The organism is Marinobacter sp. 1-4A (genome assembly GCF_016597725.1).
GTDB lineage: Bacteria > Pseudomonadota > Gammaproteobacteria > Pseudomonadales > Oleiphilaceae > Marinobacter.
In genome coordinates this window covers 288174-401525 of record NZ_VCGY01000002.1, presented here as the reverse complement: position 1 = coordinate 401525, position 113352 = coordinate 288174, and the positions used below count along the sequence as shown (strand labels likewise).

The window sequence follows — 113352 nt, the reverse complement described above, 5'->3', positions numbered from 1 at the left end:
CTGTTTTGTAGCAAAAATAAGCGAACCCGCAGGGACAGCCGGGTGAACAACAAGCATCGGATCCCGCCAGTATTTGAGGAGGCACGACTCGCACTATGGCCACTATCGTCAATCCGGTTGAGCAGAAAACCAAGCATCTCGACTATTTTCTATCGCAGTGTCACCGCCGCCGGTATCCGGCCAAGAGCACTATCATTTATGCCGGTGACAAAAGCGACTCTCTCTTTTACATCGTAAAGGGGTCCGTGACGGTTATCATCGAAGACGACGATGGCCGTGAGATGATCATGGCTTACCTCAATGCTGGAGACTTTTTCGGCGAGATGGGCCTGTTCGACAACATGGACTCCCGCAGTGCCTGGGTAAAGGCAAAAACCGAATGTGAAGTGGCTGAAATCAGCTACCCGAAATTCCGGGAAATTGCCCAGCAGGATCTCGGAGTTCTCTACTTTATTGGCGAGCAAATGGCCTCACGGCTGCGCCAGACCACCCGCAAAGTTGGTGATTTGGCATTTTTGGACGTTACTGGCCGGGTTGCCCGCACCTTGCTGGACTTGTGCAAAGAACCAGACGCTATGACACATCCGGACGGCATGCAGATCAAGATCACCAGACAGGAAATCGGCCGTATCGTTGGCTGCTCCCGAGAGATGGTTGGCCGAGTGCTTAAGACGCTGGAAGACCAAGGGCTTGTAATGGTAAAAGGCAAAACGATGGTGGTTTACGGAACCCGCTGAGCGGGTGAATGACGCGTTGGTGCGATAGGCAGACTTTGTGCTGCCTAGTCGGCCAAGAAACGCTGCATATGGCTTTCGCTTCTCGTCATGTAGTTCTGAGCGGCCCCGTCTAATTAAGCCAAAAAAGTGGATATGGAAATCGTATGACAAACGGAGCAGTTTCGCTCGATGGCGCAAATATTTCTTTGGCTCTTTCAAATGGCGCCAAAAGTACTCAGCCTTTATCAACTCTCAATACAATATACTGCCTATTTGTAGGTAGTGATGTCCTGTCAAACGACTCTCTGTGCCATCTGCTTGTTTTCGAATCTGAGCTATGGCTCTTGCCTGAGTTCACTCCCGGTCTCGCGTCCATAACTGAGTGCCCGGAGCTCGAAGATATCCTTAATCGCTCCGTTGTAGCCATGATTGATCACTTGCCCATGAGTTGGCGCCAACGATTCCTTATTTTTCCAGGGTTGGAGCCCGATACCAAAATTATGGCTATCAGTCAGCTGGAAAAATCCAAAACAAACTCAGAGTTAAGCCAGAATTAAATTGTCGGAAATGTTTACGATAAGGAAGAAAGACGCCTGAAAAAGGAAGTTAGTCAACAATGGCGACTGACTTAACCTGCATCCACACCTGCTGGCCGGGAGCGATGTCGAGACTGTGCACCGCTCTGCTGGTTAGGCGAGACAAAAACGGTGTTGGTCCCGCCAGCAATCGCACCATAGAAGTGCCCGGGCTTACCTCTGTGGCTATTTCGTTAATGGTGGCGGGCAGGATGTTTTGGATGCTTTGATCGGCCTGCTCGCTGAGAGCCAGGCTGATATCCCTTGCCAGCACCTGCACGCGGATTTGTTGGCCGATCGTGAGGCTTTCATCAGCACGAAGCCACAGATGGCCTCCCGCAAAATCAGCCCGGCACAGATGCCACTGCTCATCACGTTCCGCGAGGGTAGCATCAAGAATGACTCCGGCATCGTCCTCCAGCCCAAAAGGCTGATCTGTGCGTGCCATAATCTGTTGCAGTGGCCCTTGAGCAATTACCTGCCCTTTATCCATCATCACAATATGGTCCGCCAGCCGTGCAACCTCCGCGGTAGAGTGGGACACATAGAGCATGGGGATGGCGAGGTTATCCCGCAGGGCCTCCAGATACGGCATAATCTCCCGTTTGCTGCTTTGGTCCAGAGCCGACAAAGGCTCGTCCATCAGCAGGAGCTTGGGGCTTGTGAGCAGTGCCCGGGCAATCGCGACACGCTGACGCTCGCCACCTGAGAGCTTTTCCGGCATGCGGTTAAGCAAGTGACTGAGCCCCAGCCATTCAACCGCTTGATCGAAGGCTATTTGGCGTTCGCTGTGTGGAATGCGCCGGTATCCGTACATCAAGTTGCGCTTTACTGACAGATGAGGGAAGAGGCTGGTTTCCTGAAACACGTAGGCAAGCGGCCGCTGATGAACGGGGCGGCTTCCGGACTCGCTCTGCCACTCGTCACCATTAACGCACATGATGCCGCGCGTCTCTTGTAAGCCCGCCATACAGCGCAGTAGCGTTGTTTTACCGCAACCGGAATGCCCGAACAGCGCGGTGAGCCCGCCACCGGGCAGGTCCAAATCGACATCCAGTGAAAATGTTCCGACTTTGCAGGCGAATCGCGCTTGTATTCCGGTTGCTGCCATTATTTCACCAGCCCGGATTGCAGCCGCCCGTTGAGGGAATAAAGAGTTACCAGCACCACAAAGGAGAACACAACCATACCCGCCGCTAGCCAGTGAGCCTGAGTGTATTCCAAAGATTCCACATGATCGTAGATAGCAACCGAGAGTACCTTGGTTTCGCCGGGTATGTTGCCGCCAATCATCAGCACTACACCAAACTCACCGATGGTATGGGCAAAGGTGAGTACGCTGGCGGTGAGAAATCCCGGCCGCGCTAAGGGGAGCACAATGGAGAAAAAGCGATCCCGGGGTGAGGCCCTTAACGTAGAAGCGACCTCAAGAAACTGCTCGTTGATGGAAGCGAAGGCGTTTTGCAGGGGTTGCACGGTGAACGGCAGGGAATAGATGACCGACGCAATGACCAAGCCTTCGAAAGTGAAGGGCAATAGGCCCAACCCCAGTTGCTCGGTGAGTTGGCCGACCATACCTTTAGGGCCCATCAGAACCAAGAGATAAAACCCCAGAACGGTTGGCGGCAACACCAAAGGCAGAGCGACAATAGCGGCAATAGGCTGGCGTACCCAGTGAGTGCTGCGGGCCAACCACCAGGCGATGGGCGTTCCCACCACCAGAAGTACGACTGTGGTCAAACCTGCAAGCTTCAGCGTGAGCCACACGGGCTCCCAATATATGTCCATGGTGTCGGCCGGGTTATATCTCAGTTCTCGGTCTCATAGCCGAACTCTTCAATAATGTTTTTAGCTGTATCGCTGCGCAAAAATTCTATCCACTGATGCGCGGCCTGATTGCTTTCGCTACGAGTCAGAAGAATAGCTTGTTGATTAATTGGGGAATAGTAGCTTTGTGGAATCATCCAGAGTGAGCCGCCTTGACTGTCCCAAGCTCGTACTTGTGAGAGTGCCACAAAACCTGACTGGGCATTGGTGGTTGCGACAAATTGAAAGGTTTGAGCGATGGAGTCCCCGCGTACCAAGCGGCTTTGTAATGAGTCCCAGAGGTCCATCTTGGTGAGTACTTCCTGAGCCGCAAAGCCATAAGGTGCAGTTTTTGGGTTCGCAATCGCCAAGCGAGCGAATTCGCCTGACTCAAGCCATGCTTTCGGATCTTCAAAAGTGCCGGGAGTCGGGGTCCAAAGTGCCAGCTTGCCTCGGGCGTATGTGAATCGGGTGCCAGCCACCCCTTGGCCACTTTTCTCCAGCAGTTCCGGGCGGTGGCTGTCGGCAGCAAGGAACACGTCAAACGGAGCACCGTTGTCTATTTGTGCGTACAGCTTGCCGGTAGAGCCATAGCTTGCGACGGCTTCTAAGCCGGTGGCTTCGTGAAATGCCACAATCAAGTCGCGAGTTGTGTCGGTGAAGTTGGCGGCGACAGCAATACGAACATCTGCGGCGTGTGCAGCGGTGCCGAATGTCAGTGGCAGCCAGAGTGCTAGGCATAGTGTTGCCAGCTTGCAATCGTTCATTTTCAAAGACCCAATGGCGGTAGATAGTGAGTGGTATTGCTGTCAGGCAAAAGTCTGCTTTTCGGAAGCAAGCAGCGATAGCACGTGTTCGCGAACTTCCTCTGCATTGGTCTCATTCAGCATTTCGTGGCGCCCGCCTTCAAACAGCCGAAGACTGGTCTCTTTTACTCCGGCTCGGCGAATGTCCTCTAAGTGGCGGGAAACCCCTTTGCCCATTTCGCCCACGGGGTCATCGGAACCGGAGAAGAGGTGAACCGGAAGGTCCTTTCTCCAAGTTGAAGGCCTAATACTAAGTATCCCTTGTATGAAATCTTTCCATAGGCCTGTCGTGCATTCGAATCCGCATAGAGGGTCTGCAAGATATCGGTCTACCTGAGCCGTATCGCGGCTCAACCAATCAGAATCAGTGCGGTTGGGACGAAACATTCGATTAAACTTTCCGAAGGACATTTTGGCAATGGTTGGGCTTCGATGATGGTTGCCGTGAAACCTGCCAATTGCGCCAATAAAGGCTCCGGATGCCCATAATTGAATGCGGGGGATGCGGTTGGTTGCGCTCAGTATCAGCCTGTCCAGAGATTCAGGATGCTGCTGCGCGCAGCTTTGGGCGATGAACGAGCCCATGCTGTGCCCGAGCAAGGTCAGTGGAATAGAGGGGAAGCGTTCCCGGGTATCAAGCAGTACCCGGTTTAGATCGTCGACTACCTTGCTCCAGCCATCCGTATCACTGTAGTGGCCAAGCTGGTCGGATTCGCAGTCAGGGCCGTGGCCCCGATGATTCAGTGTAACAACGGCAATATCCCGTTCGGCCAGCCAGCGGGCGAAATTTACGTATCGTCCAGCGTGTTCGGCCATGCCGTGGGCGATAACCAGAGCAGAGCGCGGTGAGCTAGGGCAAACAATCGTTCCGGTTATGGTGTGGTTGTCTTGGCCGTTTAGGCGTAGGGGTTGCTCTTGCATGCTGTATTCCGAAAGCGACTCAAACCAGTGATAGATTTATGTAATAGCCCATTATATTAAGCGGTCTATGCCAACGGGCTACCTATGTTCGTTATAAACCCGGTTTAGCACCTGCAACTGCGGCTGCCACTGAGTGAGCCAGACCTTTATATCCTTCGGAATTCGCGCAGGTTTTGGCCAGGGTACCGGGTAGGCTTCTGGCTGAAACAAAGGCGCAAAAAGCGCTGCGGCTGTGAGGTCGGCGCGGGAGAAGGCGTCACCCGCCAGAAACGGCTGTTTACTGTAGGTTTCTGCAAGCTCCGTTAGCAGGCCTTCCATAACCTTTCGGGACTCTTCCGCCGTTTTCTCGTTGATTTTCATCCATTTTCGCATCACTTCATTGACTCGGCTGAAGGCTAGGCTGAGAAGGATACGATTGTAAAAGGGTGTGCCTGCGGTCAGTAGAGGCACCACTATTTTGGGTCGCTGCAGAAAGTGGTGGTAGGAGTAACACCGCACAGCTGGGCCAGCTTCGTCATCCAAACGTTTCTCCCACGCCAAAGCCTGTGCCTTTGCAGACTCATCAAGCGGGGTCAGGGATCTGTCGGGAAAGGTTTTATCAAGGTAGTCGAGAATCTCCGATGAACCTTGAACAACTTCACCGTCATGCTCCAGCACGGGTACAGATGCGCCCGCACCTTTGGTGAGCTTTTTGATGGTTTTTATATGCTGCCCCGGCAGCAGGTTTGTGGTTTCGTAGTTGAGATTTTTGTAATCCAGCGCCCAGCGTACTTTCTCGCAGTAGTGGGAAATGGCGAATTGATAGAGCCTGAGAGCCATGGGGTGTCTCCTAATTGATGGGCTCTAGCATAGCCGTGCACCTGACGGATAAAAAGCGACGAGGTCATATAAGTTGCGTGTTTGTAAAGGTTTTGCAGGCCCCAAAATTGGTTTTTACTCAGGCTTGTCTTTACTATGCCGGTATTCATCCAAGTTACAAACGTAGGTTGTGTCCATGTATTTACAACGGGTTTTGATGGCATCTGTAGCCGCAGCCACTGGGCTTTTTCTTACCGCCTGTGCCACCGCGCCAGAGACACAAGAGGTCTCAAACAGTTATCAGTGCGGCCAGCTGAACATTAATGTTACGTCTTTGGGTAATGGCGACCAGCTAAAGGTGGATTACAAGGGCGAGCAGCTGCAACTGGAGCGTAAAGTCAGCGCTTCGGGCGCACGTTACGAGGCCCCTGATGACGAAGGAACCCTTTTCTGGAGCAAGGGCGAATGGGCAATGTTTTCGGTAAAAGGGCAAGCGTACCCCGATTGCCTGCAAGCTGGTGCTCTGGAAACACCGTTTGAAGCTACCGGTAATGAGCCGTTCTGGTATGTGCGATTAATGCATCAACAGTTGGAGCTGAACCGCCCCGATGATACCGGTGAGCCGAAAAAGGTTGCGCTTGAAACAACCGTTTCCAATCAAAACGGCCGCGAGTTCCGTGGCAAGCTAGACGGCCAGCCGTTAACGCTCAAGGTAAACCGGCAGTTGTGCGAAGACACTATGTCGGGAGCACAGTTTCCGGCTCAGGTTCGCCTTGAGCTGAATGGCGAGGTACTCGAAGGCTGCGGTGGTGATCCTGAACGTTTATTCCGTGGGGTCGAGTGGGTGGTTGAAGACTTGGCCGGTGCGGGCATTATTGATAGCTCCCGTATGACTGTTGAGTTTTTTGATGAGAACCGTCTTGCGGGTCGGGCTTCCTGTAATCGCTACGGCGGTCAGTATGAGCTTACTGCAGAGGGAATGACCTTTGACTATATGTTCTCTACAAAAATGGCCTGTGCTCCGGCCCTGATGAATCAGGAAGACCGCTTTTTGAAGCTTATGTCTAACGTAAAGCGTGCGGAAATCGGTCCGAATGGAAAACTGGTGCTGACAACCTCTTCAAACGAGGAAATAACCGCTTACAAGGCGACTTATTAATCAAGGGGGCCAACAACAGTTTTTGCGTGCTCACCCTCAAGCCGATGTGCTCACCGGTTTGAGGGTATGACGTTGCAAAAAATGGCCTTGCAGCGAGGCTGCTTTAGTTCCGGTAGCTTATCCTTTGTGATTGTTTGGGGTGGATACACCTGTAGGGACCAGTGCGCGGGTCAGATCTTTCATGCAGAGACTGCCCACCATCTCACCTTTTCGAACCACTCTGAACACCTTGTCTGTGTCGCCACCTGATCGCGAAAGCACGGTCTCCAGATTGTCCCTCTCGGAGATGTCACCGGCATACTCCGCGTCGTTATCCACGTGCTTTTTCATGATCGAGCGTACCCGAAGCACCCGGGCACGATTGATGTCGTTTATGAAGGCAACAATGTAGGGATCGTTGGGGTTGAGCAGGATGTCCTGAGGGTCTCCCTGTTGAACCACTTCTCCATCTTTCAGAATAACCAGATGATCCGATAGCTTTAGGGCTTCGTCCAGATCGTGGGTAATGAACACGATGGTTTTCTGTAGTTCCTCCTGAAGTTCCAAGAGCAAGTCCTGCATATCGGACCGGATTAGCGGGTCCAAAGCGGAGAAAGCTTCGTCCATCAACATGACCGGGGAGTTCGAGACCAGCGCACGAGCTATGCCTACCCGTTGCTGCATGCCGCCGGATAGCTGGTGGGGATACTGCTGTTCATTGCCTTCAAGACCCACGCGGCCCAGCCATTTTACCGCTTCTTGTTCAAAGTCTGTGACGTCTGAACCACGAATATTGAGAGCCATGCCCGCGTTCTCAAGCACGGTTTTATGGGGCAGCAAGGCGAATTTCTGGAACACCATAGACATTTGTTCCCGCCGCAGCTGGCGCAGTTGCTCTTCGTTCAACTCCAGAACGTTTTTGCCATCAAGCCGGATTTCACCGGCGGTGGGTTCAATAAGCCTATTGAGGTGGCGGATCAGTGTTGATTTGCCTGAGCCCGAAAGCCCCATGATTACGGTGATTTTGCCATCGAGGATATCTACGTTGATATCCCTTAGCCCAAGAACGTGGTTTTGCTTATCCTGCAGATCGGCCTTGTTCATACCGCGCTTTACGTATTCAAGCGCCACATCCGGTGTCGGCCCGAAAATCTTATAGAGGTTTTTGATGGAAATCTTAATGTCGTTTGCCACTGGGTGTCCTCACTGATTTTGGCTGGCATTGATACGCGCGAGAGAAGCCTTGGTCACCCGGTCCAAAATGACCGCGAGAATGACAATGCCAAGACCGGAAACAAGCCCGACACCTAGCTCCAAGTTACGAATGCCCCGAAGTACCAAAACACCAAGGCCTGGTGCCGAAACAAGCGACGCGATAACCACCATGGCAAGGCTCATCATGATTGTCTGATTTACACCCGCCATAATGTTGGGCAGCGCCAAGGGGATCTGAACCTTGAACAGTTTTTGGCGGGGCGTCATGCCGAAGGCGTCTGCCGCCTCAATCACATCTTTATCTACTAACCGTATGCCAAGATTGGTTAGCCGCACCACAGGCACTATGGCATAGAGAATAATGGCAATGCCGTAGAGCTTGGATTCAGTCACGCTGAAGAGAAAGATCAACGGAATGAGATACACAAACGGTGGCAGCGTTTGCAGCATATCCAGAATGGGAATCGTCAGCCTCTGCATGGTGTCGCTACGGGACATGGCGATACCAATTGGCACCCCGAGTAGCACACAGAGAAAGGCACAAACAAAAATAATGGCGAGTGTTTGCATGGCGTATTCGTAGTAGTCGACGAACGCCAGCAGGCAAATGCTAACAGCAACAAATAGCACCAGCTTCCAAGAGCGGGTGACTAGAAAAACGATGGCTAACATGATTGGAATGATGATCCACCAGGGTACGGTGAGCATTCCGTATAAGGCACCATCAAGGGCCCAGCTCAGGGGCTGGGTCATGGGGTCGAGCACTAGGCTGAGATTATCTTTTACAGCAAGAAAACCCTGCTCCAGTCCTTTTGTGAGTTCTCTCGATTGGGGAAAAGCAGCGCAAGAATCGTTGAGAACGTCCATTGAGGGGAATGGAAAATCCCACAGAGATTCTGGTTCCGCGTTGTCGCCTTTTGCTTTGGCGAGCAAGTCAGCCATCGACATGGGGCCGTCTTGTTTACCTTCCGCGCACCATTCTTTTAGCCCAAGTGCTGAAAACAGGGAGTCGTAGGTTGCCATCTTCGTTTAGCCTCTTATGCACATGGGGCGCCATGCGCAACAGAATTTGGTGACTGTCATTAGCAAATGTGCCCGGAGCAACCTGTGCTCCGGGCCAAGACGGGTCAATCAGTTTTCTAGAATTGCGGCAAGGTTCTTTTTGGCGTTGTCGTTCAGCCAGCCAGACCACTCATCACGGTTGTTACTGAGGAAGTACACAGCAGCCTCTTCACCGGAAGCGTTGTTAGAGTCCATCCAAGCTAACAGAGAGCTCATGGTACTGGTTTTGAACGTCATTTTACTGAGCATCTCGGTTACTTCCGGCTCACGATCTTTGAAGTCGGTGGTGACCGACGTCAGTATGGTTGCTGCCGGGAACTCGGATACGCCGGGATTATCTGCGTTCGCGTTCTGGTTTTTCTCATGAACCTTCTGCTTGTACTCGCCCAGCTCTACGCGGGTCATGTCGTATTTGCCAAGCGGTACAGTCGGGCCCCAATAGTAGCCGAACCAGGGCTCTTCATTTTGAACCGCAGACGCCATAGACGAGGCGAGCGTTTCACCGGAACCGTGGTTGAAGACCTTAATACCAGACTCTTCAAGATCCAGAGCGCGAATCAGGTTGTCATTGACTATCCTGCAGCCCCAGCCATCCGGGCAGTTATTGAAGCGTGCGCCGACCAGCTCGGGGTTGGCCATAACGCCTTCGATCGTTTTCAGCTCGGGGTGCTTTTCCACCAGATACGTGGGGAGCCACCAGCCTTCCAAGCCGCCTGGATCAAGCACCTTGCCTAGTCGTTCGATTTTGCCTTCTTCTTCGAGGCGCAAGTAAGCCTCGCCGGCTGAGTTCAGCCACAGTTCCGTAACAATGTCCGGCTCGCCATTTTCCGCAACAGACGTTACAGCAGGTACAGTGTCTGACGGTATAACCGACACATCGCAGCCATAACCTTGCTCCATAATGAATTTGGCGACGTTGGTGACCACGGTGTTGGAGGCCCAATTCATTTCTGTGATGGATACTTCACCACAGTTGGCTTGTGCCATGGCCGGTACTGATAGCGCACATAGCAGTGCAGCAGACGTAAGCTTTCGCATAGTCACTTCTCCATTTGAAGATTGGTGAATTCTGGTAGAACCGATTGTTGTCGTTTTTGTTTTTTCTTTTGATTACTGATAAAGCGGTAACCGAGTGAGGCTTGCAGGTTCACGGTTACCTGACAGTGCAGGAAATAGGGCAAAGCGTATCGTCTCGGTTAACACGTAGCTATAAGCATAAGGGTCTTGAGCTCAGTTACAAGGTTTTAACAGAAATACGCCCACTCTGAAGACGTATTTAGGCTTCTGGCTAGTTGCTTGACGCAACTCTTTTTTCGGGTCAGTCTCTCGAGTGTTTGTTATGCCAAGTCATCCCTGAATTAACTGGAACGGAGCTGATAACAATGAAAATCTTTGAAACAAAAACTGCACCGAATCCCCGCCGTGTGCGCATGTTCATGGCCGAGAAAGGCTTGTTAGATAAAGCCGAATTTATCGAAATCGATTTGCAGAAGGGTGAAAATTTGACGCCGGAATATGTGGCTCGTAACCCTATGAAGAAAGTGCCGGTTATGGAGCTGGATGATGGCACCTGTATCTCCGAGACCATGGCCATTTGCAGGTATTTCGAGGAAAACCACCCGGAATCGCCGACGCTTTTGGGCGACACGCCTTTAGAGAAGGCCGTGATTGAGCAGTGGGTGCGATGGGTAGAGTTCTACTTCTTTATGCCTACCGGTATGTGCTTCCAGCACACCAGCGGATATTTCAAAGACAGAATGAACCCCATTAAAGAATGGGGTGAGGACTGCGGCAAGAGTGTCGGCAAATTCATGGCGTTTCTCAACGACCACCTTGCCGATAAGGACTATATTTGCTGCGACCGGTTTACCGCTGCAGACATTAACGCCTTTACCACGGTAGCGTTCGCACGCGTGGTGAATATCCGTATTCTGCCCGAACATACTCACCTTCAGGCTTGGTATGATCGCGTAAAAGCGCGCCCGTCTGCTCAGGTTTGATGTTTGATAGAACTATTGTCGGAATGGGTTGAAGCAACTGCCTCTGTGCGGTTGCGACCTTTTTCTTTGGCTTGATAGAGCGCATCATCCGCCCGCTTGATAGCGCTCTCAATGTCATCGAGCCCGTAGCAGTTGGTAACGCCCAAACTGATGGTTTGGGGGATGCTGTGCTCGCCAGCTAACATGGGCTCGTTGGCCAGAGACAAACGAGCTTTCTCTGCAACCTGCATCGCGCCCTCCAGATCGGTCTCTGGCAGCAACATCAATATTTCCTCGCCACCCCAGCGGCATAGGGCGTCCTCGGTACGCATGTGAAGGCCCAGCCTGCGGGCAGTTTCCTGTAGTACCATGTCGCCAATATTGTGGCCGTACCGATCGTTTACGCGTTTGAAGTTGTCGAGGTCCCCGAGAATCAGGCTGTACGTGCTCCCGTAACGTTTTGCCCGGGCATGCTCTTGCTCCAGTAAATGGTGCATGGCTCTGCGGTTTAATAGGCCGGTGAGCTGATCGGTGGTTGCCTGTTGCCGAAGCTGTTGTCGGGCCAGAAACTCGCCTACTCGCAACTGCCTCAGTGCTTCGCTCATGACGAGGCCAATGACCATCATAACCAAAGGGTCAAATAAGAAGGGGAGCAACTCTGTAATAGCGAAACCTTTACCCCGGGCCACAAGCAAAAAGATCGCTAGCGGCATGAAAAACATCAGCCACCACTCTTTCGGACCACGAACGGACAGAATGGCAACGCCGAAAAAGCTGATAACCATACCGTTAGTGATCTGATAGGTATCGGCTGAGCGCCCGTTGTAGTGAACCAGAAAGAGCGCAAGTATCATAACCATGACCGAGAGGCCCATCACTCTAAGCAGGTGGCGGCTTTGGCATAGAGGTTTGCCGGTATAATGCGAGATTAGCGTCAACAGGGCGCTCGCCAGAACCGGTGCCCTGAATAAAAACTCCGTTAGCCAGAGATCGGGACGGTGGGCAATGCGGAATTCGTGGGTAAACTGATATAGGGTTACTGTGATCAAGAGAACCCATGCCGCAACAACTGCAACTTGCCGTTCCACCACCCGAATGTGCGCTTCGTAGGCAGGAAGCCACTCGGGAGGTACCTTGTGATATGGCGTTTTGGGGTCTGAAAATCTCACCATCGTCATAATCCAGCGGCTAGTAGTTTTAATCATCAGCCAATACGAAGCCCGGCGCAACAACCCTATTGGGGTAGACCTGTCGTTAAAGGAGACGGTATGGAAAATGTATCTCTGAAGTGTGCTCTGGACGCGATTGATAGGGCGAATCGCGCAGACCCGAACGAGGAGGTTGTGGCAGGTGAACCCCTGCCGAGGGAGTATGCCTACAGTTTGCATATGACTCGCTGGCTTCACGAACTGGAGCCAGATCCTTCGGGACGAATTCAGATCGCGTGTCGCGCCCAGCATCTTGAACGTTGGAAAATGCCCCGTAGTGATTATCCGGAGGGCAGGAAGGCCTATTACGCGTGGCGTCAGGCCTGTGGGCGAATGCACGGCCGCAGGGCAGCCGAGATTATGGCTGACTGCGGCTATCCAGAAAGTGAGTGTGAGCGGGTTGAGGTGATCCTCACCAAGCGTGAGTTGCGCAAAGACGCAGACACGCAATTATTGGAAGATGTTGCCTGTATGGTGTTTCTGGAAAAATACTTCGCGCAGTTTTACGCTGACAATGCGGAGTACGATCGGGAAAAGTGGTTGCGGATTGTGCGGCGCACCTGGGGCAAAATGTCGCAGCGGGCCCACGAGCGGGCTTTGGTGTTGTCGGAGAAGTTGCCTAAGCACTTGCAAGCCCTGCTGCAGGAAGCGCTGTCGGGAGGCACTGACTAAAGCCAATCTTGAGGCGTTGTCCTCTACTGAGTATGATACTGATTATCATTTGATAGTCGGTGTCATTAAGTGTCAGCGCTTTCCCGAAACGCCCCCAGAATTCTAATTGCACAGCACGACCCGCTCCTCAGGGAACAGTTGGCGGGTCGGCTGGCATCTTGCGGGTATCGGGTGCTGCAGAGCCAACAAGGCGACGAGGCTCTGGCTTCAGCTCTGTGCCACAGGCTGGATTTGATTCTTTTGGAGACGCAGTTACCTCAAATCAACGGCTTCGACGTACTTAAAAGACTCCGTAAAACCTGCCAGACACCGGTCATGATGCTCACTGCCACGGACGCAGAGGATGAGCGCATTGCAGGCTATCAGCAAGGCGCCGACGACTGCTTATCCAGACCCTTCAGCTTTACCGAACTGCATCTGCGGATTGAGGCGCTATTGCGGCGCACGGGTGGCGGTTTGGATCGACGTGCCGAACCACTCACATTTTGTGTGGGTGAGTTGCAACTGGACCGGCTCACGCTGCACGCCTCCTTTCAGGGGCGGTCTCTGGGGCTGACCCCCATACAGTTTCAGTTACTCTGGGTTCTGGCGCTACACCAGCGCGAGCCGTTGAGCAAACCCTATCTCTACCGGGCGGTACTCGAAAAAGAGTTCAGCCGGGATGATCGCAGCCTTGATATGCACATGAGCCGTATTCGTCGCAAGTTAATGGGCGCTGGAGTGGCCGCTGACCGGCTGAAAACGCTCCATGGAAAGGGATATTGCCTCTTGTAAATGGATGCCGGTCTGTCGCGACACGGGCAAATGTAACAAATGTAAAACTGGTTTCCTTAACGACACGAGTTATCGAGAATGCACTCCAAATACGAATGGTTATCATGATGGAGTCTGGTCGTTATGGCAGTTTTCCCCCCGATAGGCTTACCCTTGCACTTTCGCCGCAACGCTATTTGGCTGGCGCTTGTCGCCACTCCTGTTGCCTATGCCGAACCGGTGACCTTGGATACAATTCAGGTAACCGCTGATCGTGAGGCGGAAGCAGACGCGGTTGTTGGTGCCGAGGCCATGGACCGCTCTCTGGCGGACGGCCTTGGAGATGTGTTCGCCGGTGAACCGGAGGTCAGCGTTGGAGGTTCTGTAGGAATCGCCCAGAAAGTTTATGTTCGTGGCTTGGAAGACCCGTTATTGAACGTGAGCGTTGATGGCGCTACTCAGGGTGGCGTGCTGTTTCACCATACGGGACGTATTGTGGTTGATCCAGATCTGTTGAAGCGGGTAGAGGTGGATGCCGGTGCTGGCAAAGCGACCGCGGGTGCTGGTGCTCTTGGCGGTGCCATCCGTTTTATCACCAAGGATCCGGAGGATCTTTTGCGTGAGGGTGAAAATCTCGGGGCTTTGGTCAAGTTTGGCTCCTTCTCCAGCACCAAAGGTTACAGCGCTGGAACCACTGTATTTGGCCGTTTGAGCGATCAGTGGAGCACACTGGTATCGGTCACTCAGAGCGATCATGAGCGCTATGAGGATGGCAAGGGGAACGAGGTTCCAGGCACGGATGCACACCAACAACTGGGTCTGGCGAAACTGGTGGGCCGGTTCGGTAACGGCCAAACCCTGCGTCTGAGCCACGAAGTGCGAACCGATGAAGGTGAACGCCCGCAGCGCCCTCAGTGGGTGATCAGCAGTTTCAACAGCCTGTACGATCTCGATGGACGCCGGGATACCACTACCCTGAACTATGGCGTGGCACCGGAAGACAACCCTTGGCTGGACAGCAAGTTCACCCTGTACCACAGCGAATCTGAAATTGAGCAGAATGTGTCAGACCGTTGGGGCCGGTATTACGGCTTTAGCCGAAGCATTGGTGGTGACCTGCGCAACACCAGCCGGATGGGCGATCACAGCCTGACTTACGGGATCGATTACCGGGAAGACAAAGTGAATGCTGGCGGTGAAGGCGACAGGCGTGCCGAAGAAGAAGCCGGCGATGTGCTGGGTGTCTACCTTCAGGCAGATTTGTGGCTCACCCAACAGTTGTTGCTGAGTGCCGGTGCTCGTTACGACGACTACAGCCTAACAGACAACAGCGGCGAAACATTCAGTGAAGATGCGGTGAGTCCCAATGCCAACCTGTCGTGGTTGGTGGCAGACGGCCTGACCCTGAAAGCCGGATATGCCGAGGCCTTCCGCGGGCCCATGCCCCACGATGCCTTCAAGATTGACCGCGCCCAGAACGATCCGGACCTGAAAGGCGAAAAAGCCCAGAACACCGAAGTTGGGTTTGATTATGTGTACGAGAATTTCAGCCTATCGGCGGAGGTGTACCGTTCTGAAATCAAGGATGCCATTGCAGACGTCCTATTCGGGCCTGCCATCTACCAGAACATTGGTGATCTGGAATCCGATGGCTACCGCATTGCAACCGGCTATCAGTGGAACGCCCTGAGTGCCGGCCTGAGCTTTCACAGCAACGATGCCGAAGTGGATGGCCAACCTTTGACCGTTTACGAGCACAACCTCTTGGGCAACACCATTGGTGATACCTGGGTGGCTGATCTGGCCTACCGCTGGGACCGCACTCTGGAGTTTGGCTGGCAGGGCCGGTTTGTGCAGGGTATCGACGATCTCGAAACGTCGGTGGGCACCATCGACAAACCGGGCTACGGGGTACACGACTTGTTCGTAAACTGGCTGCCTACGGGTAATGAAGATTTGCGCCTGACTCTGGCCGTGAAAAATCTGGCCGACAAAAACTATCTCGATCACGCCAGCAATGCGGATTACCAGAACATCGACGGGTATGAGGGAGTTGTTGGCCTACCTGCCATGGGTCGGGACATACGCCTTGGTCTGGCCATGCGCTTTTGAGGTCGCTGATGTTACGCGTTCGATTCTTAGCTGCCCTGATGGGCGGCCTTTTCTGTTTGTGGGCTGATCTATCTCTGGCTGCCAAAACGGTTACCGACTTAGCAGGCCGCTCGGTTGAGCTGCCAACTAACGTAAACCGGATCGTGCTGGGAGAAAGCCGTTATATCCCTGCCCTTGCCATTTTGGATGGAGAGGCGCTGCCTGCCCGTTTAGCCGGCATGCTGCCGGATTTCGAAATGACCGATCCGGGCGGTTACGACCAATACCTGAACGCCTTCCCCGAGCTGGCGGATGTGCCCCGGGTGGGACACGCATCTGCCGACAACTTCAGTCTGGAAAGTGTGCTAGCTCTAGGGGCTGATTTGGCCATCTTCAGTCTAGAGGGGCATGGCCCCGGTGCCCGTAACCGGATGCTGATTGACCAGTTGGAGCGGGCTGGTGTCGCGGTGGTGTTCATCGACTTCCGCCAGAACCCGCTGGTGAATACACCAAAAAGCATGGCGCTTCTGGGTGAGGTGCTCGGGCGACAAGAGGAGGCACAAGCATTCAACCGCTTTTACCAGCAGGAGCTGACAAAGGTGACTGATGTGGTTGCGCAAATTCCTAAAGCCGATTGGCCTGGCGTGTTTCTGCACAGCCGTTTGGGTCTGCACGAAAGCTGCTGCGAAACCATGGTGGAGGGCATGATGGGACTTTTCCTCAAGGCCGCCGGAGCGCGCAATCTGGCAGAAGGGAAGGTGCCCGGTGTTAGCGGTGTACTGAACCTTGAATATTTGATCAGCAGCCCACCGGACTACTATGTCGCAACCGCTATAGGGTCACGCAAACACACCACCTCTGAAAATGAACACAGCTACGTGATGCTGGGGGCAGGCATCGACACCGCGACAGCTCGGGCCTCACTGGCACAAGCTACCGATCGGCCGGGCCTTCGTGCAGTAGAGCCTATCCGCGAGGGCCGTGCCATGGCCATCTGGCATCACTTTTACAATACCCCAATGAACGTCATCGCGGTTCAAGCGCTGGCCCAGTGGTTTCACCCTGAGGTTTTTGCAGAGCTGAACCCGGACGCCACACTGGCAGAGTTTTACCGGCGCTTTCAGCCGATCGAATTGGATGGCATCTATTGGGTTCGGGCCAGAGAGTCTGCCGAATGAGTACAGTGTCCCAGACACAACCGGTCAGGCAGGAAGAGCCTGCTCCTCGTGTGTCGTTAGCGAGGGAATATCGGCGTTTTGTTTGGCGCAGAGTTATGTGTCTGGTGGCGTTGGCAAGCGCGGCGCTGGTAGCCTTGTTGGTGGATATCGCAAGCGGCCCATCTATGCTGGGATTGGCTGACGTGGTTCATGGTTTGCTCAACCCTGAAGCCATGGATGCGGGCACCCGGGTTATTATCGAAGATATCCGGCTGCCTTATGCCTTGATGGCGGTTGTTGTTGGTGCGTGCCTTGGTCTCGCCGGTGCCGAGATGCAAACCGTGCTGAACAATCCGCTGGCCAGCCCGTTTACCTTGGGTGTGGGCGCCGCCGCGACTCTGGGCGCCTCGTTGGTGATAGCCTTCAATATCTCCTTTCTCGGGCTGGCGGCTCATGTGCTGCTGCCGTTGTCGGCCTTTGTGTTCGCTGCGGTGGCATCGCTTTTGATTCTGATTCTGTCGCGCTCTTTGGGTGCCTCGGTGCACGCAGTGGTGCTGTTCGGCATTGCTTTGCTGTTTGGTATTAACGCCGTGGTGGGGTTAATCCAGTTTGTTGCTGATGCCGAATCGGTGCAGCAAATCGTGTTCTGGACTATGGGTAGTCTGGCCCGCGCGAGCCTCGATAAGGTATGGATTGTGGCGTTGGTGCTGGCGGTATGTCTGCCCTTTTCGCTGCGCAATGCCTGGGCTATGACCCTCCTACGCAGTGGTGAAGAGCAGGCGCGAAGCCTCGGTATTCGCGTGGAGCGACTGAGGCTGACAGTGCTGATGCGGGTTAGCCTGCTCACTGCAGCGGCCATGTGCTTTGTCGGTGAAATTGGGTTTATTGGTCTGGTAGCCCCCCACATTGCCCGACTGATGTTGGGGGAGGATCACCGCTTCCTGCTTCCGGGCAGTGCACTGGCCGGGGCGGTTCTGCTGTCGCTGTCATCCATTGCCAGCAAGCTTCTGGTGCCGGGTGTGGTGCTGCCGGTGGGCATTGTAACTGCGCTGGTGGGGATTCCGCTGTTTATTCTGCTGATTATTGGCCGTAGCCGGAGGGTTGCCTTGTGACCTTGAAACTGGAATCGGTGACCGCTGGCTATCGAAACCGCTCTGTTTTCAGCGAGCTGTCTCTGCCGGAAATACCTGCGGGTGCGTTGGTGGCTGTGATTGGGCCGAATGCGGTGGGTAAGTCTACCTTGCTGAAGTCGATCGCAGGCTTGTTGCCTATCTCCGGCACCATGACCTTCACAGGGGAAAATCTGGCGGGGCTCACAGCCCATCAACGCACACGCCGTGTTGGTTACCTGCCTCAGCCGTTGCCGCAAGCCATTCCTCTAGTAGCCTACGAAACCGTGTTCAGTGCCTGCCGTTCGGCTCGAGGCGACTGGTCCCGGGAAGAGACCGAGCAGGCCATAGAGGAGGTATTCGACACTCTGGGTATTCGACAGTTGGCCTTGCGGCGCCTATCGGAAATGTCCGGTGGCCAGCGGCAAATGGTGGGGCTGGCTCAGGTGTTGGTACGCCAGACTCCGCTGATGTTGCTGGATGAACCCACCAGTGCGTTGGATTTGCATTGGCAATTGAACGTTTTGAACGCCGTGCGAGATGCCACCACTCACGCAAAGTCTATTGCGCTGGTGGCGTGCCACGATCTCAATCTGGCCCTGCGCTATTGCGATCAGGTTCTGGTGTTGTCACCCGACGGGCAAGCTGTTTTGGGGTTCCCTGAGCAGGTGTTAACGCCTGAGTTGCTGGCTCGCACCTACGGCATTGAAGCACGTATTGAGCACTGTTCTCAGGGGCAGCCCATTGTGCTGGCGGACCGTCCTTTGCCCGCCAGTGTTCGTTGAGTTTTAGGAGATTGTTATGCCGTCTATGAATGCCTGTGTTTCCACAGTCAATCCCAGCCGTTTGATAAACCGCTTATGCAAACATTTCAGCCATAAGATTGACGCCGAGTGGAGCGAAACTGACGGATTGCTTACCTTCTCTATCGGTGAGTGTCGGCTGAACTCCGGGAGCGGGGCGCTGACGTTGCTGTGCCAGTCTCCAACGGTAGAAGAGTTGGAGGAGTTGGGGCAGGTGGTGGCCTCCCACCTCGTCCGCTTTGCGGGTGATGAGGTGGGCGAAGTGGACTGGCACGTTGATTAGCCAAACAGTTCCTGCAGCTTCTCGCCCGGGTTGTCAGCGCGCATGAAAGACTCGCCTACTAAAAACCCGTAAATGCCCCGGCCTGTCATGGCTTCTACGTCGGCGCGGGTCATTATGCCGCTTTCGGTGATGGCCATGCGTTCTTTTCCGATGCGCTGGTGCAGGTTGAAGGTGGTTTCCAGCGATACGTCGAAGCTGTGCAGGTCGCGGTTGTTGATGCCGACCAGTGGGGTGCTGAGGGTTAGTGCGTCGTCCATTTCTTCGCTGTTGTGCACTTCTACCAATACGTCCATGCCGGTTTCGTGGGCTATGCCTTCGAGTTCTTGCATTTGGTCTTTGGTGAGGCACGCTGCAATGAGCAGTATGCAGTCGGCGCCGATGGTGCGGGCTTCGTATACTTGATAGGGCGCTACCATGAAGTCTTTGCGGATAACCGGGAGGCTGCAGGCGTTGCGGGCGGCAATTAGGTAGTCTTCGTGGCCTTGGAAGAAGTCGTGGTCAGTGAGTACTGACAAGCAGGCGGCGCCGCCTTTTTCGTAGCTTTGGGCGATGTCGGCTGGCTCGAAGGGGTCACGCAGTATGCCTTTGCTGGGCGAGGCTTTTTTGATTTCGGCGATGACCGCGGGTTTGCTGGATTCGATGCGTTGGCGCAGGGCGTTGGCGAAGCCGCGGGTTTCGGGTTGGTCGCCAGCCTGAGCTTTGAGGTCTTCTAGGCTTTTTTGCCGTTTGCGGGCATCTATTTCTTCCCACTTTCTTTCTACGATTTTGCGCAGGATGGTTGGGGTTTTGTCGTTTTGCTTGGCCATTTTTTTCATCCGTGTCCGAGCCGATGCAGTACCGCTTTCAAAAACACGCCCGTGAATACGTCCATGTAGGGCTTGGCTGCAGCCATCCTTGGCTGCAGACAGTTTTTGAAAGCGGTACTGCACCGGCTCTCAAAGTTCGGGTGGCGCCTGCTGACAGCTTAAAGCTAAAAGCAGATCTTTGTGAACTGCCCAGTGCGGCATTCGGTTACCGCGCAGTCTCTATTAAACCAGTGTTTTTTGGTTCAGAAACAGTGTGAAAAGTCCGCCAATTCCGCGAGTTTTCCGGCTGCAAGTCCTGATCCCATGGCGTCCAGTGCCATTTCAACGCCCATTTTGGCTGTCGGAGCCAAGCCCGCCACGTAAATAGCGGCGCCAGCATTGAGGGCGATCATGTCCCGGGCTTTTTCGGCCATTTCGTCGTGGCCTCTTCCGAAGGCGGCTTTGATCAGGTTCAGGGATTCTTCGGCGGTATCGACAGAAAGGCCTACCAGAGTCTGGCTTTTTATGCCGAGATCTTCAGGGGTGAGGGTGTATTCGGTGATTTCGCCGTTTTTCAGTTCTGCCACATGGGTCGCGCTGGCCAAGCTGATTTCATCAAGGCCGTCTTTGGATGCCACCACCATGATGTGTTCAGAGCCAAGTTTTTGCAGCACTTCGGCAATGGGGCGGCAGAGGGCTTTGCTGAATACGCCCACTAGCTGGCGTTTAACGCCTGCCGGGTTTGTCATGGGGCCGAGTATGTTGAATAGGGTGCGGCAGCCCAATTCTTTACGCGGGCCGACGGCGTGTTTCATGGCGCCGTGGTGAGCCGGGGCGAACATGAAGCCGACGCCGATTTGTTCTACGCAGCGGGCGACTTGTTCAGGTGTCAGGCCCAGATTGATGCCTGCTTGTTCAATCAGGTCGGCACTGCCGCTTTTGGAGGAGACGGCTCGGTTGCCGTGCTTGGCGACAAAGCCGCCTGCAGCGGCAACCACGAAGGCGGAAGCGGAGGATACGTTGAATAGGTTGGCGCCGTCGCCGCCCGTGCCTACTATGTCGACCAAGGGCTCGGCTTTGATGGCTACGCCAGAAACCAACTCACGCATGACTTCCACAGCGCCGGTGATTTCGTCCACCGTTTCACTTTTGAGGCGCAGGCCCATGAGCAGGGCGCCTATCTGGGCGTCGGTGGCTTCGCCGTTCATGACGATGCGCATTACGCTTTTCATTTCTTCCCGAGACATGTCGAGGTTTTCGGCCACGCGGCTCAGTGCGTCTTTCATGTTCATTGGATTCGCCTTTTTATTGGGTTCGCAGGAAGTTGCGCAGCAGTTCGTGGCCCTGTTCGCTCATGATGGATTCAGGGTGGAACTGCACCCCTTCGATGGCCATGGTTTTGTGGCGCACCCCCATGATTTCTTCCACGCTGCCGTCGCTGTTGCGGGTCCAGGCGGTCATTTCCAGGCATTCCGGCAGGCTGGCTTGTTCAATGACAAGGCTGTGATAGCGGGTGGCTTGCACAGGGTTGTTGAGGCCTCGGAATACGCCGGTGTTCTGGTGGTAAACAGGGGAGACTTTGCCGTGCATGACTCGTCCCGCGCGGATGATGTTGCCGCCGAATACCTGGCCGATGGCTTGATGGCCGAGGCAGATGCCGAGGATGGGTATCTTGCCAGCGAAGTGGCGGATGGCTTCCATGGACACCCCGGCTTCATTTGGCGTGCAGGGCCCGGGGGAAACCACGAGTCTTTCGGGGTTCAGGGCTTCAATCTGTTCCACGGTGATTTCGTCGTTTCGGTGCACTTGTACGTCGGCACCCAGTTCCGCGAGATATTGCACCACGTTGTAGGTGAAGGAGTCGTAGTTGTCGATCATTAATAGCATGATGTTTCCCTCGCCTCAGTGGTCAAAGTCGTTGTAGGTCATGGCCACCGCGCGGAAGATAGCGCGGCCCTTGTTCATGGTTTCTTTCCATTCAAGGCGAGGTACAGAGTCGGCCACAATGCCAGCGCCAGCCTGTATGTGCAGGGTCTTGTCCTTGATCACGGCAGTTCGGATGGCAATGGCGGTATCCATGTTGCCGTTAAACGAGAGGTAGCCCACGGCACCGCCGTATACACCGCGTTTGACCGGTTCCAGTTCGTCGATGATCTCCATGGCCCGGGTTTTCGGGGCTCCGCTCAGAGTACCTGCGGGCAGGGTGGCTTTGAGTACGTCAAGGCAGCTGGTGCCGTCTTTTACTTGGCCGGTGACGTTGGACACTATGTGCATCACGTGGGAGTAGCGCTCCACGGCCATTTTCTCGGTGAGCTTTACGGTGCCGGTTTCCGAAACGCGACCGGCATCGTTGCGGCCCAGATCAATCAGCATCAGGTGTTCGGCAATTTCCTTTGGATCGGCCAGCAGCTCGGCTTCCAGAGCACGGTCTTCCGCATCTGTAGCGCCACGTTTGCGGGTGCCCGCGATGGGGCGAACGGTGACTTCTCTATCTTCCATACGCGCGAGAATTTCCGGCGACGAGCCTACGATGTGGAAGTCGTCCAGGTCCAAAAAGTACATGTACGGCGATGGATTCAATACTCGTAGTGAGCGGTACAGGTTCAGGGGTGGGGCTTCAAACGGAATGGACATGCGCTGAGAGATGACGGTTTGCATCACGTCGCCGTCCAGCACGTAGTCTTTAATTTTATCCACCGCCGCTTCGAACTTTTCTTGACTGAAGCCAGACACAAACTCGCTTTCATCCACGGTTTTACCGCGCAGATGCATGGGTGTTTGAGGAGCATTGGCGGTCTGCCGGTGTAGTTTCTGTTCGAGTTCGTCGAGCCTGAGCTGGGCTTGTTCGTAACCGTCTTGGTCCGCTGGATCCACGTGCACAATCAGGTGCAGTTTGCCGCGCAAGTTATCGAACACCACCAGCTCGTTGGATACCATCAGCAGTATGTCTGGCGTGCCGATGCGATCCGGGGGGCAACTAGCTGCAAGGCGCTTTTCGATGTAGCGCACGGTGTCGTAGCCGAAGTAGCCCACCAGACCCCCGTTGAATCGTGGCAGCTCTTCCAGGTCCGGTGCATTGAAGCGTGCCTGATAACTGGCGACAAATGCCAACGGGTCGTCCACTTCAGCGCTTTCAACCAGTTCCCCGTGGCGGCGAATCTCTACCCTGTGGTCGAATACCTTGAGCACTTCCTGACTGGGCAGGCCGATGATGGAATACCGACCCCATTTTTCGCCGCCCTGAACGGACTCAAACAGGTACGAGTATGGCCCGCTGGCGAGCTTGAGATAGGTGCTTAAAGGAGTGTCCATGTCCGCAAGGACTTCGCGATACACGGGGATACGGTTGAAGCCAGCTTGGGCCAGCTTACGGAATTGTTCGGAGTTCATGGTCGGGCTTCCTGAGATCTGATCTGCGTTCGAGCAGGCCATTGGCAACACTGGCCGGTCCTGTCGAGTGGTGGCGCCAAGCGGGCATGCGCGCGCTGTTCGCCGAGCTGAGTATTATCAGCCGGTACGCCATCGCCACCATCGTGTTGCGCGGGTCGTGAGGATGCCTCGCGCTGCAGTCAGATTCAGTCCCTGCACGGCAGGAATCTCCCGAATTGATAAGAATGAATGTACAAGATCTGAGAGGTTACAAAAGCTCGCTCAGGGAATCAACCACAGCGTCTGCTCCCAGTGCCTGTACCGAGCGTCCAAAATTGTAGCCATAGGTGACAGCAACGCAAGGAATGCCTGCAGCTTGAGCGGCGCTGACATCTGCCGCAGAGTCGCCAACCATTACCGTGGTGCCGCGGCTGCCATTAAGAGTTTTCATGGCATGGAGCAGCGGGCCCGGGTCTGGCTTTCTTGTGTCCAGCGTATCGCCACCGATCAACAGCTTGAAGTGGTGGTCCAGCCCCAGTTGTTTCAGCAGTGGGCTTACAAACTGTTCTGGCTTGTTGGTCACCACAGCCATGGGGCAGCCCCGTTTACTTAGGGATTCAAGGCAGGCTTTTACCCCGGGGTACACCACAGCGTGCTTGCCGTTGAGTTGCCGGTAGTTGTTGTAAAACAACGCCAGAGCGTCGTTAAACAAGGCGTCGTCTGCAGCGCTCGCAGGTTCCCAATCGGCTTTGCCAGCTAAGGCCCGGCGCATCAAAACGGGAGAACCATGGCCTACCCACTCTCGCACCCGCTCAAGGCCAGCGGGTTTGCGCCCCAGCTGTTCAAGGGTGCAATCAACTGCTGCAGCAAGATCCGGAGCGCTGTCTACCAGAGTGCCGTCAAGGTCAAACAGTGCAACGCCGGGCCAGCGCTGGTTAAACAGGCCTGCTAGGCTCATTGGCCCGTCACCGTATGGCCCAGCGCCATGCGGGCTTGTTCGAGCTCTAGCCGCATGGCATCAATAGTGGCTTTGTAGTCGTCAGTGTTGAAAATAGCCGAGCCGGCAACGAAGGTATCTGCACCGGCTTCTGCAATTTCACGAATATTATCGGTTTTCACGCCCCCGTCGATTTCCAAGCGAATATTGTAATTGCTAGCGTCGATACGTTTACGGGCTTCTCTGAGCTTATCAAGGGTGCCGGGGATGAACTTCTGGCCACCGAAACCTGGATTAACTGACATCATCAACACCATATCGAGCTTGTCCATCACATGATCCATGTGGTGCAGCGATGTGGCCGGGTTAAATACCAAACCTGCCTTGCAGCCGCCCTCACGAATCAGTTGTAGGGAACGGTCGATGTGCTGGGACGCTTCCGGGTGGAAGGTTATGTAGCTGGCGCCAGCGTCGATGAACATGCGAATTAGGTCGTCCACCGGCGATACCATAAGGTGTACGTCGATGGGCGCGGTAACGCCGTGTTTGCGCAGAGCTTCGCAAACCATCGGCCCGATGGTCAGGTTGGGCACGTAGTGGTTGTCCATAACGTCAAAGTGCACCACGTCTGCGCCTGCGGCCAGAACGTTATCCACTTCTTCGCCCAAACGGGCAAAATCGGCAGATAGGATGGATGGGGCAATCAGATAGGGATTCATCACGGGTCTCGCAAACAATTGGCAGCTATTAATAATAATGACAGTCTAACAGCACACGAGCGTGTTTTCGTAGCCAGAGGAGCAGGAACTGTGCGCCGATTCAGAACAATAAGCCAAAGCCCTTACCTCATGAGCCTTTTCGGATGGCTTATGGCCGTGATCATGCTAGGCACTGCTGTGCCTGCATTGGCACAGGATGAAGCAGCAACCCCAGCAGCTACCCCGCCGACTCCGAATGAAGTGCGCGGCGTTGTGTCTTCCGGTTTGGGTGAGTGGGGGTTGAACCACAAATTTCCGGATTCTGCGCTGTGGCTCGAGCTTGAAGATGGCGCTCGCACGCTGGCGCTGTTTTGGCCCGAAACGGAAACTCCCGCAAGAGGGGCGGTGATTATTTTGGCGGATGAGGGGGAGAACGCAGCGTCTGGGCTTACTGGTACTCTGGCGCGAGAATTGGCGCACCGTAAATTGGCGGTGCTTAGTTTGGGTCTTGAGCCGCCGTCGGAAGCCCTTGAACGGATTCTTGAGCAACCGTTCGTTGCGCCCGAGCCAAAACCGAAAGCTGCGGAACAAAACCCGGGAGCGCCGAGCCCAGCTGCGATTGATGTTTTGGCGGCAGAAGCTCCAGGCGATTTGGAGGCAGCCTACCGCAAGCGCATTCTCGATGAACTCGCGGCGGCGGTTGCGGAGCTTAAAAACCGCGAATATGAGCTGACAGCGCTAGTGGGAATAGGGCGGGGAAGCAATTACGTTGTGGCCTATGCGGCGGAATTGGCCGCACCTACTGCTCTGATATGGGCTGGCCCAAAGTTTTATCCGCGTGATGCAAGGCAGTTGGCGGAAAACGTAAAGAAAGCCTCCGTACCTCGTATTCTGGAGTTGTCGTTATCCGACGCAAGCGGGCAGCGCAAGGCGAGGTTGGAGCGGGCCGGTGTGCAAGGGTTTAGTCGGCAAAATGTGGGGGCAGACATCGAATTCATGCCACGAGATGGCAAGGCAGTTGCGAGCAGGATCTCCGCTTGGTTAAAGCGGGATGGTCGTCAATAGTGACTAATCACTGTCAGGCCGTACCCACCAACTAATCAGTGTTTACTGATAGTGTCGCCGGATTAGCTCCCAGGCCTGTTGGTAGCGCAGAAGGCGCTCTTTTGCCAACGCATGCTCAGCGGCGCTGAGTTGTTGTTGCAGTAACTTGTCGGGATGGCATTCAGAGACTTTTTTCCGGTATGCCCGCTTGATTGTTGCAATAGGGTCGCGTCTTGTAACGCCAAGCAATGCGCAGGCCTGTTCGAGATTGACTGGTGCTGAGGGTGCGCTGCTGATGTCACCCCATACCCGGCTGGCGTAGCTGTCAAAGATGTCTTCGCTGATGGTGACTGGCATGCCAATCTGATCAATCGTGTCTTCGCAGCGGTAACGGCGGGGCTTACCCGGTCGGCCCTTCAGTTGGGCCGCGTGACACAGGCAAATAGCCATCTTTAGAGCCGGGGTAGGCCATATGCGATGGCTGAGCCTTAGTGTGAGTCCAGTGAGCGGCGGCAGGGTTTCAGAGGCTTTGCCTTTTTGGAAGCTGCTAATGGCTTTGTGTCTTTGTCGCTTCGACAGCTTTAGAGCTTTGATCAGGTTTTCTGCAAAACCTATATCTTGCTCCGAAACCCTACCTTCTGCTTTTGCAATATAACCTAGAAAGAAAAACAGTGGGCGTCTGCACCATCGGGGCAGATTGGTTTGGCCTATCAGCTTGTGTGCCTGATGGTTGGAGCTGGAAAGCTTGGCCAATAGGCCGGAGAAGGCTGCCTCCATTCGCGGAGGTAAGGCCGGTTGCGCAGAGCGAGTTGCCATCGCACTAGGGCTCCTGAATGGCCAGTTGTCGGTCTAATTCACGCAACCGCTCAGGCGTTCCGACATCAATCCAACGCCCGAAGTGATGCAGTCCGGCCACTCGGCCCTTTGTCATGGCTGTGCGCAGAACCGGCCCGAGCTTTCCGGCTTGGTCGGTCAGCCCTTCAAACAGCCTTCTGTGCAGTAGGCTGATGCCAGCGAAGGTGAGTTTCTCGCCTTCTTTCCCGGCGCACTCCTCAGAGAGTAGGCCGTTGTGGTTCAAACAAAAATCGCCTTTGCGATGGTGTGTGGGGTTGTCTGTCATCACCAGAACGGCATCGAGTGCGGAGTGCGAATCGGAGGTGGGAGGCTGTAGCCGAGTTAAGTCGAAGTCGGCCCAAATATCGCCGTTTATAACCATGAACCAGTCTGTGTCGTTCGATGTAAGCATCGGTAAGGCGCGGACAATGCCTCCGGCGGTTTCTAAAGGCTCACCTTCTCTGGAATAACTCAGCGATAAGCCGAAGCGCTCGCCCCCTCCCAAGGTGTACTCAATCTGCTCCCCGAGCCAGGCATGATTGATCACCACCTCTCGAAAACCAGCACGGTTGAGATGCTCAAGGTGGTGCTCAATGAGGGGCTTTCCTCCGGCGCTGAGCAGGGGCTTTGGCGTGGTCAGGGTGAGCGGTCTCATACGCTCGCCCTTGCCAGCGGCAAGAATCATCGCTTTCACAATGTGTACTCCTGGGCTGGAAGTGGGCCAATCAATTCTTCCGCTTTTGGCACAGCGACCGTTGCCAGCCAGTCGTGGAAGTGCCTCAGTGCAGGCTGGCGTTTGCTGGCGGTTAGTAAGTATCCAAGAGTGCGGGGGATGTCGTCCAAATAGCGCCGCTTTCCGTCGCGCATGGCCAAGCGGGCAAAAATACCCGCTGCTTTGAGGTGCCGTTGCATGCCCATAAGCTCAAACCATTGGCGGAAGGTGTCGCAGTCTGCGCGGTGAAGGCCCGCGTCCAAAGACTGTTTCCGGAAAGCTTCCAGCCAGTCGTACACACGTTCTTCAGGCCACTGTATATAGCAGTCCTTGAGCAACGAAACTACGTCGTAAGTCATAGGGCCGGTCACCGCATCCTGAAAATCGATAACTCCGGGGCGGCTAGTGTGTTCGCGCACTAGTAAGTTTCTGGAGTGGTAATCCCGGTGCACGGTCACTTCCGGTTGCGCCAGAGCGCTTTCACGAAGCAGGGCAAAGGTGGTGTCGAGCATGGATTTTTCTATGTTGTCCAGTGCCAGCCCTAGATAGCTTTCAAGCAGCCAGTCCCGGAACAAGCTCATTTCACGGTTCAGTAAGGCCGCGTCGTAAGCGGGTAGCGGGTAGTCGGGATGCGCGGGAACCTGCTGAATAAGGAGGAGTTCATCCAGCGCGTTTTGGTACAGGGAATCTACTGTATCCGGGGTTAGCTGGCCCAGCATTAACCGGTCGCCGAAGTCTTCCAGCAAGAGAAATCCGTGCGTCAGGTCGGCTTCAATGATGTTCGGAACCATAATGCCTGACGCAAGCCAATGCTGACCAATCTGAACGAACGGCCTGCAGTCCTCCAGTTCTGGCGGCGAGTCCATAACAATAAAGGAGTATTCGCTGCCGTTGGTGTCCGTTTTATGTACCCGGAAGTAACTCCGAAAACTGGCGTCGCCGGAAACGGGAATGGCTTCGGCGTTCTCGAAACCGGGGAACTGGCTGACCCAAGTGGTCAGCATCTGCAGGCGGTTATCCATAGCTCGGGCGATTGTCCTGGCGTTATTAAAGTGCATTGATGTCAAAACAGTGTACAAGCCATGAGCACGTGTACTATTCAGGTGCTGTTATCACGGCTCCTTTGCAAGGAGTATAAAGAGGGTAACGCGCTTTTGCAGCGGAGTTTCGTGTATCCGGCCCCGTTTCCGTTAACAAGCTTCAGAGGCATGTGTAAACTAGGCCGCTGTTGTTTGTGTATTGGTGCCCCGTTGCGCCATGCACACTCCTTCATGCAACTGGAACAGGAATCTTGCCATCGTGCCAATGCCCGACAGCTATCTGCAAGCGCAGAAAGGCACATTGCCGCGCCGGCTTGTGGGCCTGCTTGCCGGATGCGCTCTAATGTCGGTGGCTGGTTTGTCCTCCGCTGAAGAAGCACCTTCTGCCGCTGAAATAGATTGGCGCCCGAAAAGCCAGCTTCCGGATGCTGTCAGACATTCGCTACCGGCATTTTGCGCAGGCGGGTACTTGCCGCTTGGCTCCGAAGAAGGCAGTTCGGGGGTTTTTGGTGAAACGGCTGTCGAGGCGGCCGCCTTGCAGGCGAGCGGCCTGAGCGCCCGCTATGAGATTGATCAGGAACTGTATCTCCAAGGCGATGTTCAGGTGCGTCAGGGGAGCTTCCGTGTGTCTGGCTCCGAAGCAAGGTATAACCAGAATATTGGCCAGTTATCGATTGAAGGTCCTTTGGTCAGCCGCGGGAACGGCTTTTTGTTGACTGGGGAGCGGGCAGAGTACGATGTGGACTCAGGGCGCTTTGATATCAACACCGCGACCTTCCTTCTGCACGGGCCGGAAATGCGTGGTAGGGCCGGTAGCCTGTCGCGGCTAGACGACTCATTGGTAGAAATTCGCGATGGCATGTTAACCACCTGTGGTCCCCGGCAAAACGATTGGGCTATTGTTGCTTCCGAGATTGAATTGGATCAGAACGAGGGCTTCGGAACAGCGAAACATGTTCGTCTTGAGGTTTTAGATGTACCGGTGTTTTACTGGCCTTACGCCAGCTTTCCCATTGACGACCGCCGCAAAACCGGCTTTCTTTACCCGCAATTTGGTTCGTCCAGCGCAGGGAGCGGAGTCTTTCTGGCGGCCCCTTATTATCTGAATCTGGCCCCCCATTACGATGCCACTCTAACGCCGCAGTACATTCATGGCCGTGGGCTGTTCAACGAGGTTGAGGGTCGTTACCTAAGCGATTTTGGCCAAACAACTCTACAGCTTGGCTATATAGATAATGATTCCGACTACGAGGATGAGAACCCCGGGGAGTCTGGCCAGCGCTGGGGGTTGGATGCCGCCACGCGGGCGGCATTGGGCAGTGGCTGGACGGGGTATGGTGATTTTTCTGCAGTCAGTGACGAGGATTACCTGAGCGACCTGAACCGTAGTCTGGAAATTGACCAGACCACGCATCTGCAGCGCAAAGGCGGTGTGCGCTATCAAGGCTCGAATCAGTTTTTTGATGTATATCTTAACGACTACCAGACCGTCAGCGACCGAATTGCACAGGCGGATAGGCCTTACGCCCAACTGCCAGAGATGATCTACGCTGGCAGCACGGAAGCAGGCTGGCTAGAGGCCGGACTAGAGAGTCAGTACAGCTGGTTCTACCGTGACAACGACACGCTGACAGGGCTCGATAAGGCCAACGGCCAGCGTTTTCTGGCTCGCCCTGAGTTGGCGTTGCCAATGCGCGCCCTTTGGGGCTTCAGCCGCCCGTCGCTCAGCTTGGACTACACCCGTTACGAGCTGGAAGATTACAGTGCCGGTAGTGACAGTTTCGATCGCACCGTTCCAGTGGTGGAGTGGGACAACGGCCTGTATTTTGATCGCCAATCTACCTTGTTCGATGTGCCCTACAACCAAACCCTTGAGCCCCGCCTGTATTACGCCTGGGCTGATGCGGAAGCGGACCAGAACGACATCCCCTCGTTTGATACCGCCTTGCAGACCTTCCGCTTTGAGCAGTTATTCCGGCCAGACCGCTTTGTTGGAGGCGATCGGGTGGGTGATGCCAACCAGTTAGCGGTGGCCTTGACCAGCCGCTTTAATGATCTGGTGACCGGCTCCGAACGGGCCCGTTTCAGTATCGGCCAGATTCAGTATTTTGACGATCGCGAGGTGACTCTCTTCGGGGAGGGCGGGGGTGATCGCAGCCGCTCGCCGCTGGCGGGCGAAGTGGTATTAAACCCTTTTCAAAATCTGCAGGTTCGGTCTTCAGGGCTATGGGACCCTGAGACAGGCGATACTGAAGAGGGGCGCAGCCAGCTGATCTTTCATTCCAGGGATTACCGGTATCTGGCGAGTATTGGCCATACCTACAGCAAGGGAGAGTTGGAGCAATCGGATATTGCGGCGGTTATACCGGCAACAGACCGTGTTAGCCTTATCGGTCGCTGGGTGTACGATTCGGACTTGGATCGCACCGTTGGTTCGCTTGCCGGGATCGAGTACAACAACTGTTGCTGGAGTATCCAAATGGTTCACCAGAATTATCTGACGGATGACCAAACTCTGGATAGCCGTTTGCTGTTTCAGGTTCAGCTAAAAGGTCTGGGTGGCAGTGGCGGCGCATCCACATCGATCTCTAAGGCTATTTATGGTTTTGACGAGCGAGAGCGGCGTCGTTTCTGAGCCGTCTGATTAACGCTGCTATTTACACCCCCTGACGGCAACTGTGCCATTCCGGTACCCTATCCGCAGGCTTATTTCTTCATTAAGAGGTGATTATGAAGGCGACGATTCGCCAGGGTTTACAAACACTGCTGATGCTGTTGGCAGTGGTGCTTTCTTTTGCGGCTCAGGCCGAGCGCAAGTTGCTTGATCAGGTAGTAGCCATTGTTGATGACGATGTGATCCTCCAAACTGAACTGGAAGCCAGAATCAACACAATCACCGGGCGTCTCAGTGCCCAAGGAACCGGCCTGCCGCCCCGACGCCTCCTTGAAGAGCGGGTTCTGGAACAATTGATTACCGAATCGGTCCAGCTGCAAATGGCGGATAGAATGGGCATGCGCATCAGCGATAACGAGCTGAACGAAACCATCGCCAACATTGCTGAGCGTAATGGCCTTAGTTTAGCCGAGTTTGAAGACCAACTTGCCGTTGAGGGCGTAAGCTACCGGCAGGCTCGGGAGCAGATTCGTCAGGAAATGCTCACTGGCCGTGTACAGCAGCGACAGGTTGGTAACCGGGTTCGCGTAACCGAACGAGAAGTTGAAAACTATCTGCAAGCACTGGAATCCACAGGTGGCAACGACGCCGAATACCGGCTCGCTTATATTTTTATCGAACTGGATAACCCGGCTGATGATGCAGCTGTAGACGCCACCCGCGAGAAAGCAGAAGAGCTTCGTGCTGCGATTCTCGATGGTCGAGATTTTCGCGAGGTAGCGGTAGCTGAATCCGATGCCAGCAATGCCCTTGAAGGCGGTGATATGGGTTGGCGTAGCGAACGCCAGTTACCATCACTGGTGGCGCCAGTTGTACCAGAGCTTGAAGTTGGCATTCCTTCCGAGGTTCTGGAGAACAACAGCGGCTTTCACATGGTCATGGTGATGGAGAAGCGCGGGGGCACCCAAAAGCAGGTTATCCAGCAAAACCGCGTACGCCATATTCTGATTCGTCCGTCTGAAGCCATTACGGACACTGAGGCGGAAGCGACCATTCGCGAACTGTCTCAACAGCTTCAAGACGGTGCTGATTTTGCCGTGTTGGCGCGACAGTATTCAGACGACCCAGTATCCGGCTCTGACGGTGGCAATCTTGGCTGGGTAAGCCCGGGCCAAATGGTGCCCGCGTTTGAACAGGCTATGCAGGAGGCCAGTGTCGGCGAATATAAAGGCCCGTTCCGCTCGCAATTTGGCTGGCATATTCTGCAGGTTGAAGAGCGTCGCCAAAAAGATATCAGTACAGACGTGAAAGAAGCCGAAGCCCGTCAGGCGATTTATCGCCGTAAGTTTGAAACCGAGCTGCAAAACTGGCTCAGAGAAATCCGGGATGAGGCCTTTGTCGAGTTCAAAGGTGAGTATGCAGACAATGCAGCAGAAGATGAGTCTGCCAATGCGCAGGAAACTGCAAAATAATGGCTGAAGACATTGTTCTCGCACTGACTGCCGGAGAGCCAGCAGGCATTGGCCCCGAGCTGTGTCTGGCGTTGGCTGCAGCGAAGCGTGATGTGGGCGTGGTGTTGGTTGCCAGCCAGCCAATGCTGGAGGCGCGAGCCAGACTTCTAGGGCTCGACGTAAAGCTACATGCTTGGCGGCCTGATATGGAGCCAAGAAAGGGTGTGGGCGAGCTTTCCGTATTGCATGTAGAAGGCTGTACTTCGCACCAAGCGGGCAAGCTCGACACGGCTAACAGTCGCTATGTTTTGGACACACTCACAGTTGCGGCCAAAGGCTGTCTTGAGGGTGATTTCGACGGCATGGTCACGGCGCCGGTACACAAAGGCGTGATCAACGAAGCGGGTATTGAGTTCAGTGGTCATACTGAATTTTTGCAGGAGCTCTGTGGCGTTGAACGGGTAGTTATGATGCTGGCCACTGAAGAGCTACGAGTAGCCTTGGTAACCACTCACTTGCCCCTCAAAGACGTGTCCGCCGCGATTACGCCCGAGCGTTTGACGCAAGTCGCCACCATTTTGAACGCCGATCTGAAAACATTTTTTGGAATTGCGCAGCCAAAAATTTTGGTTGCGGGGCTAAATCCCCATGCGGGTGAAAGTGGCCACCTTGGCCGGGAAGAGATTGAAGTGATTGAGCCAACCCTTGAGACCCTCCGCGCCCAAGGAATACAGGTGGTCGGCCCCCTACCGGCAGACACGCTGTTCACGCCCCATTGGTTAGACGACGCCGATGCCGCCTTGGCCATGTATCACGATCAGGGCTTGCCGGTGCTTAAATTTCAGGGCTTTGGGCGCGCGGTAAACATCACCCTTGGGTTGCCCATAGTGCGCACATCCGTGGATCACGGCACGGCTCTGGACCTCGCTGGCACCGGCAAGGCCGATGCGGGCAGTTTGCATACCGCTATTCGAGTGGGCGAGCAAATGGCGCGCTCCCTCAAATCCGCTACTAAGAGAGAAATCTGAGTGAGCAAAAAAGCCGGCCATCAGGCCAGAAAACGGTTTGGCCAGAATTTTCTTCACGATCCGGGTGTGATTGAGCGCATTATTCGCGCCATTCACCCCAAGCCAGACGACGCCATTGTCGAAATAGGCCCGGGGCTTGGCGCAATAACAGAGGAAATTCTCGCGGTTAATCCGAAACTTCAGGTGGTGGAGCTAGACCGCGATCTCATTCCTGTGCTGCGCACCAAGTTTTTCAACTACCCCGATTTTCACATCCACGAAGCCGACGCACTGAAGTTTGACTTCAGCCAGCTTGTGGATGAGAGGCCTCTGCGCATCATTGGTAACTTGCCTTATAACATCTCCACTCCCCTGATTTTTCACTTGCTGGCCCAGTCAGGCGTGGTGCAAGACATGCACTTCATGTTGCAGAAAGAAGTCGTACAGCGGATGGCAGCGGTACCCGGTGATAATAATTACGGCCGGTTGGGCATCATGACCCAGTATTTCTGCAAAGTTCAGCCGTTGTTTGAAGTAGGCCCCGGCGCCTTCCGGCCCGCACCAAAAGTGGATTCCGCCATTGTGCGGCTGGTGCCCCACGCAGAGCTTCCGCATCCTGCAAAGGATCTTGTCACCTTGCAGGCCGTGGTAAGGACAGCGTTTAACGCGCGCCGAAAAACTCTGCGTAAGGCGCTGGCAGGGCTGGTAACGGTTGAGCAACTGCAAGCTTTGGGCATCAATGACGGCCTGCGGCCGGAAAACCTCAGTTTGGCCGACTACGTAAGTATTGCGGATGCGCTAACAGACGAAAAAAGCCGAGCCCAGCCCGGTGAGGGAAGCGCAGGAGACGTGTGCGGAGACAGCCATGACTGATTACGCCATAGGCGATATTCAGGGCTGTTACGATCGCTTGCAGGATGTTCTGGCCAAGGTGGATTTTTCGCCTTCCCGAGACCGCCTTTGGGTGGCGGGTGATTTGATTAACCGGGGACCCTCCTCCCTGAAAACCTTGCGTTATATTGAAAGCTTGGGCAGTGCCGCTGTGGTGGTTCTGGGTAATCACGATCTGCACCTGCTGGCAGTGTCTCTTGGTGGCCATGCGCCGAAGCGCAAAGACACACTCGCAGAGATACTGAATGCTCCGGATCGCGATAAGTTAGTGAACTGGCTACGCCAGCAAAATCTGTGCGTGTACGATTCTGACCGCAACATCATGATGGCCCACGCAGGTATTCCTCATATTTGGAGTATCCAGCAGGCCCTTGCCAGTGCGCGGGAAGTGGAAGATGTTATTCGTGGAGAACAGGCTCCAGAATACTTTGCGCATATGTACGGCAACAAGCCAGAAGGCTGGAATGAAAAGCTCACTGGCATGGATCGTTGGCGGGTCATCACCAACTATTTCACCCGAATGCGCTTTATTGCCGAAGACGGCAGGCTTGAGCTGACTGCAAAAGAGTCGGCAGGCAAGGCGCCCAAGGGATTTACGCCCTGGTTTGAATTTCCGCGCGCTGATGATTTAAAAGTGATTTTCGGGCATTGGGCGGCCATCGAAGGTGAGACAGGCAGTACACAGTTTATTGGTTTAGATACTGGCTGCGTTTGGGGCGGAGCCCTCACGATGATGAATCTGGACACTGGGGAGAAAATCCACTGTGACTGCTGAATCTATAGAGTCGCATCCAACAAACGTTATGCGCCTTCCCATCATTACAGGCGCTTTTTTTGCGGTGACAGCGGTTATGGCTGGAGCGTTTGGTGCTCATGGCCTGCGCAATATAGTGAGTGAGCGTAGCTTAGAGGTTTTTCAAACAGCCGTTACCTATCAGATGTATCACGCCATCGCGCTGGTGCTGGTTGCCCTGTTATCCGGATTTGGGCTTTCACGGCGGCGACTGAGCTTGGCTGCAGGCTTCTTTTCTTTAGGCATCCTGCTATTCAGTGGCAGCTTGTATACGCTAGTGCTGACAGACATACGCTGGGTTGGCCCGATTACGCCTCTTGGCGGTATATGTTTTATGATTGGCTGGGCACTACTGCTGACCGTTGGCCTTCGCCAGAATGGGACTCAAAACAGAGGTTAAGAATGCTATGCAGGTTCAGGTAAATGGCGAAGCCATGGAGCTGCCAGAAGGGGCCACGGTTGCCGCATTGTTAGAAAAAATGGCTCTCGCCGGTAAGCGACTGGCGGTGGAGGTAAATGAAGACATAGTACCCCGCAGCCAACATGCCGAATTTGCCCTAAGTAATGATGATCGCGTGGAAGTTGTTCACGCGATTGGAGGCGGGTAAAACCCGCCTACCCGCAATTCTTTAATTTGTGAATTTACATCACTACGTTTCATCAACCCGGAAACACTATGACCGACACGCCCGAGATTCAGTTGCCTGAAGACAAACCTCTTGAAATTGCTGGCCGTATTTACCAGTCACGGTTGCTGGTTGGCACCGGCAAATATCGCGACCTGATGGAAACTGGCCACGCCATCGAAATGAGCGGCGCCGACATTGTGACCGTGGCGGTTCGCCGCACCAACTTGGGTCAGAACCCAGACGAGCCAAATCTATTGGATGTGATCTCCCCGGAACACTACACCATCCTGCCCAACACAGCCGGTTGTTACACCGCCAAAGATGCAGTTCGCACCTGTAAGCTAGCAAGAGAACTGCTTGACGGCCGCGATCTGGTGAAGCTGGAAGTGTTGGGTGAGCATAAAACGCTATACCCGAATATGCCGGAAACTTTGGTGGCCGCCGAAGAGTTGATTAAAGACGGCTTCAAGGTAATGGTCTACTGCTCGGACGACCCCTTACTGGCCATGCGTCTTGAGGAAATGGGCTGTATCGCGATCATGCCTTTGGGCGCACCCATAGGCTCCGGGCTGGGTATTCAGAACCGTTACAACATTCGGCTGATCGTCGAAAACGCTAAGGTGCCCGTACTGGTGGATGCCGGTGTGGGCACGGCCTCTGATGCCACCATCGCCATGGAATTGGGCTGCGACGGCGTACTAATGAACACCGCCATCGCACAAGCCAAAGACCCTATTAAAATGGCCAATGCCATGCGTTTGGCTATTGAAGCAGGTCGCGAAGCTTATCTCGCTGGGCGGATGCCCAAAAAGCTCTATGCAAGTGCCTCTTCGCCTATTGACGGTACTTTTTTCTGATTCAACTTCTGATTAAGAGCGCTGCAGTATGGCCATAACCGATCAGAAACCCAGCCGCCGAGAAGCGATTCTCCACGCTCTCTTGGAGTTGCTGGAAAAGGACCCAGGCGCCAGACTCACTACCTCTGTTCTCGCCAAGTCCGTTGGTGTAACAGAGGCGGCGCTGTACCGCCATTTTCCTAGCAAGCGCAAAATGTTTGAAGCGCTTCTGGAGTTTGCGGAAGAAGCGGTATTTTCTCGTTGCCAGGTTATTCTGCAGGATCAGGAAGACGTGCGGGTTCGTTTGCAGCAAGTGGTGCACTTGGTTCTGGTTTTTGCGGAGCGTAATCCGGGGTTGTGTTGTGTTCTCACTGGTGATGCGTTGGTGGGCGAAAACGAGGCTTTACGCAAGCGTGCCTCGCAGTTCTTCGAGCGCTTGGAAACGCAGGTGCGGCAAACCCTGAAAGAAGGCGAAATCCGCCAGGGCTTGCGGCCACGCACCAGTGCCACACGGGCGGCGGATTCTGTTCTTGTATTCATGGAAGGCCGAATCCAGCGGTTTATCCGCTCGTCGTTCTCCCGATTGCCTACGGCTGATTTTGACGAGAGTTGGGGGTTGGTTGCTGAGGGCATTTGGGGCTAGTAGCTAGGAGTTTTCCTCGTTTGTAGCCTGATTGCTATGGTGCAGACCAACCCCACCAACCTCGTTCGCGCAGCTAAGATATATCGGGCTTCTTTTCGTATTTTTGATGAGATTTCAAGTTAGCCAGATTGCACAGTTAGGAAGGCCCTGTCCCGGAATGTCGTAGGCCATGGATGGCCTACGCCAAGCGCACACGGACGTGCTTGTAGCGGTTCCGGGACAGGGCCTTCCTGACTGTGCCTGCCCCAAAGAAGGCTACAAAGAGGGAAAACTCCCAAAGCTCGAGATTCACTCGTAACCAGAAGCCGAACGAAGAATCTCACGAATAGGCTCCCAGATTGCAGGTGCCGAAATCAGAATATCGCGACCCCAGAGGTCGGCAGGGTAACCCTCCGGAACTTCACTGAAGTGGCCAGCCGTTGCTCCGGCTTCCAGAGCGATTAAGCGAGCAGCCGCAAAATCCCACGGGCTGACGTTTTCGTAGTAGATGTCCAAACGGCCACAGGCCACCCAGCAGATATCCAGTGCCGCTGAGCCAATGCGACGTAGATCGCGGCATTGGTGAATCATCGCATTCAGGCGGTTAACCAGCGGCGCCAGATTGTCTTTGGTGTAGGGGAAACCAGTTGCGAAGAGCGAATCCCTTGGAACCGTCGCGCCACTGTGATGGATAGGATTACCGTTGAGCGTAGCGCCATCACCGCGTGTGGCGCGGAAGGTTTCACCGGGGAAAGGTGCATGCACAACACCCGCTTGCACGCGACCGTTTTCAGCATAAGCAATAGACACCGCAACCTGCGGGTGACCGTAAGCGTAGTTTACCGTGCCATCAATGGGATCAACGATCCATAGCGGCGTTTCCAGCTCCTCAGCTTGACTGAGATCCGGCATGGACTCTTCTGATAGGATGCGGTGTTCAGGAAAGCGCTTGCGAATCGCATTGGTGATAAATTCATCAGCCATAACATCGGCGTGGGTGACCAGCTCAGTCTGCGCTTTGTATTCGGTGCGCAGAGTGTTGTTGTCACGCTCCCGACGAATCAGCTCCCCGGCTTCCCGGGCTAGATCTTCTGTAAAATCAGTGATGTCCCGTAGGGAAAAAGAGTCAGACATGGCGCCCCCCGCTATTATCTCTGAAGAGTGAGGGCGCCAGTCTAGCATGGCAAGATCAGAGGCTGTTCAGCCAGCTCTCCAGTTTATCCATGGCCTCGACCAATCGCGGGCAAGCCTGTTTGACAAAGTCTGTAGTCAACTCCTGATCACCGTAGTCATCACCCGCCAACTGCAGAGCCTCGGTGCCGTCGAAGTCTACAAATGCCAGACGAGCCCCAAGATGATCCGGTACAAACCCGAAGTCACTGGCGGGCAGAATGGCAACTCCTGTGTCCTCCAGCAAAGACTGGCAAAAGGCCTGACTGGTTTTAATGTCTCTTTTTGCCAGCAATTCGCGGAAGTTGTCAAAGTTCGGGAATAGGTAAAACGCGCCCTCAGGCTTTTGCACAACCGCCCCCATGGCACTCAGGCGAGTATGCATGTATTCGCCCACCACTTTCAGCACCCGCCGGGACTGTGTCAGATATTCGTCAATGTCTTCACCACCATCAAACGCTGCGATGGCCGCATACTGTGTCGGGGCGCTGGTGGAGGTGTAGGTCTCGCTGGCAATGATCGCCATGGCGTCCTGCAGGGCGCGCAGTTCTTTCGGGAAGATAAAGGTCCCCAGTCGCCAACCACCGGCACCAGCCCATTTACTCAACCCGGTGCTGATGATAGTGCCCTCCGGGTAGTAACGAGCGATTGACCGGTGATTCCCCTCAAAATGAACTTCGCCGTAAATCTCGTCGGAAAGCAGAATAAGCCGATATTTTCTCGCCACGTTGGCAATGGCCAGCAACTGGTCATCGGTGTACGAGCAGCCAGTGGGGTTAGAAGGGTAGTTAAGGATCAGAATGCGCGGGCGGGATGCATCGTCCCGGCAAATGATGTCCAGTTCTTCCGCTGTCAGTTGCCAGTTATTCTCTGCATGGGTGGGTAGCCAGTGCACTGAGCGGCCAATGATACGTGCCTGAGGTGCATAGGAAACCCAGCTGGGCCGAGGAATAAGCAGGTCGCCATAATAAGCGAGCTGCAGCATGAACAGCAGTTCCTTCGAGCCGGGGCCGATCAACACGTCTTCCCAAGTGCACCGTACCCGCTCACTGCGGTTTATGTAGCCAGCAATGGACTCGCGGAGGCTTTTTAGGCCTTTGACCGGCAGATAGTCTTTCTCATGGGCGTGTTCACGCAGCGCATTCACTACCCGCTCCGGCACGGGAAAGGGCGACTGGCCCAGACCGAGCTTGATGATATCTTTGCCTTCGGATTTGAGCTGGTTGCTCAGTTCATTGATTCGCAAGGTGGAGGAAGGTTGAATGCCGCGAACGTTCAGGTTAATCGCAAACCGCTGGTCGTTGTGGATGTCCATTGTCTCTGTCTGTTGGTTGGGAATGGCACCAATAGTATAGGAAACCCAAACATATCTGTGTGCGCAATGCGGATAGGTGATTGCCGAGGGGCGCTCTTCCTTAGTGATTGCGAACCCAAACTTCAACTCGCCCGTTGCGCTTTTCTCCACTCGCACCTCCGGACATACCCACTGGCATGTAGTGACCATAACCGGTGTAGCGAACATCGTGAACACCAAGGTCAGAGAGCGCCTTGCGTACTGACAGTGCCCTTAGTTCTGAGATCATTTGGGCTCGCAATTCGTTGGTTTGTTGGTCTGCAAAACCAATGAGCATTAGGTCGACCGCTTCGCGATTTTCCCTCCTAAGATAATCAGCCACTCGGAGCAAATCCCTTTTCGCTTTGTTGTCCAGCTTGGTACGTCCTTCCGAGAAGCGGAAGTTAACGGTCAGTCGATTATAGTTCTGTGTCAGCAATTTGAACGAGGGCGGTGTGCTACCGACCAAATCGGGTTTAACTGCGAGGGGATTTTGGGAAACAAAGCCTGACTTAGAGACAAGGGCCTGACCTTCTGCCCCCAATACGAATTCGACAAAGTCTTTCGCTAGGGTCTTTGTAGCATCGCCGGATGTGTACATGAATAAGCGTCGGGAAAGCGGGTAATCTTCGCTGGCAACCGTTAGTACGGATGGTTTCAGCGCGGGAGCTTCGCCATCTGAAATCGCCAGTACCTTGCTATTACGGATTGAAGCCAGCCCAGAAAAGCCAATGCCTCCGGGGTCGGCACTCACATCGTCTGAGAGTTGGTCGTTCGATTCATAGCGTTTGGCCGAAGCATGAAGTGGGTAGCCCTTGCCCAAAACCAGACTCTTAAAGGTGTCCCAGGTTCCTGAGCGGTCATCCCGCGCATACAGGTTAATGGGCCGGTCAGCGCCACCGATTTCAGACCAGTTGCGAATTTCACCTGAAAATATGCTAGCCAGTGTATCGATACTGAGTTGATTGATTAGATTTGAAGAATGAACCAATACCGCTAGGCCATCTATTGCAATGACATGCTCGCTTTCAAGATCTTCGAGGTTGGCGCGTTCCGACATTTGATCTACTTCCGTCGGCTTGACAGGGCGGGAGGAGGCCCAAATATCGGCACGTTTGGCCTTTAACGCTTTGAACCCTGTACTGGAACCGTGAGCGGCGACCAAAACTCTAAGAGGCGCACCCTTCTGGCTTCCTATCAAAAGCTTCTCGTTATGTTTGCCGTTGCCAAGGGTTTGGATGGGTTCATTGCCGCGACTGTTAAGGAAACCTTCGACCAGCATAGGTGCCAGTACCGCCCCGATCGTGTTGGAGCCGTGAATCTCCATCTCTTCAGCGCGGCTGGTGGACATACTGAACATTAAAATTAGGCACAATAAGCCCGGCAGGGCGCTCTGCTGAGTGAGGTGTGAACGGTGTTGTATCATCATAAAGCCCCATGGCAACAAACAGTTAGCGTTGCGGGAAGAATGAGGCAGAATTATTACAGGAATGTTTCAGTGGCCAAAAAGTGGCAACGAGAGCCAGCCAACTCGGGATATTAGGAAAAGCGGTGAGGGTCTAGTTCCATGTTCAATATTCGAGGCCCAAGCATGATAACTCGGCCGCTATAGCGCTCTTCACCAGTAGAAGTGAAATCGAAAAGAAAGCGGCGCCAAACGCGAATTTGGCCTTGATCATCCCGTTTGAACCAGATGCCGCGCAAATAGATGGCATCATCAAGCAGCATAACGTCCATGGTTTTGCAGTAGCGGTGAACGGCCTGAAGTACCGAGTCTTTTATAGCCTTGGCACGCCACCAGTACCAAATGGCAAAGGCAGCAATAAAGAGCCAGAACAGCGTTCCCAGAGTCATAATAACAGCACTATCGCGGCAGGTTTCCGAAAGAAATAACAAGATGGAATCCAGACTACCTTATTGTGGGGGATTGGGGAATCGCTATGGTTTCGAACCGCCGCTAGAAGCGGGAATCATTTCAATAGTTTGTAAGCAGGTACCGAATAACGAATGGTGAATTAATGTTCAGTTCGTTATTATTTAATACCGGAGGCCCATCCATGTTATGTGCGATGTGTGGTTTCCCTCTATACTGATTAGTGTGCAGATTTGAGAGCTGCGGACTGAAGTACCAGGAGCGTGTGATTCATGCAGTTTGAGCAGCCGCTAGATTTTAGAGCGTTGGTGGATCAGTACCCGCGCGCCATCATGATTGCCACCAAAGAACCGAGAATTATCTACGTAAATAGTATGTTCCATTCCATCACTGGCTATGAGTCGGATGAGGTGATGGGCGACTCCCCTTCCGTGCTTAGTGCTGGGCTCCATGCGCCCGAATTCTATCAATCTATGTGGCAATCTCTGGCAACCGACGGCCGCTGGGAAGGATTAGTTTGGAACCGAAAGAAAAGCGGTGAAGTGTACCCGCAGTGGCTCAGTATTTTCTCCATGGAATACGAAGGCCAACAGGTTTATGTCGGGATGTTTATGGACATGAGCGAGAGAACCGGGGCGGATGAGCGCCTGGCTGCGCTTGCCTATTATGACCCGCTTACAGAACTACCCAACCGCTCATTGTTTCAGGAATTCTTGAATGCCCGCGTAAGCCAGTATGTTCGCGGCGATGCGTGTTTTGCGGTGCTTTTTATTAATTTGGATTTCTTTAAAACGATCAACAGCCTGCACGGCCATGAGCGGGGCGATGGCGTACTCAAGCAGGCGGCGCTTTGTATTCAAAGTGTGGTGCACAAGGATGACATAGTAGCCCGACTTTCAGGCGACGAATTCGCCGTCATTGTAGAGTTGCAAGAGTGTGCCGAACTGGAGGAGGTCTGCCAGCGCATGGTTCACGCCTTCCGAGCGCCGGTCATTGTTGGCGATCGAGAGTGCTTTATATCGGCATCTGCAGGCGCGGCGGTTTATCCCCTGCACGGAAAGAGTGGTGCAGAACTCTTGCACAAGGCAGATCGCGCCTTGCACATGGCTAAGTTGGCGGGGCGTTCCTGCTACCGCATATACAGCCAAGCGGATGATGAGCAGGGGCGCAGTGAGCAGCAATTGTCTGAGGCCTTAACGGTCTCTTTGAAAACCTCTCCGGATGAGTTCTATGTTGTGTATCAGCCCCAATACGAACTCAGTTCCGGGCAAGTTGTGGGCGTGGAAGCTCTCTTGCGTTGGCAGCACCCGGAGCTTGGTGCTGTATCGCCCGGCGATTTTGTGCCTGTGGCAGAGCGTCGTGGCCAGATTCATGAAATAACCCAGCAATTGGTGCGAGGGATATTGGCGGATTTAGAAGAAACACAACCGGCTGTGCAAGGGCAACTTGGGTTGGCAATTAACATCTCTGCACGCCAAATCACTGACGCTCGGCTGGGCGTCGTGGTTGGTCCACTGTTTGAACGTATCCGCGCGATGGGCTGGCGCCCGGAAATAGAGATCACAGAAACTCATGTTATGAATCTCTCCGGTCCGTGTTTGGAAAAGCTGAAAGGGTTTAGGGGGCAAGGTATCGGAATAGCAATTGATGACTTTGGAACCGGTTATTCATCGTTGGCTTACCTGCAAAACCTTCCTGTACAAGTGCTCAAGATTGATCGTCAATTCATCAGCCGTCTTGGCGGGGAAACGGGCGGTTCAAGGATTGTATCTGCGATTCTTGGGATAGCAGAGGCGCTTGGGCTTGAGGTTGTGGCTGAGGGCGTCGAAAACCAAGCCCAGTATCAGGAGCTTTGTGAGCTGAATTGCCAGAGGGGACAGGGCTTTTTGATGGCAAGGCCCCAGCGCTGGAAGCAAGTACAAGAAACCATCGCTTATCCCTACCGCAATGGCGATGACTGAACTCTAGTTCCATGGGTGCCTTACTCATTCGTTACCCTCAAATGTTGCCCATTAAAAAACCCGGCTCATGATCAGTGAGCCGGGTTTTTAGTTACTGCCGTTAGCCTTTATGAACTTACGGGCGCCGGTTCTGAGCGACTATCCTGTTCGTCTTTCCCTTCGTTGTGATCGCGAGCCAGCAGAATGTAGAACGCTGGTAACACGAATACCGTGAACAGGGTGCCAATGCCCAAGCCGGCACTGATGGTCAAACCAATAGCGAAGCGGCTTTCTGCGCCCGGTCCGGCTGCGATAAGCAGCGGTACCATAGCGAAGATCAGCGCCAGCGACGTCATTATGATGGGCCGCAAACGAATGGCTGCTGCTTCAATAACCGCTTCCGTTTTGTTCATGCCTTTATCTTTCTGCAGCAGGTTGGCGAACTCCACAATCAGTATGCCGTTTTTAGAGACCACCCCGATCAGGGTAATCAGACCTACCTGCGTGTAGATATTCATGGTCGCAAAGCCAAGAACGATAAACGCCATGGCACCCGCTACGGACATGGGTACTGACACGAGAATGATGAACGGATCGCGCCAGCTTTCGAACTGTGCCGCAAGCACCAGATAAATCACCAGCAGCGACAGGAAGAAAGTGACGATTAGAGCGCTGCCCTGATTGGCCAGCTGCCGGCTCTGACCTGTGTAGTCGTATGTGAAACCTTGCGGAAACACTTCGTCGGCAGATTGTTCCATGAATTCCATAGCTGTGCCCGCCGCGACACCGGGCATAACGACGCCTTGCAGAGTGAGCGAGTTTTGCTGGTTAAACTGTGTACGGTTGGACGGTTCAACATCGTGTGTAAAGCTCACAACACTGCCCAATGGCACTAAATCGCCATTGCCTGTGCGGATATAATAATCGTTCAGCGCTTGCTCATCCAAACGGAACTTCTGATCCACCTGCGGGATAACTTGATAGGAGCGGCCTTCCATGCTGAAACGGTTGATATAACCGCCACCAAGCATGCTGGAAAGCGATTGCCCCACGTCTTGCATTGAAAGCCCAAGGTCCGCCACCCGGTCACGATCAACATTGATGCGGGTAACCGGCCGATCAAAGTTGATCGACTTCTGGAGGAACATAAAGTTACCGCTGCCCATAGCCTTGCCCAACAGCTCACTTGCTACCTGATCAAGCTGCTCGTAACTGCTGCCGGTGGTGATCACGAACTGGAACGGCAGACCACCGCCTGAACCGGGTAGGGCTGGTGGAGCGAATACCGCAGTCTGCAGCCCGGTCACTTTTTTAAGTTCGCCATCAAGCTGAGGCTGGATTTCGAACTGGCTAAGCTCCCGCTTGCTCCAGGGTTCCATCTTGAAACCACCAAATACAGCGTTAGGGGCGGTGATGCCCACAATCATGAAGTCTTCTGCATAGCCGGGTGTGGAAGCCAGACGCCCCTGAACTTCGTCGCCGTGCTCAAGCAGGTAATCCAGAGTGGCTGTTTGGGGGCCAAGGCCCTGATAGAACAAGATGCCCTGATCTTCCGTGGGCGCCAGTTCGTTTTGGCTCATCATCGCCATGAAGTAAATGGAGCCAAGTACCACCAGCGCAAAAAACACCACCACAGATTTGGTTTGCATCAAAGAGCCGAGCGCTGATTTATAACCCGACGAAATGCCGTTGAACGTGCGCTCTACTAGCCTTTCGAATTTACCTGGGTTGCCATGAGGCTTCAGAACCATGCCGGACAACATAGGCGAAAGCGTAAGAGCCACAATGCCCGAGATTACGACGGTACCGGCCAGCGTGAAGGCGAACTCGGTAAACAGGGAGCCTACAAGACCGCCCATAAACCCGATCGGCGCGTACACGGCCACCAAGGTGGTGGTCATGGCAATGATGGGTACAGCCATCTCTCTGGCGCCGTGCAGGGCAGCTTCAAACCGTGACTCACCTTCCTCGATGTGTCTGTGTACGTTCTCGACCATAATAATGGCGTCGTCTACTACCAGACCGATGGCAAGAACCATAGACAGCAGAGTGAGTAGGTTCAGGGAGAACCCGAACATCAACATAATGAAAGCGCCGCCAATCAGTGACAGTGGGACTGCTACCGAGGGCACAATAGATGCGCGAATAGAGCCTAGGCACAAGAAAACCACCACAAGAACGATACCCATGGCTTCAATTAGGGTACGGATCACTTCGTTGATGGAATCTTCAATAAAGTCCGATGCGTCATAAGCTAGGCGCACGTCCATTTCGCCCGGCAACTGGCTTTTGATATCCGGAAGATCATCTTTAACCAGACCAGCGACCGTGAGCGGGTTGGCGCCCGGCGCCAACTCAATAGCCACGTAGGTTGCGGGCTGACCTTTATACAGCGCTAGCGCACTGTAGGTTTGTGACCCCAGTTCAACGCGGGCAATGTCCTGCAATCGAATCTGGGTTCCGTTAACCTGCTTGACCACCAGATTGTTGAACTCGTCTGGATCCGCGACATCTGTGTCACTGGTCATGCTTATTTCAGTGTAGGCGCCCTTGGTGTTGCCCACTGCCGCCTGATAGTTGTTGGCGCGCAGTTTGGCGACCACTTCTCTGGGCGTCATGTCCACCGCCGCAAGGCGCTCAGGGTCCAGCCACACCCGCAGGGCGAACTCGCGCCCAAGAAGTTGTGCTTTACCTACGCCAGAAAGCGCCTGCAATCTAGGCTGCACTACCCGAGTCAGGTAATCGGTAATCTGAGGAACGGCCATCTCGGTGCTGTAAAAAGCAATGTACATCAGCGCCGTGGAATCACCCGTGGTGGAGGTGATTACCGGGTCCTGCGCATCAGCCGGGAGTACGTTGCGCTGGCTAGCCACCTTGGCCTGAATTTCAGCCAGTGCCGCGTTGGCGTCGTAGTTCAGCACCATCTTGGCTTCGATGGTCGACTTACCCTGCGAACTGGTGGATGTCAGGTAATCGATACCGCTGGCTTCGGCAATTGCCTGCTGCAACGGTGTGGTAATAAAGCCTTTGATGAGGTCTGAACTAGCGCCCGGGTAGGCCGTTGTGACCGTAACCGTTGTGCTTTCGAGTTCCGGGTATTGCCGGATCTCCATTTCCATAGCGGCTCGGGCACCGAGCAGCAGGATGAGTAGGCTAACCACCGTCGCCAAAACGGGACGATGGATGAAAATGTCGGTGAATCGCATTATTCAGAGGCCTCCTGCGGCTGCTTTTTCTGGCTCTGGCCAGAGCTCTCGTCAGAGTTCTCTTCTTGAATCTTGACCTTTTGGCCAGCGCGGAGTCTCAGCAATGCTTTGGAAACGACTTTCTCGCCTGCTTCGAGGCCAGAGAGAATAGCAACGCGCTTGTCACGGGTTTGGCCCGCTGTGACGCTGCGGCGATTGACAACCAGATCGCCGTCATCGTTTTCCTCAATCACAAACACGAAATCGCCATAGGTGTTGTAGGAGACGGCCGTGCGGGGAACCGTAACCACTTTGTCATCCTTCGGCTGTAAGGTACGGATGGTTGCGAACATGCCCGGTCTGAGCAGCTTCTGTGGATTGCTCAGAGTGGCGCGCACACGCACAGTGCGGGTTTCGGGGTTCACGGATGTGTTGATGGCGCTGACTTTGCCTTTGAACTCCTGCTCAGGAACCGCAGCAACGGTAGCAACCACTGAGTATCCCCGTGCAACGTCCTGCAGATTCTTCTCAGACAAGGTGAAATCTACGTAGATCGGATCAAGCATGTTGATTTCAACGATCGGCGTGCCCGTGGCAATGTACTCACCCTGATCCACCATACGAATGCCCAGAGTGCCATCGAAAGGTGCGCGGATAATCTTTTTACTGAGCTGTGCATCCGCCTCGTTAACGCGGGCTTGGGCTGCGTCGAAGTTGGCTTTGGACTCATCAAATTGGGACTGGGAGACAGCACGCTTTGGCAGTAGGTCGGAGATACGTTTGAACTCCTGCTCTGCGAGTTGGGCCTCTGCCCTACGGGTGCGCACGGCGGCTTCGTCAATTGCCGTATTCAGGCGAATGAGAATGTCGCCTTTTTTCACCGTATCGCCTGATTCGAAATTAATGCTCGAAATAACGCCAGGCACCTCGTTGGCAACTTCAATGCCGTTGACCGCATTAACACTGCCCACGGCCTTAATACTTGGGGTCCAGCTCTCAGTGCGAGCTTCGGTGGCAGATACCTCTGCAGGCGGTTGCGGTTGGGACAGCATTTCTTTCATCTGGCCAAACTGGTAAAACTTATAGCCAAAGATGCCGCCAAGCACCACGCCGAGGAAAATAATTGCGATCAGGAAGCGGGAAGCAGTGCGCATAGTTCAGGTCCTGGGAATCTCTATTTGGATGCGGGAATGATAAATTCGCGACAAAGCGTAGCATCCTACAAAATTCAGGGTGCACTTGTCACCGGGTTGTAGGTATTTTTGGCTAGCTTTGCCGTTATATTGGGTGCCAGAATTACGCTCTTTCAGCAGCAAAGGATCAATCATGCATTGGATACTTGGAATTGCGCTGGCGGCAACCGTCTTTGTGATTCTAAAACAGTGGGGTGGATTGTCGGCGGAAAAGAAAAAAGCTGCAACCTGGAAGCTTGTCTTTATTGCTGGCGGCATCTTTTTGTTGGTGATGGTTTTAACCGGCCGAGTGCATGTGTTGACCGCCGGAATCGCGGCGTTGATACCTCTTTTGCGCAAACTGCCGGAACTTGCCCGGTTCTTCCCCACCTTGAACCGACTTTTCTCGGGCAAAGACAATGCTGGGCCTGCCGGTGGCGCCGAGTCGGGGCAGCCGCAAGGCACCGGAATGACTGAGCGAGAAGCCTGCGAAATACTGGGTGTTACCGCAGACTGTTCAAAAGAAGACGTTGTTTTGGCGCACCGCCGCCTTATCCAAAAGCTGCACCCGGATCGTGGTGGCAGCGACTATCTGGCTGCGAAGATCAACGAAGCCAAAAGTGTTCTGCTCCACGGTAGAGCCTGAGTGTTAATGGATAACGTCGACCTTAACTTCAAAACTGCGATTGTCTGAGCGGCTGCTTTTTACGCTGTAAGCAATGCCTGATTGTTCGCTGGTGGATTGAGTAGACGCACTGCCCAATGAGACCCATTGACCGGGCTCTACGCGGCGAATGGTCACCAGCGCCTGCGTTTCGTAACCTTCCAGCTCGGCGGGGTCGACCTCAAAAGATACGATGTTAAGTTCCACTGCCCGGTCTGAAATAACCTGAGGGCTAACAACAAACCCGCTGCGTGTTTCGACCTGAGTTAAAATAGCCGCCGGGTTCCTACCGCCACGCACAGCGAAGGGCAGGGTACGCACCTGACCTGATGTAATATGGGCAGATTGCCCATCCATAACGACAAGGCTCCGTTCCCGCGAGCCGCTGGTGCTGGTAACGCGACGTTCTGCGGTAACGCCAACCGTGTTTCTGGTTGTAGTAATGCCGCCGCCGGAGCCTTTGCCGCCAATATCGTCTGTAGAACGCACTGTGATTCGCAGCTGGGCTTGGGCTACATCAAGGGTTTCAACCAAGGTGCCGATTTCATCCAGCATTTGCTGTGTTCCGCGAACCACAATCTGTTGGCCCCTAGCAGTAACTGCTAAGGATTCGCCCTGATACAGCTCCCGAATCTGCGCAGCAACGTCATCAGCGGGTCGATTGTTGAGTTGGTAAGCGCGGGATTCCGCGTATGCAGTGACGGAGCCTGAGGCGAGCGCCAGAGCAACAATGAAGGCGAGGCGAGAGGTGAAGTTGCGTAGGCTCAATGACATATTTTGGCTCCCATTTTCCCGAAAAACGCGGTTTGTCTGGTAAAAAAGTCCGGTTTACGGGTTGCCAAGGTGAAAACCCGGGGTATATATTGATAAGCATGAAGACGACACAAGCGATCTGTCAATTGAATGTTCTGCAAGCTTTCGGCCAAAAGGCGAAGGATGCGGTCGCTGCTGTGTTTTTTTGGTGGTTTGGTTATGGCTTTTATTTTAGCCAGCGTCAGGGCCGCCCTTAGCATCTTCAACAAACGAATAACGAGGATGGCAGCCCGGCGAAAATCAGGCTGCCGTCGGACTCAGAAAGCCCCGACTGGTAGCCCAGCCGGGGCTTTTTTGATTCTGATACAGGGAAACGGGAAAACAGATATGAACATGCCTTTGAACGCCGCCGGGAAAGATCAGGTGCTAAGTGCAGCCGCAACACAGCGTGAGGAAACTGCGCTGCCTACGCCAGCTGAGCTACGCCAGCGATTGCCGGTGGATGAGCGGCTTGCCCGACAGGTGAGCAGGCACCGGCAAGCGGTTCGCGATGTTTTGCACGGCTCGGATGAGCGCACTTTGATCGTCGTCGGCCCCTGTTCCATTCATGATGAAGTCGCTGCGCTGGAGTATGGTGAAAAGCTCAAAGCTCTGGCTGACGTTGTCAGCGACCGCTTTCTAATTGTGATGCGCGCCTATTTAGAAAAGCCCAGAACAACCGTAGGGTGGAAGGGCTTGTTATACGATCCCGAGCGCACAGGCACAGGTGACCTCAACGAAGGCTTGCTCCGCTCACGACGCTTGCTTCTTAACTTAGCCGAGATGGGGTTGCCATTGGCCACTGAAGCTTTGAGCCCTTTTGCCATGGATTACCTGGGGGACTTGGTGAGCTGGACTGCCATCGGAGCCCGCACCACCGAATCTCAGATTCACCGCGAGATGGTCAGTGGGCTGCCGATGCCCGCAGGCTTTAAAAACGGAACTGACGGTGGTATCAGCGTTGCGATTAATGCGATGAAGTCGGGAGCCCACCCGCATCACCACCTAGGTGTATCCAGTCATGGAGCTCCGGTTATGGTTAGTACTCGGGGTAACCCAGACACCCATCTTGTGCTGCGTGGCGGTAGGGGAATCACCAATTACGATGAGGTCAGCATTCAGAATGCCGTGAAGAGTCTGTCTGAAGCACAGCTGTGCGCAGCCATTATGGTGGATTGCAGCCACGATAACGCCTGCAAACAGGCTGAGCGACAGATCGATGTGGCTCGTGAAGTAATGCGCCAGAAGCATTCGGGTAGCTCTGGTATTCGTGGGCTGATGCTGGAGAGTTTTTTAGAGGCAGGCCGACAAAACGACGGCGACGACCTGCGCTATGGATGCTCTATTACTGACCCATGCCTGAGCTGGGATCAGACGGAGGCTCTGCTCCGCTCACTGTAGAGAGTAAGAGGTGGCCTGCCAGTAACAGCAGAACACCACCCATGAGCCGGTCTAGCCAATGGCCAAACCGGTTAAAGCCTTTGCGCACGGCGGGCAGGGTGAAGAATATGGCAACCAGAACGAACCAAACCCCGGTAGCCAGCGCCATATAAGCGCCATAGCTGGCCTGAATCGCTACTGGAGTGCCCGGGCTGATCACTACCGAAAACAGCGAAACAAAGAACAGGGTCGCTTTGGGGTTCAGAGCATTGGTTAAGAACCCCAGACGCAGCGCGGCAAAACTGGACTGCGATGTGTGCGTTTCGGTTTCTACATGAATCCCGCCCGCTCGGGCCCTGAGGCACTGCACAGCAATCCAGGTTAGATACAAAGCCCCGGCAATCTTAAGTATGGTAAATAGCAGTATCGACTGCTGGATAATAAAACCAATACCCAGCAGCGAATAGCTTACGTGCACCAGTATGCCAGCACCGATACCTATGGCAGTGAGTAGCGCATTCCGGCGGCTTTGGCACAGCGCCTGCCGGATCATAACCGCAAGGTCTGGTCCCGGGCTGGCAACAGCCAGCAGATGCACAAGCGCCACAGTGAAAAATTCCGGCCAATAATTGTTCATACCTAAGGTTCTCGTTAACTATCAGAATTACGGGTAAAGGCTTATGGATAAAAATGCAGAGATTGCCAGAGTCTGTATAGGACTGTCAGCATAAACCCAGTCGCCGGTTTTTTCACCTACCGCACAAAACAATCCCGGCCTCTATACTGGCGTATACTCGATTGAAGATTTCATCCACTTTCCCGGGCTTCGGGAGTATCGGTTTGGAGACTAATTTATGGAAAAGCGCGAAGTTGACGTTGCCATTATCGGTGCGGGCACTGCAGGAATGGTCGCCTATAGCCGCGTACGAAAAGTTACGGATAAGGTTGTGTTGATCGAAGGTGACCAGTACGGCACTACCTGTGCGAGAGTGGGCTGTATGCCAAGTAAACTTCTGCTTGCAGCAGCGGACAGCGCTTACCAGATGGCTCAGGCAGATCTTTTCGGAGTGTCTGCGGGCAAGATTACTGTAGAGGGCAAAGCTGTTATGGCGCGAGTGCGCTCGGAACGCGACCGGTTTGTCGGTTCGGTTCTCCGCTCCGTAGAAAAGTTCTCTGAAGAGCACAAAATCAAGGGTCATGCTCGCTTTGCCGGGCCAAACCGCCTCATTGTCGGCAATGAAATCGAAATTGACGCCAAGCGTATTGTTATTGCGACCGGTTCTCGGCCCAACATTCCGGGTTTTTTGAAAGAAGCAAAAGACCGTTTGGTGGTAAACGACGATATTTTTGAATGGCAGGACTTACCCGAATCGGTGGTGGTTTTTGGCCCAGGGGTGATTGGGTTGGAGCTAGGCCAGGCACTCAGCCGCCTCGGTGTTCGGGTAAGAATGTTCGGTGTGGGTGGCGCCGTTGGGCCGATTCAGGACGACAGTATCCGTGCCTATGCACTCAAACGCTTCAATGAGGAGTTTCCGCTGGATCCGGATGGCGATGTGAAGCGGGTTGAGCGTGTGGATGGAGGCGTGGCGGTTACATTCACTGATGGTAGTGCGGGCGAGAAAACCGAAACATTCGAGTATTTGCTCGCCGCGACGGGGCGTAGGCCAAACGTCGACGGCTTGGATATACAAAACGCTGACATTGAATTAGACGACAAAGGTATGCCCCTTTATGACCCGCACACGCTTCAGTGCGGGCAAAGCCACATATTCATTGCGGGCGATGCGAACAACCATTTGCCTCTGTTGCACGAAGCCGCAGATGAAGGGCGGATTGCCGGAAATAACGCGGCGTCTTACCCGGAAGTAAGAGCAGGCAAAAGAAGCACCCCCCTTGCAGTTGTGTTTACCGACCCCCAAATAGCTAGTGTGGGGCTAACGATTAATGAAGTGGATAAGCGTTGTGGCGGCTGCTACGCAGTAGGCGAAGTGTCGTTTGAAAATCAGGGGCGGAGCCGAGTGATGGGCAAAAACAGCGGCTTGCTGCGGGTCTACGGCGAGCACGGCAGCGGGTTGTTCTTGGGTGCCGAGATGTTTGGCCCGGCGGCTGAGCACATAGCCCATTTGTTAGCATGGTCAGCACAACGCCGGTTAACCGTCAGCGAAATGCTGGAAATGCCGTTTTATCACCCGGTCATTGAGGAGGGTGTGAGAACGGCGCTAAGAGACCTCAACCGAAACCTAAATATAGGCCCGGCTCCAGAAGGTGATTGCACGGATTGTGGCCCTGGTGTTTAAACGGTCCAAAGATAAATTCCTGCTATGACCTAAATGGGATAACTCAACTTCACGGAAGCCTGAAGCTTTAGATATTGTTGATTCAGGTTGAATTTTACAGCCACCAAGGAGGCATGTAATGAGCAAGAACTTTATTGGTCTGGACAAAGAAAAAACGGTAAAGCTGGCTGATTCTCTCAACGATCTGCTGTCTAACTATCAAATTTTTTACATGAACGTGCGCGGTTATCATTGGAACATCAAAGGCGATAACTTTTTTGAGCTGCACGTGAAATTTGAAGAGCTGTACGACGATCTATTGTTGAAGATTGATGAGATCGCAGAACGCGTTCTCACATTGGGCCACCGCCCTTCCCATGCATACAGCACTTATATCGAACGCTCGGAAATTCCGGAGCGGAAAGACGTCGCGGATGGCAAAGAGGCTATGAACAACATTGTCGATAGCTTTGCCAAGCTGATCGGCAAACAACGGGACTTGCTAAGCCTTGCAGGCGATGCAGAGGATGAAGGTACCGTTGCTTTGATGAGCGATTACATTTCCCAGCAGGAAAAAACGGTCTGGATGTATCGCAGCTATTTGGGCCACTAAGCCCCGAAAGCAGCATAAAGGCGGCCAAAAGGCCGCCTTTTCCATATCTGCATGAAATGTCCGCTTTACGAATTTGCGGCCAGAGCAGGCACGTCTTGGTGCAAAAACCACTTTTCTGTGATCACCTTGCGCGTAAACCAGTGTGATCGCATCAGCGTCGCGGCCAAGGGCATTTTAACCCAGTCCGGTACCTGAAAACCCTCCTCGGTAACAGAGCCACGATGGCCAAAACGTTCCGCAATGGCATCACCGTAGGCCTGCAAGGAGGCGGCGGAAACGTCAGGCGCTTGCCGGATTACGTTCGCCGCCAGTAATGCAGATTCAATAGCCGGGCGAATCCCTTCACCGCTTTGGGTATAAGCAAGCCCCGCAGCATCGCCTATAAGCAAAAGGCCATCGTCTAGCAGCGACCGCCCTGCATGGTTATAAAGCAAATAAGCGTGACCTTTGAAACGGCTGGGCAGGTCTGCGGGAACCTTGCCTTTGGCTTTCATGGCCTCCACAAAATCCTGCAAATGTTCCGTCAGCTTGTGGTTGTCTTCCCGCCCGAGACCGATGTTTAAGTAGTTACCTTTGCGAAAAACCCAAGCGTAACCTTTAAGGTCTTTGCAAAACCAAAGCTCGGGCGTGTCTCCCCGGGCTTCGCAGGCTTTTGCTTGTTCCTGAGTCATTTCAAACTCGATTTCTTTGGCGGCCACGACGGTTTCATGGCTTCCCGGGCCGTCGCCAACCAGCTTGGCAACCGGGCAGAAGTGCCCGCCTGCGCCAACAATTAAGGGCGCCGACCAGGTGTCGTTGACCACCCAGTTACCCTCTTTGCGGGTAATATTTTTAACGGGTGTACCAAGCTGTTTAGGGGTATTTGTGCGCTCCAGTAGATAATCATCGAACTCGCAGCGCCTTATGCCATAGCTAACGACACTGCCATGATCATTTTCAACCGCCGTTTGTCCCATCATGCCAATCTGGAAACGGCGTATAGGTTGAAGTGTTCGGCCATTACCGTAGTCGGCAAGATCGATACCCAAAGCTTCAATCACTGAGGGGGTTACCCAGCCTGCGCAGGTTTTGTCCCGGGGGAAAGCTTGTTTGTCGATTAGCAGGGCACGCTTGCCGCTACCCTCAAGGGCTTTCGCAAGTGTAGATCCTGCCGGGCCTGCGCCAACGATAATCAGGTCATACGTGTCCATATGCGGTAACCTCAAACGTTTTCAGGTGCAGCGGGGAAGGTGTAAAGGTCCTGACGGGTTGCAGGTAGCTGATTACTATCGCCATGGGTAAAAACAACCTGAAAAAGCTGCAGAGACCCCGCCCGAAATGCGGCGATAGATCCTGCCAGATACATGCGCCAGGCTCGGGTAAAGTGCTCGTCGTACATATCAGTGATCGCGCTTTGCGCGCCATCAAAGCGCTCCATCCAAACGCTCAGGGTGCGGGCATAGTGGAGCCTCAGGTTCTCCACATCGAGTACAGAAAAATCGCCGTGTTCACACAGGTCCATGATCTCGCCGATACTGGGGGGATAAGCGCCGGGGAAGATCCGTTTTTCTATCCATGCGTTCATCAACATGGGCCTGTTGCGGCCAATGCTGTGAATGAGTGCCGTGCCATTGGGCTTTAGTGAGCGCTTAATCAGCTCTGACAATTCAGGAAAATTTTCTTTGCCCACATGCTCCAACATGCCGACCGACACAAAGGCATCGTACTGGCCCTGAATGTTGCGGTAGTCGTCTTTCATATATTCGATTTGTGTATGCAGGCCTTGTTTGCGGGCCTGCGCCTGAGCATAGGCAATTTGCTCCTCCGAAATATTGTAGGCGTGAACCTTAACCCCATAATGACGTGCCATGTAACGCGCCAGCCCACCCCAGCCGCAACCGGCCTCAACCACTGTCATGCCGGGTTTGAGCCTGAGCTTTCTGCATACATGCTCCAGCTTTGCCAACTGTGCTTGCTCTAAACTCAGTTCCGGGCGCTCGTAGTAGGCGCAGGTGTACTGCATTTCGGCCTGATCGAGCCAAAGTCGATAGAAGTCGTTGCCTAGATCGTAGTGATGGTGAATGTTTTCCAGTGCTTCCGAAGGCCCTGTTGAGCGGGGCGCATGGTTTCGCCATAGAGCTTCAAGCCACCGTGGCCACTTTTGGCGAGCCTGGTGAATAGCTCGGTAGAGCGCTTCCATCAGATCCGGCAGGTCGCCTTCCACATTCAGGCGCCCGGCACTGTATAGGTCGCCAAAAGCCAGATTAGGATTGGTGACCAACGCGTATAGCGCTTTGGGGTCGGCTAGATAAACGGTAAACAGCGCAGGTTGCCCATGGGGTTCAATTTCATCGTTGTTCCACAATCGGAATCGAATGGGGGGAGACCCTGCCATGCGCATGAGCTTGGCTACCAGCCAACGCTCGTGGGAATGCGGTTCGCGAGTTACCTGAGTGTCCTGCAGGGGTAGGTTTAGGACGTGGGATTGGTTGGTGTGGCTGTGCTGGGGGGCGCTTTTTCGAGCGCTATACTTATTCACGGACTCTACTCCCTTTTTTACCCTAACATTGCTGTTCAGGCTGGCGATTGCGCGCCGAGGCTTATCCCGAATACTTGTCTGAGAATTGTTGGTTGCTTACTAAGTATAGAGAGTGTTTTGTGTTTGTCAGGTATGCAGTCGCAGCCGGGCTTGGCGACCCGGCTGCGCCACAAATCAGTAAGAGGAGCTCATGCCAAACCACTCGGGGAACACTACGATCAGCGCCAGCACAAACACCTGAAGGAAGATAAACGGCAACACGCCTTTGTAGATATCGACCGTTCGCACTTCCGGTGGTGCCACCCCTTTCAGGTAGAACAAAGAGAACCCGAAAGGTGGTGTGAGGAAGCTGGTCTGCAAGTTCATGGCGATGAGAATGGCGAACCAGAGCATGTTGATGCCCAAAGCTTCAGCCACTGGCGCCAGAATAGGCACGATGATAAATGAGATTTCCACAAAATCGATGAAAAAACCCAGAATCATAATTACCAGCATGGCGAGGATAATAAAGCCCCACTTCTCGCCGGGCAGCGCCAGCATCCACTCTTCCAAAAGGTAGTCGCCACCTGTGTAGCTAAACACCATGGAGAAAGCCGTAGCACCGATCAGGATGGCAAACACCATAGCCGTTACTTTGACCGTATCTTTGGAAGCATCCCAAACCATTTGGAACGAGAACTGACGGTAGATAATGGCCAGAATAATCGCGCCAACACCGCCCAGTGCGGAGGATTCTGTAGGTGTGGCAATGCCGGTAAAGATTGAGCCGAGCACGATAACAATCAACGCCAACGGCGGAATGATCGCCAGCAGCGCATTCATTACTTCCTTTTTACGGGAAATGCTGTCGTCTTTCGGCATGGCTGGCGCCGTCTCGGGCTTGAAGCGGGTCATGATCAAGATATAGACAATATATAGCCCGATAAGCACTACGCCAGGTCCGACGGCGGCCTTGAACAGGTCGCCAACAGGCAGCCCAAGCACATCACCCAAAATAATCAGAATGATCGAGGGCGGAACTATCTGCCCCAGAGTACCTGCTGCGCATATGGTGCCGGTTGCAAGGCGCTTGTCATACTTGTGGGCCAGCATAACCGGTAGGGAAATCAGGCCCATGGCTACTACGCTTGCGCCCACAACGCCGGTGGAAGCCGCGAGCAAAGCGCCCACTAGAATAGTTGATATGGCCAAGCCGCCCGGTAGCCCGCCAAACAGCCGGCCCATGGAGGTTAATAATTGTTCAGCAAGGCGGGTGCGCTGCAAGATAACGCCCATGAAAATAAACAGAGGCACAGCCATCAGAACGGTGTTTTGCATAACGCTCATGATGCGGTAAGGCATGAAAGCAAATAAATCCATGCCTTCTGCGAACACACCAAAGAACAGAGCAACGCCACCAAAGGTGAAGGCAACGGGGAAGCCCAGCATCAGCATGAACAGGGCAACCAAAAACATAATCATACCGATCATGCGAGACCCCCTCCGCTGTGCTCACCTTCGTACTGTTTCTCACCAGACATGACACGCAGAGCGTAGGTAGCCATGTTGAGGCCAGCTATGGCGATAAAAAGTGCGGTGATCGGGATAATCGATTTAATGATCCAGCGTTGGGGTAACCCGCCGGGGTCGCCGCTGCCTTCGCCCATTTCGTAGGCGTTCACGGCGAAATCGTAGCCATAGATGCCAATCAAGTAGGCAAACGGAATGACAAATATCAGCGCACCTATGAGGTTTACCCAAGCCTTGGCCTTGCCGCTCCAGCGCGTATAGAAAACGTCAACCCGAACGTGGCCATCGGTGCGCAAGGCATAGGGAATCCCGAACAGGAATACCACCGAATACAGGTGCCATTCCATCTCCTGCATCCCAATAGAAACTTCGTTAAACGCGTAACGGGAAACAACGTCGTAGAAAACATTGCCAGCCATCAGCAACATAGCGACACAGGCTATCCAGCCACACAGAGCGGACAAACGGGCAAGGCCCTCGTCCAGCTTTATAATCCACTGCATTTACTATCCTCCGCCAAGGGCTGGCGATTTTGCTATTGCTATATACAACAAAGCCGGGACCACCTTCGAAGCGATCCCGGCTCCATTACAGCGTCTATCTTACTCGACTGTACCCATGGTGTTCAGGTATGCACGCTCAGAAATATCGGTATAAGCGCGGCTCTGCTCCAAATAGTCCTGTTGCGATTTTACAATCCGGGCTGCCTGCTCGTTGCTTTCAGATGCTTCTTTCAGCAGCTTTTTGTTGGCATCGAACATTGCCTGAAAAATATCCTGAGGGAACTGCTTAATCTGCACGTTCGGGTAGTCTTTCTTGATGTTAGCCCAGGCTTCTGCGTTGGCGTGCTGTGACAGTACCAGCATATCGTAGGAAGCTGTGCGCATAGCTACCCGCATGATCTCTTGTAGGTCTGCCGGTAGTTTTTCCCAAACCTTCTTGTTGATTAGGAATTGTAGTTCAGTGGCTGGCTCGTGCCAGCCTGTGTAGTAGTAATCAGCGATTTGTTGAAAACCAAGGCGCAAGTCTAGAGCGGGGCCTACCCACTCAACCGCATCAATGGTGTTGCGCTCAAGCGCAGTGTATAGCTCGCCCGGTGCGATGTTGGTGGGGTTAACGCCCACTTCAGCGAACACTTCACCAGCGAAGCCTGGGATGCGCATCTTCAAACCTTTAAGGTCTTCCAATGATTTGATTTCCTCACGGAACCAGCCGCCCATTTGAACGCCGGTGTTACCACCCGGGAAGGAGAGCATGTTATGAGGCGAATAGACTTCCTGCATAAGCTCCATGCCGCCGCCGTGGTAGAACCAGGCATACTGTTCCATGGCGTTCATGCCAAACGGCATGCTGGTGAAGAATAGCGTCTCGGGAACCTTGCCCTTCCAGTAATAGGAGGCGGAGTGGCCCATGTCGTACTGGCCAGCCTTCACCATGTCAAACACGCCTAGCGGCGCCTTGTGCTTGTTGGCAGAATCAATGCGGATTTTCAGGCGCCCGTTCGACATGGTCTCTACGGACTTGGCGAAGTTCTTGGTGGTGTCACCAAAAATCGGGAAGTTAGGGCCCCAGGTTTCGGCCATTTTGAGAGTAAAAGTATCTTCAGCGAACGCTTGCGCAGAAGTGAAAGTAGCGGCCACGGTGATCAACGCCGCAGAGAGAACGGAACGAATCTTCATTGCTCTTGTGTCCTTTTGTCATTTTTATAGGTCTAGCCTGAGCTTCTTTCGAGAGGCCTTACGACTGGTTCACATTATCAAGTATCTTGCGCCTCAGTAAAATGAAAAAACGCCCGGGTACGACATAGGTCGTAGGCCGCCTCAAAGATCGTTCATTCTGCCAATCTGGCTGGACAGCTGCATGGCTTCGTGTTGCTCAAGGGACAATAGGTCTTCAAGCAGTGTTTTTGCGCCTTCGATTTCCGCCTTGCCAATGAGTGTTTTGTAAAGGTCCATCACTTGGTCGTGGAAGGCAAAGATCTCTTTGGCTATGTCATCAAAGCTCATTGTCGTAAACCTTGGGTCGCAGGCCGCGCCAGGTTTGAGCGGTTTGTGGTTCTGGTAATCATATAGCCGTGTTTGTAAAACCTTGGGGTCAGCCTGCTTCTCAAACTCTGTCACGGTTTTTGCCAGCATAGCTTCATGGCTAGCAACGTAGTCCATAAGCGCACTGGTGCGCTCGTTGTTGTGCTTCTCTGCTGCGTCGTGCAGGCACTTTGCCAAATGAGCATGCAGTTGGCGGGTCCAGTCAATCAGGTCTTCAAAGGTTTTTATTTCCATGGCCAAACTCCGTCAATCGAGTGTTTATTCAGTTTAATGATCATAGATTAGTCTATTTAGCTGCTTTTGCTGCTGGGCCTAATGTTTGGGCCGTTTCAGCGCGGCTGCGCCAACTTCGGAAGCGGCGCAGCGCGGGTTTCTCCACCGTGTAGTGAATCAGCGAGGCAAGAAGAAAGGCAGTGCCAAGCGCTAGGCTAACGCCCAACCATCCCGGTAGGCCTGCGCTGTAGCTCCAGCTAATCACGCCATAACCAATATTTTGGTGCACCAGATAAAGGCTGTATGAAAGACTGCCTAACCACAGCAAGGGGCGGTTTGCTAGACAGTTGAGGCGCCCGGCAACGGCCAGCGCAAACACGGTGAAACACCCAAGCACGAACAAGCTATAGGGCATTTTATAGGCAAAGAGTCCGTGGCTTACCGCAAGAGCCAGCAGTGCTGCGTCTGCCATTATCGGTCGGCCGTAGCGGTAAATACGGTATATCAGCATGCCACCGATAAACAGCGGAGCGTACTTCACGAACATCAGGTCTTTGACAAGAAATTCGACGCCTTCGGGTATCTGCTTCCACCAAATTACGCCAGCGTAGCTCGCCAGCATCCAAACCCAGAAAGCCAAGCGAAGTTTTGACCAGTCGCGCAACGTATAAAACAACAGTGCCATCCAGCTATAGAAGGTTACTTCCACAACAAGGCTCCAATAAGCGCCGTCGACATGTTCGGCACCAAAATATTCGTGCAGCAAAGTGGCGTTGAGCAACGCGGTTTCAAAGCTTACCGCCCGGCTCTCAGGGCCCAGAAGGTGCACGGATACGAACGTTAGAATAATACCTGTCCACAGTGCTGGTAATAGCCGAACCGCTCTCGCCAAACCAAACCAAGCGGCGTTGCGAGTGCGCTCAAGGGTCATGAAAATGACAAAGCCACTGAGTATGAAAAACAAGTGAACGCCGTAGCGACCGAAGAGTAGGGTGTCTGTTAATAACTGGGGAATGTCGAACCCATGGCCGAAAAGCTTGTCGTAATAGGGCAGATAATGAAAAAGCACGACCCCCAAAGCAGCGAGGCCACGCAATGCATCAAGACTGCCCAGCCTTGTTTGAGAAGGGCTCATAGCGGTTTCCGTAGGAATTTCTCCTATAGTAGCCTGCTTTGGCTGAAGGCAGTACGGGTGAGATATACCATTCGCTTGCCGTAGGTATACCATGTGGTAATAAACAGGGAGAGCGCCATGAGCACAACGCTGGGGATTATTGAAGGGTTCTATGGGCCGGTATGGAGCTGGCAAGAGCGGCAACAACTGGTACGTGCGCTGGCCCCGCATGGCTATGGCTTTTATTTGTATGCGCCTAAGGCCGATGCGTTTCTGCGTAGGCGCTGGCAAGAGCCTCATCCACCGGAAATGACATCGGAGCTTGCCGAGTTCGGCCGGTTTTGCCGCAAGCAAGGGCTGCGGTTTGGTATAGGGCTGAGCCCCTTTGAAATTTTTAACTGTTTTGACGAAGCTGCCCGCACGGCGCTTGCTACGAAACTAGAGTTGCTTGACCGCATTGGTATTGATGAACTGGCCATTCTGTTCGACGACATGAAGGCCGACACGCCTGCGCTTGCGGAAACTCAAGCGGAAATCATGCACTGGATTCGCGAACGCACTCAGGTTCGCATTCTTTCACTATGCCCCAGCTACTATTCCGATGATCCGGTTCTGGATCGGGTGTTTGGTGAGCGCCCACCAGCCTATCTGGAAACTCTTGGCCGACTTCTGCACCACGACATTCAAGTTTTCTGGACAGGCGAAGAAGTCTGCTCAAGAGAAATTTCTCCCGGCCATCTAAAGCGCGTCAGCGACCGGCTTGGCCGTAAGCCAGTGCTCTGGGATAACTACCCGGTGAACGACGGCGACCGCATGTCGCGGCATTTGCACTTGCGGGCATTTACCGGCCGGCCAGCGGCGAATGCGGCCTATCTGGCAGGCCATGGCATCAACCCGGCCTTGCAACCAACGTTAACCAGGATTCCCGCAATTACTCTGGCCGAATCCTATCGACAGGGGCCGGAATACCAGTATGGGCAGGCGTTTCGCCATGCCGCAAAGGAAGTGCTTGGGCGGGAACTCGCAGACCAACTTCATGCTGACCTACTGGTGTTGCAAGATGCGGGTTTGGGGCGCATCAGCGAGGAAAAACGACAAAGCCTGATGCGTACCTACGATGCCTACGACCACCCGGCCGCCAGCGAAATCCTGCGCTGGCTGGTGGGGGAGTATCAGGTGACGGATGAGATGGTGCAGACTCAGTGAGGTGTTCCCTTGCAATGCTAGCTCGAAGGTCCATCGCTCGCAGTGAGACATAACGGCATGAGGTGTTTCTCCTTTTCTTTGTTGGTAGCGGCACTTTTGCAGGCTGGCTGTAGTTACGCGGGGCAACCGTTGAACACTGAAGCGCAGCAGCGGTTTTTACAAAAAAGCGTAGTGCAAACCCAATTTAGCGCCGTGGTGCGTGTGTACAGTGTTAGTAGTGTAGCCATTGTGCCAATAGTCCAAACATGGTGTGGCATATTTACCGTGCCGAGATCATCACTCCTATCCGGGGTCGACAGCGTGGTGATATTAGCTATGCAATGGCGGTAGAAAAAGGCGAGGAAACGGTGATTCCCGAAGAGCCGGTGTTGCTAACATTGTGCGAGAATAACGATGATGCCCTTGTTGCTGACTTCTATTGGCCAGGCACCGGGGCCGAGTTTGTGGTTACGCCAGCGCTGATACAAGTTGCTCAGTTGGCTGCTGCGAGTAGCGATAAAGATCAAAGTCAGTTTGTTATGTGTGACTAAGCAATAGCGCAACACGCTATGGAAGGGAAAGTTTCTTCTGGTGAAAATGGCGACTGGTATATTTTTCGGGCTCGTGATTTGGTCTCATTTGTTTCAGAAAAAATGGGGCCACCTGTTCCGACAGCTGTTACTTTCCGAGGGCGCGAAGAGCATTGTTTTGGGAGTTAAAATGAAAAAGGCTTTACTGATTTTTTGTTCATAGTGCTCGCGGAGTAAGGGCGAGCTTGCATCGCTTACTGCGAGGCTTTGTTAATTCAATATTTCAATGTACCACTTGGGCTTAATGCGCCCGAAATCCTTACGGGTATTGGATTTCAGTGCCTTTTTTGAGTCCAGTACCTTCGCCTCGCCGTGCTCCCTGATGAAAACAACCCAGTGCCAAAAGGGCTTACCTTGTTCGATGCGCCATTTGATGGCCATAAGAGCCCTATCTGGTAGACACTCCCAAGCTTCAAAAGGTGTTTCTTTGGGCGAAACAGAGATGCCGAGTTCACGAAGTAATGTCCGAACGTGCTCTGTTTCTGACCAAAGTGTTGTGTCTGTCGCGTAAATGCCTAGTGCATTTGCTTTTTGCTGGGCCTCTGCGTAGCTGACACCGGCTAGAGTGGCACATGCCGCGATACCACAACCGGTTAATTCTTCTTGAATCACAGGTTCCATAGCTTTACCAATTAACGGCTGGGCTTGGGGCGATTTGGAAGTGCTCCGCACCGGAAAAGCGATCCTTATTTCAGTGCATCAAACAGGGCTTAAATTTAATGTTCCGCTGGTGGAGTATTTTGGATGTGTTTTCTATTAGGTTCTTTCAGTAGACCCCACAACCGCACGTAGTGATCAGAAAAAAGGCGGATTCTGCTACTCCTGTAAATAAGTCTACAAACTGTAGCCGTTGTAAGGCCAATTCCGGCAATGTAGATCAAAGGATCGGCGACATAAAGCGACCATATGCTGACTAAGAGAAGAAATACTGCATAGATGGTGCTCAACGTACCTAGAAAACGAAGGTTGCGAGGTTTGGCGCGTGTCAGGAGAAAGCTCGGATGAATCACCAAAAAAGCGCTGAGTGCGCCTACAGCCAGAATTAACCCAGCCGAATCTTCGTGATTGGGAATCGGCTGAACATAGAGGGCGTAAACGGATAAAAGCAGGCAAGTATGCGTAGCCAGCATGCATAAAGTAGCCAGCAAAAATGCTCCCATACCAGGGGGGTATAAACTGATATCCTGAGCGTCAGTAGCCTCTTTATCATCGCGCCTCATTGAACTTCCTCATAAATGCCGATAGCAAGAGTGCGTACCACACCATTGGAGGCACTTCCCGAGAAGCTAAAGAAGGCACCCAAAGCGTCTTTTAACTGTTGCTTAGTGGTATGAGAAATTTGAGTTTTTGTATAACGTTTGGGCACAGTTCCATTTCGCTTAAGGAACTTGAGCATCTTGTTGGAAATGCCCGGCTTATTCATGCGTACGATTTCTTCGGTTAGCCGTGTCCTTTGAGGGCGACTGAGGCCTTCCAGAGCTTCTCGGATAGTAACCCCCTGTGCATGCAGAGTCTTAACCATACGTACCGTCACAAACCCAGCCGCTGCGGCGCCACCAAGAGAGATAACGTCGAGACTTGTTGCAGCGGTGCTATACCATTCCTCTGAATCGATTTGGTCCTTGAGCTCAGGGTTACGTGCTTCCATTCCCACTCGCGCGAGGCCATTCATGCACTGTAGTGAACTCGCTGCAAACGCAGAGTAGGACAGAGCTGTGAGCGCTGAACTGGCTCCACCGGTCAGAGGGATTACACCGGTACTTCCGACGATAACTACCCAACTTAGCAGCGCCGCGCCACATGAAAGAGAGGCTCCCAGCACTTCAGCCAACATTTGGCTTTCCCTCGGTGTTGCAGAAAGATCCTGAGCATGCTGGATGGGCGAGGTTGGTTGGCGTGGCTCACGCAAAATGATCTTTATCGGTTCAATGCTGCAAAGCGGCTGAAATTTTCGAAGGGTAACAATAGTGAAGTTGGCATCGATATAAACAACACCGGCGCCGACAAGTTTTGGATCTGCATCAATAGCAGCGAATAGTTTTTTCTGGTCGAGACTGTGCTCGAGTCGAACGCGAAGCTGATTTTGGGCGAAGGTTTCACCAAAGGGCTGTAGAACGGCATTCATCTTCTTTCATCCTTGAAGTCGAAAATCCATTTAGAAGTTGATTGTAGGCAAGTTTAGCTGACGGAACAAGCGAGCGCATTTGCAAATGCGCGACTGGCGCGGGGTTTTTAACGTGGGCGTCCAGTATCACAAGAGTAACTAAAAGCTATTTGATCGCTTGCAGCTCAATCAGAATTTGAACGCCTAGCTCTTACCCAGAAAACTCGAGACCTTGCGGCATACCGCGGCAAATAATCAACTGAACTGCAACGTAAACCTCTGGCTGCGGGAACCACAAGCATATAGCCCTTTATGTACCGGTAAGTTTCCGGTACTGTTCCAATGGAAACTCGTGCTCACCCCACATTTCTTTGTATTTGCTTGGGCCGATGCGGTCATGGATGTTTGTGAGGATACCGGTTATCTGGTTAATGATGTGCTCCGCCGTGGTTTCGCCTTTAAGCAAAACATCATAATCTGATGAAGAGCCGAGCCCCCAACTTGCCCAATTGTTAAACCAGCGAACTTCAAAAGCCATTTGGTTATGTTTTTTGTGGAGTACTAATAGCAGCTCTCCGGGCTCATCCATGAAGGTCGCTTCCGCAGTTCTGGCACCCGTGCTCACGGCTATTGCAAGCTCTGCCAGATCGCGAAGGCTGTCATGCAAGTAAGACACGTTGTTCACGATCTTTTGGTCACCATCTGAAATGGCTACCTCAGCCCATCCTGCATTTTCAACGATATAGGAGATCGATAGACTCAATTTCTTTGCCTGTATAACCCCAGTGGGAATGTGGGCTCGCTGACCACGTGGTTATGAATGTTCCGGCCACATCCCCTCCATCATAACTGGATAGGTAATCGGCTTATAATGGGTAAATTCAATATCTCGGACGTGGGTGAAACCGCTCCAAAGCATCCTCGCGCCCTTCATCCATTGAGATGGCTTAACCCGTTTCTCTATTTTCTCGACTTCCTCAGTCGTAGCTTCTCGGATAGGCCCAACTCTTCCATAGAGCCTTACGCCAGGCGGAGAAACAAAACGTCCTTTTAGCAGAGACCTGAGCCAAAACAATCGACCAGCGTTGACAGCCATAATGCAAACATTAGGATTTTGATCGATATTTCTGCCCAAAGCCTCTGCGTAGTGGTCAAAAAAGTAACCACTCTGGTCATCGCGTAAAAAAACGGTGCCAACAGGTGTGATATGGGGTGTGCCGTCGGGGTTAACAGTGGCGATCGAGCAATAGACGGTTGAAGCCTGACCTTGCTCTAGCACTGACTTTATTTTCTTCCATTCATCCTTGATGTTCATTGTGTCTCCATTCGTGAATAACGGTGCTCAGTGACGACCTCACAATGAAGGCGAAGTCGCGTTAAAAAAAGGCGTCCGGTGGAAGCCCCATGGGGCCGGAAAGAACCGGAGCTAATGGTTAGCCTTTTGCATCCCACTGCTCTCGTTGTAACCGATAAAGTACATGCGGCCTCAACAGACTATCCTCGGGTAAACTGGGATGTTCGAACTCGCAACTGTAGTTCATGCCGATGCGCTCCATGACACGGCGCGACCGCCGATTGCCCACGGTGGTAAAGGAAACAATCTCAGGTAGCTCAAGCCGGTGAAACGCAACATTGAGTGAACCAAATGCAGCCTCTGATGCATAGCCTTTTCCCCAGTAGACTGAGGATAATCGCCAGCCAATCTCGACACACGGCGAAAAAGGCAAGCTTGCTGCAGGTACGTGTAGCCCACAAAAACCAATAAAAGGCTCGACATCCTTAACCTCTAGCGCCCAGAACCCCCAACCGCGCTGCTCAATGAGCGAGCGAATTTTGTCCGCCATCTCATAACTCGCCTGACGGCCCAGCGGTTCGGGAAAGAACTCCATAACTTTTGGGTCAGCGTTAAGTGCTGCGAACGGCTCGAAATCACTTTCTCGCCATTGCCGCAAACGCAGCCTCTCGGTCTCGAACTCTAGTAATTCTGCCATAGTAGGGTGTGCCTTGCCTCAGCGCAGAAGGCGGCGCGCGTTAGCGCTTGGGAAGCTTCACTCTCTGGTTATGCGAGACGCTTGCCCGCTACTTTTTTAGATTGGCTTTTTCTTTCGCTGCAAATTCCCTAGCCTTAGCAAAAGCCTCCTTAGGTGAGATCTCGCCAGGTAGAGGCTGCTTTTGTTTCTGCTGATCCGTTAGATATTCACTATTATTTGTCTTCATCATCATCTTCTCCTTTGATGATTTTATCCATATCCCCGGATGCCAAGTCAGAGGGCTCGTTTTCTGCAATTTTCTGATATTTCTTCAGCTCGTGTTCTGCCTTCCTCTTTATTTCGTCCAGAGTCCAGCCATCGCGGTTTCGCTTCTTTCTACGAGCTTTATCTATGTCATTAGGGCTGTCAGTCATCACAGCACCTCCCGATAGAGATAATCGCCATTTCCAACATACTTATAGCCAAACCTTTCGTAGTAGGTTCTGACTTCTCTATTCACCGGGTGCATTATCCGTATCTCTTTTGCGTTAATTAACCTCGCGTAAATCCCGTAAGCCACTAATACTGAATCGAAAATGCTTGATCGATTGCCTAGATCAAGCGGTGCTGCTTCAACAACGTCAAGCCGTAGGGCGGAGCCTTGATACGTGGGCCTCCCCATAGACAACCCGATGAGTTTCCCGGTTTCCCAAAGAGCCATTTCAAACCGTTTAGGGTATCGAAAACGGAATACACTGTATCCCTCGACCCAGTCCCAATCTTTGATTCTAGATTGAGAAAAATCCCAGATCTTACAGGCAGATAAGGCCTTAGAATCAATTTCGGAAAGCCTCAAATCAGTTTTCCCACTACTTTGAATGACTTCCGCCGCGGCAGCCAGAGCCTCTTTACGTATCTTCGAATACCTTCTTTCAGCATCAAAATGCGTAGCTAACATTTCTAACTTCCTTATTAATTACTTCCTTTAAATGTCTGTTGGACTAAGCCGCCACTGCCGCAGCTAGTGAACGGGGCATAAGGGTAAAGTAATTTGGCCGTGGGGTCGGTCGGGCGAGTCTTTCGGTGGATACGCATAAATGACAACGGATTTTGGCCTTATTCGTTCCTTCACGGGGCAATTCCTTGTTGTGTTTTTCTCAGATTACCCTGCAGATACCGTTTTTTCCAGCCTTCAGGCGTATAGGCGCCCAGCTCATAAAGAACTGTCGCTCGGACTAGGTGAGTGGTTGTGCTTGCACGTCATCAATCCCGACGCCTCAGATTTTTAAAGTATCGAATCATTGCGCGGACAACCTGCCTCCGGGCTTGGATCTGATCCCGTCTCACCCGTTCAATATCAACGCCACCTTGCCCGTTCCTGTATCTGAGCGGGATGGTCTCTTCCTTCGGTTCTTTAGCGGTTCCAGCCTCCAAATCATCGTTTTGGGAGTGCTTTGCCTCTTCACAAATCATCGTGCATTTAACATCCATAACGTTCACCTTGGTTTTAGGAACTTGAGTTGCACCATGGGTTCATTTGGATGCTACTGCTGTTCTATACTGCAAGGTATTCCAAAAAAGTGAGAATTAACTTTGCAAAAACGAACAGAAAGGCTGAATACACAATCCTCTGCCATTGCCCAAAAAATGCGCAGTTCTCTAGCGTGGAACGACTTTGAAACAGTTCTTTCGATTGTGACTGCAGGTTCACTGTCTGGCGCCTCTCGCGCCTTAGGCGTAAGTCATGCCACTGTTTTCCGGCGACTGGGCGATATTGAGCAGCGTTTGGGGGTTGCGCTTTTTGAGAGGGGGCGCACAGGATATCGACCTACTCTGGCTGGGGAGGAACTTGCTGAAACGGCTAAAGTTATGGATGAGGCCGCTGTGGCTGCTGAGCGGAAAATCGCTGGCCGTGATCTGGAGCCCAGCGGAGAAATCTGGGCCACGACAACAGACTCTCTACTGATGGGGCTGCTGACACCTCTGTTTGTGGAATTCCAGCATAAGTACTCAAGTATCGTGTTGGACGTTGCCGTATCCAACCAGTTGTTCAACCTCACACGCAGGGAGGCGGATGTCGCCATTCGCCCATCCAACCGCCCGCCTGATCACCTCATTGGTCGATCGCTGGCTAATATTGGTCAAGCTGTCTATGGGCATAGAAGTTTTGGGTTAACGCCGGGTGCGCCCATTGAGAACTTTGGTAGCCAGCCCTGGATTGGTGCTGGGGCGGGGCTGCAGGACTTGGCTCTGGATCAGTGGATGAGTAACAGAGGGTTTAATACAGCTTGTGTCTATCGTGTTGATACCCTAGTCAGCATATTCAGTGCTGTCCGTTCCGGTATGGGGCTCGCAGTGCTCCCGTGTTATCTGGCAGAGGGAGGTCCGGACATTGTTCAGCTCACCGAACCTATTCCCGAGCTGGAGTACGGCCTTTGGTTTCTTATGCACCCAGATCTACGGGGCGTGGCGAGGATTCATGTTCTATTGGATTTTCTTACTGAAACCATCCGGTCGCAAAAGCAGCGGTTAGCCGGTGCTGGTGTAAGCTATCGCAAATAGTACTCAACGGTAGAAACCACCCGCACGGTCTTTACCGGGTGTTGTTGCTCTGAAACCCCCGGAGCCTGATCCCGGGCCAGTATTTGGAACACGCCTTGATTAGCCCGGCGTAGGTCGCCCAGTTCGGTTTTAGCATCTTCGGCAAATTGGCTGGCGGCTTCTCGTGCAGATGCCGTGGCTTCAGCAATCATGTCTGGCTTGATGTCGTTCAGGCCGTTGAACAAGTAGGTTGGGCCGCTTGGGCCATAGTCGGATGAGAGCACTACGCCAGAATCCACCAGTTCGCTTACGCCTTGTGCGGCTTGGCGGATTTTCTCAATATCTTCACTGCGCACCATCAGAGTCTGGCTGATGATAAATTTTTGTTCGTTATTGTTGTCCTGATAAGGGTTGGCACGGGTGTCGGTCACATCCAGCCGTTGCAGTTCCACGGCGCTGTCGCCGATGGCCTGCAGTTTCAGGAAGGCCATGATGGCGTTACGGCTGCTACGGGCTTTGTCCTGAGCTTCGCTTAGGCTCACCCCGGTTGCGACAAAGCGGATTGGCCACAGGGCTAGGTCGGCATTTACTTCCCGTTCTGCAACACCTTTTACCGTTACGTAGCGATCACCGGTACGCAGGTCGGTGAGTCCATCGCTAATCAGCGAGGCTGACATGATGGCACTCAAACCCAGTATAAGGGCAGCTATGACTTTCATGAGGACTCTCCCAGGCAGGTGTCATCAGAGGGGCGTTTGAATCTTGCAGACATTGCTTTGTGTTCCCGGTCTTCGTCAAGGAACTCCGTTGGCAAAGGCTGGATAAAATAAAGAAAGTCGCCTTTGTTTTGGTTCTCATGCAATGGCGCTGTCTCGGCATCTGCTGGCCATACTACCGGTGAAACCACGGCAATCGAAATATTCGGCGCCCGTTGTTTCAGCAAGGCGACGGTGCCCAGATGTTCTTCGCTATGGAAGGTGCCCGTGGTGTGCACAATCTGGTGGCCGGGGTGCGCTTCTCTGGCAGCGAGTATGCGGCTTGCCATGGTGTTGTCACGTAGCAGTTGGGCTTGGTAGGTGTTGTTCATGCGTTCTAGCATGGCGTCGTCCGCTGCGCCGTGGCGGCTGGTAAGGGTGGCGTCGAATTTTTCCCGGTAGGCGGGCGTGTCCATAAATGGGGTGTCGGGTAGTTGTGCCTGTTCGCTGGTTGGCAGCTTATTTAGGTGCTCCGGCCCTGTGCGACCGACACAGCGCACTATGGTTGCGGGGGCGTTGGCGGCAATAACGGGCAGGCCATGTTGCCGTGCAAATTCCACCAGTGGGCGGTAGGAGGCGCGGTAATTCGGCCAGGCATTGCTGTCTTCTATAAATTCGGTTTCACCGGTTTTGCCACTCAGGTAGGCGTCGACAGCCGCTTGCTTATCCAAATTGAATTGCTCCATGGATATCACCTGCTGCGGGTGCTGGCGATAAAGAGCTGTTTGAATTTGCGATTGCAGTAGGTGTACGGCCTGATGCCCATGGTATTCCCCGATGACCACTACGTCAGCCCGGGCCAGTTTCTGGGAAAGTGCTTCTAGGCTCAATACTTTGCCTGTACTGGCATCGGCTAAGCGCGACTCATAAAGGGTTTCAGGCCTTGTATCCGCATTCTCTTTGCTGGGGGAAAGCATGGCTGCGCACCCCGTGAGGCTGCCAATCAATAAAGCCAGTACGGCGATGGATAAACTTTTCATGGCGAAATTATATATGATGTAGGGCCTCGCTACTTGCATGTATTCCCAGACACGAGGCCAGTATGCCCCATCGCGCTCATCTTTTTTCACTGCGGCTTGCCCACGCTTTCCGGGAAGCCTGTATTGATCAGCCCTATAACAGCCGCCGCTTTCTACGGGATTTGATGGCCGGTGTTACGGTGGGCATTATCGCAATACCTTTGGCTATGGCGTTGGCGATTGCAAGCGGTGTGGCGCCACAGTACGGCCTCTACACGGCGTTTATTGCCGGGTTTATTATAGCTCTAACCGGCGGTAGCCGTTTCAGTGTTTCCGGTCCTACGGCGGCTTTCGTCGTTATCCTTTACCCCATCGCGCAATCATACGGTCTTGGTGGCCTGTTGCTGGCAACCCTGATGTCCGGGGTGTTGTTAATCATTATGGCGCTCATGCGGTTGGGGCGCTTCATTGAATACATCCCCGAATCCGTCACCCTTGGGTTCACCGGTGGTATTGCGGTGGTGATTGCAACGCTGCAGGTGAAAGACTTCTTTGGTTTGTCTGTGGAAAGCATGCCAGAGCACTACTGGGACAAGCTGGCAGTGCTGGCACAGGCTTTCCCGGCGCTGGATAGCATGAGCGCTCTGGTTGCGGTGGTTACGCTTGCGGTGATGCTGCTCTGGCCGCGCCTGAAAACGCCGGTTCCTCCACATTTGCCAGCGGTGATTATTGGTAGCCTGCTGGCGGTGTGGTTGAACGCCAACGGTGCGACTGTGGATACCATAGGGTCTCGCTTCAGTTATTTGCTGCCCGGAGGCGGCACGGGGGCGGGTATTCCGCCGTTTCTTCCGGAATTTGCATGGCCGTGGCAGCAGTCGGGTGCCGATGGCAACCCTCTCGGGTTCTCCTGGAGCATGGTGCGAGAACTCCTGCCAGCGGCGTTTGCCGTGGCTATGCTTGGTGCGATTGAGTCCTTGCTGTGTGCTGTAGTGCTTGATGGCATGACTGGCAAGCGCCACAGTGCCAACAGCGAACTGATGGGGCAGGGGTTAGGGAATATCATTGTGCCCTTCTTCGGAGGCATTACCGCTACGGCTGCCATTGCCCGGTCTGCTGCCAATTACCGGGCCGGTGCGGAATCGCCGGTTGCCGCTATGATCCATGCGATTGTGGTGTTGTTGGCGCTGGTGTCACTGGCCGGCGTACTCGCTTATTTGCCCATGCCCGCCATGGCTGCGTTGCTGATTATGGTGGCCTGGAACATGAGCGAGGCACCCAAGGCTGTGCATCTTCTGAAAACCGCACCGCGCAGCGATGTATTGGTCTTCCTCACCTGTTTTTCCTTAACGGTGGCTCTGGATATGGTGATTGCTATCACCACAGGTGTGCTGTTGGCCGCTGTGCTGTTTATGCGGGAAATGGCGGAGATGACGAAAGTGACCGATATCACCACCGGTAAGCGGGTGAGCGAAGAAAACCTACCGCCCGGCTGGAGAGTATTCAAAATCAACGGCCCGTTGTTTTTTGCGGCGGCCGACCGTATTTTTGGAGAGCTAGCGGAGCTGTCCCGCAATGTGGATGGGTTTATTCTATATATGGATGGCGTTACTGTTCTGGATGCGGGTGGCCTGTCTGCCCTTAATAAGCTGGTCGCTACCTGCGAGAACAACGGCACACGCATTGTGATCGCCGACCTGCAGTCCCAGCCTCAGCGCACGCTCGCCCGAGGTGGTTTGGGGCCAGTGGAAGGGGTTCTGCAGTTTACCTCGTCGCTGCGAGAAGCGCTGGCGCTGCCATTGTCATCCATAGCTTCACACAGCTCATCGCCCTCTGACCCCAACTCAATGCACTCCGGACCAAACTGATGAAAAAAACCGCCATGTTGCCGTTTCGCGTCGTCGACCGTGTGAAGTTTATTGTTGAGCGACAACTAGTAAAAGGTGCAGGCTTCCAGCTGCTAGTGGTGGGTATTTTTATTGGCCTTATCTCGCTGATCGGGGGGCTGCTGGTGGTTCCGCAGGGTGGTGAGTTTGATGATCCGGGCTCTGCTGTCTGGTGGGCTTTTCTTCGCCTGACCGACCCCGGTTATCTGGGTGACGATGTAGGCACCTGGCAGCGCTTTGTCTCTACACTGCTGACTGTTAGCGGGTACGTGGTGTTTATGGGCACGCTGGTCGCAATACTGACGCGCTGGCTGATTGCCAAAATGGCGGATCTCGAACGTGGCCTCACTCCGGTAACCTTAAAAAACCATGTGGTCGTGTTGGGCTGGACCAGCCAAACCCTGCCTTTGCTTGCTGAGTTGCTGGGCTCTTCCGGTCGCATGCGTCGGTTTCTGGAAAAGCATGATACCCAGAAGCTGAACCTCGTCGTTTTATCTGAAGATGCTTCTGCGGAGCAGGTTCACGAACTGCGTGCAGAGCCGGGTATTGGTCGTCGGGCTCGTCAGATCATCCTGCGCTCTGGCTCTGCCATTCAACCGGACGCTTTGCACCGTGTCGCTTGTCTTGATGCGGCTGCGGTTATCGTGCCCAGTGCCGTGTACGAGGCGGGCAGCCTGGTCACCTCGGATGTAGAAACCGTTAAAGCGCTGCTTTCGATTGCGGCGCAGGCGCGCCAGTATCAGGCGCCTTTGCCCTTTGTGGTGGCTGAGATTCAGGATGTCCGAAAACTGCCCGTGGTAGAGCGGGCCTATCCCGGCGCTGTGGAGGTGGTCGCGGGCAACGCCACCATCAGTCGCCTGATGGTGCAGAACGTGTTGCACCCGGGATTATCTGAAATCTATAACGAACTGCTTACGGCCGGTGCGGGCAATGAAATTTATGTTCGCGGTGGTGAGACGGTAGCGGGTTTGTCTCTTGGTGAGCTGGCAGCCGTCCGCCCGAATGTTATCGTGCTTGGCCTGCTTCGCCGCAGTGGCCAAAGTTGGGATATTCGTCTGGCAGCGCCCTCCGATACGCGCATCGAAGCTGAAGACCGGGTTGTAATGATGGCCAGAGACTATTCCGAAACCGATGCCGACCCGAAAGCACAGGCTTTGCCGCAGATAAATCGTAGCGAAGCGAAACGTTCCGTGCGTGGGGAGGGTCTGGAGGGGCGCCGCATACTCTTGCTGGGTTGGAACCGCCGGGTGCCAAGTTTAATGGCGGAGTTCGCCAGTTATGGTCCGGGCCAGCCGGTACTGGATATCGTCTCTGTTGTATCCGCATCCGAGCGTGAACAGGCGCTTAACCGTTATGCCGCTGGCAAATCGCTTGAAGGCTATAGCCACATTGAAGCGGACTACATGGTTGAAGATGAATTGCGCCGGATCAATCCGGCTGGCTACGACACGATTATACTGCTTAGTAGCGACCGACTGGCCTCTGGAGAAGAGGCCGATGCACGAACCATGGTGGGCTACCTGCAGCTTGAAGACATATTGGCGGAGGCCTCCGGGCGACCCCAACTCATTATGGAGTTGAGTGACCCAGACAACCGGCAACTGCTCTATGGCCACCAGAGCGAAATGCTTATAAGCCCGATGATTCTCAGCCACATATTGGCTCAGGTGGCCTTGCGCCGGGAACTTAGGGTGGTATTGGATGAGCTGTTCACCGTTGGTGGCGCCGAGATCCGGTTTCGGGATCCAGAAGATTACCCTTTGCCAGCAAGTGCTGATTTTCATGTGCTGGAAAAGGTGCTGGCAGCGGAAGGCGAAGTGGCGCTTGGTGTATTTCGCGCTACTGCAGACGCCCGCGGTAGGCATCTGCTGATAAACCCTCCGCGCAGGCAGTATCTGGAGCTGCAGGTTGGCGATCGGCTTGTGGTCTTGTGTCAGTCTTGAAGCTTGGCCCGTTGCAAGGTTGTTTGGCTAAGTTGTGTGCAGTCATTGTTGGTATTCATTGAGAAAATGCTGAAAATAGATCATATAAATTTCAATTATAAATCCTAAGCCATTAAAGTACTGCCAACGCCGTAAGTAGCCCGGTGTTTTCCCCGGGTACCATTCACTAATTTTTTCATCAACACACTGAGGATCGAGCTCATGCCTTACGCAAAAGACGTCGATAGCATTGCTTCCATTGTGAAGCAAAACCCGACTTGGCACGCCATCAACCCCAAGCACGCCGCACGTATGCGCGCCCAGAACAAGTTCAAGACTGGTCTGGACATCGCCAAGTACACTGCAAAGATTATGCGTGAAGATATGGCTGCCTACGATGCCGATTCTTCCAAGTACACCCAGTCTCTGGGTTGCTGGCATGGTTTTATCGGCCAGCAGAAAATGATCGCTATCAAGAAGCACTTTGGTAACACCAAGCGTCGCTACTTGTACCTGTCTGGCTGGATGGTTGCCGCTCTGCGTTCCGAGTTTGGTCCTCTGCCTGACCAGTCCATGCACGAGAAAACCGCTGTTCCTGGTCTGATCGAAGAACTGTACACTTTCCTGCGTCAGGCTGATGCATGGGAACTGAACCACCTGTTCCGCGATCTGGAAGCTGCTGAAAAAGCGGGCGACAGCGCCAAGGCTGCTGAGCTGACCAAGCAGATCGACAACCACGAAACTCACGTTGTGCCCATCATTGCAGACATCGACGCCGGTTTCGGTAACGACGAAGCAACCTACCTGCTGGCCAAGAAGATGATCGAAGCGGGTGCTTGCTGCATCCAGATCGAAAATCAGGTGTCTGACGAGAAGCAGTGTGGCCACCAGGACGGTAAAGTAACCGTTCCTCACGCCGACTTCCTGTCCAAGATCAACGCTGTTCGTCTGGCGTTCCTTGAGCTGGGTGTGGACGACGGTGTTATCGTTGCTCGTACCGACTCTCTGGGTGCTGGCCTGACCAAGCAGATCGCTGTAACCAACGAGCCGGGAGACCTGGGTGACCAGTACAACAGCTTCATCGATGGCGAGTACATCGAAGACGCTTCCCAGATCGAGAACGGCGACGTTGTAATCAAGTCTAACGGCAAGCTGCTGAAGCCTAAGCGTCTGGCTTCTGGCCTGTTCCAGTTCAAAGAAGGTTCTGGTGAAGATCGTGTTGTTCTGGACTGCATCACTAGCCTGCAGAACGGCGCCGACATGCTGTGGATCGAGACTGAGAAGCCTCACGTTGGTCAGATCGCTGCCATGGTAAACCGCATCAAGGAAGTTGTTCCCGATGCCAAGCTGGTTTACAACAACAGCCCGTCCTTCAACTGGACTCTGAACTTCCGTCAGCAGGTATTCGATGCCATGCAGGAAGAAGGCAAAGATGTTTCTGCCTACGACCGCGCCAAGCTGATGAGTGCAGAATACGACAACACCGAGCTGGGCAAGCTGGCTGACGAGTGGACTGCTAACTTCCAGCGCGACGCTGCACGTGAAGCGGGTGTATTCCACCACTTGATCACTCTGCCGACTTACCACACTGCGGCCCTGTCTACCGACAACCTGGCTAAAGGTTACTTCGGCGACGAAGGCATGCTGGCCTACGTTAAAGGTGTTCAGCGTGAAGAGATCCGTCAGGGTATCGCCACTGTTAAGCACCAGGACATGGCTGGTTCTAACATCGGTGACGACCACAAGGAATTCTTTGCAGGTGATGCTGCGCTGAAAGCCGGTGGTGCTGATAACACTATGAACCAGTTCGGTTAATTGAACGGTTAATAGCACCCCGCTCCCGGAGTTGTTCCGGGAGCATAAAAACCCCGCAACTGGAGACAGTTCGCGGGGTTTTTGTTTTGGGCTTTGCTATATTCAGTTACCTCTAAAGGAATAGGAGATCAACCTTGAGTATCGAGCAAGGCATTGTATTTGCGGTGCTCGGAATCACACTTGCCATGTTTGTGTGGAACCGCCTGCGCTTTGATGTGGTTGCCATGCTGGCGCTCTTGGCGGTGGCAATAACCGGATTGGTGCCCACGGAGGAATTGTTTGCCGGTTTTGGCCATCCTGCTGTGATCACTGTGGCTGCGGTACTGGTGATCAGTCAGGGCTTGGTGAATGGAGGTGTGGTAGATAATATCGCACGTCTGCTAGGTAAAATTGGCCACAGGCCCACACTGCAGGTGCTTACCCTCACCAGCGTGGTTGCGCTTTGCTCCGGGTTCATTAACAACGTTGGTGCGCTTGCGCTGCTGATGCCGGTGGCTATCTGGATGTCGCGGGAAGCAGGGCGCTCGCCTTCATTGCTGCTAATGCCGCTGGCTTTCGGTTCTTTGCTCGGCGGCACCATGACACTTATCGGCACCCCGCCCAATATCATCATTGCCTCCTATCGCGAAAGCGGCAACTTTGGGCTGTTTGATTTTGCCCCTGTAGGCGTGGCGATCACGCTGGCAGGTATTGCCTTTATTACCCTGATCGGCTGGCGTTTTACGCCCCGCAGGGAAGACAACTCTGCTGGCAGCAAGCTGTTCAGTGTTGGTGAATATGTTACCGAGTTGCGTATTCCGGAAGACTCCCCCCATGCGGGCGGAACTTTGCACAGCCTGATAACGAGTGCCGGAGACGAACCGGACCTTGTTGTACTTGCTTTGATTCGTGGCGAACAGCGCCATGCTGTGCCTTCCACCTATAAAATCATGCGCGAAGGTGACGTGTTGCTTGTTGAGGCCGACACTGAAAGCTTGCAAACGTTTCTTGATAAAACAGGTCTGAAGCTTGCACATCAGGATATGGACAGCAAAGAGGCGGACGGCGACAGTGAAGGCAGCAGCCCTGAAGCCGCAACGGAATCAGCCGAACCGGAAAGCAAAGACGATGAAAAAACAGCCTCCGTTCGGATGGAGAAAGGCGAACTGCATCTTGTGGAGGCGGTTATCGCGCCCGAGTCGTCTTTGGTAGGGCAGACGGCGAACCGATTGAAGTTGCGGGAGCGCAATCAGCTGAACGTGGTTGCCGTGGCACGGTTGGGTTATCGCTTGAAGCGGCGTATAGGCGATATCAGGTTCAATGCTGGAGATATATTGCTGGTTCAGGGTTTTGAGGATTCTCTGGCTGGCACTCTTGCAGAGTTGGGTTGTTTGCCGCTTGCAGAGAGAGGGCTGCGCTTAGGGTCTCCGCGCAAAACCGCAATGGCATCAGGCATCTTTTTCGCCAGTATTGTTGCAATTGTTGCCGGTCTACTTTCAGCACCTGTGGCGTTGGTGGCCGGGGCAGTTGCCATGGTGCTGGTTAAACTCATATCTGCGGCGGAAGCCTACAAGTCTATAGATTGGTCTGTGATTGTGTTGCTGGCGGCTATGATACCGGTGGGGCAGGCCATGGAAACCACGGGTGGAGCCGGGTTGATAGCCGCCCAAATGTTGGCTTTGGGTGAGAACCTTTCAGTTGTGTCGGTATTAGTCATGATACTGGTGGGCACAACGCTGTTATCCAACGTAGTAAACAATGCGGCTGCCGCTATTGTGGTCGCACCTATAGCGCTTAGCTTGGCAAATGAACTGCAGATACCTTCGGATGCGGTATTGATGGCAGTTGCCGTGGGTGCTTCCTGCGCCTTCATGACGCCCATAGGGCACCAGTCCAATGCTTTGGTTATGGAGCCCGGAGGTTACGAATTTGGCGACTATTGGCGTTTGGGTTTACCCCTTACGGCCATAGTTACGGTGGTTGCGGTGCCGGTTATTATGCTGGTTTGGACATGACCGTTTAAAAATGAAACAAGTTTGGGGAGCCACGATGGAAGCGGAGCACATGCACAAGGCAGAATTGCTGGCGGCGCTTGCGCACACGCGACTAAGAACGCGAGAACTCATTACATCATTGAGTGAACAGCAGCTTGAGGTACCTTATCACCCAGGCGTGAACCCACCGCTGTGGGAAATGGGCCACGCTGCTTTTTTCTATGAAGTGTTTGTGTTCAATCTTCTGGATGGCGATGCCAGCTTTGACCCTTCCATGGATGATTTATGGGACTCCTTCCATATTGATCACCGGGATCGCTGGCGCAACGATCTGTTTCCCGGCCTTGAAAAAACCTTGGCCTATTTTGATCATGTTTACGACAAAATGGCGAAGCGGGTTGAGCTCAATCCGCTGACAGACCGCGAGCTTTACCTATATCGTTACGCCATTTTTCACCAGAACATGCACATAGAGTCGCTAGTGTGGTGCCGCCAAACGGTTGGTTACGCGCCGCCACCAAGTGCAGACTTCAAACGCTCCGCACCGGGTGAACTGCAAGCCACCAGTACAGCGCAGCGTGATGTCATTGTTCCCGCCGGTAACTGGTACATTGGCATGCCGGGGGACTCGCCGCAGTATGCCAAGGAGGATTTTGCTTTCGACGCGGAAAAACCCCGCCACCTAGTGCGTTTGGGTGAGTTTGCGATTTCCCGTTATCTGGTCAGCAACCGTGAGTTTATGGCGTTTGTAGAGGATGGTGGTTACCAAAAAACCGAGCTTTGGTCGTTTGGTGGCCAGAAATGGCTGAGAACAGAGGTTGATGTGGCGCTGGTTCACGGGGTGTCAGCCCCTAAGCTGCAAACACCTCGGCACCCGCTTTATTGGCGCTGGAATGATGGCCAGTGGCAGGAGCGCTTGTTTGACCGTTGGCAGCCGTTGAATCCGAACGCCCCAGTCACTCATGTTAGTTACTGGGAGGCAGAAGCCTACTGTCGGTGGGCGGGGCGGCGCTTGCCTACCGAGCAAGAATGGGAGGCCGCAGCGCTTGGGAATCGCGAAGGTGAGCCATTCAGCAAGTACCCTTGGGGCAATAAGCGTCCTGATGCCATGCATGCAGATATGAATGCCAGTGGAATGGCGCAGAACCCGGTAACAGACTATTCCGAGGGTGACAGCCCTTTCGACTGCCGCCAAATGATTGGCACAGTGTGGGAGTGGACCAGCAGCCAGTTTTTGCCGTATGACGGCTTTCGCATAGACATGTATCCGTTCATGTCCACGCTGCAGTTCGGGGACCACAAGGTGAGCAGGGGTGGCAGTTGTGCCACTTCATCCAGCTTGATTCGTGGCACCTACCGTCAGGCATATCTGCCCGAGAGAAACGACGTATACACCGGCTTTCGTACCTGTGCTTTGCCCTGAGGCAGAGTTCAGCTTGCCTTGTCTGAAACCGGTGTTTGTGAGGTAACCGGGGCCCTTTCAAGAAGGTGACTAGCCAAGGCCACACCGGTTTCGCTCATGGTGAGGTAGGCATCGTCCGCACCGGCTTCACGAATGCTCTTTGCTTCGTCTTCGAACATAGTATGCGCAACAATATAGCCAGTATAACCGTGCTTGCGCAGCTTTTGCGCTGCGATAAGCTTTGCCTCTATGTCGCTCATGGCAAGAATGACCGCTTCCAGAGCGGGCATGTGCAGTGCTTCCCAAAAGGTTTTGTCTTCAGCATCGGCGTAAACCACGTTTCGACCCTGCTTTTGGTGTCGCTCTACCTTTGCAAAGTCTGAATCCAGAGCCATCAATCTTGCTTCCGTGGTTTGCAGCCAATCGTAGGCTGCGGTTCCCGTGCGCCCCATGCCCATAACCAGAACCCGGGTGTCACCCAGAGAAACGGGTAACTCGTCTGGATGCCGCTTTTGGCTCTCGAAACCCACAAGGCGATTGCCCAGACGGTCATACAGTGGGTGGGCCAGACGGTTCAGCGGCGCGGAAATCAGGAACGACAAGGCTACCGTTATTGCCAGAGGCACCAACCACTCCGGCAGTGCAATGCTGGCGACGATAAGCCCGAACTCACTGTAGTTGGTAAGCGCCAGCGCTGTGAGGAAGCCACTACGGGCGCGCAGGCGGAACAACAACATGAGGAAGAAAAACAAAATGCCTTTAATGGGCAGCACCAGCGCCGCCACCACAGCAAATATAATGGCGTTGGTGTCTGGCAGGCCGCCGATACCGATTTGCAGGAAGAAGCCTACAAGAAAAATTTCTTTCACGCTCCACAGGGATTTGGCCAGTTCTTGACTGCGCGGGTGGTTCGCAAGAATGGCACCAAAGATTAGTGCGCCCAGTTCTGAGCTAAGCCCGACCGCTTCGAAACCCATACCTCCGAGAACCAGTGCCAACAGCATACCCAAAAGCACCAGCAGTTCATCGTGACCGCTGGCATCCAGAAGTTTGAACAACAAAGGTCGCAACAGGGGCAAACCAAAGATGATCAATGCCCACTCGGAAGGTGTTTGGCCTGCCGCTAGGCTCATCACCAGTAAAGCGATCAAGTCTTGCATGATCAGAATGCCAATGGACACCCGGCCGTGAAAGGCTCTGAGCTCGCGCTTGCTTTCCAATACCTTGGCTGCCAGTACGGTAGACGAGAAGGATAGGGCAACTGCCAGCATGAAGGCGACATACCAGTCTATGTCCATCAGAAGGTAAAGCCCCGGCGTAAACACAAGGCAGGTAATGGCAAAGTGCAGCAGGCTGCCGCCAATGACTTCCGGGCTGATCACCGATTTGAGCTTGAGCTTTAGCCCCACGGTAAACAGCATGAGCAATACACCCAGATGGGCGATGTGAGCCAGAACCGCTGTGGGCTCGGCAGAAATGCCGATAGACGGGTTGGCAGCGAGGCCACTGAGCACGAAGCCGGCCGCCAGATAACCGACCAGTGGCGGCAAGGCCACGGCTTTCATCAAGAGGCCGAGGCCAAACGCAAAAGAAATCCAGATAGCTTCAGGCATGAGAGGTTCTTTCAGGTGTCGCGAATTAACGTGAGTCTAAGGCTACCTTGTTTTCCCCGGTCGTTGAAGACAATAACGACAGAACCTCCTACCCGATTACCTTAGCTGGCTTTTGAAATATAAGCTTTGGCAAACTCAAGGAACAGGCGGGCGGATTCCTCCGGCGCCTCGATCATCGGTGCATGGCCAATGCCTTCCATTATGACCAATTGCGAGTCGGGAATAGCTTGTTGAAAGGCCTCGCCGTTGCGGTAGTCCAGTATGCGGTCTTCTTTACCCCAAACGATGAGCACCGGATCCTCAATGCGGTTTATCGCGTCGCGGAACTCTGATGTGATGCCAACTTCTTTTATAGCGGCAAAGATCACTTTGTTTATTTCTTGGTTGGCGATGGCTTTGTCTTCTAATACGCTCAGTATCGGCCATGGAATAAAAGGCCGTTGTTCCATAGCAAAATCCATAAGACGCTCGAAGTCGCCGGGCTTGCTGGGGATGAGTGGGTTGTCGCCAGCGAGCACCATGCCGACCATTTCGTTCTCGTAGTCCAAAATGCCAGCGGGATCGAACAGGACGGCTGTTTTTATCTGTTCCGGGTAAGTGGCTGCGTACAGAGCGGTAATGCCGCCCCCCATGGAGTTGCCCATCATGTGCATCTCTTTGATATCAAGAGCCTTGAGAATGCGGGCAAGATGGCCAACTTGTTCGTCAATACGGTACCCCAAATCCAGCGGCTTGCTGCTTTCACCGTGTCCGGGCAGGTCTATGATATAAACGTTGAAGTCTTCCGTGAGCTCCCGGGCGATGCGGGTCCAGTTATCTTTATTGGCACCAAACCCGTGCACCAGAACAATGGTGTCACCCTTGTTGGTTTCAGCGTTTTTTAGATAAGCGATGTTAAGGTCGCCCACGGTAATCTTGTCGGCTTCAAGCCCGGCGGCAGAGCGTTCGTAGCCGATGGCGGTTTCATAGATGCTATGGCGTGAGCAAGCGCTTACCATCAACACGGATACAAGTAGAAACATGACAGTGTAGGGGGATTTTTTCAGCATTTGGGCGGTACCAGATTGTTTGTGTTTTAAACCCTATGGGCGAACTCGTTTACATTAACCCATAAAAAAGCCCGGTCATTGGCCGGGCTTAAGCAGACTGAGCGTCGTTACGATTTTTCTCTGGCAATGGCGCGATACGCAATGTCGCTGCGATAAAACGCACCGTCCCAGCTGATGGCTTTAGCGAGCGTGTAAGCTCGGCTTTGGGCTTCTGTGACCGTATTGCCCAATGCCGTTGCGCACAGTACCCGGCCGCCACTAGTTACCACTTGACCGTCTTTTAGGGCTGTTCCTGCATGGAATGCTTTCTCGCCTTCGGTTTCTGTTTCCGGTAGGCCCGAAATAGCATCGCCTTTGTTGTAGCTGCCGGGGTAACCTCCGGCTGCTAGAACAATACCTACGGCGGCGCGTTCATCCCAGTCAGAGCTGCACTGGTCCAGCTTGCCGTCGATGGCTGCCTGGCAGAGCGCGACGATATCTGATTTCATACGCAGTAGAATGGGCTGGGTTTCCGGGTCGCCAAAGCGGCAGTTGAACTCGATGACTTTCGGCGCGCCCTTGGGGTCGATCATCAGGCCAGCGTAAAGGAAGCCTTTGTATGGATGACCTTCTGCTGCCATGCCGCGCACTGTGGGGTAAATGACTTCGTCCATGATGCGCTGATGCACGTCAGCGGTCACTACAGGGGCTGGGGAGTAGGCTCCCATGCCACCCGTGTTCGGGCCGGTATCGCCGTCGCCTACACGTTTGTGATCCTGCGAGGTGGCCATGGGCAGAACATTCTCTCCGTCCACCATCACAATAAAGCTGGCTTCTTCGCCGTCGAGGAATTCCTCAACCACAACTCGGCTGCCGGCCTCGCCAAACGCATTGCCTGCCAACATATCGCGGATGGCGTTTTCGGCTTCTTCAAGAGTCATAGCTACGATGACCCCTTTGCCTGCGGCAAGCCCATCAGCCTTAACCACAATCGGCGCGCCTTGTTCGCGAACGTAGGCTAGAGCTTCGTCTACGTCAGTGAAGTTGCCATAGCCCGCGGTTGGAATATTCTGGCGAGCCAGAAAGTCCTTGGTGAAGGCTTTGGAGCCTTCCAGTTGGGCAGCACCAGCACTGGGGCCGAATACGCGCAGGCCGCGCTCTTCGAAAAGATCCACAATGCCTGCTACCAAGGGTGCTTCCGGGCCAACAATGGTAAGGCCAACTTCGTTGTCGGCGGCAAATTTGGCCAGCCCTTCAAGGTCCAGAACATCAATGTTGACGTTCTCTACACCCGGCTCGCAAGCTGTGCCAGCATTGCCCGGCGCCACAAAAACCGTGTCTGCATCCGGAGACTGAGCGGCCTTCCAAGCCAGAGCGTGTTCGCGGCCGCCACTGCCGATTACCAGAATATTCATATCTTGTTGCCCCGTATGTTTTAAAAAAGAGCTGCCTAAAGAGATTTCGTTAGTGCCGGAAATGGCGCATGCCGGTGAACACCATGGCGATGCCGTGTTCATTAGCTGCGTCGATAACTTCCTGATCCCGCATAGAACCACCAGGCTGAATCACGGCGGTAATACCGGCTTCGGCGGCGGCATCAATGCCATCCCGGAACGGGAAAAAGGCATCCGAAGCCATGACAGAACCTTTCACTTCCAGATTCTCGTCTGCTGCTTTGATGCCAGCAATTTTGGCACTGTAAACGCGGCTCATCTGGCCGGCACCAACACCAATGGTGCGACCCGCACGAGCATAAACAATGGCATTGGACTTCACGTACTTTGCCACTTCCCAGGCAAACAGCAGGTCGTTCAGTTCCTGTTCTGTGGGCTCGCGTGTGGTGACAACTTTCACATCGGCCATCGCAACCATGCCCAAGTCGCGGTCCTGAACCAAGAGGCCGCCCGTTACGCGCTTGTAGTCCATGGATTGGGCGCGCTCACCGTTGAGTTCGCCACAGGCCAACAGCCGTACATTCTTCTTGGCGGAAACCAGTTCTACCGCTTCCGGTGCGATGGTTGGTGCAATAATGACCTCGACAAACTGCCGATCAATAATCGCCTTGGCGGTTTGTGCATCTAGCTCGCGGTTGAACGCAATGATGCCGCCAAATGCAGAGGTTGGATCCGTGGCAAAAGCCAAGTCATAGGCTTGGAGGATGTCAGCACCGATAGCAACGCCGCAGGGGTTGGCATGCTTGACGATCACACAGGCCGGGTCTGCAAACGGCTTAACGCACTCCAGAGCCGCATCTGTATCTGCCACATTGTTGTAAGAAAGCGCTTTGCCCTGAAGCTGCTTTGCCGTGGCAACACTGGCCTCTTTCGGATTACGCTCGGCATAGAAGGCCGCACGCTGGTGCGGGTTTTCGCCGTAGCGCATGTCCTGAACCTTTACGAACTGGGCGTTAAAGGTGCGGGGGAAATCAGCATTGTCGTTGTCCGCGGTGCGGCCACCCAAGTAATTGGCAATGGCGCCGTCGTAGCCAGCGGTATGCTCAAACGCCTTCACTGCAAGGTCAAAGCGGGTGGCGTGGCTGAGGTTGCCGTCGTTATCGTCCAGTTCTTTCAGTACCCGGCTGTAATCCGAGGCGTTAACCACAATGGTTACGTCGTTGTGGTTCTTGGCCGCGGCGCGAACCATGGTGGGGCCGCCGATATCAATGTTTTCAATGGCAGTAGCAAGGTCGCAGTCTGGATTGGCAACGGTGGACTCGAAGGGGTAAAGGTTTACCACAACCATATCTATCGGATTGATACCGTGCTCGCCCATGATGGCATCGTCTGTACCCCGGCGGCCCAGAATGCCACCGTGGATTTTCGGGTGCAGGGTTTTAACCCGGCCGTCCATCATCTCGGGAAACCCGGTATAGTCAGAGACTTCGGTAACGGGAACCTTATGTTCTTTCAAGAGGCGGAAGGTGCCTCCGGTGGAAAGTAGTTCGATACCGCGGACGGTGAGGGCGCGTCCGAACTCGACGATGCCGGATTTATCACTAACGCTGATCAGTGCGCGACGGACGGGGGTGTTAGCCTGGTTTGCCATGGGGTCACATTCTTCACTTGGGGTGAACGAACAAGGGCCTCGCGAAGGGTATCCGGGAGGCCCTCTTCAAGTCAGGGTTTCTCGATTATAGCAGCCCGTACTGCTTGAGCTTTTTACGCAAGGTTCCGCGGTTTAGGCCGAGCATGGTCGAAGCCTTGGTCTGGTTGTTGCGGGTGTACTTCATCACCTGCTCCAGCAAAGGTGCTTCCACTTCAGAAAGTACCAGTTGGTACACCTCTGTAACGGGGGCGCCATCAAGCTGGGCAAAGTAGTTTTTCAGGGCCACTTCAACGTTATCACGCAGGGTAACGGTGTTGCCGCTGCTGTTCACCGTTTGCAGTTGGTGAATATCATCGTTGGCCGGGGCGTTCAGGGTGTTATTTGCCAAAGTCTCAGCGGTCATGCTGCGAATACCTCTCCATTTCGTAAGCCTGAAAAATACTGTTGAATACTGTTTTTCTGCTCTAGCGCATCGTCGAGTGCATTAAAGCAGTTTCGAAACTGTTTGCCGGGGTCGTGTGACTGCAAGTACCAGCCCACGTGTTTTCTGGCAATACGCACGCCCATGAGCTCGCCATAGAAGCTATGTAGGGCATTTAGGTGTTCGCTTAAAATCTGTTCCACTTCGCTCAGTGGCGGTGCCGGAAGGTGTTGCCCGGTTTCAAGGAAATGCAGTATTTCCCGGAAGATCCATGGGCTGCCTTGAGCGGCGCGGCCAATGAGCAGGCCGTCTGCGCCGGTATACTCCAAAACGGTGCGGGCTTTCTCCGGCGATGTAATGTCGCCATTGGCAAACACCGGAATGCCAACGCTGGCTTTAACTTCGGCAATGGTGTCGTACTCTGCATCGCCGTTGTATTTATCGGCTCGGGTGCGGCCATGCACGGCCAGCGCCTGAATACCGATGTCTTCAGCCATGCGGGCGATGGTTGGAGCGTTACGGTAGTTTTGATCCCAGCCGGTACGCATTTTCAACGTAACGGGGATATCCACTGCGCTGACGACCGCTTCCAAAATGTCCCGTACCAGACGCTCGTCTTTCATCAGCGCTGAACCAGCCGCTTTGTTGCAGACTTTTTTGGCCGGGCAACCCATATTGATGTCAATAATTTGGGCGCCTGATTCGGCATTAAGCCGGGCCGCATTGGCGAGCATGTCAGGGTCACCCCCGGCGATCTGCACCGATCTTGGTTCCGGCTCACCGGCATGATCCATGCGGGTTCGGGATTTGCGCGTATGCCAAAGCTTGCTGTCTGCTATCACCATTTCCGAGACGGCCAGACCCGCACCCATTCTGCGGCAGAGCAGCCGAAAAGGGCGATCTGTTACACCTGCCATGGGTGCAACAATCAGCGGATTGGGCAGGGTGTACGGCCCGATTTTTGCCGTCGGCAACATGGTTTGAATCCGTATCACAGCAGAGTAAGCAAAAGTCGGAGCTGTTCGGTTGATTAATAAATAACCGATGGCAGTTCCGAAGGGCGCTAATGATACCGCTGGGGGCACTATGATTGAAGGGGCAAGGGCGCGAAAAAACTGATTATTTTTCGCTCTTTCTGGTTGACTTTTGTTCTACGAGATGGGGGTTGGAGTGTCGGGGTGGTTGTCTCCGGCAGGTAGATTTAAGGCGTGTAAGGTTGGAATATTATGTTGTAGTTAACTGCGTCCCGACCAGGGTCGCGAATACCAATGGCGATGCGCACAGGGGTTTCCACGGGCATGCTTTTGAGCGTTTCGGCTTCGCCAGCAAGATATTCGTCAGGTGTGAAAATACTCTGGGCGACAACATCTCCGTTCAGATTGGAGAAAGTAAGCGCGATGGCCGGAAAAGGTTGCTGGAAATCCGCGCGGTTGATGATGACGGCATCCACCACTAACTGGTTGCGGTTTTCTGGATCGGTACGAACCACAAGTTTGCGGCTTTGAATGGCGTCAACGTTGATTAAAGGCTTCAACTCACAGCCTGCTAGTTCACAGCCCTTTTCATAAAACGGTCGCAATTCGGGTATCGCCGACAGTCGGTCAAACTGGAACCAGGTGATTTGCGCAATTAAAACACCGATAAGGCCAAGCACAATGACCGACCATGCCGCAGTGCGCAGCCAGCCCCTATTGTTGCCACCTAAAGATACCGGCTCGTGCCTGAGGTCGCCGAAAGGTGCTCCAGATGCGAAGCGCTCACCTTTGAGTGGGCGCTCGTGTTCTAGCTCTGCGTCCTGCTCTTGGTCAAAAGACTCAAGTGCTAGGCCCGATTGGTCATCATTGAAAAAGTCCGGTGTGTCTTTTGGCCCCTTGTTATCCGGGGTTTGCGCAGGCGCAGGTTCAGGAGATGGTTGTAGCTCATAGTCCAGCTCCCCATCGGTTTGCTCCTCTGGCTCCGCCTTCACCGGCGGTTTATCCGAATCTGGAGTGGTATCCGCACTTTTTTCCGGAGCATTGTCCTCTCTAAGGATGGCTTCAGCCCAGCTCTCATCGACGCCTTCTGAGATATCGTCGTCGACGGTATCATCTTGTGCGGAGGGAGCTCGGTCGTCGAAACTACGGAAGCTGTCGCTCAGTTCGTCATCCGAAAATGTCAGCTTGGTGCCTGCATAACGACCTTCTTCGGCATCTTCTTCGGGGTTGTCTGCGAAGATGAAGTTGTCTTCGGTTGTGTCGCTGGTGAAACCGCTGGCAGGCTGATTCGGTTGCGTGCCCTCTGGGGGCTTTTTGCTGCTTATGTCAGAGGGCGCTTTCGGAGTGGCAACGGTTGCGCTTGTTACCTTGTGCTCAATCGCATTAAAGACATCCATGCAGTGGCCACAGCGCACCTTACCCTTGGCAATGCCAAGTTGCTCATCGGTCACCCTGAAACGGGTAAGACATTTTGGGCACTGGGTTTGCAGGCTACTTTGGGTCATGCTTCGTTCCTGAAAGCGACTGGGCTACGAACTTGGGAGTTTAGTCTTTAAGGCGGCTTTCGTCATCTGTCGTTGCGCCGTCCGGTTAGGCGTACCCATTCTTCGCGCTGTGCCGGTTCGTCCATAATGAACCAGGGTTCATAGGCCGCCATGACTTCGCGAGCCTGATTCGACAGTATTCCCGAAAGCACCAGATCGCCTCCTTGCTTGGTTAGCGCGGCCAGATGCGGCGCCAGACCTATCAATGGCTGTGCGAGAATGTTCGCCAGCATGACATCTGCCTTGGTGTCCGGCTCATTATCCGGCAGGTAGAGGTCCAGTTTGGATTCGTCTGCGCCGTTGCGTCGAGCGTTCTCACGACTTGCTTCCAGCGCTTGAGGGTCGGTATCCACGCCCACAACGTGGTGGGCACCCAAAAGCAGTGCCGCCAGACCGAGTATGCCGGAGCCGCAGCCGTAATCGGTAACCTGTTTGCCACTCACATCCATGCCATCTAGCCATTCCAGACAGAGTGCAGTGGTGGGGTGCGTGCCTGTGCCAAAGGCCAGCCCGGGGTCGAGCATTAGATTAGCGGCATCCGGGTCTGGTGCTTCATGCCAGCTTGGCACTATCCAGAGGCGCTCGCCAAACTGTAGTGGATGAAAATCATCCATCCAGGCTCGCTCCCAGTCTTTGTCTTCGACCAGAGTAACGTCGATTTCTGAGAGGGATTGCTGGGTTTGCTGGTGCCAAGCGTTGCGTACATCTGCACACAGTTGGTCTATGTCACGGTCGGACTGGAAAAGCCCGGTCACCGTTGTTTGGCTCCACAAAGGCGTGGTGCCGGGGTCGGGCTCGTATAGGGGTTGGTCTGCAGCATCTTCCATGGAGACGGCGTCTGCGCCCATCTCCATAAGCAGATCTTCAAGCTGATCCGCGGTATCGGGATCAGCAGGGATCTGAAGTTGTATCCAGGGCATAAGTCTTCCTGCATTGAGATGCAGGAGGTTAGTCCCGCATCAGTTTTTCAAGGTAATGGATGGTGAAGTCTACCGTTTTAAAGCCGCCATCGCGTATCAGTTTTCGGTGAAGAGGCTGGTTGGTCTTTATGCCTTCAACCAAAAGTTCGTCCAGAGCGTTCTTCATTCGTCTCCGGGCGATTTGTCGGTCGTCGCCCCAAGTAATCAACTTGGCGATCAACGAATCGTAATACGGAGGTACGGTATAGCCGCTATAAAGGTGTGAGTCTACCCGCACACCATAACCACCGGGGGCATGGAAGTGCTTCACTGTACCCGGGCTGGGCACAAAGGTCGCCGGATCTTCCGCGTTAATGCGGCATTCCATTGCGTGGCCTCTGATGTGAATGTCTTCCTGTTTGTATTGCAGTGGCAGGCCGCTGGCAATCCGCAGCTGTTCACGAACAATATCGACACCCGTTACCATTTCCGAGACTGGGTGCTCTACCTGAACACGCGTGTTCATCTCGATAAAGAAAAACTCGCCGTCTTGATACAGAAATTCAAAGGTACCAGCGCCGACATAGCCGATTTCCTTGCAAGCATCCACACAAGCTTTAAGAGTGCGCTCACGGGCTTCGGGCTCGATATTCGGGGCTGGAGCCTCTTCGATAACTTTCTGGTTCCGGCGCTGCATGGAGCAGTCCCGGTCGCCCAGATGGATGCAGTTGCCGTGCATGTCGGCCAGCACCTGAATTTCGACGTGGCGAGGGGCTTCCAGAAATTTTTCCAGATAAACCGTAGGGTCGCCGAAGGCGTTACGGGCTTCAGTCTGGGTGATTTGCACGGCTTTGAGCAGCGCTGCTTCGGAATGAACCACCTGCATACCGCGACCGCCGCCGCCCGAGGCCGCTTTGATCATTACGGGGTAGCCGATTTTGCGCGCAATTTGCAGGGTGCGGTCATCGTCATCGGTTAGTGGGCCGTCTGAGCCCGGCACAGTAGGAACGCCAGCGCGAATCATCGCGTTAATGGCAGACACCTTGTTGCCCATCAGGCGAATGGTTTCCGCTCTGGGGCCGATAAAGCGGAAGCCGCTTTTCTCAACCTGCTCGGCAAAATCGGCGTTCTCTGCCATGAAACCGTAACCCGGGTGTATACCCACGGAATCTGTGACTTCGGCAGCGCTGATGATGGCTGGTATGTTGAGGTAACTTTCCAAAGGGCTGTTGGGGCCGATACAGACGGATTCATCAGCCAGACGCACGTGCATCAGGTCGCGGTCAACTTGTGAGTGAACCGCTACGGTTTTGATGCCGAGCTCTTTACAGGCACGCAAGATCCGGAGGGCTATTTCACCTCGGTTTGCGATCAGAACTTTTTCTAACATGGCCATGAGTAGCTATCACCGGGTTCAGGAAATGATTAACAGCGGCTGGTCAAACTCTACGGGCTGACCGTTATCAACCAGAATTTCAGTGATCGTGCCGCTCTTGTCGGCTTCAATCTGGTTCATCATTTTCATGGCTTCTACAATGCAAACAACATCGCCAGCTTTAACCTGCTGGCCTATTTCTGCAAACGAATCCGCGGTGGGAGACGGTGCCCGGTAAAAGGTTCCTACCATCGGGGAGCGCAAGGCATGTCCGTTGTGTACGGTTTGTTGTGAGCTGTCTTCCTGAACAGGGCCCGGAGTTTCCGGAGCAGGAGCGTACTGGGGCTGCTGGGGCGGTGCGTAGTGGCTGATGTACTGAGCACCGGAGGCCTGCTCACGACGACGGGAAATGCGAACAGAGTCATCTCCCTCGTGAATCTCGAGCTCTTCGACGTCAGACTCCTCAAGCAGTTCAATCAGTTTTTTGATTTTGCGAATATCCATAGTCAATCCAGTCCCGTGTTGTCAGTTCTATCGGTGAATTTGTTGTATGGCTGCCTGGAGCGCTAGCTCGTATCCTTGGCTGCCTAATCCGCAGATAACGCCTTGGGCGATATCAGAAAAATACGAGTGATGGCGAAAAGCTTCTCGCGCATGCACGTTAGAAAGATGTACTTCTATAAACGGAATGCCTGACGCCAATATGGCATCCCGCAGGGCAACACTGGTGTGCGTAAAGGCAGCAGGATTAATAATGATGAAATCTACACCTTCTGCCCGAGCTTCATGGATTCTATCAATCAATTCATATTCAGCGTTTGACTGTAGGTGTAACAAGTGATGGCCGTGCTCTGCGGCTTGTTCACTTAATCGCGCATCAATATCCGCCAGTGTTTCGTGGCCATAGACCTCTGGCTCGCGGGTGCCGAGCATGTTCAGGTTGGGGCCGTGGAGCACGAGAATTGTCGACATGATAGCGTTTGCCTTTATGACTGTAATAACAGGATCGCCGAATTTATTGGCATTTTCCACCCATCGTGTGTGCTTTTATCCCTCAGATCAACACTATTTGACAATGTTGTATGTTGCACACAAGTGGCAACAGAGGGCAGAAGAATAGAAATGGGGCCTGCTGATAGCAATCATTGTCGTGAACGGTGGGGGTGACTTCTATACGACGATGGTTTCATATGGCAGCCCGCGCGGGCTGCCGGTCGATTTACTGCTTAGTTATCTGCCAGTGAAACGCAATTCCGGCCGTGTTCCTTGGAAGTATAAAGGGCGCGGTCGGCACGCTCGCAAAGAGTTTGCGAGGGCTCGTTGTTCCAAGACGCCACGCCACAGCTGAAGGTAACGTTAAACTCTCGGTCTCCGGCGGGCTGCTGAAGCTCGGAAAAGCGTTCACGGATTTCATTGAGCACGTTGCGGGCGTCACTTGGGCGCGTGTTGGGAAGAATAATCGCGAACTCTTCGCCTCCGTAGCGGCCAATGTGGTCGGTTTTACGCAGACGCTGTTTCAGAAACATTGAAAGACTGCGGAGAACTCGGTCGCCAATTGGGTGCCCGAAGGTATCGTTCACCTTCTTGAAGTAGTCAATATCAATCATCGCGAAGCACAGAGGTTGGTCTTTCTGCCGTGCCCGCACGATTTCTTGATCCAGCAAATACAATGTATGGGTGTGGTTGTAGAGGCCGGTTAGGCTATCGCGAATCATTAAGGCCAGTAACGAACGGGCGCGCCGCCCCCGATTATGAAGCGTTGCGATAAGGTGTTTCGGGTCAATTGGCTTGGTTAGGAAGTCGTCACCACCAAGGCTCATTGCGTGCAGTTGCTTGGTGACGTCGTCTTCCGCGGAAAGGTAGATGATGGGAACGCTGTGGAATCGGTCTTGTTGCCGGATTACTCGCGCAACCTCCATGCCGGTGCAGCCGGGCATGTACATATCGAGAATGATAATTTCCGGTGAGAACATATCCAGTGCGTGGATTATCTCCATGGGGTCGGTAATGATGTGGGCTGTCATGCCCGCTTTTCTTAGAACCGTTTCCATGAATTTTGCCTGCGCTCTGGAGTCGTCCAGAACAAGCACCCGGTATGGCTCAACGGTGTTGCCGTGAGTATAGGTTTCTATCTTCTCAATCAGCTGGCCAGGATCAACGGCCGGGTAGAAAAATTCTTCGCCGCCACACCGGGACGCCCTAAGGCGGGTTTGAATGGTTCCGTCTTCATCGCTCATAAAGATAATCGGAACCGGCGTGTCGTGTCGTTCCTGAAGACGCTCGATGGTGGCGATGCCCGCATTCTTGCTGCCGCCGAAGTTCACATCCATCAGGATAGTTTCTGGCTTGTGCAGGGCGCAGGCTTCGGCAAGCTCCTCAGCAGAATCAAAAGCCGCAGCACGAAAGCCAAAAAACTCAAGCTGGCGGATCAGCCGGGAAGCCATCTCAACGTTTGCGAGTGCGATGTATACAGGCGTGCGCCGGAACTGGTGGGGAGCTTCTGTATTGGTTTGGTCTGTTCGCCTGAGAGTGCTTCGGGCGAGTGCATCAAAGGCATCTTGAAGTTGCCGTTCGGTGGCATCGTTCAGAGGCGTATCGTCCGGCCAGTTGCGGACAATATCGAGAACTTTATTGCCAGCATCGGCATGGCCCGCCATTTCGAAGCGCTTCGCATAACGTACCAGCTTATCGGAAGCCGACAGCAGTTCTTCGCGGTGCGCGGAAAAGGGTTCGCTATTGGCGTGGACTTTTTGCCAGATGTCTAGAACAACCCGTGCTTGAGTTGTAACGCGGCGTGCAAAGTGCTGCCTGAGTTTTTCTTTCTGGCTTGCGTCGCTCATTATTCTCCGGGTTGCCTCTTCTCATTGTGGGCCGTCTTTTGCGGCGAGGACGTTTATCCCAACTTTAGTCTGTTTTCGGAGTCTATAGTGTTTAGAGTTGTCGGGGTAAGTTGCACTGTGTAATTGTTTGTGAATTCTGCAGTGTGTATATAGAACGCCCCATAGGTTAGGATCTGTAAGACCGTTTGCACAGTCAATTAACAGACAAGGGGCTCAACGTAATATGCCAGGCAAAATCAAACAGTATTTCAGAGACAAGAAAGAAGACGCTCAGGATTATGCTGGCAACAACGGTGTGATCGGCAAGTTTTTAGCCGTTGTCTTGCTCGTATACCTGCTGGTAACAGTGGTGCTGGGAATATACTGGAGTAGTGAGCCGGAGGCCTTCTCCGTGCGTGAACATACCCGGGCGGTTGCCAATGAGATGCAGCGAGAGCCCATAACCGGTTTTGCCACGACGGTAACCATGATCCGTATAGCGGAAACGCTTTTGGACAAACCTGGTGGGTATATTTCAAATGATATCTTCCCCCCGGGGCTTTGGTTGGACAACCAGCCAAACTGGGAGTACGGCGTGCTTGTGCAGTTGCGTGACTTTTCACGGGCGATGCGTAAAGACATCAGCCGCTCGCAAAGCCAATCTGCGGAAGACCCCGATCTGATTATCGCCGAACCGCAGTTCCATTTTGATAGCGCTAGCTGGGCGATTCCTTCTACAGAGGCCGAGTATCGCCGGGGTATTGCGGCACTAAAACGCTACCTCAACCGTCTTTCGAGCCCTGAGCAGGCCAATGCGCAGTTTTTTGCGCGGGCCGATAACTTGAGTAACTGGCTTGGCGATCTGGAAACCCGTCTGGGCAGCCTTTCCCGTACTCTGGGTGAGAGCGTAGGTAAGGCATCCGTTTCAGAAGCGGTGGCCAATGTAGATTCAGCCAATCCGCTGGAAGAAGAAGCCAGTGGCGGCGATGTTAAAACCGATTGGACCAAGATTGACGATGTGTTTTACGAAGCCCGCGGTAGCTCTTGGGCGCTGTTGCATATTTTCCGCGCCATTGAAGTGGACTTCCGCAAGGTGTTGCAGGATAAAAATGCGGTTTCCAGCGTTAAGCAAGTGATTATTGAGCTTGAAGGCGCTCAAGGCGAAATGTGGAGCCCGGTTATCCTTAATGGCAGCGGGTTTGGTGTTTTAGCGAACCACTCACTGACCATGGCGGCGTATCTTTCCCGCGCCAATGCGGCGATCAGCGATATGCGGGACCTGCTGTCACGGGGCTAATAAGTTTTGTTCAGGCATAAAAAAAACCGGGCATTGCCCGGTTTTTTTATGCCTGAAGATTGGATCAGCCTTGGTAAGCTTTGATCGAATCCACAATGGCTTGTTTGGCCGCAGCGGCGTTGTCCCAGCCCTTTACTTTGACCCACTTGCCTGGCTCAAGAGTTTTGTAATTTTCAAAGAAGTGGCGAATCTGATCGCGAAGCAGTACCGGCAGATCGTCGATTTCCTGAACGTCCTGATAGGAGTTGGTCAGCTTGCTGTGGGGAACGGCCACCAGCTTGGCATCGCCGCCAGCTTCGTCGTCCATGTTCAGCACGCCTACCGGGCGGCAGCGGATCACTGAACCAGCCTGAAGTGCGTAAGGAGTAACAACCAGAACGTCCAGCGGGTCGCCGTCTTCACCCAGAGTGTGAGGGATAAAACCGTAGTTAGCTGGGTAGAACATAGGCGTTGCCATGAAACGGTCTACCAGCAGGGCGCCCATGTCTTTGTCGAGTTCGTACTTGACCGGAGAGCTGTTAGCCGGGATTTCGATGGCAACGTAGATGTCTTCTGGTGGGTTTTTGCCCGCGGGGATGTTGCTGAATTGCATGAGTGTTCCTTCCTGATACGTTAGGTTCGTTTAACTGTGCTTGAAAAGTGAGCGCAATTATACGGGACTCTACTGCCATTCGAAACTAAACCTTGGTGGGTGATATCCTTCGCCTTGGTTACTGGTTGCCCTCTGGCGGTGCTGTCTGAAAACGTGGAGCGCTAAGGATGGCGCGACCGAGCCCTACAGGGATGTATTTACGGGCGTTTTTCAGACAGCACCGCCAGAGGGCAAACCCGACTCCGAAGTAGGCGGTGTTGAAAGAATGCAGCAAACTTAAAGTTTAATCTGCTTCGCAATCAGTTCTTTCATGATTTCGGTAGTTCCGCCGCCAATCGACAGGATTTTGGCATCCCGGTACAAGCGATCAACCACAGATTCCCTCATGTATCCCATGCCCCCAAACAGTTGCACGGCTTCGCGAGTGACTTTTTCGCAAACATCCACAGAGAAGTTCTTAGCCATGGCCACTTGCTTGATCGGGTTTTTGCCTGCTTGCATCAGTGCAGCGCAACGGTAGGTGTATTCCCGGGCCACGTCGATTTGGGTGGCCATATCTACCAGTTTGTGGCGAGTAACCTGAAAGCCCGACACTGGGCGACCGAAAGCTTGACGTTGCTTTGTGTACTCAACGGCGGCTTCGTAGGCAAGCTGGGCGGTCATGTAGGCCATGATGGACAAGCTGAGACGCTCGGCTAGAAAGTTGCTCATGATGGCGATGAAGCCTGCGTTCTCGGCGCCAATCAGACGGTCAGCGGGCACTCGGCAGTCTTCGAAGAACAGTTCGGCGGTATCGCTGGCCCACCAGCCCATTTTCCGAAGCTTTTTACCGTTAGAGAAACCGGGGGTGCCGCGGTCGATTAAAAGCAAACTGATACCAGCATGGCCTTCACCCCCGGTACGCACGGCTACAGTGTAGTGATCGGCCCTGGTGCCGCTGGTGATGAAGGTTTTGCTGCCGTTTACGATGTAATGATCGCCGTCTTTCACCGCGCGGGTTTTTAGGTTGGCAACGTCTGAACCGCCGCCAGGCTCTGTGACGGCAAGGGCAGCGATTTTTTCACCGCGCAATACGGGAGGCACGATTTCTTCACGGACATTTTGTTTAGCCCATTTGGCAACGGGCGGTAAGCCGATATCCAGAGAGCCTATGCTGGCGACAAAACCACCGGAGTTGGAGCGCATAAGCTCTTCGGAAACCGCTACCTTCATGAAGATATCGCCTTCGCCCACACCACCTAGAGCCTCAGGGAACCCAATGCCAAGAAGGCCCGCGTCTCCGGCTTTTTGATAAATCTCCCGTGGAAACTCGCCAGCTTCTTCCCAGTCATCAATATGGGGGGTGACGTGAGTCTCGATAAATTTGCGGGCGGTTAATCGCACCTGCTCATGGGTTTCGTTGAAGAAATCGGACACGGTAACAAACCTCTATTCTGAATTAATGAAAGGTAGTGTCGCGCAATTCCAAATACCAAGCAAGCGCTTGGTTAAGGTGTGGTTGGGCATAAAAAAACTGGCTAAGGTGCCAGTTTTTATAGGTCGGCCCAGACTAGATGTCTTTCCGAGCGATACTCTCGACTCCGCGACTGGTTCCGAGGAACAGTAGATCCGCCGGGCGACGAGCGAACAGCCCATTGGTAACAACACCCACGATGTTGTTTAACCTTTCTTCAATCTGAATCGGACGGGAAATGTCCATGTTGTAGATATCTAAGATGATGTTGCCATTGTCGGTTGTGAAACCGTCCCGATAGACAGGGTCGCCGCCTAGCTTTACGATCTCGCGGCCAACAAGGCTCCGTGCCATGGGGATTACCTCTACCGGCAAGGGGAACTCGCCCAATACGCCGACTTTTTTGGATTCGTCTGCAATGCAGATGAATGTCTTGGCAACTTCTGCAACGATTTTTTCGCGAGTCAGTGCTCCGCCGCCGCCTTTGATGAGCTCAAGGCGCTCGTTGGTTTCGTCTGCGCCGTCCACATAAAATTCCAGCTCACCAGCACTGTTCAGATCATAAACCGGAATGCCGTGGCTTTTTAGCCGCTCGGCAGTCGCTTCCGAACTGGCCACAGCGCCGTCGAACTCGTTTTTAAGCTCAGCTAGCATGTCGATGAAGAAGTTCGCCGTACTGCCGGTGCCAACGCCAATAACGCTATTGCGCTCCAAGCGCGGTGCAATGTAGTCCACTGCAGCTTTGGCAACGGCTTTTTTGAGTTCGTCCTGAGTCATTGAGCGCTCCGAGTTCAAATCTTGTGGGTTCAGCGGTCATTATAGCGCTTATGAGTGGCCAGCTTATAGACGACAGCCGTGCAAAGTTTCTACACTGTAGGTTTTCCCCGACCACTCACCAGCAACCGGAACCATCATGCCGCAACGCTACATCAAGAAGATCCTCGATGCGCGCGTCTATGACGTGGCCATCGAAACACCCCTCACTGAAGCCCGTAGCCTGTCCAAGCGCTTTGGCAATAATATTATGCTCAAGCGGGAAGACCTTCAGCCGGTGTTTTCTTTTAAGATTCGCGGCGCGTACAACCGACTTGTTCAGTTGTCGGAAGAGCAGAAATCCAAAGGGGTTATCTGTGCTTCTGCGGGCAACCACGCTCAAGGTGTGGCTCTCGCAGCTAAGGAGTTGGGTATCAAGGCGGTTATCGTGATGCCGCAAACCACGCCTGAGATCAAAGTGCGCTCCGTGCGTGCTCATGGAGCGCGTGTAGTGCTCAAGGGTGATGCCTTTGACGAGGCCGCCGCCCAAGCTCAAGAGCTGGTGGAGAAGCACGGGTATACCTACATTCCCCCCTATGACGACCCGGATGTCATCGCAGGGCAGGGAACGGTTGCCATGGAAATGCTGTGGCAGTTCAGCAAACCCATCCATGCGGTATTTATTTGTGTGGGCGGTGGTGGTCTGATTGCCGGTATGGCTGCTTACATCAAATACCTACGCCCTGAAATCAAGGTGATTGGCGTTGAGCCCGACGATTCCAACTGCCTGCAAGCTGCCATGAAAGCGGGCAAGCGAGTGGTGCTGGACGAAGTGGGCATCTTTGCAGATGGCGTAGCGGTGAAACAGATCGGCAAATACCCGTGGGAAATCTGCAAAGACCATGTGGATGAGGTGATCACCGTCTCCACCGATGAGATCTGTGCTGCCATCAAAGACATCTTTGAGGACACGCGCTCAATCGCCGAGCCAGCTGGGGCGCTGGGTGTTGCCGGTATCAAGAAGTACATTGAGCGGGAAAACATCGAGAATGAAAACTTGGTGGCTACCTTGAGTGGCGCCAATATGAACTTTGACCGCCTGCGCTACATCTCCGAGCGCACAGAAATCGGGGAGAAGCGAGAGGCGATTCTTGCGGTTACCATCCCAGAAAAGCCGGGGGCCTTTAAGACCTTTATCAACGCTCTGCATAAGCGCAACATAACCGAGTTTAACTATCGCTATGCCGATGCGAGCAAGGCGACCATTTTTGTGGGCGTTCAGGTTCAGGCTGGCGGTTTGGGTAGAGACGAGTTGGTGCAGGATCTCCGTGAAAACGGCTACTCTGTTCTCGATCTCACAGACAGTGACATGGCCAAGCAGCACATTCGTCACATGGTTGGTGGCCACGCGCCCACGATTGCCAATGAGAAGGTGTTCCAATTCGAGTTTCCGGAGCGCCCGGGGGCTTTGCTGAAGCTGCTGATGTCGCTAGGCACACGCTGGAATATTTCGATGTTCCATTACCGCAATCACGGCGCCGCCTACAGCCGCGTGCTACTAGGCGCACAAGTAGATAATGATGAAGTGAAAGACTTTGAAACCATGCTCGGAAAAGTAGGCTTCCGCTATGAAAACATGACGGATAACGAGGCATATCAGCTGTTTCTAGGTGCCGGCAACGGCAAGGCATCCTAAGCCGTTCAGTTAACCAGCCTGGGCAATAGCGCCGGGCTGGTTCTTCGTAGTCACTGACCCTCAGGCATTTCCCGTTAGTCGTTGTTTTTCTTACTGAACTTTAATCTGTCAAAAATTGTAAAATTCAGGATGCGTGTTAGTCTTTCGTCTAATTCTTGAAAACAAGAATAGCTAACTGATTTTCCGCAGATTTAATCTTATTTTTGAACAGGGATACGCGTCATGGGTGGCAAGCCAGATATTATCCGGGCTGTTGTGCTGATTTTTGCTGTCGGCCTCGTAATTACCGGATTTACCTCGCTTCAGGCCTCGGAAGAGCGTTCCTCGTCCACCACAAAAAACTCCGTCTCAGCCGACTCCGAGTACATGGCCAAAGCGCCGTTAAATCGGTAACAGCGACGCTCGCTATTTAACTCGATATACCTGTTTGTCTGTCACCACGCTATGGAGTGGCACATCCCAAGGCTCAACCGGTAGCCGTTCCACTTTTTGAAAGTCATGAGCCAAGCCAATCAGCTTTGGTGCCAGCCTAGGTCGTAAGCGGCTGAAGGCAAACGTGCGATCATAAAAGCCGCCTCCCATTCCTAGCCTTCCACCTTGCTCGTCAAACCCCACCAACGGAAATAGCACAGCGTCTAGCGCCCAAGCAGGCCGCTTAAGTCCTTTGCTAAAGGCCGGTTCGGGTATGCCAAAGCGATTGGCGGTTAGTTCAACGCCATCGTAATAGGGGCTGAAGACCAACCTGCCGGGATGGATGGGGTGCAGAACCGGTAGATAGAAGTGAATGCCTTTGAGGCGGGCCGTGGACATATAGGCGTGTGGATCAATCTCGCCATCGTTAGGCAGGTAAATGGCTATGTGTCTGGCTCTATACAAATCTGGGTTCATAGCCAGATTTAAAGCAAGGGAAGTAGAGGCTTGTTCCTGTTCTTGGGGCAATAGCGAGCGTCTCTGCTGGCGCAGTTGTTGACGTAGTTCGCGTCTGGACAAAGCAGGACATTCTGGTTCAGAAAGGTGTGAGTCGGTCGTCTGGCTCAAAATAAAGCTTCCCGAGCTGCCGTTATCGGATGTGGCCCTTGAACCCAAAGTTCAAGGTCGGTGGCCGCTGTGACATATTAGGCTTTCCCCCTGCGGGGACATGCTCACAATGCCCTAGAGTAGCCACCTGGGTAAAGCGCATCGGCTCGAGGACGAATCCGACCAGCGAACAGCCCAGGAAGTGTTTCCATTATAGGGCCAGATCCGGGGCCGATTGCAACACCTATCGGGGAATCTACCAAAATTCAGTGGCTTGAGTGTTCCCCCAAGGCGCTATCCAGCTTGCTGTCCATGGCTTTGAGCAGAGTGCTGGTGGCGTCAGACATGGTGTCCCGTTCAAGCAATTCATGGGTCATGTTCAGCGCGGCCATCACGGCGATGCGCTCGGTTCCGAACACTTTGCCGCTGGTGCGAATTTCACGCATTTTACTGTCCAGATGTCTGGCCGCACGTATGAGGGCTTCCTGCTCTTCTTCAGGGCAAGCGACCAGATACTCTTTGTCGAGAATTTTCACCTCAACGGTGGTGGATGGCTTAGACATCAATGGTGCTCCAGCGCTCGAAGGCGGCCGATCATGGCTTCGATCTTGTTTTTGGCAAGATCATTTTTTTGAATAAGTTGGCTCCGTTCCCGGTTCCAGTCATCCTGCAACTGCCTCAAATTCGCATTATCCCGCTCAAGTTTTTGGCAGTGTTCGATCAGCTTGTCCAGCTTGTCCGCTAATGCTTGTACTTCGGACTGTTCCATGACGTGCCCAGCATAGGTTGAAGTTATTGCGACTAACTATAAGTGTGTGTGCCATACCGGTCAATTTACAGGCGTGTCATAAGTTGTGAATTGCTGTTCTTCGTGTTCCGTACAGCAACCTGCAGGTGTCTTGAAAGCGCCTGAATGCTAGGATGGGGCCTTAACTCCACAACACAGGATTGTCTTGGTTCATGTCAGAAACCGACACTGCCAATGCGGCCCATGCCGCTGAATTTGAGCGCTGGGCAAATGTTTATACGGCCCACAAAGCGTTTAGTCACCCTTCCGAACTTCATGGCGCGCTTTGCGGCCGGCTAGCTGCTGGCTCTCGCATCGAGGAAGATGAGTGGTTGGCCATGGTATGTGAGCATATGGGGCTTCCGGAAACCGCAGTCGAAGAGAACGAAGACCTGTCAGTCTTTATGAACGAAGCTTACGAACAGGCGCTGGCGTTTTTGAAGTCGGCGGATATGAGCTTTCATCCTTTGCTGCCCGATGATGATTATGCGATTGACCAGCGCCTTGAGGCTCTGGTGGCATGGGTGCGTGGCTTTCTCGAAGGCATGGCTCTCTCTGCCGGAGAGTCTCTGGGCGAGGCACCGGAGGAAATTCGCGAGCTTATCGGAGACATGGTCGCGATCAGTCAGGTTTCTGAAGACCAAGAGTCTGATCAGGAAAGCGAGCAGCAACTATTAGAAATAACCGAGTACATCCGGCTGGGGGCTTTGGCCGTATTCACCGAGTTCAATCCGCCGGAAAAACCGGCATCACAAGCGCCAACGCTGCACTGATTATGCCACACACCGCGGGAGACCCTATGCCGTCCATTATACCCGTCAAGGAATTCGCTGAGCGCCGTCGCAAATTGATGGAGCGCATGGCACCAGACAGCATTGCCATAATTCCGGCTGCACCGGAGCGAGTTCGCAATCGCGACGTATTGCATCCGTTTCGCCAAGACAGCGACTTTCAGTATCTCACCGGTTTCGGGGAGCCTGAGGCAGTTTTGGCGCTGATCCCCGGCCGTGAGCACGGAGAGTCCGTTCTGTTTTGCAAAGAGCGAAATCCCGAGAAAGAGCTGTGGGACGGTTTTCTTGTAGGTCCAGAAGGCGCGATAGAGCGCTACGGTTTGGATGATGCTTTCCCGATTTCAGATATCGACGACATTTTGCCCGGTATGATCGAAGGCCGCAGCCGCGTGTACTATCCGTTAGGCAAAGATCAGGGCTTCGATACCCGGGTAATGGACTGGGTTAAGGTGCTTCGCAGTAAGGTTAAAAGTGGTGCCCACCCGCCGGGAGAGTTCGTGTCTCTGGAGCACCTTCTGCACGACCTCCGGCTTTATAAGAGCAGCAGTGAAATCAAGGCAATGGCCAAAGCTGGCCAGATCAGCGCTGAAGCCCATTGCCGTGCTATGAAGCGCGCCCGTAAGGGGGGTTATGAGTACAACCTTGAGGCTGAGCTGATTCATACCTTTATGGATCATGGGGCCCGTTCCACGGCCTACCCGTCTATTGTTGGCGGTGGAGCAAATGGCTGTATTTTGCATTACATAGAAAACACGGCACCACTCAAAGATGGTGAGCTGGTTCTGATCGACGCAGGTTGTGAGGTTGAGTGTTACGCCTCTGACATCACCCGGACTTTTCCGGTCAATGGCAAATTCAGCCCTGAGCAGCGAGCAGTTTACGATGTGGTGCTGGAGGCGCAGTACGCGGCCATTGATGCCGTTCGCCCCGGCAATCACTGGAATCATCCCCACGAAGCGGCGCTGAAAGTGCTCACTAGTGGGTTGATTGAGCTGGGTATTTTGGCTGGCTCAGTCGATGACGCCATAGCCAGTGAAGCCTTCAAGCCCTTCTTTATGCATCGCACCGGCCATTGGCTGGGGTTGGATGTACACGATGTGGGCGACTACAAAATAGGGGATGCGTGGCGGCTCCTTGAGCCGGGCATGGCGCTTACCGTTGAGCCGGGTTTGTATATCGCACCGGATAATACCGACGTCGATGAAAAATGGCGCGGCATTGGTATTCGTATTGAAGACGACGTGGTGGTTACGAAAGAGGGCTGCCGGGTGCTGACAGACGGTGTGCCCAAGACCGTGGAAGAGATTGAAGCCCTGATGGCGGATTGAGCCTGTGAAACATTCCGATACCGATGTGATCATTGCCGGTGGTGGGCTGGCGGGTGCGACCTTAGCTCTGGCACTTGCCAGAGTTGCACCTGCGTTGAGAGTCACCGTGGTTGAGGCTTTTCCGCTCTCGGCGGATGCTTTGCCGGATTCCTATCAGCCCAGTTACGATGCCCGTTCCACCGCATTGGCGTGGGGCTCCCGGCTGATTTTTGAAGAGCTGGGGCTCTGGCATCGGATATCGGAGCACGCGACGCCTATCCAGCACATACACGTATCAGATAGAGGCCGTTTCGGCGCCACTCGCTTAAATGCCAAAGAGTATGAGCAGCAAGCGCTGGGCTATGTGGTAGATAACCGCTGGATGGGGCTTTGTTTGATGCGGGAGTTGCTCGAAACAAAGGTTCAATGGCAAGCGCCGGCAGAAGTCACCGACATGAGGCCCAGCGAGCAAGGTGTGAGCGTTAGCTTGAAAACCGGCACCGAAACCAGCCACCTAAAGGCGCATTGTTTGATTGTGGCTGATGGTGGCCGTTCCGGGTTACGAGAAAAGCTCGGCTTCCAGCCAAGCCATCACGGCTACAATCAGAATGCACTCATTGCCAACGTATCCACCAGCGACAGCCATGAATTCACGGCATTTGAGCGCTTTACCGAAACGGGCCCCATGGCCATGTTGCCCCATGGATCGCCATCTCGAGCGGGACATGAGTCGGCGCTGGTATGGACCTTGAACGATCAAGAACTGGAACAGATTCTGGCGATGTCCGACAACGACAAATGCTTGCGGCTTCAAGAGCGCTTTGGCTGGCGTCTAGGCCGGTTTACCCGAATAGGCGAGTGTCACCATTACCCGCTGACACTCACAACGGTGGCCGAGCCTGTAAGGCCCGGCGTAGCACTTGTGGGCAACGCCGCGCACGCTCTGCATCCGGTTGCGGGGCAGGGTTTTAATCTGGCTTTGCGGGGTTTGATGACTCTGGTGGAGCAGTTCCGGTTGGCGGCAGAGCAGGGGCGGTCACCGGGTGACTTTCAGGTATTGCGCCGTTATCACGAATTGCACAGCCCGGATTGGCAGCAAACCGTGCAATTCTCGGATTCACTGATCCGTATTTTTGGCCACTCACTGGCACCCGTTGCGGCAGCCAGAGATGCTGGGTTAGTGGGCCTAGACTTATTGCCCGGCGCCAAGCGTCTGTTTGCGCGCAAAGCCATGGGTACAGGCGGGCGCAGAGCTGTTATCAACGGGCCAGCGGCGAGTGATAAACCATGAGCGAAACCAAAGTGTTCGATATTCTCGTAGTTGGCGGTGGTATGACGGGTACCGCGTTGGCTCTTGGCTTGTCGAAGCAAGGTTGGACGGTTGGCTTGGTGGAGGGCAGTGATCGTGCCGCGTTGCTGAAAACCCCCGAACCCGTTGAGGGTGTAATGGATTTTGAGCCTCGTGTTAGTGCCATTTCTGTGGCCAGCCAACAGCTGCTTGAATCTTTGGGCGCTTGGCGCGGGGTAGCGGCCGGGCGTCACTGCCCTTATCAAGGTATGGCTGTATGGGACGGCGACGGCACCGGCCGAATTCATTTTGACGCCGCCGAATTACAAGCCCGAGCCTTGGGGACGATTGTCGAAAACCGTAGTTTGGTCAGGGCCCTGTTCGAGATTGTAGAAACCAGCGATGTTGACCTGATTGATGGTGTGCAGGTGACCGGTTGCACTCAAGACGGCGACCTGCGCTGCATTGAGCTTGCCGATGGCCGTAAACTCGGCGCACAACTCGTGATTGCGGCTGATGGTGCCAACTCCAGATTACGGCAGTGGGTTGGCTTGCCTACCCGCGAATGGGATTATGACCAGCAGGCGATTGTTTGCACCGTGCGCACAGCCCAGAGCCATAGATACACAGCTTGGCAAAGGTTTTCGCAAACCGGACCTTTGGCTTTTTTGCCGCTGGCAGCCGAAAACGGTGATGAGCATTATTGCTCCATCGTTTGGTCACAAGATACCGAAGAAGCCCGCCGTCTGATGGCGCTGGATGATACAACCTTCACCACCGAGCTAGAGCGCGCCATCGAAAGAGAGCTTGGTACGATTGAATCGGTTTCCAAGCGTTTTGCATTCCCGCTGCGTCAGCGTCACGCTAAAGACTACATTGCGCCCGGCTTCGCGTTAATCGGTGACGCAGCCCACACCATTCACCCCTTAGCTGGTCAGGGTGCCAACCTCGGATACGGTGATGTTCGGGTGATGCTGGAAGAATTATCCAGCGCCAAAAGGTCTGGTTTAAGCCCGGCGAACGAGCTGGTTCTTGCGCGCTACCAACGTCGTCGAAAAGGCGAGAACCTAACCATGATGATGGCGATGGAAGGTTTCAAACAGCTATTTGGTCGCGATGAGCTACCTTTCAGGCTACTCAGAAATACCGGTATGCGCTGGCTTGATGAGCTGGGGCCGGTAAAAAACCGTATTGCAGCAGAGGCCATGGGCCTTAATCTTTAAACCGCCACCACCACACAGGATACTCACTGATGGCAGGAGCCAGTCTACTCACACTTCTCGATGACATTGCGGCGTTGCTCGACGACGTTTCTTTGATGACAAAAGCCGCGACAAAGAAAACAGCGGGTGTGCTGGGGGACGACCTTGCCCTGAACGCACAACAGGTCACCGGTGTAAGACCTGCCCGGGAGCTGCCGGTAGTTTGGGCGGTTGCCAAGGGGTCGATGGTGAACAAGGTGATACTTGTTCCGGCTGCGGTGGCTATCAGCTTCTTTATGCCTTGGCTGGTGACGCCTTTGTTGATGCTTGGCGGTGGCTTCCTATGCTTTGAAGGCGTTGAAAAGCTGGCCCATAAATTTTTGCATGCCAAGGAAGACGAACAGCACAAAAAGGAACGTCGTGAGGCTCTCAAGCAACCGGACGTGGATTTGAGGGTGTTGGAGAGGCAAAAGATAAAAGGTGCCATTCGGACAGACTTCATTCTCTCGGCAGAGATCATAGCAATCACGCTAGGCGTGGTAGCCAGTGTGAGCATCGGTATGCAGTTTGCCGTTCTGTCTGTGGTGGCCGTGGGTGTTACGGTAGTGGTTTACGGGTTGGTGGCAGGGATTGTGAAGCTGGACGATGTTGGCCTCTACCTAAGCCAGAGAGACAGTGAGCTGGCGCAAAAGGTCGGTGATGGCATTCTCTGGCTTGCGCCTTACCTTATGAAAACCTTATCGATTGTTGGCACTCTCGCTATGTTTTTGGTGGGAGGCGGCATTCTTGTGCACGGCGTACCGCCCGTTTATAACGCTATTGAACTCTTCGCTGCGGATTATAGCGGTTTGTGGGCCATGCTGATTCCTGTGCTAGCCAATGGCTTGGTCGGAGTTATCGCGGGGGCTGTGCTGGTAGCTGTGATTACCCCCCTTATACGGCTGTGGGAAGCGAGATCAGAGACAGCTTGAGATTACAGGCAGGCGTCAAACAGTCGGCTGGTAAGAACCGGAACGGCGGTTTCAACTCGCAATATGCGCGGCCCCAAATGCACGCTTTGGCACCCTGCCTCTTCCAGCTTGCCTACTTCATAGGGCGTGAACCCGCCCTCCGGCCCGATACACAGCGCAGTTGGCCTGTTCAAGTGTGTAGGGCAGGGCGTAGGTGTGCCCGGGTGTGCAACTAGTGCTTCTTTGCTTTCTAGCAGGGCGGGCAGTTCATCTTCCACAAAAGGTTTGAACAGCTTGCGAATATGCACGCTTGGCATAGCTGTGTCTTTTGCTTGCTCTAACCCAAGAGTAAGGTTTTCTCGCAGGTTGTCACCCGATAGCCACGGTGTTTGCCAAAAGCTTTTTTCCACCTTGTAGCTGTTGATCAGCCAAATGTCTTTGATGCCCAATGTTGCGCTGGTTTGCAGTATGCGGCGGAACATTTTAGGACGAGGCATGGCCAGAATCAGAGTAAGAGGCAAGGGGCGAGGTGGCTGCTGATCCAGCTTAACAATCAATTCAGCTTCGGAGTTTGTGAGCGCTATCACTTCTCCCAGCCCCATCAAACCATTCACTCGACCAACGGGCAATCGATCACCAATAGCGGCACCGAGTATCGACTTTATATGCTCAAGCCTTCGACCCCGAAGTAGCACGCGATCGGGGGCAATAAAATCCTCGTCAAACAGTAAGGCTAGATTCATTCAGAGGGCGACTCGTCCGCTTCTGTTACTTCGCGCACGGCTAGCCTGCCAAACAAAATACCCAGCTCGAACAGAATCCACATGGGTACAGCCAACAGTGTCTGGGAGATAATGTCTGGTGGCGTAAGCATCATGCCAATGACAAAGCAGCCCACCACCACGTAAGGCCGTTTTGCTGCTAAATCTGCAGGTGTTGTTACGCCGCTGAGAATCAGCAAGATGGTGGCAATGGGAATCTCGAAGGCGATTCCGAACGCAAAAAACATTTTCAGCACAAAGTTGAGATAACTGCTGATATCCGGCAGCTCAACAATGCCTTCTGGGCCTATGGCCGTGAAAAAGCCAAACACCAGCGGGAACACCACGAAATACGCAAAAGCGGCGCCCAGGTAGAAGAGAATAACCGACGTGAAGAGCAACGGAAAAGCGAGCCGCTTTTCATGTGCATACAGCCCCGGTGCAACAAAGCTCCAAAGCTGATAGAGAATGATTGGAATGGCGGCAAAAACCGATAAAAACAGCGCCAGTTTCAAGGGTGCGAAAAACGGCGAGGTGATGTCCGTTGCGATCATTGTCTGGCCAATGGGCAGCAATGACCGAATAGGCTCCGATAACCAAAGGTACAATTCGTTGGCAAAGGGGTAGATGGCCGCAAAACAAATAACCACCGCCAGAACCATTTTCAGCAGCCGGTTACGAAGTTCCAACAGGTGCTCAACAAGAGGCATCTCGGGCTGGTGTGCCGTGGTGCTTTGATGGCTTGGCTTTTCGCCATCTGTATTAGCATTCATGAAGGCTTATCCGACGGTTTTTGCAGAGTATCTGACGGAACCGGTTGGCTCTCTTCGGGGGCGGCTAGAGGGTCGTTTTTCGGAGTCTCATCCGTCACGGCTTTGGGACTGGCTGCTGATTTGCCTTCGGGCGTGTCCGACATGATCATGTGTTCGTACTTTTTTGCTTCATCCAGAGCACCGCGTACTGTTTTCTGTACGTCGTCCAGCCCTACATCGCCCGCATCGCGTAGCTCTTTTCTCAGCTCTTCGGCTTTTAACTGGCGGTCAAGCTCGGAAGTGAACTGACTAACCATACGGCGCGCACCGCCAACCCAGCGCCCGGCAGCCCGCGCAGCCGTAGGGAGCCGTTCAGGGCCAAGCACTAACAGAGCAATAACACCGCAAATCAGCAGTTCTAAAAAGCCGATATCAAACATTCTGCTTGGTCTCAGCTTTTGGTTTTGTCCTTGGGCTTATCGTCAGCCGCCTGCCGAGCTTGTCCTTCTTTTGCGCCTTCCAATGAGTCCGGATCGTCTGTTTTGCCATCTTCGTCGTTCATGGATTTTTTGAATCCACGAATGGCGCCACCTAGATCAGTGCCAATGTTGCGTAGTTTCTTGGTCCCGAACAGCAGAATTACGATGCCCAGTACAATAAGAAGTTGCCAAATACTGATGCCCATCAAGGGATCCTCGTTTTTGATGTTTCTGTTGGGCGATATTGTACGCCACCAAAGTAGGTTCGCGGAAACCCCCGTAAGGGGTATTACCGGATTATTCGCTTCGGGAAGCCTTCTCGTCGAGCCCTGAAAGATCAAAGCGACTAGACAACTCATCCAAAACATCCTTCTGGCTAAGGCCTAAGCTAGATAGCATAACCATGCTGTGAAACCAAAGGTCTGCCGTTTCACTAATCACCGCACGGGTCTCTCCAGTATGTTCGGCATCTTTGGCAGCCAATAAAGTCTCGGTGCACTCTTCGCCAACCTTTTCCAGAATTTTGTTCAGGCCTTTGGCGTGCAGGCTAGCGACGTAGGATTTCTCCGGGTCGGCTGATTTACGGGCTTCCAGAACCCGGGTCAGGTTTTCCAGAACATCACTCAATGTGCGCTCTCCTCAGTTGCTGCCATAAATGGCATCAGGATCTTTGATTACGGGCTCAACGCCGACCCACTGGCCATCTTTCAGAGAGCGGTAGAAACAGCTGCGTCGGCCAGTGTGGCAGGCAATGCCACCTTTTTGTTCAACTTTCAGCAATATCACGTCCTCATCGCAGTCGAGGCGGATATCCTTAACAACCTGCTGGTGCCCAGAGGTCTCGCCCTTGCGCCAGAGCTTACCCCGAGACCGTGACCAATAAACCGCCTGACCTTCTTCAGCCGTTAGGCGAAGGGATTCCCGGTTCATCCAAGCCATCATTAGAATGTCACCTGTGGCGGAATCCTGAGCAATAGCGGGAACTAAGCCATCAGCGGTCCAGCGAATGGCTTCAAGCCAATCAGAGCCGTTTACAGTATCGGACATATCTTTCATTTATGTGAATCCTGAGCTGCGCGCCGTGCTGCGGCGCCTCCTTGTCTATTAGCGCCATGCTACCAGAACACCCGCCTCTATTTCGCCCGAAGCAGGTTTAAACCAGGACCTATATACACAAGCCCTGTGACTTTGCCTATAACTTGAGACAGGTGCGGGCTTGATCTGGCTGTTTTTGTAAAACTGGCCGCGAACGCCACCAGCAGCAGGCACCATAGTGTACCCCCAAGCACAAATATTCCGCCTAAAAACAAAAATATTGAAGCGCTATTGGCGCTTTCGGGAGCGACAAACTGTGGAAGGAATGCGAGAAAGAAAATTGCAATCTTGGGGTTCAGCAGGTTAGTGAGAAAGCCTTGGTAAAAAAGCAGTGTCCCTCGCTGAGCTGACACTCCAATAGATGAGTCCGGTTTACGGTGGCTACGCCATGCTTGTATGCCGAGATAAATCAAATAGGCGGCGCCTAGAAGCTTAACCACCGAAAATGCCAGCGCGGAGGTAGCCAATATTGCGGAAAGCCCGATTGCGGCAAAAAGCGTGTGTGCAAGAATACCAGTGCTTACACCTAGTACAGATAACAGTCCGGCAAGGCGCCCCTGCGATATTGTTCTCGCCAAGATGTACATGGTGTCTGGCCCCGGCGTAATCCAGAGTAAAAAGCTTGCGCTAAAAAATAACCAAAATTCATGCGCTTGTAACATTCAAGACTCCCAGTCTGAATCCTTGATTTCTCAGCCAATATAACTGGTAAGACGTTCTTTTCGCCAGAGCGGTTCCTATCGGAGTGCCTATTATTCGAGCGTAATATCAGGGGGCGAGACCTGCCAAATATGAATTAATCGCAACACGGAAAGCGTTGTCAAAGAAAGTTTCCTATGTGAAGGTTATTGCCGATGTCACGGATTACCGTGCACACCGCAAATGGAATATTCCTTTTACATTGGCGGCGATCAGTTTTTTACGCTGCCCATTTAACGCGAGGAAATTGCTATGAATAACGACATCATTGAAGGTAATTGGAAGCAGCTTAAAGGTAAGGTACGCGAGAATTGGGGCAAGTTGACAGACGACGATGTAGATGAAATCGCCGGCCGCCGCGACCACTTTATCGGTAAGGTTCAAGAGAAATACGGCATGAAAAAGGATGAAGCTGAGAAAGAGTGGGAAAAGCTAAAGAACTCCTAAACCCCTAATGCCGTTATGATCATCAAAAGCCGGTACCTGCTTTTCCATAGGTACCGGCTTTTGGGTTACAGACCTCGGAAACCTTCGTGTGAAAAATCAAAAGCGACGAGTAAATGCTCATTTAAAGCCTGATCGCAAAGGCCTTCACTCGAAAAATCTGCACAAGCACGGCTATGATTTTTCATTGCTTGTAGCAAGTTATCCGCCACTCGCCTCCTATGTAAAAGAAAACGCCCATGGCAACCCTTCTATAGAGTTTGCAGATCCGCAGGCCGTGAAGTCTCTAAATGCCGCACTATTGACTCACCATTACGATATTGCTGGTTGGGATATTCCTGAGGGGGCACTTTGCCCGCCCATTCCGGGCAGGGCCGACTACATTCATTACATAGCCGAGCTAGTTGGCACTTCCAAGGCCAAAATCAACTTACTTGATATAGGAACTGGAGCAAATGGAATATACCCAATTTTGGCATGCCAGATATACGGTTGGCACTGTGTGGGTAGTGATATCAATGCTCGCTCACTTGAAAACGTTGCGGCGATTATTGATAGAAACCCTCACCTGAAAGACAGCCTTACACTGCGCATGCAACATGATCAAAACCAGATGTTCGAAGGCATTATCCAGACGGGAGAGTTCTTTGATGTCAGTGTGTGCAATCCGCCATTTCATGCTTCTCAAGATGAAGCAAACAAAGGCAGCCAGCTAAAGCTTAAAAACCTTGCCCGTAATCGTGGTGAGCAACGTACCCAGCCAACATCGCCCACTTTGAATTTTGGTGGCTTAGAGGCGGAGCTCTGGTGTAAAGGCGGTGAACGGTTATTTCTTAAAAAGATGATAAAAGAAAGCAAGGCGTTTTCAAGCCAATGCCGCTGGTTTACAAGTCTGGTTTCAAAAGCGGACAACGTAAAGCCGGCAATCAAACTGATCCGTAAGCTAGGGGCGACGGAGGTTCGGGAAATAGAGATGACGCAGGGGAATAAAATTACGAGGATATTGGCTTGGACATTTACCGACTTGGGCGGATGACTTTGTACGGGCCAGCATCCCCCGCCACGTTCGGCAGTGCGCGCTATTTAAAGCTTACGGGCTTCTCTATCTCGTAAATTGTATCCACGATTTCTTCGACTTTCGTGGAAATAATGGATTGGGCATCGCGCAGCCCCTTGTTGTAAAACAACACGCCAAGCTCTTTCTCGAAAAAATCAATCAAGAATTCGGCATCAAACCCTCCGATGTCTTGATTGAGCTCTTCGGCGAAATAGGACTTCAATTTTGCGACCATGATCTCTTTTTCTGCTCTGCTGAAATCTATCTTGGACAAACCAAACTCCTCCATTGGTTTTTTGCGCGCGGGCTGATGAACGCAGGCTGTGCTACAAATACTGATGATTCGATGCCCAATCATCGCGTGTCATTCGATATAGGCAGGCACCGGCCTGCTGTGAAACTCCCGAGCAGCATAGTCCCGGAATCCTGCCTTCTCAGTTACCCTGATGGAAGCTGTGTTCTCTGGTTCGATCGTGAATTCGTGAGCCAAGCTGCATAGTCCTTCCCGCATTGGGCGCAGCGCCAGTTATGGCTCTCTCGATAGTCGGATGCGGCGAATCCACAAAATGGGCATGGTGCGCTCATTTAAGCCCTCTCACTGAACGAACTTGATGTCTGGTCAAGTGTCGTTACGCCACTCGCTGTGCTTGCGCACCCCCTCGTACTCAAGCCATGGCTCCTCATGTGAAGCCCAAATGTGAGCCTCTGGCCGCAATTTAGGGTCATCATCCAGAGTAGCTACCCGAACGATTACATGCGGTTGCACCGGCCTCTCTGCCACCAAATGAGACCCGCAGTGTTTGCAAAAATGACGCAATTTTCCTGGCGAGGACTCGAACGTAGAAATAGAACCCGTGCCCTTGAGCCAACGGAAATGCTCACGCTTTACGCCAGCCGTAGAGGCAAACGGGGCAGCGTGGGCTTTACGGCAAGTTTTGCAGTGGCAATGCACAATGGGCATATC

The 113352-nt window shown here is 53.6% G+C and carries 114 protein-coding genes and 1 other RNA gene (1 of these 115 cut by a window edge); 44 read left to right on the top strand and 71 right to left on the bottom strand.

Translation table 11 applies throughout. The annotated features are described in order from the left end of the window. The first annotated feature begins 95 nt into the window (after window positions 1-95). On the top strand, window positions 96-737 hold the full coding sequence (gene crp / locus FE845_RS05595; protein ID WP_200362219.1) for a cAMP-activated global transcriptional regulator CRP: 642 nt from the start codon (window positions 96-98) through the stop codon (window positions 735-737). 143 nt (window positions 738-880) lie between these two features. Continuing rightward, on the top strand, window positions 881-1273 hold the full coding sequence (locus FE845_RS05590) for a hypothetical protein (protein WP_200362217.1): 393 nt from the start codon (window positions 881-883) through the stop codon (window positions 1271-1273). Window positions 1274-1322: 49 nt separating this feature from the next. Here FE845_RS05590 and modC read toward each other — a convergent pair whose 3' ends face one another. The 5 genes from modC to FE845_RS05565 form a co-directional block, all read right to left on the bottom strand. Beyond that, window positions 1323-2402: a molybdenum ABC transporter ATP-binding protein gene (gene modC, locus FE845_RS05585; protein ID WP_200362215.1), complete on the bottom strand. Its 1080-nt coding sequence runs from the start codon at window positions 2400-2402 to the stop codon at window positions 1323-1325. Then, entirely contained in the window at window positions 2402-3079 is a 678-nt protein-coding gene (gene modB, locus FE845_RS05580; RefSeq protein ID WP_200362213.1) for a molybdate ABC transporter permease subunit, read from the bottom strand. Before modB ends, modC begins: the two co-directional genes overlap by 1 nt. A 20-nt stretch (window positions 3080-3099) precedes the next feature. After that, window positions 3100-3864, bottom strand: a complete 765-nt coding sequence (gene modA, locus FE845_RS05575) for a molybdate ABC transporter substrate-binding protein (RefSeq protein ID WP_200362202.1) — start codon at window positions 3862-3864, stop codon at window positions 3100-3102. A 42-nt stretch (window positions 3865-3906) separates the two neighbouring features. Beyond that, window positions 3907-4824, bottom strand: a complete 918-nt coding sequence (locus FE845_RS05570; RefSeq protein ID WP_200362201.1) for an alpha/beta hydrolase — start codon at window positions 4822-4824, stop codon at window positions 3907-3909. Between the two features lie 78 nt (window positions 4825-4902). After that, window positions 4903-5643: a glutathione S-transferase family protein gene (locus FE845_RS05565; protein ID WP_200362200.1), complete on the bottom strand. Its 741-nt coding sequence runs from the start codon at window positions 5641-5643 to the stop codon at window positions 4903-4905. A 175-nt stretch (window positions 5644-5818) separates the two neighbouring features. On the opposite strand from FE845_RS05565, the gene FE845_RS05560 reads away from it, so the two are divergent. Continuing rightward, on the top strand, window positions 5819-6781 hold the full coding sequence (locus FE845_RS05560; protein WP_227714101.1) for an META domain-containing protein: 963 nt from the start codon (window positions 5819-5821) through the stop codon (window positions 6779-6781). A 117-nt stretch (window positions 6782-6898) separates the two neighbouring features. Here the strand turns inward: FE845_RS05560 and FE845_RS05555 are convergent, their stop codons facing one another. The 3 genes from FE845_RS05555 to FE845_RS05545 form a co-directional block, all read right to left on the bottom strand. Then, window positions 6899-7954, bottom strand: a complete 1056-nt coding sequence (locus FE845_RS05555) for a betaine/proline/choline family ABC transporter ATP-binding protein (protein WP_200362199.1) — start codon at window positions 7952-7954, stop codon at window positions 6899-6901. Between the two features lie 9 nt (window positions 7955-7963). Beyond that, window positions 7964-8998: an ABC transporter permease gene (locus FE845_RS05550; RefSeq protein ID WP_200362198.1), complete on the bottom strand. Its 1035-nt coding sequence runs from the start codon at window positions 8996-8998 to the stop codon at window positions 7964-7966. 108 nt (window positions 8999-9106) lie between these two features. After that, window positions 9107-10075, bottom strand: coding sequence for an ABC transporter substrate-binding protein (locus tag FE845_RS05545; protein ID WP_200362197.1), 969 nt, complete (start codon window positions 10073-10075; stop codon window positions 9107-9109). A gap of 344 nt (window positions 10076-10419) precedes the next feature. Here FE845_RS05545 and FE845_RS05540 point away from each other — a divergent pair, with 344 nt between their 5' ends. Continuing rightward, window positions 10420-11037 (top strand): glutathione S-transferase family protein, encoded by a 618-nt coding sequence (locus FE845_RS05540; RefSeq protein WP_200362196.1) that lies wholly within the window; start codon window positions 10420-10422, stop codon window positions 11035-11037. Here FE845_RS05540 and FE845_RS05535 read toward each other — a convergent pair. Further along, window positions 11028-12194 carry a GGDEF domain-containing protein gene (locus FE845_RS05535; protein WP_227714100.1) on the bottom strand — a complete coding sequence of 389 codons (1167 nt, stop codon included), beginning with the start codon at window positions 12192-12194 and terminating at the stop codon, window positions 11028-11030. The two genes, FE845_RS05540 and FE845_RS05535, sit on opposite strands and share 10 nt — an antisense overlap. A 90-nt stretch (window positions 12195-12284) precedes the next feature. Here FE845_RS05535 and FE845_RS05530 point away from each other — a divergent pair, with 90 nt between their 5' ends. The 7 genes from FE845_RS05530 (at window position 12285) to FE845_RS05500 (ending at window position 19092) form a co-directional block, all read left to right on the top strand. After that, on the top strand, window positions 12285-12896 hold the full coding sequence (locus FE845_RS05530) for a DUF4202 domain-containing protein (RefSeq protein WP_200362195.1): 612 nt from the start codon (window positions 12285-12287) through the stop codon (window positions 12894-12896). 69 nt (window positions 12897-12965) lie between these two features. After that, a complete protein-coding gene (locus tag FE845_RS18900; RefSeq protein WP_200362194.1) occupies window positions 12966-13670 on the top strand; it encodes a response regulator transcription factor in 705 nt (234 codons plus the stop codon). Between the two features lie 123 nt (window positions 13671-13793). Next, window positions 13794-15761 carry a TonB-dependent receptor domain-containing protein gene (locus FE845_RS05520; RefSeq protein WP_200362193.1) on the top strand — a complete coding sequence of 656 codons (1968 nt, stop codon included), beginning with the start codon at window positions 13794-13796 and terminating at the stop codon, window positions 15759-15761. Between the two features lie 8 nt (window positions 15762-15769). Then, window positions 15770-16918: an ABC transporter substrate-binding protein gene (locus FE845_RS05515; protein ID WP_200362192.1), complete on the top strand. Its 1149-nt coding sequence runs from the start codon at window positions 15770-15772 to the stop codon at window positions 16916-16918. After that, window positions 16915-18009 (top strand): FecCD family ABC transporter permease, encoded by a 1095-nt coding sequence (locus FE845_RS05510; protein ID WP_200362191.1) that lies wholly within the window; start codon window positions 16915-16917, stop codon window positions 18007-18009. The genes FE845_RS05515 and FE845_RS05510 overlap by 4 nt, the downstream gene beginning before the upstream one ends. Further along, window positions 18006-18791 carry an ABC transporter ATP-binding protein gene (locus tag FE845_RS05505; RefSeq protein ID WP_200362190.1) on the top strand — a complete coding sequence of 262 codons (786 nt, stop codon included), beginning with the start codon at window positions 18006-18008 and terminating at the stop codon, window positions 18789-18791. Before FE845_RS05510 ends, FE845_RS05505 begins: the two co-directional genes overlap by 4 nt. Before the next feature lie 16 nt (window positions 18792-18807). Next, window positions 18808-19092: a DUF2218 domain-containing protein gene (locus FE845_RS05500; protein WP_200362189.1), complete on the top strand. Its 285-nt coding sequence runs from the start codon at window positions 18808-18810 to the stop codon at window positions 19090-19092. Here the strand turns inward: FE845_RS05500 and trpC are convergent. The 6 genes from trpC to rpe form a co-directional block, all read right to left on the bottom strand. After that, the gene (trpC, locus tag FE845_RS05495; RefSeq protein WP_200362188.1) at window positions 19089-19898 is read right to left on the bottom strand and encodes an indole-3-glycerol phosphate synthase TrpC; all 810 of its coding nucleotides are present in this window, start codon (window positions 19896-19898) and stop codon (window positions 19089-19091) included. The two genes, FE845_RS05500 and trpC, sit on opposite strands and share 4 nt — an antisense overlap. Before the next feature lie 242 nt (window positions 19899-20140). Next, window positions 20141-21169: an anthranilate phosphoribosyltransferase gene (gene trpD / locus FE845_RS05490; protein ID WP_200362187.1), complete on the bottom strand. Its 1029-nt coding sequence runs from the start codon at window positions 21167-21169 to the stop codon at window positions 20141-20143. A 13-nt stretch (window positions 21170-21182) separates the two neighbouring features. Further along, the gene (locus tag FE845_RS05485; protein ID WP_200362186.1) at window positions 21183-21764 is read right to left on the bottom strand and encodes an aminodeoxychorismate/anthranilate synthase component II; all 582 of its coding nucleotides are present in this window, start codon (window positions 21762-21764) and stop codon (window positions 21183-21185) included. A 15-nt stretch (window positions 21765-21779) separates the two neighbouring features. Next, window positions 21780-23267 (bottom strand): anthranilate synthase component I, encoded by a 1488-nt coding sequence (trpE, locus tag FE845_RS05480; RefSeq protein WP_200362185.1) that lies wholly within the window; start codon window positions 23265-23267, stop codon window positions 21780-21782. Window positions 23268-23514: 247 nt separating this feature from the next. Further along, on the bottom strand, window positions 23515-24204 hold the full coding sequence (locus FE845_RS05475) for a phosphoglycolate phosphatase (protein WP_200362184.1): 690 nt from the start codon (window positions 24202-24204) through the stop codon (window positions 23515-23517). Continuing rightward, complete coding sequence (gene rpe, locus FE845_RS05470) at window positions 24201-24902, bottom strand: ribulose-phosphate 3-epimerase (protein ID WP_200362183.1); 702 nt, start codon at window positions 24900-24902, stop codon at window positions 24201-24203. The genes FE845_RS05475 and rpe overlap by 4 nt, the downstream gene beginning before the upstream one ends. 150 nt (window positions 24903-25052) lie before the next feature. Between rpe and FE845_RS05465 the strand changes: the two genes are divergently transcribed. Beyond that, window positions 25053-25946 (top strand): DUF3530 family protein, encoded by an 894-nt coding sequence (locus FE845_RS05465; protein ID WP_200362182.1) that lies wholly within the window; start codon window positions 25053-25055, stop codon window positions 25944-25946. A 42-nt stretch (window positions 25947-25988) separates the two neighbouring features. Here FE845_RS05465 and FE845_RS05460 read toward each other — a convergent pair whose 3' ends face one another. The 3 genes from FE845_RS05460 to FE845_RS05450 are packed head-to-tail and all read right to left on the bottom strand — an operon-like array spanning window position 25989 to window position 28493. Continuing rightward, window positions 25989-26741 (bottom strand): molecular chaperone DjlA, encoded by a 753-nt coding sequence (locus tag FE845_RS05460; RefSeq protein WP_200362181.1) that lies wholly within the window; start codon window positions 26739-26741, stop codon window positions 25989-25991. Window positions 26742-26745: 4 nt separating this feature from the next. Continuing rightward, a complete protein-coding gene (gene murU / locus FE845_RS05455) occupies window positions 26746-27453 on the bottom strand; it encodes an N-acetylmuramate alpha-1-phosphate uridylyltransferase MurU (protein WP_200362180.1) in 708 nt (235 codons plus the stop codon). After that, window positions 27450-28493 (bottom strand): aminoglycoside phosphotransferase family protein, encoded by a 1044-nt coding sequence (locus tag FE845_RS05450; protein ID WP_200362179.1) that lies wholly within the window; start codon window positions 28491-28493, stop codon window positions 27450-27452. The genes murU and FE845_RS05450 overlap by 4 nt, the downstream gene beginning before the upstream one ends. A gap of 361 nt (window positions 28494-28854) precedes the next feature. On the opposite strand from FE845_RS05450, the gene FE845_RS05445 reads away from it, so the two are divergent. From FE845_RS05445 to slmA, 9 genes are all read left to right on the top strand, one after another. Continuing rightward, a complete protein-coding gene (locus FE845_RS05445) occupies window positions 28855-31146 on the top strand; it encodes an LPS-assembly protein LptD (protein ID WP_265091988.1) in 2292 nt (763 codons plus the stop codon). Window positions 31147-31241: 95 nt separating this feature from the next. After that, a complete protein-coding gene (locus FE845_RS05440) occupies window positions 31242-32597 on the top strand; it encodes a peptidylprolyl isomerase (protein ID WP_200362178.1) in 1356 nt (451 codons plus the stop codon). Next, window positions 32597-33604, top strand: a complete 1008-nt coding sequence (gene pdxA / locus FE845_RS05435; RefSeq protein ID WP_200362177.1) for a 4-hydroxythreonine-4-phosphate dehydrogenase PdxA — start codon at window positions 32597-32599, stop codon at window positions 33602-33604. The genes FE845_RS05440 and pdxA overlap by 1 nt, the downstream gene beginning before the upstream one ends. Then, entirely contained in the window at window positions 33605-34456 is an 852-nt protein-coding gene (gene rsmA, locus FE845_RS05430; RefSeq protein WP_200362176.1) for a 16S rRNA (adenine(1518)-N(6)/adenine(1519)-N(6))-dimethyltransferase RsmA, read from the top strand. Further along, a complete protein-coding gene (locus FE845_RS05425; RefSeq protein WP_200362175.1) occupies window positions 34449-35249 on the top strand; it encodes a symmetrical bis(5'-nucleosyl)-tetraphosphatase in 801 nt (266 codons plus the stop codon). Before rsmA ends, FE845_RS05425 begins: the two co-directional genes overlap by 8 nt. A 28-nt stretch (window positions 35250-35277) precedes the next feature. Beyond that, window positions 35278-35667, top strand: a complete 390-nt coding sequence (locus tag FE845_RS05420; RefSeq protein ID WP_200362817.1) for a DUF423 domain-containing protein — start codon at window positions 35278-35280, stop codon at window positions 35665-35667. 7 nt (window positions 35668-35674) lie between these two features. Next, entirely contained in the window at window positions 35675-35875 is a 201-nt protein-coding gene (thiS, locus tag FE845_RS05415; RefSeq protein WP_200362174.1) for a sulfur carrier protein ThiS, read from the top strand. A 68-nt stretch (window positions 35876-35943) separates the two neighbouring features. Further along, on the top strand, window positions 35944-36753 hold the full coding sequence (locus FE845_RS05410; protein WP_200362173.1) for a thiazole synthase: 810 nt from the start codon (window positions 35944-35946) through the stop codon (window positions 36751-36753). A 34-nt stretch (window positions 36754-36787) separates the two neighbouring features. Beyond that, window positions 36788-37375: a nucleoid occlusion factor SlmA gene (slmA, locus tag FE845_RS05405; protein WP_200362815.1), complete on the top strand. Its 588-nt coding sequence runs from the start codon at window positions 36788-36790 to the stop codon at window positions 37373-37375. Window positions 37376-37663: 288 nt separating this feature from the next. Here slmA and FE845_RS05400 read toward each other — a convergent pair whose 3' ends face one another. The 4 genes from FE845_RS05400 to FE845_RS05385 all read right to left on the bottom strand — a co-directional run bounded on the left by FE845_RS05400 (window position 37664) and on the right by FE845_RS05385 (window position 41711). Then, window positions 37664-38488, bottom strand: a complete 825-nt coding sequence (locus FE845_RS05400; RefSeq protein ID WP_200362172.1) for an inositol monophosphatase family protein — start codon at window positions 38486-38488, stop codon at window positions 37664-37666. A gap of 55 nt (window positions 38489-38543) precedes the next feature. Next, window positions 38544-39989, bottom strand: coding sequence for a pyridoxal phosphate-dependent aminotransferase (locus FE845_RS05395; protein WP_320159665.1), 1446 nt, complete (start codon window positions 39987-39989; stop codon window positions 38544-38546). After that, on the bottom strand, window positions 39940-41286 hold the full coding sequence (locus tag FE845_RS05390) for a substrate-binding domain-containing protein (protein ID WP_227714098.1): 1347 nt from the start codon (window positions 41284-41286) through the stop codon (window positions 39940-39942). Before FE845_RS05390 ends, FE845_RS05395 begins: the two co-directional genes overlap by 50 nt. A gap of 110 nt (window positions 41287-41396) precedes the next feature. Then, window positions 41397-41711 (bottom strand): DUF3301 domain-containing protein, encoded by a 315-nt coding sequence (locus FE845_RS05385; RefSeq protein WP_200362809.1) that lies wholly within the window; start codon window positions 41709-41711, stop codon window positions 41397-41399. Window positions 41712-42002: 291 nt separating this feature from the next. Here FE845_RS05385 and FE845_RS05380 point away from each other — a divergent pair, with 291 nt between their 5' ends. Further along, on the top strand, window positions 42003-43691 hold the full coding sequence (locus tag FE845_RS05380; protein ID WP_200362171.1) for a putative bifunctional diguanylate cyclase/phosphodiesterase: 1689 nt from the start codon (window positions 42003-42005) through the stop codon (window positions 43689-43691). Between the two features lie 107 nt (window positions 43692-43798). Here the strand turns inward: FE845_RS05380 and FE845_RS05375 are convergent, their stop codons facing one another. Both FE845_RS05375 and FE845_RS05370 read right to left on the bottom strand, forming a co-directional pair. Beyond that, window positions 43799-46876, bottom strand: a complete 3078-nt coding sequence (locus FE845_RS05375) for an efflux RND transporter permease subunit (protein ID WP_200362170.1) — start codon at window positions 46874-46876, stop codon at window positions 43799-43801. Further along, window positions 46876-48009, bottom strand: a complete 1134-nt coding sequence (locus FE845_RS05370; RefSeq protein WP_200362169.1) for an efflux RND transporter periplasmic adaptor subunit — start codon at window positions 48007-48009, stop codon at window positions 46876-46878. The genes FE845_RS05375 and FE845_RS05370 overlap by 1 nt, the downstream gene beginning before the upstream one ends. 172 nt (window positions 48010-48181) lie before the next feature. Between FE845_RS05370 and FE845_RS05365 the strand changes: the two genes are divergently transcribed. Beyond that, the gene (locus tag FE845_RS05365) at window positions 48182-48673 is read left to right on the top strand and encodes a molecular chaperone DnaJ (RefSeq protein WP_200362168.1); all 492 of its coding nucleotides are present in this window, start codon (window positions 48182-48184) and stop codon (window positions 48671-48673) included. A 3-nt stretch (window positions 48674-48676) separates the two neighbouring features. Here FE845_RS05365 and FE845_RS05360 read toward each other — a convergent pair whose 3' ends face one another. Then, entirely contained in the window at window positions 48677-49465 is a 789-nt protein-coding gene (locus FE845_RS05360) for a secretin N-terminal domain-containing protein (RefSeq protein ID WP_200362167.1), read from the bottom strand. A 366-nt stretch (window positions 49466-49831) separates the two neighbouring features. Between FE845_RS05360 and FE845_RS05355 the strand changes: the two genes are divergently transcribed. Continuing rightward, window positions 49832-50884: a 3-deoxy-7-phosphoheptulonate synthase gene (locus tag FE845_RS05355; RefSeq protein WP_200362166.1), complete on the top strand. Its 1053-nt coding sequence runs from the start codon at window positions 49832-49834 to the stop codon at window positions 50882-50884. Here the strand turns inward: FE845_RS05355 and FE845_RS05350 are convergent. Next, window positions 50829-51500: a LysE family translocator gene (locus tag FE845_RS05350; RefSeq protein WP_200362165.1), complete on the bottom strand. Its 672-nt coding sequence runs from the start codon at window positions 51498-51500 to the stop codon at window positions 50829-50831. The genes FE845_RS05355 and FE845_RS05350 overlap by 56 nt on opposite strands. 217 nt (window positions 51501-51717) lie before the next feature. Between FE845_RS05350 and FE845_RS05345 the strand changes: the two genes are divergently transcribed. Further along, complete coding sequence (locus FE845_RS05345) at window positions 51718-53160, top strand: dihydrolipoyl dehydrogenase (protein WP_200362164.1); 1443 nt, start codon at window positions 51718-51720, stop codon at window positions 53158-53160. Window positions 53161-53278: 118 nt separating this feature from the next. After that, entirely contained in the window at window positions 53279-53752 is a 474-nt protein-coding gene (locus FE845_RS05340) for a Dps family protein (RefSeq protein WP_200362163.1), read from the top strand. Window positions 53753-53817: 65 nt separating this feature from the next. Here the strand turns inward: FE845_RS05340 and FE845_RS05335 are convergent, their stop codons facing one another. The 7 genes from FE845_RS05335 to FE845_RS05305 all read right to left on the bottom strand — a co-directional run bounded on the left by FE845_RS05335 (window position 53818) and on the right by FE845_RS05305 (window position 61172). Continuing rightward, window positions 53818-54942: an NAD(P)/FAD-dependent oxidoreductase gene (locus FE845_RS05335; protein ID WP_200362162.1), complete on the bottom strand. Its 1125-nt coding sequence runs from the start codon at window positions 54940-54942 to the stop codon at window positions 53818-53820. A gap of 11 nt (window positions 54943-54953) precedes the next feature. Beyond that, complete coding sequence (locus FE845_RS05330) at window positions 54954-56270, bottom strand: class I SAM-dependent methyltransferase (RefSeq protein WP_200362161.1); 1317 nt, start codon at window positions 56268-56270, stop codon at window positions 54954-54956. Window positions 56271-56444: 174 nt separating this feature from the next. Then, window positions 56445-57740 (bottom strand): TRAP transporter large permease, encoded by a 1296-nt coding sequence (locus FE845_RS05325; RefSeq protein WP_200362160.1) that lies wholly within the window; start codon window positions 57738-57740, stop codon window positions 56445-56447. Then, window positions 57737-58282: a TRAP transporter small permease subunit gene (locus tag FE845_RS05320; RefSeq protein ID WP_200362159.1), complete on the bottom strand. Its 546-nt coding sequence runs from the start codon at window positions 58280-58282 to the stop codon at window positions 57737-57739. The genes FE845_RS05325 and FE845_RS05320 overlap by 4 nt, the downstream gene beginning before the upstream one ends. A gap of 99 nt (window positions 58283-58381) precedes the next feature. Continuing rightward, the gene (locus FE845_RS05315) at window positions 58382-59458 is read right to left on the bottom strand and encodes a TRAP transporter substrate-binding protein (RefSeq protein WP_200362158.1); all 1077 of its coding nucleotides are present in this window, start codon (window positions 59456-59458) and stop codon (window positions 58382-58384) included. 141 nt (window positions 59459-59599) lie between these two features. Next, window positions 59600-60058 (bottom strand): ATPase, encoded by a 459-nt coding sequence (locus FE845_RS05310; protein WP_200362157.1) that lies wholly within the window; start codon window positions 60056-60058, stop codon window positions 59600-59602. A 52-nt stretch (window positions 60059-60110) separates the two neighbouring features. After that, window positions 60111-61172: an acyltransferase family protein gene (locus FE845_RS05305; protein WP_200362156.1), complete on the bottom strand. Its 1062-nt coding sequence runs from the start codon at window positions 61170-61172 to the stop codon at window positions 60111-60113. Window positions 61173-61289: 117 nt separating this feature from the next. Between FE845_RS05305 and FE845_RS05300 the strand changes: the two genes are divergently transcribed. Further along, entirely contained in the window at window positions 61290-62357 is a 1068-nt protein-coding gene (locus FE845_RS05300; protein WP_200362155.1) for a beta-N-acetylglucosaminidase domain-containing protein, read from the top strand. 245 nt (window positions 62358-62602) lie between these two features. After that, entirely contained in the window at window positions 62603-62887 is a 285-nt protein-coding gene (locus FE845_RS05295; protein ID WP_200362154.1) for a hypothetical protein, read from the top strand. A gap of 249 nt (window positions 62888-63136) precedes the next feature. Here the strand turns inward: FE845_RS05295 and FE845_RS05290 are convergent, their stop codons facing one another. The 8 genes from FE845_RS05290 to FE845_RS05255 form a co-directional block, all read right to left on the bottom strand. Further along, window positions 63137-63547 carry a hypothetical protein gene (locus tag FE845_RS05290; RefSeq protein ID WP_200362153.1) on the bottom strand — a complete coding sequence of 137 codons (411 nt, stop codon included), beginning with the start codon at window positions 63545-63547 and terminating at the stop codon, window positions 63137-63139. Between the two features lie 95 nt (window positions 63548-63642). Then, on the bottom strand, window positions 63643-64146 hold the full coding sequence (locus FE845_RS05285; protein WP_200362152.1) for a hypothetical protein: 504 nt from the start codon (window positions 64144-64146) through the stop codon (window positions 63643-63645). Then, a complete protein-coding gene (locus FE845_RS05280) occupies window positions 64143-65051 on the bottom strand; it encodes a hypothetical protein (protein ID WP_200362151.1) in 909 nt (302 codons plus the stop codon). The genes FE845_RS05285 and FE845_RS05280 overlap by 4 nt, the downstream gene beginning before the upstream one ends. A 289-nt stretch (window positions 65052-65340) precedes the next feature. Next, the gene (locus tag FE845_RS05275) at window positions 65341-65793 is read right to left on the bottom strand and encodes a hypothetical protein (protein WP_200362150.1); all 453 of its coding nucleotides are present in this window, start codon (window positions 65791-65793) and stop codon (window positions 65341-65343) included. Between the two features lie 51 nt (window positions 65794-65844). Further along, window positions 65845-66345, bottom strand: a complete 501-nt coding sequence (locus tag FE845_RS05270; protein WP_200362149.1) for a pyridoxamine 5'-phosphate oxidase family protein — start codon at window positions 66343-66345, stop codon at window positions 65845-65847. 118 nt (window positions 66346-66463) lie between these two features. Continuing rightward, a complete protein-coding gene (locus tag FE845_RS05265) occupies window positions 66464-67021 on the bottom strand; it encodes a GNAT family N-acetyltransferase (RefSeq protein WP_200362148.1) in 558 nt (185 codons plus the stop codon). Between the two features lie 212 nt (window positions 67022-67233). Next, window positions 67234-67434, bottom strand: coding sequence for a hypothetical protein (locus FE845_RS05260; RefSeq protein WP_200362147.1), 201 nt, complete (start codon window positions 67432-67434; stop codon window positions 67234-67236). Further along, window positions 67434-67958, bottom strand: a complete 525-nt coding sequence (locus FE845_RS05255) for a hypothetical protein (RefSeq protein ID WP_200362146.1) — start codon at window positions 67956-67958, stop codon at window positions 67434-67436. Before FE845_RS05255 ends, FE845_RS05260 begins: the two co-directional genes overlap by 1 nt. Before the next feature lie 635 nt (window positions 67959-68593). On the opposite strand from FE845_RS05255, the gene FE845_RS05250 reads away from it, so the two are divergent. Further along, window positions 68594-69562 carry a LysR family transcriptional regulator gene (locus FE845_RS05250; RefSeq protein ID WP_227714096.1) on the top strand — a complete coding sequence of 323 codons (969 nt, stop codon included), beginning with the start codon at window positions 68594-68596 and terminating at the stop codon, window positions 69560-69562. Here FE845_RS05250 and FE845_RS05245 read toward each other — a convergent pair. Next, a complete protein-coding gene (locus FE845_RS05245) occupies window positions 69550-70260 on the bottom strand; it encodes an SIMPL domain-containing protein (RefSeq protein ID WP_200362145.1) in 711 nt (236 codons plus the stop codon). The genes FE845_RS05250 and FE845_RS05245 overlap by 13 nt on opposite strands. Further along, the gene (locus FE845_RS05240; RefSeq protein WP_227714095.1) at window positions 70257-71276 is read right to left on the bottom strand and encodes a ChaN family lipoprotein; all 1020 of its coding nucleotides are present in this window, start codon (window positions 71274-71276) and stop codon (window positions 70257-70259) included. The genes FE845_RS05245 and FE845_RS05240 overlap by 4 nt, the downstream gene beginning before the upstream one ends. A 62-nt stretch (window positions 71277-71338) precedes the next feature. Between FE845_RS05240 and dauA the strand changes: the two genes are divergently transcribed. From dauA to senA, 5 genes are all read left to right on the top strand, one after another. Next, window positions 71339-73120 carry a C4-dicarboxylic acid transporter DauA gene (gene dauA, locus FE845_RS05235; RefSeq protein ID WP_200362144.1) on the top strand — a complete coding sequence of 594 codons (1782 nt, stop codon included), beginning with the start codon at window positions 71339-71341 and terminating at the stop codon, window positions 73118-73120. A 14-nt stretch (window positions 73121-73134) separates the two neighbouring features. Next, complete coding sequence (locus FE845_RS05230; protein WP_200362803.1) at window positions 73135-75081, top strand: CASTOR/POLLUX-related putative ion channel; 1947 nt, start codon at window positions 73135-73137, stop codon at window positions 75079-75081. Window positions 75082-75282: 201 nt separating this feature from the next. Further along, window positions 75283-76875, top strand: a complete 1593-nt coding sequence (locus FE845_RS05225) for an isocitrate lyase (RefSeq protein WP_200362143.1) — start codon at window positions 75283-75285, stop codon at window positions 76873-76875. 134 nt (window positions 76876-77009) lie between these two features. Continuing rightward, window positions 77010-78869 carry an SLC13 family permease gene (locus tag FE845_RS05220; RefSeq protein ID WP_200362142.1) on the top strand — a complete coding sequence of 620 codons (1860 nt, stop codon included), beginning with the start codon at window positions 77010-77012 and terminating at the stop codon, window positions 78867-78869. Between the two features lie 34 nt (window positions 78870-78903). After that, complete coding sequence (gene senA, locus FE845_RS05215; protein WP_227714093.1) at window positions 78904-80271, top strand: selenoneine synthase SenA; 1368 nt, start codon at window positions 78904-78906, stop codon at window positions 80269-80271. An 8-nt stretch (window positions 80272-80279) separates the two neighbouring features. On the opposite strand, the gene FE845_RS05210 is transcribed toward senA, so the two are convergent. From FE845_RS05210 to FE845_RS05155, 12 genes are all read right to left on the bottom strand, one after another. Continuing rightward, complete coding sequence (locus tag FE845_RS05210; RefSeq protein ID WP_200362141.1) at window positions 80280-81863, bottom strand: cation:proton antiporter family protein; 1584 nt, start codon at window positions 81861-81863, stop codon at window positions 80280-80282. Between the two features lie 101 nt (window positions 81864-81964). Beyond that, on the bottom strand, window positions 81965-82912 hold the full coding sequence (locus tag FE845_RS05205; RefSeq protein ID WP_200362140.1) for an alpha/beta fold hydrolase: 948 nt from the start codon (window positions 82910-82912) through the stop codon (window positions 81965-81967). A gap of 107 nt (window positions 82913-83019) precedes the next feature. Further along, window positions 83020-84306 (bottom strand): phosphoribosylamine--glycine ligase, encoded by a 1287-nt coding sequence (gene purD, locus FE845_RS05200; protein WP_200362139.1) that lies wholly within the window; start codon window positions 84304-84306, stop codon window positions 83020-83022. Between the two features lie 49 nt (window positions 84307-84355). After that, the gene (gene purH / locus FE845_RS05195) at window positions 84356-85936 is read right to left on the bottom strand and encodes a bifunctional phosphoribosylaminoimidazolecarboxamide formyltransferase/IMP cyclohydrolase (protein WP_200362138.1); all 1581 of its coding nucleotides are present in this window, start codon (window positions 85934-85936) and stop codon (window positions 84356-84358) included. Window positions 85937-86021: 85 nt separating this feature from the next. Then, entirely contained in the window at window positions 86022-86339 is a 318-nt protein-coding gene (gene fis / locus FE845_RS05190; RefSeq protein ID WP_200362137.1) for a DNA-binding transcriptional regulator Fis, read from the bottom strand. After that, entirely contained in the window at window positions 86336-87331 is a 996-nt protein-coding gene (dusB, locus tag FE845_RS05185) for a tRNA dihydrouridine synthase DusB (protein WP_227714148.1), read from the bottom strand. The genes fis and dusB overlap by 4 nt, the downstream gene beginning before the upstream one ends. A 227-nt stretch (window positions 87332-87558) precedes the next feature. Beyond that, window positions 87559-88836 (bottom strand): DUF3426 domain-containing protein, encoded by a 1278-nt coding sequence (locus FE845_RS05180; RefSeq protein WP_200362135.1) that lies wholly within the window; start codon window positions 88834-88836, stop codon window positions 87559-87561. 62 nt (window positions 88837-88898) lie between these two features. Then, a complete protein-coding gene (prmA, locus tag FE845_RS05175) occupies window positions 88899-89795 on the bottom strand; it encodes a 50S ribosomal protein L11 methyltransferase (RefSeq protein ID WP_200362134.1) in 897 nt (298 codons plus the stop codon). Window positions 89796-89823: 28 nt separating this feature from the next. Next, on the bottom strand, window positions 89824-91170 hold the full coding sequence (accC, locus tag FE845_RS05170; RefSeq protein WP_200362133.1) for an acetyl-CoA carboxylase biotin carboxylase subunit: 1347 nt from the start codon (window positions 91168-91170) through the stop codon (window positions 89824-89826). Window positions 91171-91188: 18 nt separating this feature from the next. Further along, on the bottom strand, window positions 91189-91653 hold the full coding sequence (gene accB, locus FE845_RS05165; RefSeq protein WP_200362132.1) for an acetyl-CoA carboxylase biotin carboxyl carrier protein: 465 nt from the start codon (window positions 91651-91653) through the stop codon (window positions 91189-91191). A gap of 27 nt (window positions 91654-91680) precedes the next feature. After that, complete coding sequence (aroQ, locus tag FE845_RS05160; RefSeq protein WP_200362131.1) at window positions 91681-92121, bottom strand: type II 3-dehydroquinate dehydratase; 441 nt, start codon at window positions 92119-92121, stop codon at window positions 91681-91683. 254 nt (window positions 92122-92375) lie between these two features. Next, window positions 92376-93989: a diguanylate cyclase gene (locus FE845_RS05155; RefSeq protein ID WP_200362130.1), complete on the bottom strand. Its 1614-nt coding sequence runs from the start codon at window positions 93987-93989 to the stop codon at window positions 92376-92378. 223 nt (window positions 93990-94212) lie between these two features. On the opposite strand from FE845_RS05155, the gene FE845_RS05150 reads away from it, so the two are divergent. Further along, complete coding sequence (locus FE845_RS05150; RefSeq protein WP_200362129.1) at window positions 94213-95265, top strand: DUF2333 family protein; 1053 nt, start codon at window positions 94213-94215, stop codon at window positions 95263-95265. Between the two features lie 64 nt (window positions 95266-95329). Here the strand turns inward: FE845_RS05150 and ppa are convergent, their stop codons facing one another. The 3 genes from ppa to rpiA all read right to left on the bottom strand — a co-directional run bounded on the left by ppa (window position 95330) and on the right by rpiA (window position 98087). Next, the gene (ppa, locus tag FE845_RS05145) at window positions 95330-95857 is read right to left on the bottom strand and encodes an inorganic diphosphatase (protein ID WP_200362128.1); all 528 of its coding nucleotides are present in this window, start codon (window positions 95855-95857) and stop codon (window positions 95330-95332) included. A 276-nt stretch (window positions 95858-96133) separates the two neighbouring features. Beyond that, the gene (locus FE845_RS05140) at window positions 96134-97273 is read right to left on the bottom strand and encodes an acyl-CoA dehydrogenase family protein (protein ID WP_200362127.1); all 1140 of its coding nucleotides are present in this window, start codon (window positions 97271-97273) and stop codon (window positions 96134-96136) included. Between the two features lie 133 nt (window positions 97274-97406). Then, window positions 97407-98087, bottom strand: coding sequence for a ribose-5-phosphate isomerase RpiA (gene rpiA, locus FE845_RS05135; RefSeq protein ID WP_200362126.1), 681 nt, complete (start codon window positions 98085-98087; stop codon window positions 97407-97409). 136 nt (window positions 98088-98223) lie between these two features. Between rpiA and ilvA the strand changes: the two genes are divergently transcribed. After that, on the top strand, window positions 98224-99759 hold the full coding sequence (gene ilvA / locus FE845_RS05130; RefSeq protein ID WP_200362125.1) for a threonine ammonia-lyase, biosynthetic: 1536 nt from the start codon (window positions 98224-98226) through the stop codon (window positions 99757-99759). 222 nt (window positions 99760-99981) lie between these two features. Further along, on the top strand, window positions 99982-100152 hold the full coding sequence (locus FE845_RS05125; protein WP_200362124.1) for a hypothetical protein: 171 nt from the start codon (window positions 99982-99984) through the stop codon (window positions 100150-100152). A 12-nt stretch (window positions 100153-100164) separates the two neighbouring features. On the opposite strand, the gene FE845_RS05120 is transcribed toward FE845_RS05125, so the two are convergent. The 4 genes from FE845_RS05120 to FE845_RS05105 form a co-directional block, all read right to left on the bottom strand. Beyond that, window positions 100165-100797, bottom strand: coding sequence for a 5-formyltetrahydrofolate cyclo-ligase (locus tag FE845_RS05120; protein ID WP_200362123.1), 633 nt, complete (start codon window positions 100795-100797; stop codon window positions 100165-100167). Between the two features lie 4 nt (window positions 100798-100801). Further along, a non-coding RNA gene (gene ssrS, locus FE845_RS05115) (6S RNA) lies at window positions 100802-100981 on the bottom strand. 61 nt (window positions 100982-101042) lie between these two features. Further along, window positions 101043-101339 carry a cell division protein ZapA gene (locus FE845_RS05110; protein WP_200362122.1) on the bottom strand — a complete coding sequence of 99 codons (297 nt, stop codon included), beginning with the start codon at window positions 101337-101339 and terminating at the stop codon, window positions 101043-101045. Next, a complete protein-coding gene (locus FE845_RS05105; protein WP_200362121.1) occupies window positions 101339-101545 on the bottom strand; it encodes a TIGR02449 family protein in 207 nt (68 codons plus the stop codon). The genes FE845_RS05110 and FE845_RS05105 overlap by 1 nt, the downstream gene beginning before the upstream one ends. A gap of 191 nt (window positions 101546-101736) precedes the next feature. On the opposite strand from FE845_RS05105, the gene FE845_RS05100 reads away from it, so the two are divergent. Genes FE845_RS05100 through FE845_RS05080 form a run of 5 tightly spaced genes read left to right on the top strand, consistent with a single transcriptional unit; the run spans window position 101737 to window position 107122 of the window. Continuing rightward, window positions 101737-102336 carry a UPF0149 family protein gene (locus FE845_RS05100; protein ID WP_200362120.1) on the top strand — a complete coding sequence of 200 codons (600 nt, stop codon included), beginning with the start codon at window positions 101737-101739 and terminating at the stop codon, window positions 102334-102336. A gap of 26 nt (window positions 102337-102362) precedes the next feature. Next, on the top strand, window positions 102363-103682 hold the full coding sequence (gene pepP, locus FE845_RS05095) for a Xaa-Pro aminopeptidase (RefSeq protein WP_200362119.1): 1320 nt from the start codon (window positions 102363-102365) through the stop codon (window positions 103680-103682). A gap of 4 nt (window positions 103683-103686) precedes the next feature. Then, window positions 103687-104952 (top strand): 2-octaprenyl-6-methoxyphenyl hydroxylase, encoded by a 1266-nt coding sequence (gene ubiH, locus FE845_RS05090; protein ID WP_200362118.1) that lies wholly within the window; start codon window positions 103687-103689, stop codon window positions 104950-104952. After that, entirely contained in the window at window positions 104949-106172 is a 1224-nt protein-coding gene (locus FE845_RS05085; RefSeq protein ID WP_200362117.1) for an FAD-dependent monooxygenase, read from the top strand. The genes ubiH and FE845_RS05085 overlap by 4 nt, the downstream gene beginning before the upstream one ends. Window positions 106173-106201: 29 nt before the next feature. Beyond that, on the top strand, window positions 106202-107122 hold the full coding sequence (locus FE845_RS05080) for a DUF808 domain-containing protein (RefSeq protein ID WP_200362116.1): 921 nt from the start codon (window positions 106202-106204) through the stop codon (window positions 107120-107122). A gap of 2 nt (window positions 107123-107124) precedes the next feature. Here the strand turns inward: FE845_RS05080 and FE845_RS05075 are convergent, their stop codons facing one another. The 7 genes from FE845_RS05075 to FE845_RS05045 all read right to left on the bottom strand — a co-directional run bounded on the left by FE845_RS05075 (window position 107125) and on the right by FE845_RS05045 (window position 110850). Beyond that, window positions 107125-107844, bottom strand: a complete 720-nt coding sequence (locus FE845_RS05075) for a 16S rRNA (uracil(1498)-N(3))-methyltransferase (protein WP_200362115.1) — start codon at window positions 107842-107844, stop codon at window positions 107125-107127. Continuing rightward, on the bottom strand, window positions 107841-108635 hold the full coding sequence (tatC, locus tag FE845_RS05070) for a twin-arginine translocase subunit TatC (RefSeq protein WP_200362114.1): 795 nt from the start codon (window positions 108633-108635) through the stop codon (window positions 107841-107843). Before tatC ends, FE845_RS05075 begins: the two co-directional genes overlap by 4 nt. After that, a complete protein-coding gene (gene tatB / locus FE845_RS05065) occupies window positions 108632-109054 on the bottom strand; it encodes a Sec-independent protein translocase protein TatB (RefSeq protein ID WP_200362113.1) in 423 nt (140 codons plus the stop codon). Before tatB ends, tatC begins: the two co-directional genes overlap by 4 nt. Before the next feature lie 11 nt (window positions 109055-109065). After that, entirely contained in the window at window positions 109066-109299 is a 234-nt protein-coding gene (gene tatA, locus FE845_RS05060; protein WP_200362112.1) for a twin-arginine translocase TatA/TatE family subunit, read from the bottom strand. A gap of 91 nt (window positions 109300-109390) precedes the next feature. Then, window positions 109391-109720: a phosphoribosyl-ATP diphosphatase gene (locus FE845_RS05055; RefSeq protein ID WP_200362111.1), complete on the bottom strand. Its 330-nt coding sequence runs from the start codon at window positions 109718-109720 to the stop codon at window positions 109391-109393. 12 nt (window positions 109721-109732) lie between these two features. Then, window positions 109733-110149, bottom strand: a complete 417-nt coding sequence (gene hisI / locus FE845_RS05050; protein ID WP_200362110.1) for a phosphoribosyl-AMP cyclohydrolase — start codon at window positions 110147-110149, stop codon at window positions 109733-109735. A gap of 77 nt (window positions 110150-110226) precedes the next feature. Continuing rightward, the gene (locus tag FE845_RS05045) at window positions 110227-110850 is read right to left on the bottom strand and encodes a LysE family translocator (RefSeq protein WP_200362109.1); all 624 of its coding nucleotides are present in this window, start codon (window positions 110848-110850) and stop codon (window positions 110227-110229) included. A gap of 289 nt (window positions 110851-111139) precedes the next feature. Here FE845_RS05045 and FE845_RS05040 point away from each other — a divergent pair, with 289 nt between their 5' ends. Both FE845_RS05040 and rlmF read left to right on the top strand, forming a co-directional pair. Then, the gene (locus tag FE845_RS05040; protein WP_200362108.1) at window positions 111140-111334 is read left to right on the top strand and encodes a CsbD family protein; all 195 of its coding nucleotides are present in this window, start codon (window positions 111140-111142) and stop codon (window positions 111332-111334) included. A gap of 88 nt (window positions 111335-111422) precedes the next feature. Then, the gene (rlmF, locus tag FE845_RS05035) at window positions 111423-112367 is read left to right on the top strand and encodes a 23S rRNA (adenine(1618)-N(6))-methyltransferase RlmF (protein ID WP_200362107.1); all 945 of its coding nucleotides are present in this window, start codon (window positions 111423-111425) and stop codon (window positions 112365-112367) included. A 43-nt stretch (window positions 112368-112410) separates the two neighbouring features. On the opposite strand, the gene FE845_RS05030 is transcribed toward rlmF, so the two are convergent. Together FE845_RS05030 and FE845_RS05025 are read right to left on the bottom strand one after the other, a co-directional pair. Then, window positions 112411-112662 (bottom strand): DUF2164 domain-containing protein, encoded by a 252-nt coding sequence (locus FE845_RS05030; protein WP_200362106.1) that lies wholly within the window; start codon window positions 112660-112662, stop codon window positions 112411-112413. Window positions 112663-113007: 345 nt separating this feature from the next. After that, window positions 113008-113352, bottom strand: the 3' portion of a protein-coding gene (locus FE845_RS05025) for a GFA family protein (RefSeq protein WP_200362105.1). 57 nt of this gene lie beyond the right edge of the window; 345 of the gene's 402 nt are visible here — the last part of the coding sequence; the start codon falls outside the window, past its right edge; its stop codon occupies window positions 113008-113010.

Bases quoted from the DNA above. Each gene is read 5' to 3' on its own strand.
- FE845_RS05045 (WP_200362109.1), bottom strand. From the start codon at position 110,850: ATGTTACAAGCGCATGAATTTTGGTTATTTTTTAGCGCAAGCTTTTTA.
- ilvA (WP_200362125.1), top strand. From the start codon at position 98,224: ATGCCGCAACGCTACATCAAGAAGATCCTCGATGCGCGCGTCTATGAC.
- FE845_RS05105 (WP_200362121.1), bottom strand. From the start codon at position 101,545: ATGGAACAGTCCGAAGTACAAGCATTAGCGGACAAGCTGGACAAGCTG.
- FE845_RS05225 (WP_200362143.1), top strand. From the start codon at position 75,283: ATGCCTTACGCAAAAGACGTCGATAGCATTGCTTCCATTGTGAAGCAA.
- pepP (WP_200362119.1), top strand. From the start codon at position 102,363: ATGCCGTCCATTATACCCGTCAAGGAATTCGCTGAGCGCCGTCGCAAA.
- tatA (WP_200362112.1), bottom strand. From the start codon at position 109,299: ATGGGCATCAGTATTTGGCAACTTCTTATTGTACTGGGCATCGTAATT.
- FE845_RS05265 (WP_200362148.1), bottom strand. From the start codon at position 67,021: ATGGCAGAATTACTAGAGTTCGAGACCGAGAGGCTGCGTTTGCGGCAA.
- dauA (WP_200362144.1), top strand. From the start codon at position 71,339: ATGCCCCATCGCGCTCATCTTTTTTCACTGCGGCTTGCCCACGCTTTC.
- FE845_RS05410 (WP_200362173.1), top strand. From the start codon at position 35,944: ATGACCGACACGCCCGAGATTCAGTTGCCTGAAGACAAACCTCTTGAA.
- FE845_RS05230 (WP_200362803.1), top strand. From the start codon at position 73,135: ATGTTGCCGTTTCGCGTCGTCGACCGTGTGAAGTTTATTGTTGAGCGA.
- FE845_RS05305 (WP_200362156.1), bottom strand. From the start codon at position 61,172: ATGAGCCCTTCTCAAACAAGGCTGGGCAGTCTTGATGCATTGCGTGGC.
- FE845_RS05290 (WP_200362153.1), bottom strand. From the start codon at position 63,547: ATGGAACCTGTGATTCAAGAAGAATTAACCGGTTGTGGTATCGCGGCA.
- FE845_RS05180 (WP_200362135.1), bottom strand. From the start codon at position 88,836: ATGACCCAAAGTAGCCTGCAAACCCAGTGCCCAAAATGTCTTACCCGT.
- accC (WP_200362133.1), bottom strand. From the start codon at position 91,170: ATGGCCATGTTAGAAAAAGTTCTGATCGCAAACCGAGGTGAAATAGCC.
- FE845_RS05340 (WP_200362163.1), top strand. From the start codon at position 53,279: ATGAGCAAGAACTTTATTGGTCTGGACAAAGAAAAAACGGTAAAGCTG.
- rpe (WP_200362183.1), bottom strand. From the start codon at position 24,902: ATGAATCCCTATCTGATTGCCCCATCCATCCTATCTGCCGATTTTGCC.
- FE845_RS05315 (WP_200362158.1), bottom strand. From the start codon at position 59,458: ATGAAGATTCGTTCCGTTCTCTCTGCGGCGTTGATCACCGTGGCCGCT.
- FE845_RS05155 (WP_200362130.1), bottom strand. From the start codon at position 93,989: ATGAGCGACGCAAGCCAGAAAGAAAAACTCAGGCAGCACTTTGCACGC.
- FE845_RS05205 (WP_200362140.1), bottom strand. From the start codon at position 82,912: ATGCTGAAAAAATCCCCCTACACTGTCATGTTTCTACTTGTATCCGTG.
- FE845_RS05515 (WP_200362192.1), top strand. From the start codon at position 15,770: ATGTTACGCGTTCGATTCTTAGCTGCCCTGATGGGCGGCCTTTTCTGT.
- FE845_RS05345 (WP_200362164.1), top strand. From the start codon at position 51,718: ATGGAAAAGCGCGAAGTTGACGTTGCCATTATCGGTGCGGGCACTGCA.
- prmA (WP_200362134.1), bottom strand. From the start codon at position 89,795: ATGCCCTGGATACAACTTCAGATCCCTGCTGATCCCGATACCGCGGAT.
- FE845_RS05210 (WP_200362141.1), bottom strand. From the start codon at position 81,863: ATGCCTGAAGCTATCTGGATTTCTTTTGCGTTTGGCCTCGGCCTCTTG.
- pdxA (WP_200362177.1), top strand. From the start codon at position 32,597: ATGGCTGAAGACATTGTTCTCGCACTGACTGCCGGAGAGCCAGCAGGC.
- tatC (WP_200362114.1), bottom strand. From the start codon at position 108,635: ATGAATGCTAATACAGATGGCGAAAAGCCAAGCCATCAAAGCACCACG.
- FE845_RS05560 (WP_227714101.1), top strand. From the start codon at position 5,819: ATGTATTTACAACGGGTTTTGATGGCATCTGTAGCCGCAGCCACTGGG.
- FE845_RS05445 (WP_265091988.1), top strand. From the start codon at position 28,855: ATGTCGGTGGCTGGTTTGTCCTCCGCTGAAGAAGCACCTTCTGCCGCT.
- trpC (WP_200362188.1), bottom strand. From the start codon at position 19,898: ATGGCCAAGCAAAACGACAAAACCCCAACCATCCTGCGCAAAATCGTA.
- FE845_RS05255 (WP_200362146.1), bottom strand. From the start codon at position 67,958: ATGTTAGCTACGCATTTTGATGCTGAAAGAAGGTATTCGAAGATACGT.
- FE845_RS05075 (WP_200362115.1), bottom strand. From the start codon at position 107,844: ATGAATCTAGCCTTACTGTTTGACGAGGATTTTATTGCCCCCGATCGC.
- FE845_RS05285 (WP_200362152.1), bottom strand. From the start codon at position 64,146: ATGAGGCGCGATGATAAAGAGGCTACTGACGCTCAGGATATCAGTTTA.
- FE845_RS05425 (WP_200362175.1), top strand. From the start codon at position 34,449: ATGACTGATTACGCCATAGGCGATATTCAGGGCTGTTACGATCGCTTG.
- accB (WP_200362132.1), bottom strand. From the start codon at position 91,653: ATGGATATTCGCAAAATCAAAAAACTGATTGAACTGCTTGAGGAGTCT.
- FE845_RS05355 (WP_200362166.1), top strand. From the start codon at position 49,832: ATGAACATGCCTTTGAACGCCGCCGGGAAAGATCAGGTGCTAAGTGCA.
- FE845_RS05475 (WP_200362184.1), bottom strand. From the start codon at position 24,204: ATGAGCCTAGCAGGCCTGTTTAACCAGCGCTGGCCCGGCGTTGCACTG.
- FE845_RS05125 (WP_200362124.1), top strand. From the start codon at position 99,982: ATGGGTGGCAAGCCAGATATTATCCGGGCTGTTGTGCTGATTTTTGCT.
- FE845_RS05485 (WP_200362186.1), bottom strand. From the start codon at position 21,764: ATGCTATTAATGATCGACAACTACGACTCCTTCACCTACAACGTGGTG.
- FE845_RS05040 (WP_200362108.1), top strand. From the start codon at position 111,140: ATGAATAACGACATCATTGAAGGTAATTGGAAGCAGCTTAAAGGTAAG.
- crp (WP_200362219.1), top strand. From the start codon at position 96: ATGGCCACTATCGTCAATCCGGTTGAGCAGAAAACCAAGCATCTCGAC.
- FE845_RS05245 (WP_200362145.1), bottom strand. From the start codon at position 70,260: ATGAAAGTCATAGCTGCCCTTATACTGGGTTTGAGTGCCATCATGTCA.
- FE845_RS05530 (WP_200362195.1), top strand. From the start codon at position 12,285: ATGGAAAATGTATCTCTGAAGTGTGCTCTGGACGCGATTGATAGGGCG.
- FE845_RS05295 (WP_200362154.1), top strand. From the start codon at position 62,603: ATGGTGTGGCATATTTACCGTGCCGAGATCATCACTCCTATCCGGGGT.
- FE845_RS05545 (WP_200362197.1), bottom strand. From the start codon at position 10,075: ATGCGAAAGCTTACGTCTGCTGCACTGCTATGTGCGCTATCAGTACCG.
- FE845_RS05300 (WP_200362155.1), top strand. From the start codon at position 61,290: ATGAGCACAACGCTGGGGATTATTGAAGGGTTCTATGGGCCGGTATGG.
- purH (WP_200362138.1), bottom strand. From the start codon at position 85,936: ATGGCAAACCAGGCTAACACCCCCGTCCGTCGCGCACTGATCAGCGTT.
- FE845_RS05590 (WP_200362217.1), top strand. From the start codon at position 881: ATGACAAACGGAGCAGTTTCGCTCGATGGCGCAAATATTTCTTTGGCT.
- FE845_RS05150 (WP_200362129.1), top strand. From the start codon at position 94,213: ATGCCAGGCAAAATCAAACAGTATTTCAGAGACAAGAAAGAAGACGCT.
- fis (WP_200362137.1), bottom strand. From the start codon at position 86,339: ATGACCGCTGAGACTTTGGCAAATAACACCCTGAACGCCCCGGCCAAC.
- FE845_RS05360 (WP_200362167.1), bottom strand. From the start codon at position 49,465: ATGTCATTGAGCCTACGCAACTTCACCTCTCGCCTCGCCTTCATTGTT.
- senA (WP_227714093.1), top strand. From the start codon at position 78,904: ATGGAAGCGGAGCACATGCACAAGGCAGAATTGCTGGCGGCGCTTGCG.
- FE845_RS05520 (WP_200362193.1), top strand. From the start codon at position 13,794: ATGGCAGTTTTCCCCCCGATAGGCTTACCCTTGCACTTTCGCCGCAAC.
- FE845_RS05540 (WP_200362196.1), top strand. From the start codon at position 10,420: ATGAAAATCTTTGAAACAAAAACTGCACCGAATCCCCGCCGTGTGCGC.
- FE845_RS05510 (WP_200362191.1), top strand. From the start codon at position 16,915: ATGAGTACAGTGTCCCAGACACAACCGGTCAGGCAGGAAGAGCCTGCT.
- rpiA (WP_200362126.1), bottom strand. From the start codon at position 98,087: ATGACTCAGGACGAACTCAAAAAAGCCGTTGCCAAAGCTGCAGTGGAC.
- modB (WP_200362213.1), bottom strand. From the start codon at position 3,079: ATGGACATATATTGGGAGCCCGTGTGGCTCACGCTGAAGCTTGCAGGT.
- FE845_RS05500 (WP_200362189.1), top strand. From the start codon at position 18,808: ATGCCGTCTATGAATGCCTGTGTTTCCACAGTCAATCCCAGCCGTTTG.
- FE845_RS05320 (WP_200362159.1), bottom strand. From the start codon at position 58,282: ATGCAGTGGATTATAAAGCTGGACGAGGGCCTTGCCCGTTTGTCCGCT.
- FE845_RS05085 (WP_200362117.1), top strand. From the start codon at position 104,949: ATGAGCGAAACCAAAGTGTTCGATATTCTCGTAGTTGGCGGTGGTATG.
- FE845_RS05550 (WP_200362198.1), bottom strand. From the start codon at position 8,998: ATGGCAACCTACGACTCCCTGTTTTCAGCACTTGGGCTAAAAGAATGG.
- modA (WP_200362202.1), bottom strand. From the start codon at position 3,864: ATGAACGATTGCAAGCTGGCAACACTATGCCTAGCACTCTGGCTGCCA.
- trpE (WP_200362185.1), bottom strand. From the start codon at position 23,267: ATGAACTCCGAACAATTCCGTAAGCTGGCCCAAGCTGGCTTCAACCGT.
- FE845_RS05240 (WP_227714095.1), bottom strand. From the start codon at position 71,276: ATGAAAAGTTTATCCATCGCCGTACTGGCTTTATTGATTGGCAGCCTC.
- FE845_RS05280 (WP_200362151.1), bottom strand. From the start codon at position 65,051: ATGAATGCCGTTCTACAGCCCTTTGGTGAAACCTTCGCCCAAAATCAG.
- aroQ (WP_200362131.1), bottom strand. From the start codon at position 92,121: ATGTCGACAATTCTCGTGCTCCACGGCCCCAACCTGAACATGCTCGGC.
- FE845_RS05390 (WP_227714098.1), bottom strand. From the start codon at position 41,286: ATGATGATACAACACCGTTCACACCTCACTCAGCAGAGCGCCCTGCCG.
- FE845_RS05310 (WP_200362157.1), bottom strand. From the start codon at position 60,058: ATGGAAATAAAAACCTTTGAAGACCTGATTGACTGGACCCGCCAACTG.
- thiS (WP_200362174.1), top strand. From the start codon at position 35,675: ATGCAGGTTCAGGTAAATGGCGAAGCCATGGAGCTGCCAGAAGGGGCC.
- FE845_RS05365 (WP_200362168.1), top strand. From the start codon at position 48,182: ATGCATTGGATACTTGGAATTGCGCTGGCGGCAACCGTCTTTGTGATT.
- FE845_RS05440 (WP_200362178.1), top strand. From the start codon at position 31,242: ATGAAGGCGACGATTCGCCAGGGTTTACAAACACTGCTGATGCTGTTG.
- modC (WP_200362215.1), bottom strand. From the start codon at position 2,402: ATGGCAGCAACCGGAATACAAGCGCGATTCGCCTGCAAAGTCGGAACA.
- FE845_RS05380 (WP_200362171.1), top strand. From the start codon at position 42,003: ATGCAGTTTGAGCAGCCGCTAGATTTTAGAGCGTTGGTGGATCAGTAC.
- hisI (WP_200362110.1), bottom strand. From the start codon at position 110,149: ATGAAAGATATGTCCGATACTGTAAACGGCTCTGATTGGCTTGAAGCC.
- FE845_RS05270 (WP_200362149.1), bottom strand. From the start codon at position 66,345: ATGAACATCAAGGATGAATGGAAGAAAATAAAGTCAGTGCTAGAGCAA.
- FE845_RS05100 (WP_200362120.1), top strand. From the start codon at position 101,737: ATGTCAGAAACCGACACTGCCAATGCGGCCCATGCCGCTGAATTTGAG.
- FE845_RS05450 (WP_200362179.1), bottom strand. From the start codon at position 28,493: ATGGATAACCGCCTGCAGATGCTGACCACTTGGGTCAGCCAGTTCCCC.
- FE845_RS05110 (WP_200362122.1), bottom strand. From the start codon at position 101,339: ATGTCTAAGCCATCCACCACCGTTGAGGTGAAAATTCTCGACAAAGAG.
- purD (WP_200362139.1), bottom strand. From the start codon at position 84,306: ATGAATATTCTGGTAATCGGCAGTGGCGGCCGCGAACACGCTCTGGCT.
- FE845_RS05335 (WP_200362162.1), bottom strand. From the start codon at position 54,942: ATGGACACGTATGACCTGATTATCGTTGGCGCAGGCCCGGCAGGATCT.
- trpD (WP_200362187.1), bottom strand. From the start codon at position 21,169: ATGAACATGAAAGACGCACTGAGCCGCGTGGCCGAAAACCTCGACATG.
- FE845_RS05260 (WP_200362147.1), bottom strand. From the start codon at position 67,434: ATGACTGACAGCCCTAATGACATAGATAAAGCTCGTAGAAAGAAGCGA.
- FE845_RS05350 (WP_200362165.1), bottom strand. From the start codon at position 51,500: ATGAACAATTATTGGCCGGAATTTTTCACTGTGGCGCTTGTGCATCTG.
- FE845_RS05385 (WP_200362809.1), bottom strand. From the start codon at position 41,711: ATGACTCTGGGAACGCTGTTCTGGCTCTTTATTGCTGCCTTTGCCATT.
- tatB (WP_200362113.1), bottom strand. From the start codon at position 109,054: ATGTTTGATATCGGCTTTTTAGAACTGCTGATTTGCGGTGTTATTGCT.
- FE845_RS05375 (WP_200362170.1), bottom strand. From the start codon at position 46,876: ATGCGATTCACCGACATTTTCATCCATCGTCCCGTTTTGGCGACGGTG.
- FE845_RS05420 (WP_200362817.1), top strand. From the start codon at position 35,278: ATGCGCCTTCCCATCATTACAGGCGCTTTTTTTGCGGTGACAGCGGTT.
- FE845_RS05325 (WP_200362160.1), bottom strand. From the start codon at position 57,740: ATGATCGGTATGATTATGTTTTTGGTTGCCCTGTTCATGCTGATGCTG.
- FE845_RS05460 (WP_200362181.1), bottom strand. From the start codon at position 26,741: ATGGCAACTCGCTCTGCGCAACCGGCCTTACCTCCGCGAATGGAGGCA.
- ppa (WP_200362128.1), bottom strand. From the start codon at position 95,857: ATGCAATTCAGCAACATCCCCGCGGGCAAAAACCCACCAGAAGACATC.
- FE845_RS05400 (WP_200362172.1), bottom strand. From the start codon at position 38,488: ATGTCTGACTCTTTTTCCCTACGGGACATCACTGATTTTACAGAAGAT.
- FE845_RS05370 (WP_200362169.1), bottom strand. From the start codon at position 48,009: ATGCGCACTGCTTCCCGCTTCCTGATCGCAATTATTTTCCTCGGCGTG.
- FE845_RS05535 (WP_227714100.1), bottom strand. From the start codon at position 12,194: ATGACGATGGTGAGATTTTCAGACCCCAAAACGCCATATCACAAGGTA.
- FE845_RS05565 (WP_200362200.1), bottom strand. From the start codon at position 5,643: ATGGCTCTCAGGCTCTATCAATTCGCCATTTCCCACTACTGCGAGAAA.
- FE845_RS05080 (WP_200362116.1), top strand. From the start codon at position 106,202: ATGGCAGGAGCCAGTCTACTCACACTTCTCGATGACATTGCGGCGTTG.
- FE845_RS05570 (WP_200362201.1), bottom strand. From the start codon at position 4,824: ATGCAAGAGCAACCCCTACGCCTAAACGGCCAAGACAACCACACCATA.
- FE845_RS05465 (WP_200362182.1), top strand. From the start codon at position 25,053: ATGGCCGTGATCATGCTAGGCACTGCTGTGCCTGCATTGGCACAGGAT.